Origin of the sequence: Ilyomonas limi (assembly GCF_005233845.1) — a bacterium.
Taxonomy (GTDB): Bacteria; Bacteroidota; Bacteroidia; order Chitinophagales; family Chitinophagaceae; genus Ilyomonas; species Ilyomonas limi.
The window spans coordinates 1-115,343 of record NZ_SZQL01000006.1; the positions used below are offsets into that span (position 1 = coordinate 1).

Consider the following 115,343-nt stretch of genomic DNA (forward strand, 5'->3'; position numbering starts at 1 on the left):
CCTGTTTCTGGATAGCAGCCACAATCTGGCTTTCTGTAAACGTTTTCTTTTTCATGTTTTTGACAGTTTAAAAATAAAGAATTCGCCCTATTTCCTTACTGCCGAATTATGGGTACCCTTACACTTTTAATAAAATCTTTACTTATTCAGCATCATTTTCTTTCAAATCGTGATAGCCTTTTTTAGCGTCTATAATGCTGTTTGCTCTTTCGTGCTTTGAGTCTCTTATTTTCTGCCTTCTTTCTGCTTTTTTATCTTTATTGATGTAAATAAAAATACATACGCTTCTTATCAACGCAATCTATTACAGGTAAGGTATAATTGCCGGTACCATCTATAATCCATGCAGCAATCAGAAGCGGAGCAGTCCTTTATACAAGTGTGTAACAGATGTATTTGAACGGTGCTTATATCTCTTTGATATTCAAATGGCAAATTTTTTGTAGCATTGGTAAGTATGAAGAATACCATCCTGTTTTTGCTTTGCGTTGTTTTGGGTTTTGGTTGCAAAACCAACAACAATAATGACTCGGATAATACGGCTGCAAAAGGGGTAGCAACTACTCCGCAGGCTGTTGTAACAAGTGGAGCAAACATCCAAAAGCAAACAGGTCCGCTCGCTTATGGGCCAAACGTTCCAAAGGTACCAGACGGCGATACAGTAGAAATAAAGTTTGACGTAACGCATAAGCTATTCCAGGTTAAGAAAGATGTGTTGATGGCCGGCTGGCTTTTTGGCGATTCTATTCCCGGCCCTATCATTCATGTGCGCGTTGGGCAAACGGTAAAGTTTTCTATGACCAACCGCTCCAGCGATTCCACCATGTCTAATATGAGTCTTGCCATGAATATGGAATCCATGAAGCCCATGCAGCACTCCATAGATTTTCATGCAGGCATGGTTAATCCCGAAGATAAATACCGCAGTATTGCAGCGGGAGAAACCATTCACTTTATGTGGACGGCGCATTATCCCGGCGTGTTCATGTATCACTGTGGTACGCCTATGGTGTTGATGCACATGATTTCGGGTATGGTAGGTATGGTGATTGTGGATCCAAAAGACGGTTTTCCAGATCATGCCGACCGTGAGTTTGCGCTTGTACAAAATGAATATTATCTTAAACAGGCAAGTGGCTCTGTGTATGCAGCCGATACGATTGCTGCATTGCATCGCGACCCTACGTATGTTACTTTCAATGGTAAGGTAAGCCAGTATGTTTTTCGTCCCCTGCGTGTAAAAGTTGGCGAAAGAATACGTGTATATTTTTTGAATGTTGGACCTAATAATATTTCCAGTTTTCACGTTATAGGAACCATCCTCGATAAAGTATGGCTTGATGGAAATCCTGCAAATGAATTTACCGGTATGCAGGCAGTGCTGGTGGGGCCTGCACAGGGTGCCATCATTGATTTTGTACTGCCCGAAAAAGGTAGCTATACATTTTTAGATCACTCGTTTGCAAATGCGACAGAAGGGGCAGCGGGTGTATTTATTGCAGAATAAAATACCTCCACATCCACATGACTAAAACAAGAAGTTTCTGGATAAGTTTATGCCTTATAAACTTATGCATTGTAGCCTTCTTTGGATTTTGTTTGCGCAGTAAAATTCTGTTTACAATTCCTTTTGTTAATTACAGAAATTTCCTGAGCGCCCACTCGCATTTTGCTTTTTCGGGATGGGCGGGACTGGCATTGATGACCTTATTGATTTATGATGTACTGCCTGGTTCATTATCTCAAAAGAAAATATATCAACGTATTTTAGCAGGCGTTGAAATCAGTTCGCTGGGCATGGCGCTTACCTTTCCTTTCTTCGGATATAATGCGATTACCATTTTCTTTTCCACGTTATACATTGTGGTAGCAGTTGTGTTTGCGTATGTTTTTTTAAAAGATGTTCTATCCGTTTCACTACATAAAACAATAAAACTGCTTTGCTTTACAGCCATCGCAAGCCTTATTGTTTCTTTCCTGGGTACTTTAGGACTCGTTTATATTTTGTTTGCACAATACAACAACTCCATTTTATACCGCGATTCCATTTATGTCTTTCTCCATTTTCAATACAATGGCTTTTTTACTGTTGCAGTCTTTGCTTTGGCATTTAACTATCTTATTCAAAAAGGTAATACTATTACCAAAAACGGGCGGTTATTTTCCCTTTTTCTGTGCTTGTCAATAGTGCCCTCTTTGTTTCTTGCCCTACTTTGGCACAACCTGGTTTTGTTTTACGTCTTCGCAGCCATTGGATGTTTGTTGATGATACTAAGCCTTGTTTTTTTGTTGTCATTTCTCCGGCAACTTTCGCACAAAATAGTATTTGCATCTTCTTTTGTCAGGGTTTTTTGGGTATTTACCATTCTTTCTTTTTGCTTAAAAATGCTGTTGAATATAGGTACCATTTTTCCACAATTAGGCAATGCAGTGTATGGTGATCGCCCGGTTATCATTGGGTTTTTGCACCTGGTGTTTCTTGGCTTTCTTACCTTTTATATCTTTTCTGTTATTTTACAAAGCGACCGTTTTATTCCACATACAACTTCCGCCGGCTATCCTTTCGTTTTATTTTCTGCTGGTATTATTGCCAACGAAATTGTTTTGATGTTGCAGGGGTTAGGCGTACTCTTAAAAACAAGCAGCCCTGTTTTTATGTGGCTATTATGGGCAACGGCTATTATGCTGTTTAGCGGCGCATTATTAATTGTTTTATCAAGATACCGGTTGGTACGGGCACAGAAAAAGCCATACTAAAGTTTGTATGGCTTTCCTGCTTAAACGCTAAAATCCTCTTTTATTGCTTACCATCATTATTCCGCATAAATTCCAGCATAGAGCGGGCGTCGGCTTCCGTAAGATTTTGATTGGGCATTTGCACCAGGCATATTTCCAGCATATTTTGTGCTGCCGTATCTTTCTGAAGCATTTCCGATGTGTTGGTAATAAAGTTCATTATCCATTCCGGTGTTCTTCTGTCTGTTACGCCTTTCCAGCCGGGACCTACTAACTTTTCATCGGATAGTTTATGGCACGAAGCGCATTTAATATCATATACACTTTTGCCAAGTTCAATCATTTGCTTGTCTAACGGATGCGTCAGTTCCACATTCTGATGCGGACCTATTCCTTTTGGATTGCTTCCCTCGTCAGCGGCAGCGGTATTGTCGGTGGCAGCGGCTGTACCCGCCGAAGTGTCATTGCTGGTATCAGAGCCGGAGCCGCTGCAGGCAAAGAAACCAATAGTTAGTGCAAGGCAAAGAATACTGATAAAAATGTACTTACGCTTCATAATGGTTGATTTTATTGGAAGTGATAGAATACATTTATTCACGAAAAAATGTGCCACAGATAACATCAACCTCTATTCTTTTGTTGCCTAAGCAATTGCTTTACAATAAGGTGTATATAATGTGGAAGAATGTACGCTGCAACAATTTTGTATTAATGCGCAGCAATTGCAGATACTGTGTACAATTTTACAACAATGTTTTCCCTGCTTAAACAATGCTGGCTGTTTATTTAATATCTATTCAAAAACGCCTGCCCTTCTTCCGAAATTCTACTTGGTCTCCACGGCGGATCGAATAGTAACTGGAGATGAATAGTGTATTGTGGAAAAGCGTGCTGCAACACGCGTTCTGCGCCATCTTTAATGCTTGCTCCCATCGGGCAATATTGTGTGGTGAGCGTCATAGACATAAAAATCTCTTTAGCTGTTTCATCAAAATCAATTTGATAAATCAAGCCTAAGTCCACAATGTTTAATCCTATTTCAGGATCTATAATATTGTGCAATGCAGCCAGTGCAGTAGTGCACTGAACATCATTATTGGTAATTACTTCGTTCATAACTTGGCGGGTTTATGCATCAACATTTTCAATACATTCCAGTTGTACAACACTGCTGTTATCAGCAATAAAACGGTTGCCGTTTGTAGGAGGAAAATATTAGCAGCCATAATGCCGGCAACAAAAAGACCAAAACCGCACAAATAACTCCATCCCATAGCTGTAAAGAGTGTTGCATTGAATAAATCTTTGGGATTAGGTGTTTTTGTATTGCCTGCCTTGGCATGATATATTTTATTCCAAACAATAAAGGGAAGTGTTTTAAACGTCATACCAAAAATGATAGCTGTAATCCACCCAAAGAAAATAGTAAAGCCATATACCATTACCAGTTGTACATTAACCACTGTAAAGAATAGCAAAACAATTAACACCAATAAAATAAAAACAGGCAATAGCACCATTATTACAGAGAGCAAGGACAGCTTCATTTGTTCATCTACCTTTTTACGTATGCGCTGTTGATATGCTTTTCTGCAAAATATAATAAATAATACTAAAGCTGCTAATAAGACTATAAGCGGAATAAGGTAGTAAATGGATTGTGTAACACTAAAGAAAAATATGATAAAAGTAAGTAAGCTTATATTCAGCAGATAATAGATGAGCCAAAGCCTTTTGGGAGTGTCATATTTAGAGATAAGGAACATTGGTATCAATCTGGAACCAACGCCAATAATCAGTAACAGAAACCAGCCCACAATACCAATATGCGCATGTAAGGATAAATAATGCACCGAAGCTTCGGGCAGAATGGTATGCTGAAAATTGCAGACCAGCAGTAAGCCGATTAGCGTGGTAATAAACAACCATAACGATGCGGTGAAAGCGAAAGTTGCGTGTACATTTTCTGTTTTACTTTTTGAAATGCTGACTGCCAGGTTGATAACATAAGCCAAAATAGCCGCATTAATACAAATGGCGCCTGCCAAAGCTGTCCATGTAAACTGAAAAAAATACAACGAATATATTAACAGCGGAATGCCGGTTCCTGCTAATATAAAAGAAGCATAAGCAAGAACGTTGCTAAACAGTTCTGCTTCAATCAATACAGGCACCAACTGGTAGCTTGCACCCAAAATAATCATGGTGCCCCAGCCCAAAGCCATCGTGTGTGTAACAGCCAGGATGTGTGGCTGAAAATAATGCTGGGTGAAATCTTCACCTGAAAAAAATAGAAGTATAGTGGCTACTAAAAAAGATATTGCCGCATATACATAAAATGGAATTACTACTTTATACGAAGTGTTTTTGACCGTGCTGGTATCGTTTATAAAAACTGCCATTATTGTTTAAAAATTAGGAGATGTACTTCTCCGTCCTGTATTTCTTTTATGCGATATTCAAACCCTTTTTCAGCTAACTCCGGCAACAAAAAAACCGGTATGCGTTTGTGATAAACATATAGTGCAGTGCCCGGAGCAAGATGTTCCAATGCATCTAAAATAGTGAGCATGGGTTGCGGCATTTGCAAATGCCTTACATCAATAGTCTGCAATTTATCTTTAAACTGTTGCAATACACTTTCCCAATCATTGCTAACCTGCTTTTCAATTTCTTCTTCTACTGTGTTATTTGCCGCTTTTTTATAAAAATACGTTTCAGATAAATTGTCAGAGATATTATCGCAGTAGGTTTCAAAACCTTTTTTCTGCAGCATCAATATCAAAGGTGTCGGCTGAAAAGTATTGATGATCTTTAAAACCTCTCCTGGTTTTACTTTTTTTACTTCTTCCATTATCAGCTTCAGCGGATCGCTGCCCGAAGCAATAACAGGGCGAACATCTAACTCGGTTACTTGTATTTGCGCGAGCAATTTTACAAAATGGGGAACCTGCGTTTGTTCTTCTTCCTCATTGGTTTTTATTTGCTTGTCTGCTTTAAAGCCAAGTGGTTCCAGTTTTTGATACAATTCATCCAGCGTACAGCCACCCATCTTAGATGCTGTTGCCAACGATGTTCGTGGCGCCATTACCTTTCGCAGCAACGGGTTGCGCAGTTTTTCAAACTTTGGACTGAGGCTTACAATAGCTTCCAGCGCATTGGTATTTTCTTTTAGAACAGAAGCAATTTTTGTGTTGGCATTTATAATCATCTTTTAAAAAATTAATAACTTGTTACTGTTTACATTGTTGTATAAAAACAGGAGGTGTAAGTGCCCGCCTGAAACAACACAAGAGCTTACTATTTATTCAAAAACCTTATAAAAACAATTAATGTAACAGGCTCCGGCTTTGAGAAACCGGAGCCTGTTACATTAATTTAATTTCGTAATTCCTGTTCCAGCTTCAAGGCCTTTGGAAAGAGAATATTGTTTTCAAGATGAATATGCTGACGCAGATCTTCATCCAGTTCCTTCAGCTTTTTGTATAAAAACTGAAAGCTGTTGCAGGCATCTGCCGGAGGATTGTACTCGTTTGTTATTGTGCTCATTTCGGCTAAAATGTCGCCTGCTGCTTCATGATCCACTTCCATCATCCGCACGGGTTCGGTAAGTGAAGGTTGGCTGTTTAGCGCATCACGGTTGCCAGTTCTTTTTGCAGCAACCAGCGCTTTAATAAATGGAAATACCACTCTTTCTTCGCGCAGGAAATGCACGTTCAATTCTTGCAGCAACTGACTTAAAAGTGAATAAAGTGTTTGCAATTCAGGGTAATGATCGCCGTGATGACCTACTACTTTTGCAAACAAATCGTTGATGCGCGGTACTTCGTTGTAATAATAGATATGATGTTGGTTGTAAATATAATCCGCTAAAAAATCGGGTTCCCAGGCATTGTAATTATTAGCTGATTGTACCTGTTGTGTTGGATTTTGCAATTCGGCTTCTACCAGTGCTACATCAATGCCTTTTTCTTCGCAAGCTTGTTTCAATGATTTCTTTCCGCCGCAGCAAAAATCAATGCCATACTTTTTAAACACTTCTGCTTTACGTAGATCTTTGGCTGCAATTTCACCCACCGTTTCGCCGCTTTGCGGATCGTTTTTCTTTATCTGCACACGCCACCACTGTGGACCTTTTTCAAGATAAGTCCAGGTAAAAATATTACCTCTTTCACCCAACAGTTGATAATACAAAGGCTTTGGATCGTGGTCGTTCAATAGCTGGAAAGCTTTGCCTTCTTCCAGCGCATCAAAATATTTAAAAATGGTTGGGTGTTTCAGCCGTGGTTCAATAAGCGTTACATTTAAAACAAAAACTTCCGCTTCTTTTGCTTTTGTTTCGGATTCTTTTATTGGATTAACTAAGCGGGATGCGTCATTCTTTTTAGTGATTTCTACTTTCCAGACTTCGGGTCCATCTTCTATTTTTTTCCATTCAAAGATATCTCCTTTTTCTGCTTTCATTTCGTAATAAAGCGGTATAGGATCGTGGTCATTAATCAATAAGAACGATTCACCACTTTTCAGATCATCAAACTTCTTTAAAATAGTCGGATGTTTTAATGCCGGCTGCAAGGCAGGAACAAATAAGCTATCAATTTTATTCATACGATAATCATTTGTTTGTAAAAGTATTCGCGTACTTTTTTTAAAAATATGATTGCACGCACATTCAAACATTATTAACCATCTTTTGTTTTGAATAACGAAAAATATTCATCATTAACAGGATAAGCATAGGCTATGCAGATCGTAAAATCAAATTATGATAATAGAAGGCGTTAACTGCGGAATGAAGGATTGCTTATTTCTACACTTTAGTGAATCTTGTTCTTGTATAATAAACTAAAAAGCCTCTTTTTAAAGAGGCTTTTTAGTTTACGAAGCTTTATTTATTAAACTTCAACCAATCCAACGAGAACATATCACGGTTGGGTTCTGTATCTTTTTTGAAAACAAAATACAAGTTGTGTTTACCGCCAGGGTCCTGAATAGAGGTGGTTACCTGCTTAAACTTGTTCCAATCGCCGGTAGGCTCATAATTAAGTGTGCTGATAATGGCACCTTTGGGCGAATCTGCATGCACTTCCAAAGTAGCGCCAATATTCCTCGAAGAATAATTATAAGTAACAGATTTAATGTCTTTCAAATCTATACCTTTTAATACAAAATAAGACTTGTTGTGAATGCTGCCAAGATCGTTGTTGTCGCGGCGAATATTGCTTAATACATCTGCATCTTCCGCTTCTATCTTCGCCGGTCTTAGTATCAGCTCATTGGTGTTGGTCAGTGGCACTACACCACTGCCAGCATCGGTATAAGCAGCAGTAAGCACATAAGTACCGCCTTTGCCGGCAGGTGCTTTCAGCGGCACTGTTCCACTTGCAGGCAGGTTATTGGTAGTTTGTTGCTGCGTTAAAGACAAGATGTATTTTACAATAGCCGTTGTTTGATCTTTACTCAATTGCGGATGCGCATTCATATAATGTTCACCCCATACACCAGAACCGCCGGTAATAATTTTATTGGCGAGCCTTGGTATTTCACCCGGCTTATTTTGATAGCGCTGCGCAACGGCTGTAAAGGCAGGGCCAATTACTGTAGTATCAAACTGGTGGCAAGCCTTGCAATCGCTCATCATTATTAAATCTTTGCCAGTGGTTGTCCAGGTGCCGTGCGCGCCCGGCGAAGGCTTCCAGGTACCCGCATCTTCGGGAACATATTCCAGCTTCACCTGTATTTTTTTCGCATCGATGTTTGCATCTTCCTTATCTTTTACATCCACATTATAATTCAATGCAGTATTATCAAAATAAAAGGTACTGTTGCTGGTGGTATTAATGGCAATCTGCGGCATGGTGTTGCCTACTTTTACCTCCATAGTATCCACACTGCTCAAACCCGAAGGGTCGGTTACTTTTAGTATTACTTTGTACACGCCTTTGTTGTTGAATGTATATGTTGGATTAGGTTCTGTGGAGCCTACTTTATCGCCTTCAAATTTCCATTCATATTTCAGTTGATCGTCTTCGTCATTATCGTAACTATTGTTGCTATTGAAGCTTACCTTAAGTGGTACCAGGCCAATGCTGTCATTTGCACTAATCTTTGCTATAGGCGCACGGTTACCGCCGTTGTAATCAATACGCACCAAACGGGCGTCATCATTATCGGCGCCATATACCGAGCCATATTCCAGCACATACATCACACCATCTGGCGTAATATCCATGTCTATTGGTCTTCTGAAATCGCCGGTTAATGGCATAAATGCTTCCATGCGTTTGTAATTTTCATTCTCGTCAAAACGCAAGGCGAATATCCAGTTGCGCATCCAGTCCATTACAAACAGCGCTTTGTCGTAATATTCCGGAATACTGTTGGGCTTTGCCTTGCTTTTATTATAATGATAGAACGCGCCGGCAATAGCAGTTCTGCCGCCTTCGCCCAAATCGGGGAAAGTATCATAAAAACTGTAGGGATAATAGATCATGGCAGCCGTAGCAGGCGGCAATTGCTGCATGCCGGTATTGTTGGGAGAAGTATTTACAGCGCCGTTTACATTAAATAATGCACCAATTTGTTTCGTTGCAAAATCAGAATCGTGATAGGCTCTGTTGTTACCCACAAAATAAGGCCAGCCATAATAACCTGGCTTTTTTGCCTGGTTAAACTCATCATACCCTCTTGGTCCATGTCTTGAATCTTCGCCGGCATCCGGGCCAACTTCGCCCCAATACAACGTAGAAGTTTCCTGGTTAATAGCAATGCGATAGGGGTTGCGGCAACCCATCGTATAAATTTCGGGTCTTGTACCCGCAGTTCCTTTTGCAAACAGGTTACCTGCGGGGATGGTATAGCTGCCATCTGCTTCGGGATGAATGCGCAATACTTTACCACGCAAGTCAGCCGGATTAGATGCGGAACGCTGTGCATCAAACGTTTTTCTGCCGGGACGTTCGTCCAAAGGGGCATAGCCATCCGACTCAAAAGGTACCGTGTTATCTCCGGTAGAAATGAATAAGTTTTTGTTTTTATCCCATGCTAAAGAACCGCCGGTATGTGCACTTACTTCAGGGTCCAGCGGCACTTGTATAATCACCTTTTCGGAGGCAACATCGAGCGAATCTTCGCCAATCATTTTGAACCTCGAAATGTTTTGATGAATCGGTTCTTTGTTAGGGGTATAAAAGAAATAAACGTATTTGTTAGTAGCAAAATCAGGATCAATGGTCATGCCTAACAAACCATTGCCAAATGCCTGTTTGCTGTCGGGCATTACCCCAAATTTATACACCAATTTGGTGGTATTTGCTTTTGGATTATAAGCATAAAAATTGCCGGAGCGTTCGATCACATACACATAATTGCTTGGTGTTACTGCAATTTCCATTGGCTCGTTTAAATCGTTGGTAAGAATTACCTTGGTAAACCGGTTTTCTTCCGGCGCTTTGGTAGCGTACGCTTTTGAATAATCCAGTTTTACGCTATCCGGTCCCATGGCATATTGAATACCGCCTGCCAGATGTTGTAAAAAAAGTGGTTCGCTGTAGCTTTCCGTAGTATGTCCGCCACCAGTATAAAAAGCGCGTCCGCCATCTACCGTATGATACCAGGCAATGGGATGGTTTCTGCCATTTTCGCCTCCTTCATAGGTGTCCTCGTCCAGTCTTGCCAGTACATGAATATCCGGCTCAATGTTTTTATAGTTGTACCATTCATCGGTGCGTTCCCATTGTTGCGGTAAGCCTTTCATGGCAGGGTTGGCTGTGTCGGTGACAACAACCGTTGCCTTTCTTACATTCGGGTCTTGTGGATGACTTTTAAAATAAGCCCCTACCAGTTTATTGTACCATCCCCATTTATATTCCGCATCGGCAGCGGCATGTATGCCCATAAAACCGCCGCCCGCTTCCATGTAGCGCTGTAACGCTACCTGCTGGTCGGAATTGAGGATGTTGCCGGTGGTGCTTAGAAAAACAACTGCTTTGTATTGTTTTAAGTTGTCATCATTAAATTCGCCGGCATCGGTAGTGGTATCCACTTCAAAGTGTTGTTCTTTACCAATTTTTTCAATAGCAGCTATTCCGGCGGGAATAGACTCGTGATGATAGCCTTTTGTTTTTGTAAACACCAATACTTTACGCGTATCAGAGTTATTGCAGGCGGCAAACGCAATAATAAATAGCAAAGAGGCAATGCAGACAATAGTTCTCATATATGGAATATAATAGGCAGTAAAAATGAGGGCGGAAGATATTATAAAACGTTGAATTGACACTTATAAGGTAAAAATAGAGAAGAAGGAATTAAAGTAATAGCAATCTATTGTCTGATGTCAATGCGTTTGGAGGTTAAATTTTTATAGGCTTTAATGCTTATGGTTCATGGATTCACTTATTTATCAGTTGGGGTAATGAATTGAGTTGCTCACTATTGTTTGCAATCTATCTCTTTTTGCCAGCTTATTTAAATAGTTGACTTCGGGCAATCGCTCAGCCAACACAAGACACTTCTCTTTTGGCAGTAATCTTGATACTTTTCTCTGCACTTGTATTCTTTTGCTACTAACTATAATTTTTATTTAAAATAATTACAACATGGAAACACAAAACAATAATCGTCCTGTGTTTAATGGCAAAGACGAGCAACAAGGCATAAAAAAGGCCGCACAAAAAGAACAGACTTCTGATGATGAAAATGTTACTCAAACGCAAAGCGGCTCGGGCCTTACTGACAGCATCCGCAACTACGGAGAAGTAAGTGGTACCACTTTTGGTGATCAAAGTAATCCTGTTAAATTCAGCAATATAGGCGGCAACAATCGGGGACAACAAGACGATAGTGCCAATTTAAACGATGGCAACCGCGCTACAGGCAACGGTGATACTGGCTTTTCCCATTACCTCTACGAGGCAGAAAAAGAAGTAGTAAGCGGTACACGAGGCGATGCGCTTAACAGCCGCCCTTCAGATGCTATGCAGGGAAGTGATGAAGATACAAATAACAAAAGCAATGGCAGTTGAGTGAGCAGGAAATATTTAAGGCTTACCTGTTCAACGCATTTAAGCTTTATGGCTATCCATGTGAGTAATACAGGAGTGGAATATAAAAGGGTTCCGAATCTTTTAAAATCTGGAACCCTTTACTTTTAAACTTACATACAACAATCAAACCTGGTTTCTTTTCAAATCCTGTTAATCCGCACCTGGATGGTTTCAGCCGGGATGTAACAATCTCCTCAAATCCCTATCCTAATAGCCTGTTGCACCATCGCGCACTCTTATTTTCTTCTTATTGGCGTTTTTCTTCTCGTACTTTAATACTTCGGCTGGCTTGTCTGTTTTCTTTTTGGCTACTGCACTCGTGTCAGTGGCTGTTACTCCTTCCAGGCTACGCCCGGTAAACGGATCTACTTTTTTATCCATTACATAATCTTCTGTTTTAGTAATCAATCCCGTTTGCGGGTCGTAATATTTCCATGTTCCCTGCTTGTACGTCGTACCTTCTACCTTTATCTCACGCAGGTCGTACTTATCGGGGTCTTTCAGGTCGTACACCCGAATCGTATCGTACGGATGCTCTGGATTCACAGCACGCCAGCTTTCTTCTCTGATCAATCCCTGTAGCGAAAAATATTGGGATATGCCATTTTTGTAGCCGTACTTGTAACCTTCAATTGCTAAAATATCGCCCTGCCCGCTGTAACGCCGCCAATAACCTTCTTTCTTGTTGTCTTTAAATACGCCTTCTTCCTCATAGCCCGGCTCGCCGCGCAAGGCAGGCGTTTTTACTACCCATTTGCCTTGCTTCATACCTGCATAATCGGTACAATTGAGCGTATCGCCTTTAACACCAATCATGTAAGTTTTGCATTGAGCAAACGATAGATGCGCCATTCCCAAAGCTAAAATCAAAGCACTGTATTTCAACATGCGGTTTCTTTTCTTTTTACAACGTACAATCAATAGCTGTTATTTTAGTAGTTATTGTTACTCATCATCTTCTTCATAATATGCGTCTTCGCTGCCGTTATATACATTCAGCCATTGCTGTGCCGTTTGGTCGGTAAGACATTCAATGATATCATAAATTATATCCGTTTTTTTTACCCATTGCATAATGGCTGTATCGGTATAATTAACTGCATATACACAATAGTCACTTTTTACCTTTACCTGCAACAGCGTCAGCGGATCACCTTCGTTCAACTGCACAATGTAGTAACAATCCTGCTCTAACAAATCATAAGAATACATAATATCGCTCTCTTTTTCTTTTTAAATCAAAAAACTATTTGTTGGCCTTTAGCAGGTATAGTAAATATCAGGGTGGGTAGTTAGCAAACACAAAAATACCCCTTTTTGATGTGCAAAAAAAGGGTTTTACCTCTTCAATTAACTAACATTATTAGTATTATAGGAATGTTTTTGCTGTTTTTATATGAAAATCAATGCACAAAGCAGCAGGAAACAGGTGTAAAAAGTTCAGTTATAGTTTTGGGGCAAACGCTGACAGGGCTCTAAACCCTGTCAGCGTTTTACTTAATGCGCTTCCAGCCAATTCACCCCAACTCCAACTTCTGCCTCTACCGGCAAATCATTGGGCAACGGATGCGCGGTTTTCATATTTTCCAAAATCAGTGGTTTTAATACTTCCACTTCACTTTTCAAGGCATCAAACACCAGTTCGTCATGTACCTGTAGTATCATGCGCGATTGCAGATTAGCTGCCTGCATTGCCTGATGTACTTTTATCATTGCCAGCTTTATCATATCAGCAGCGGTGCCCTGGATAGGAGAGTTAATGGCATTGCGTTCAGCAAAGGCGCGCACTGTAAAATTGCCGGAGTTAATATCACGCAGCCAGCGTTTGCGTCCCATTAGTGTACTTACATAGCCGTGCTCGCGGGCAAATTTTATAGTATCGTCCATGTACTTTGTAATGCCGGCAAATTCTTTTTTATAGTTTTCAATAATTTCTTTAGCTTCTGTACGGCTGATGCCTAAATTATCAGACAAGCCAAAAGCGCCTTGCCCGTAAATTATACCAAAATTTACACTCTTGGCTTTGTAGCGCATGTCTTTGGTTACTTCGTTTTCGGGTACATCAAATACTTTGGCGGCAGTGGCGGTATGCACGTCTTTGCCTTGCCTGAAAGCTTCGCACATATTTTCGTCACCGGAAACGGCAGCAACAATACGGAGTTCTATCTGTGAATAATCGGCACTGATAAGTACATGATTTTCATCGCGCGGAATAAAGGCTTTACGTATTTCCCTGCCGCGCTCGGTGCGGATGGGAATATTTTGCAGGTTTGGTGCGGTACTGCTTAACCTGCCGGTAACGGCTACCGACTGCGCATAAGAAGTATGCACGCGACCTGTTTTTTTATTAATCATCAATGGCAGAGCATCTACGTACGTTGATTTTAATTTAGATAACTCACGGAATATCAGAATATCATTCACCACACCATGCTGATTGGCCAGTTTTGTAAGTACTTCTTCGCCCGTAGCATATTGTCCGCTTTTCGTTTTTTTGGCTTTGGGGTCTAATTGCAACCTTTCAAACAATACTTCTCCTAATTGCTTTGGTGAGCCAATATTGAAACGCGTGCCACAGGCATCGAAAATGCGTTCTTCGGTGGCTTTTGCTTCCATATCCAACTGTATGGAATATTCTTTTAAAAAACGCTCATCTATTTTTACTCCTTCAAACTCCATCTCCATCAACACTTCCAGCAAGGGCGACTCTACTTCGTAAAACACTTTTTCTACCTGCCTGCTTTTGAGCAGGGGTAAAAATTTATCTTTTAGCTGTAGGGTAATATCGGCATCTTCAGCAGCATATTCTTTTATTTTATCCAGCGCCACATCACGCATGTTTAGCTGGTTTTTCCCTTTTTTGCCAATCAGTTCTTCTATATGCACCGGCTCGTAGCCCAGATACTGCGCGCTCAGCAAATCCATATTGCGCCTGCCTTCCGGCTCAATAACGTAATGAGCGAGCATGGTATCGAACAATTTGCCTTTTAGCTGGATGCCGTACCACTTCATGATAATCATATCGTACTTGATATTTTGCCCAACCCAGGTCACATCAGTACGATCAAAAAGTGATTGCAGTTGTTGCAGAATGACTTTGGTGCGTTCTTCACTTTCCACACAGGCAACATAGTAACCCTCGCCTTGTTTGTAGCTAAAACTCAGACCTACCAGTTGCGCATCGTTGGGGTCAATATTCGTGGTTTCGGTATCAAAAGCAATTTCGGATTGCTGCATTAATTGCCCCAGCATGGCGGCAATTTCCTCGTCGCTTTGTACTAAAACATAATGGTGCGGCGTGTTAAGAATATTTTTGTCCACCACCATTCCTGCCGACGGTTGCTGCTCCTGCACTTCAACAGGTGCTTCGGGCGGAATAAGTTCACTCGGCTCGGCATCGCCAAATAAGCTTTGCTGTAGCACCGGTGGTGGGGCAGGCGGGGCATACGCATTAAAGTCATCGCCCAAAATGCGTTTGCCCAACGTTTTAAATTCCAGTTCCATAAATACTTCTTCCAACGCTTTACTGTTCCACCCCTTCAGCCTGAAATTTTCTTCGTTAAACTGCACCGGCACATTGGTGATAATGGTTGCCAGTTTTTTGCTCATAATTGCATTATCCTTGCCCTTGCGCACTTTTTCGCCCAGCGCACCTTTAATATTATCGGCATTGGCAATTATGTTTTCCAATGTATCATATTCCTTCAACAGTTTGGCAGCCGTTTTTTCACCAATACCGGCAATACCGGGAATATTATCCACTGCATCGCCCATTAAACCCAACATATCTACAACTTGCTCTACGCGGGCAATATCCCATTTTTCACATATTTTTTTCGCATCTAATATTTCGGTGGGCGAACCCATGTACGGCGGCTTGTAAATACACACATGCGGATGAATAAGTAGTTGCCCGTAATCTTTATCGGGTGTTACCATATATACGCTGTAGCCTACATCGGCGGCTTGCCAGGCAAGCGTACCAATTACGTCATCGGCTTCGTAGCCATCAACCGCCACCACAGGAATATTAAAGCCGCGCACAATGCGCTTGATATCTTCAATGGAATCGCTCAGGTCTTCGGGTGCAGCCTGGCGGTTGGCTTTATATTCTGTAAAATCGGTATGCCTTTCGGTGGGCGCACCAGTATCGAAACACACGGCTAAATGCGTGGGTTTTTCTTTATTCATCAACTCGAATAAAGTGCTGGTAAAGCCAAACTGGGCATTGGTGTTTTTGCCTTTGGAAGTAATGCGCGGATTGCGGATAAGCGCATAATAGGCGCGGTAAATGAGTGCATATGCATCCAGCAGAAATAGTTTTTTCTCCATCGTAGCGAAGGTAATAAGTCTGAACGGGGATTTAGGGAGATTTTTAGGATGAGTGGAATGAAGGGGAAAAAGAATATTGTATTGATTTTCCTGGCGTCTTCGCATCTCTGCGATGTAACACTCATACTCACATACATATTAAAAACAAGAAAGCGGAGCCGAAGCCCCGCTATCTTTCTACCCTTCTTATCAGCCACTCTTTTTAACTATTATCCCGCCATGTAGTATCCCGGTTGGATTTGGTATCTATATTTTCAACATCCACTTCGGTTTTCCTTACGGTATCACGCACCGTTTCGGTACGTTCATCCACGTCTTTGCCGAGGCTTACTTCTTCCACCACGCGGGCTTCTTTGTTTACTACGGGCACTTCCGACCGTTCTGTAACTTCCGTTTCTCCTTCTTTGAAATTATCAAAGTCGGTATCACTGGCAGGACGATCTACAGGGTTTCTTTCCACATACACGCGCTCCGTGCGCAGGCGCAGGTCTTCTTCCACAGGCTTTTCTACAATGCGGCTTTTTAGGCGCACACCGCCGGTTTGTACCGTTCTTTTTCCAACTTCCAGATTCTCCTCTATAATAGGTATCTTTTTATCTGTTATATCTGTATCATCAGTATCCGTTATATCATAATCCTGCGTGAGCCTATCTGTGGTATCGGGCATGATGGTGGTGCCGGTAGTTTCGTTGAATGCGCCCACTGGTGCAGCACCGGTGCGGTTATAGTTGTAATCGTCGGCATTTTCATCCACATCAACAGCGCCACAATCATCTAGAATATCAGCCGCCTTTTCGGCCTGGTCGCTGCTTTGGGCATGTACGGTCACAATTGTTTTGCCGTTTCTTGCTGCCCTGCTGTATTTATCGGCATCGTCATCATCGTCTCCAAACAGATTCCTGAAAAAACGGGCTACGCCGCTTTCGTGCTCATCATCATCGTAGTCGCGGTTTACACTTGTGCTGCTGCTCATGGTACTTACCGAAATATCTACATTATCTGTAGTAAAACCATTACTTAACAGACGCTGCATTGCTTGCTGCGCGTCGGCAGACTTGTTGAACAAGCCTATGACTGTTTGATTCATATCATTTATTTTTTGTGGTGAGAAAAATTTATGATTGTACAGGAGAATCCTGATTATCTGCTGACCGGGTAACTGTAACTTTTTCTTTGCGAAGGGGAATATTGACCTGCTCTTCAGCAGATATAACTTCTTTAATGATGTGTACTTCTTCTACCAGCAACATCCTTTTTACTACTACTTCTTTCAGCACCGGAATGATCATCGTATTACCTTCATACCTAACCTGGGGTGTTTCTTCATCTACATACTTATTTATGGTTACCCGCTTTATCGTATATTCATCATGCTGCAGGCTGATGTTTACTGCTTCATTTATTTCTTCTATCTGTTTTTCAATTTTTATCTTGCCTGTTGTTATTACCTGTTTATCTATACGTGCCGTTTCTTCTATTACGGGTATCACCAGCGACTGCTTATTTTGCCGGCTGTCGTTGTGCTGATCTTCGTTCGTTAAAGAAAATTTTTCGTTGTCAGACATAAGTATGAAAAAAGAAAAAGCGTGCCGCTATACTATTTGGATTGAAATACTGCTTTTTATATACAACAACTGCTTATCTCACTGTGGAATGGTGTAGAATTTTTACCAGAATGGGAGTGGAAATATCAATTTGCTGGCGCTTTTATAGGTTGCAGGAGACTATTAGTGATGTTAATTCTTAAAACAGCGAAAAGAGAGAAGCAAATGAAGAAATTCATTTGCCTCTCTCTTTTTAATAAGCGCTCTGCTTGTATTTAAGTATATTAACTCCGCCAAGGGGTTAAAAGATATATTTTATACAGTTATATAAATTTCAGTTACGGCCTCTTTTACTTTAAAAATGAAAAGGTTTATAATGTTGCCATATCAATCACAAAGCGATACTTCACATCGTTGTTCAACATTCTTTTGTATGCCTCATTTATTTGCTGTATAGGTATCACTTCCACATCGGCTGTGATGTTATTTTCAGCACAATAATCCAGCATTTCCTGTGTTTCGGGCAAGCCGCCAATGAGTGAGCCGGCAATGCATTTGCGCGTAAATACAATATTAAAAGAAGGGATTTGAATAGGTTCTGTTGGTAAGCCCACACATATTAGAGTGCCGCCGGTTTTGAGTAAGCCTACATACATATTATAATCATGGACGGCAGATAGTGTGTCCAGTATAAAATCAAACTTGTTGGCTACGGCTTTTAATTGCTCTGCATCGGTTGTAATAACAAAATGGTGTGCGCCTAATTTTAAAGCATCTTCTTTTTTATTGGGCGAAGTGCTTAATACGGTTACATCGGCACCAAAAGATGCAGCAAACTTTACTGCCATGTGCCCAAGTCCGCCCAAACCAATGATGGCTATTTTATGTCCTTTACCTACTTTCCACAGCTTTAATGGCGAATAGGTAGTAATGCCCGCGCAAAGCAATGGTGCTGCTTTTTCGGGCGGAAGATCAGGAGAAATGTTCAATACAAACCGTTCGTCTACCACAATCCTGGAAGAATAACCACCTTGTGTAATGGTTTTACCATCCTTTTCATAGGCACTATACGTATATACTGCACCATTTGCACAGTATTGTTCCAAACCCTGGTTGCAAAATTCGCAATCGCGGCATGAATCTACAAGACAACCCACACCTGCTATATCGCCGGGATGTAACTTTCTTACGTGCCCGCCAACAGACACAACTTTACCTATTATTTCATGTCCAGGTACCATCGGGTAAATAGAAATACCCCAGTCGTTATTGATAAAATGAATATCGGTATGGCAAACACCGCAATACATAATATCTATTTCCACATCGTGCGGACCGGGGTTTCTTCTTTCGAAGTTAAAAGGGCTTAGGGTTGCACCGGCAGATTGTGCCGCGTAGGATTTGGTAGGTAACATAAGGGTGGATTGTTTATGAAGGAATAATGTTATTGTTTAATCTGAAAAAATTCTCCGGGTCATACTTGTTCTTAATCGCCTGGAGCTTTGCGTAATTGGGCCCATAAGCCATTTTTACCCGGTCGTTGCCATCATCACTATCCAAGTGATTTACATATACGCTATCGGTAAAAGGTTCAATAGCTTTCCATAATTTTCGTGTCCATGCAATATTCTTTTCATCATCGGCGGGATCTATCCATTGGCTGATGATGTCTGCATCCCACTGGTCGCGACGGTGGGCAAAGGCATTGAAACTTATATCTTTTCTTGCAATAGCACCATGTATATGGAAAAATAAAACCGGGGATAGAAGCGAAGGACGTTCAGCAACATGCTCTATAAATATATCCAGCAATTCATCACTTAATGCGGTAAAATAGCCGGATTTCCAATACCTGCGCAGTCCTTTTGGAGCAGCCGCATCCAATGCCGATTGTAGTTGTATGTAAGGCATTTCGCCAACCATATCTGCCAGCGGCGACCCGAACGAGCGCAACGGCGCCAGGTATTTTTCTGCTTCTTCTTTTGCTCCCATCCATGCAGGAAAGATCATCGTAACGGGCAAGCCATCGGGTGTAACAATAAACCCTGAATAACTCATCAGTTCATCAGGTGCATTTTTTACATACTCTCTGTAGTGTTGAAATACTTCCTTTGCTACTTCCATCGGATACAATATCATACCGCCGGTAATATTTTGTTCTATAGGATGCAGTTGATAGGTAAAGGAAGTAATAATTCCAAAATTACCGCCACCACCTCGTATTGCCCAAAACAAATCGGTGTTATTATCTGCATTAGCAATGAGCCGTTCGCCGTTTGCCGTTACCACTTCTGCTGCTATCAGGTTATCACAGGCTGTTCCATATTTGCCCATCAGCCAGCCGATGCCGCCACCAAGCGTAAGCCCTGCAATGCCAGTGTCCGAAACAGTGCCGCCGGTGGTAGCTAATCCATATTTGATTGTAGCGGCGTCCAGTTCCCTCCATATTACGCCGGGTTCTACTACCGCAATATTATTTTCAGTATCAATCTCGATGCTTTTCATTTTGAATAAGTCAATCATCAAACCACCTGCACAAACAGAATTTCCTGCCACATTATGCCCGCCGCCACGCACCGATACTAGTAAATTATTAGCACGTGCAAATTGTATTGCAGCAAGCACATCATTAGTGTTTGCACATTGCACAATCATTGCAGGACATCTGTCAATCATTCCATTCCATATTGCTTTTTCGGTATGATAATTTTCATCCTCCGGAAAAATGATTTTTCCTTTAATATGTTGTTGCAGTTGTTTGGCTTTTATGGCTAATGAATTGTCAGGTGCAGTTTCGGTGAGCATGTTAAATAAATTTGCAGGGGTTTATATTCGTATTGAATTATTTGCATTAATAATCGTTACTAATAAACGGCATCTTAGTTATCTTGAAATTATGCGCGCTGGCGTAAGTTATGCCTGTAAGAAAGTTAGCAAGAACAAAGTATTTTTAAAATATGTCTATTTTGATTCTGATATCTCCGATGGATATAACAAACCTATTCTTTCTTTACATTGTTTGCAATAACACTTTTGTGGTAGATGATAAGAAAAGTAAAGTTAATGCTGATGATATTTATTAATTGCTTCTGTTCTGTTGCTTACATGAAGTTTTTCATAAATATTAAAGCAATGCCGCTTTACGGTATCAATGCTGATGGAAAGCTGTATTGCAATTTCCTTGTACAATAATCCCTTAGAAAGCAACTCCAATACTTGCTGTTCTCTTGTAGTAAGCAGGTCGGTTACTACGTTGTTTTTGGGTGGCTGAAACGAAAGAATCACTTTTCTTGCTACATCGCTGCTCATGGGGCTGCCGCCGTGTATCAGTTGGGTAATGGCATCGAGTATGCCGGCAGGCGAAGTGCTCTTAAGAATGTAGCCATAAGCGCCGGCTTGCAATGCTTTAAACACTTTTTCATCTTCATCATAAGCCGTGCACATCATACAGAGTGTATATGGAAGTGCCTCATGAATATATTCCACCAGTTCAATACCACTTTTGCCAGGCAAGCTGATATCAATCAAAGCAACATTTGGTTTTATTTGAGGTAAACTTTTTATTGCTTCTTCCGCTGTAGCATACGCACCGATGCACGCATATCCCTCACTCCAATTGATGAGGTTTACCAGCCCGTTCCGGTAATCATCCAGATCGTCCACTACAGCAATACTTATCATACAATGAATATAAAACAATGCAGTATTCAGGCACTCACCTTTTTGTGTGATACACTTTGTAACGGGATATGTATTTGTATCAGTGTTCCTTCATTTTGCTGCCACTCAATACTTCCATTAAGCTCTTTTACTCTTTGTTTTAAATTGTTCAAACCAAAATGGTGTACGCTGTTTCCATTCTCGTAAAAGCCAATTCCATTGTCCCGAATATTAATACAAATACCTTCTTCTAAACTTATCTGAACAATCACCTGAGAAGCTTTGCTATGTTTGATGATATTGTGCACACATTCTTTCACTATCAAAAAAATGTTTCTTCTTTCATTACCAGCAATATATACCTCCGGAATGTCAGCAGGCATATCAATACAGCAGGCAATACCTACATCATCCAGCGCCTTTACAATATACTGCCGTATATAAGCCAGCATACTTTGCAGGTTATCGTTGTTTACATTCAACGCCCAAACTATTTCATTTATTTTTTGCACCAGGTCTTTACTGGAATCTGAAATTTTGCTAAGCTGTGTTTCAATATTACTATTGTCCTGTTTTTCTTTTATCATTTCGCTTAGCAGCCTTATAGTAGAAAGCCCGCTGCCAAGATCATCGTGCAATTCTGATGAAATACGATAACGTTCTGTTTCTATGGCTTGCTTCTTTGTAAGGTCGGCCTGCTGCCGCTCAAACTCTAATTGTAACGTTCTCTTTTGCAGAATATTTTTGATAATGAAATAGGCGGCAATGAAAGCAAGAATCAATATGCTTATGAATGCTATATTCAATTTTATATGGGTAGCAACAGCTAATTGTTGTAAATGATTTTGCTGTTGTAATTCAGTTATCTCTCTTTGCTTTTTTTCAGCTTTATACTTTTCAGTTATTTCTTTCAGTTTTTCAGGATTAAGGGTGTTATATGTTTCTATGGTTTGATTAAAAAAATCATCTAAATATTTAATAGCACTGTCTTTATTATTCAGGTTTATATAACTGCTCACCAGCAAATGATAGCGGATGCTATTCTGTGCATCAAAATAGGAAGTCTGTTTATCCAACTCATGGGCCTGCTTCAGAATTTGTATAGCTTTTGAATATTGTTTTTTACGGTAATAACAGTCGGCAAGCAGGTTGAGTTGTAATCCATTCCAAAAAGTTCGTATTGATTCTGAATTACCAATATTTTTTGTATGCGCTATCAGCCATATATTTTTATGTAATAAATCAATAGCAGAATCCAGTTTATTGTCATGCATCAGAATATGAATGTGCTTGTCATTGGCCCCCACCATGTTAAACGTATCTTTTGAGATAAGGATTACTTTTTCCGCATCGTCCAAATACTTTAAAAGCTTAGCGGTGTCTTTGTATAAGCCATACATATAAGCCAATCCTCCTAAAGCATTACCTTGTAAAGTGTAGTTGTTGGTACGTTTATAATAAGCAAGCGCCTTTTTGTAATAAGTAGCAGTAAGGTGCGAATCAATAGCAGTATTAAAATCTCCTAACTGTAGTTGTATAAAATAATATGTTGCTGAGTCGCCGGCTTTCAAACTGTTTGCCTCGGCTTTCTCTGCATATAGAACAGCAGAATCCCTGTAAGTAGAGTATAAGAAATAGTTGTACATGCCGCCATAAATTGCCGAGAGACTTTGATAATCTTTTTGCCTTTCTTTTTGCAGAATAATCCGATTTAAAGAATCCCGGTTTATACGGTCGAGTGGCAGTGGTGTAATTTCTTTTTGGGCAAACGCCTGAGCTATGCTACAGGAAGCTATTAACAAAATACATTTATATAGTCTCCAACTTAGCATACGGCGCAGAATGGTTTTTTGTGATGCATTTTATAAATACAATACCTCTTAATGAAGCTGTATGATCTTGACATCTCTGTTCTGTAGCTATCGGATATTTCCCGCTGTTTACGCCTTTTTAGGTTGCTAAAATTGCTGCCCTGAGGATAATGCAAGCATAAAACTGGTTATGAATACTAATCGCAAAAAGAATAATTCCAAAAGAAAACCTTGTGCACAACACTGGATACTTTAAAGCAATTTACTACTTTTTATAATGAACTTGTAGTACAAATTTTCATGCACCTTTTACTGCTTTACAAAGGCACAAACAGCAATGGATTATAGCACTGTTTTTATATTGATGATTGAAATATTAGTGCAGCAAAAACCTGATAAATTACACTTTGTATATAATGCAAAAGACGCTGAGCCTGTGATTCCGGCTTTTATGAACTGATCTTATTAAAGCCACCGTAGGCGGGAGAATGAAAATTTATAATTCTATATGATTTACAATTGTCAGGATGCTAACATATTGACTCTTGTTTTATAACTAAAAGCAGCAATGCTCAGGGCAATATACCCGAGCATTGCTGCTTTACAAACAATCCCACTTAAAAACCTTTATTTACTCATTCAATAGTTAACGTATGTATGCTTTAGGGCTTAGGAGCTTCCGGCGAGCTTTGCAAAAATACAGGCCATACGCCCGGTAAAGGTACGCTTACGCCTAAGGTTTTACCTCTTACCAGCGAGTCTGCTCCAAAATAATACATTGGCCATCCTTTGTAGGTGAACTGTGTTTTTCCGTAAACATCAATAGTAGCAAAATCAGCTTTCGACAAAAGGGAAGGTACATTTTGTACAGCTGTTCCTTCAAATATTGGCCAAACGCTATTGTTGCTAAAGTCGGGCTTGGTAAATTTGTTTACATTAAAGCTGTCCGGCGAAAACGCATACAGCGTTCTTCCCCAGTCATCTGTTATATAAGTTGTGGGCGAGTTGCCGGGTGTTGAAGTACTATCATAGCTCACGCCATCTTTGCCCACCAACTGTGTTTTAGCCAGCATAAACGTATAATCGGGTTTGGCTACAAACCATACATCACCCACCTTATCGCCGTTTATATCGCCCGGGTTGGCATCTCCTGCAAAGTAATATAAAGGCCAGCCTTTATATGTTGTTTGCTTTTGTCCGTCGCTACGTGTGATAGTGCCAAAGTCGGAGGCTGTTAACCCGCTTGCCAGGCGCAGGCTGTCTTTATAAAATATAGGCCAATTGGTAACACAGCCACCACTGCAGCCCGAGTTGCCATCGGCATCTATGGAAAAGAAATACAGCGTTTTGCCAAGGCTATCCGTTAAGACATTGCCAAAGCTTGTAGTGGAAGACAGAAGCACATTGTTCTCCACTACCGGCGGAGCGGGAGGGTTGTTATCTTTTGAACACGCTGCTATCAGCAGCAGCAGTAAAAGACAGTAAATAGTTGTTGCTTTTTTCATAATAATTGTTTTGAGTAATGCGTAAACAAAAGGGTTTCCATCGTACTTATCATCCTGCATCAGCTTTAGCAAAGACAATGCATTGGTATATAGTAGTTGCGCTGCTTATCAATTGGCTGATAATGCCACCAAAAAACAGGATAATTTTGTGTTATTTGTTATTCAGCAACATAGCCGCCAGCATAGCTATGGTTACTGAACAAATTGTTGCATAGCAAGCTTGCTAATGCAGTTTGTTTGTTACCTGATATAAATACGCGGAGGGAAGGAAAGCGTTGCCTTGCAGAAAAGTATTTTATATAAAAAGTAAAAGATAATAGAAGCAGCATAAATGTTTTTGCCTTACAGTGTAATAAATAGCACACCAGTCGGTGATAATGTATTCATCAGAAACTGTCACAATGCAATTTGTCTTCCCTTATTATTCATCATACTCCCACAATTTTCCCTATTTAACTACTCTCTTCATCCGCTATGCCGTAATTTTGCACGATTTAATAAAAAATGACAACAGCACAAGAAACCGTCCTGCAGGACGTAGTAATAAAATTTGCCGGCGACAGCGGCGACGGCATGCAATTGACAGGCACACAGTTTACCAACAACACCGCATTGCTGGGTATTGACATTGCCACTTTTCCCGATTTTCCCGCCGAGATACGTGCACCATTAGGCACGGTGCCAGGGGTGAGCGGCTTTCAGATACATTTTTCCAGCGACCGCGTATATACGCCCGGCGATATGTGCGATGTATTGGTAGCAATGAATGCCGCATCTATTAAAGTGAATATTAAAAGCCTCAAACCCGGCGGCAAACTCATTGCCAATACCGATGGTTTTGATGCAAAAAACCTGCGTCTCGCCAATTATACCGATGGTGTTAACCCCCTGGAAGACGGCAGCCTGCACAATTACGAGGTCATTAAAATAGATGTAACCAAACTTACCCGCGAATCACTAAAAGATTTTCCGGAGTTGGGCATCAAAGAAAAAGACCGCGCCAAAAACATGTTTGTGCTTGGTTTTATCTATTGGATGTATAACCGCACCCTCGACAGTACGATTAATTTCCTTACTGAGAAATTTGGTAAAAACGAATACATTCTGCAAAGCAACATTAAAGTATTGCAGGCAGGCTACAACTACGGCGATACTACCGAAACCTTTACCACCCGCTACCGTGTAGAAAAGGCTAAATTGCCAACCGGTAAATACCGCAGCATTATGGGCAACCAGGCGCTCGCAATGGGTTTGGTGGCCGCAACGGTAAAAAGCGGGCTGCCTATGTTTCTCGGCACATACCCTATTACACCTGCTTCCGATATACTGCATGAGTTAAGCAAACACAAAGCATTTGGCATCCGTACCTTCCAGGCAGAGGATGAAATTGCCGGCATCAGCGCAGCTATTGGTGCTGCTTATGGCGGCAGCATTGGTGTAACTACTACCTCCGGTCCGGGAATGGCATTGAAAACCGAAGCGATGGGACTGGCAGTGATGCTGGAAATTCCATTAATTATCATTAATGTGCAACGTGGCGGACCGTCAACGGGTTTGCCTACCAAAACAGAACAAAGCGATTTGCTGCAAGCATATTACGGCAGGAATGGTGAATGCCCGATGCCGGTAATTGCATCGGCAACCCCCAGTGATTGTTTTGACGTGGTGTACGAAGCGGTGCGCATTGCCGTAGAACACATGACGCCTGTGATTATGCTCAGCGATGGCTATATTGCCAATGGCAGCGAGCCGTGGAAGTTTCCGCAGAGCGAAGATTTACAGCCAATGGAGGTGAAATTTAAAACCGGGCTGAGTGATGATGAAATTAAATTCCAGCCTTACTTGAGAGACGAGAAATTAGTTCGTCCGTGGGCGGTGCCCGGTACACCCGGATTGGAGCACCGTATTGGTGGCATTGAAAAACAGAATATCACCGGTAATGTAAGTTACGACCCCGAAAACCACCAGTTAATGGTGAAATTGCGCCAGGCAAAAGTGGATAAAATTGCAGAATACATTCCAGACCAGACTTTAGATAGTGGCCCTGCAAAAGGTAAAGTATTGGTGCTGGGCTGGGGTAGTACCTATGGTTCTATTAAAAGTGCAGTGCTGGAATTGCAGCAGCAAGGTCATGCCGTGAGCCACGCGCATATCCGCTACCTGCGTCCGTTCCCGAAAAACTTAGGCAACATACTGAGGAATTTTGATGCCGTATTAATACCCGAACTGAACAATGGTCAGCTTATCAAAATCATTCGCGACCAATACCTGGTAGATGCGAAAGGATACAACAAGATTATGGGGGTGCCAATCATGAAATCGGAATTGGTTGAAGAAATTAAAAAATATCTGTAACACGAATTATTCCAACTACGAATTGCACGAATCTATTTTAACACGAATGGTACAGATAAACAGGATAAAGTATTTTATGTACTAAACATGCGTGTAATTCGCAATATTTGTGCTTACTAAAATTGGTGCAATAAATGGACATAGAGACACTTCGTACTTACGCTTTGCAACTGCCGGGTGTGGAAGAGACGCTTCCCTTTGGACCGGATAATCTGGTGTTTAAAGTAAAGGGCAAAATGTTCCTGCTTTTACCTTTAGATACAGTTCCGGTACAATTCAATGTTAAATGCAACCCCGATGAAGCCATTGAATTGCGCGAGCAATATCCACATTCCATTTTACCAGGTTATCACATGAATAAAAAACATTGGAATACAGTGATTGTGGATGGTACATTAACTACACAACAGCTTCTTCAATTTATCCATAATTCCTACCATTTAGTTGCAGGAGGAAAGAAATAATAGCACTCGCCTGCCTGCTGACAAGCCATGCATGTTTCATTAATCCCGCGTGCTATTACATTCATTCACCTACTTTTGCAGCAAATTTCAAGTTGCATGCAAAGAGATACGCAGATTTTCAACATTATTCATAAGGAATTAGAGCGTCAGCGCCATGGCATCGAGCTGATAGCCTCTGAAAACTTTACCTCCCTGCAGGTAATGCAGGCAATGGGCAGTGTATTAACCAACAAATATGCAGAAGGCTATCCCGGTCGTCGCTACTATGGCGGTTGCGAATTTGTAGATCAAAGTGAGCAGTTGGCCATTGACCGTTTAAAACAAATTTTCAATATTGAATATGCTAATGTGCAGCCGCATAGCGGTGCACAGGCCAATGCAGCCGTAGCTTTAGCCGTGTTGCAGCCAGGCGATACTACACTTGGCTTAGACCTTAGTATGGGCGGGCACCTTACGCATGGCTCACCGGTAAACTACAGCGGTAAGTTGTACAATGCACAATTTTACGGCGTTACCCAAGAGGGGGTAGTGGACTACGATATGCTGGAAAGAAAAGCACGAGAATTGAAGCCGAAGTTGATTTACTGCGGCGCCAGTGCGTATAGCCGCGATTGGGATTATGTCCGCATCCGCAAAGTAGCCGATGAAGTGGGCGCACTCATAATGGCCGACATTGCACACCCGGCCGGGTTGATTGCCAAAGGCTTGTTGGCTTCGCCGTTTGACCATTGTCACATAGTAACCTCCACTACGCACAAAACCTTGCGTGGTCCGCGTGGCGGCATTATTATGATAAAGAAAGATTTTGAAAATCCTTTCGGCATTAAGGACAATAAAGGCAATATCCAGATGATGAGCAAACTCATTGACCTGGCTGTTTTTCCCGGTACACAAGGCGGCCCATTGGAGCATGTTATTGCTGCTAAAGCCGTTGCTTTTGGGGAAATATTGAGCGAAGATTTTACCGCGTATGCACAGCAGATTGTAAAGAATGCCCAGGCAATGGCGAAGGCTTTTGTAGCAAAGGGCTATAATTTAATAAGTGGTGGCACAGACAATCACTTAATGCTGATAGATTTAAGAAATAAAAATATAAGTGGTAAAAAGGCAGAAGCAGTACTTGTAGCTGCAGATATAACTACCAACAAAAACATGGTGCCTTTTGATGATAAAAGCGCATTTGTAACGTCGGGCATACGCATTGGTGTGCCAGCAGTTACTACACGTGGCATGCAGGAAGAGCACATGCAGTTTGTGGTAGATAATATAGATAAAGTATTGATGAACGCCGATGATACCGCATTAATAGAAAAGGTGCGGGGAGAGGTGAATGCATTTATGAAGCAGTTCCCACTGTACCCTGAATTAGGTCAATAAATATTGCTTTTTATAAGAGAAGCACACGCTATAGCGTGTGCTTTTTTGTTTTATGTTATAAACTGCAGTACTGCTATATAGCTACTAACATATTGCCTTTTCAGGCTTAGAAAAAACCTGCAAAAAATTATATAAAAATTATTTTCATTTCCAATGCAACGCGCTGCTCTTTTTTTGCATCAACACCAAAGCACTGCATGAATACACACACATTGGTAAAAGCCTGCCTCAAAGGCAACGAACAGGCGCAGAAGCAGCTCTACGATGCTTTTGCAGGCCAGATGATGGGTGTTTGCTACCGTTTTACAAAATCAACAGAAGATGCGGAGGATGTATTGCAGGAAGGCTTTATAAAAGTGTTTACCAATTTGGCACAATACAAAGGCGATGGTGAACTGGCTGCATGGATAAGGAAGATTATGGTCAATACCGCATTAGCGTATTTGAAGAAAAATAAGCATTATAGCAATGAGTTACTGATAAAAGAAGACCACATGCATGTTGTGAGCGATGATCATCCTGAAATAAATGTGCATGTAAAGGAACTGATTGAGATGATACGACAGTTGCCGGTAGGGTATCAAACTATCTTCAATATGCACGCTATTGAAGGGTATTCGCATATGGAAATCGGGCAGTTGCTCGGCGTTAGCGAAAGCACCAGTCGCTCGCAATATATGCGTGCAAGAAACCAGTTGATAACCTGGCTGCAAAAGCAACCGGGAGAATTTAAAAAAACGTCTTATGCCTGAACACAACTTTGAACAGCAGGCACGTGATATGGCAAATGGCTTTGAAATGAAGCCACAGTCCAAAGTATGGCAAAACGTGCGCAATGCAATACAGCAGCCACAGCGCAAGAGAAGATTTGTACTGTGGTGGTGGTTGCTGCCTTTAGCTTTAATTGGCGGAGGTGTAACGTGGTATAAATTATCTAAAGCGCATAACGAAATAGCAATAGCAAAAGCTATTCATCAAGCTAATAGTGATAAAAACACAACGCCTGCAAAACAACAGAATAATAGGCAACAAACAGGTGTGAGCAGCGGATTAAAAAAAGAGGATAGTACTACATTATTGTTATCAGAAAATAACAATTTAGCCTCTAAGCAATCAACAGAAACAAAAGCATTTAAAAAGATTGAAAAGAAGAAAAATAGTAGCTTTAACGCAACGGATAAAAGAACGATAGCACGCAATAAAACAGACGAACAAGCAAATATGGTTGGCAACGAATTAGATCGAAACAGTATAACATTTTCAATAGTTGCTAATGATAAAAACAATCATGCAAGTGATAGTACAATCGCTTTAATGAATACATTGCAACCACATAGAGATAGTTTGCAAATCATGTCCTTATTAAAGGATTCTGCCTTTCCAATCAAATCAGTACCATCCAAAAAATTTGCTGTTAAAAATGCAGGTTCAATTAGCATCAATATATCAGATTCAGCAGGTAATGGTAAATCATCTGGTACCAAAAAAGCTACGTCAAAACTGCATTGGGGTGTGATAGCTGAAGGCGGCATTGCCACCAGAAAATCATCCGTGTTGTCATTTGCCGGATTTGAAAAAAGTAGTAATACCACTACTTTCCCCAGTGCCAATGACGCTGGTTCCGGTTCAGCGGGATCACCTGGCAGCAGGGCATTTCATTATAACAGCCAAATACAACCCGGCGCTGCATTTCGTATAGGTGTAGCATTGCAAAAAAAGATAAATAACAGCATAGACGTATTTGCAGACGCTGCTTATCACTACCAGTCTTACAAAGTATCAACTACCGCTTACCGGGATAGTCTTGTGCTCAACAATTTATCTGCTTCGGTAGCAGGCAATTACAAGACTACGCAAGCCTTTCATTTTACTTCCCTGTTTGCAGGTATTAACTGGCATTTTATCAACACAAAACATATACAATTTGGTATAAGTGCCGGTGCCGACAATTTATTTTTAATTGCAGCCAACCAAAAGCTTCACAGCGTTAGTGGCAGCAACTTTTCCTCCAGTGTTACAATACGAATAAGTGATAGTGCTTTTACAAAAGGCAATTTTTATCAGTACCAACCCAGCTTATTTGCAGGTGTTTTATTCACTATAAAAAAGGGCAATCAGCAACTGCAGTTGATACCTTTTACACGCAGCAGCATCCGCTCATTTGATAAATACGCCATTAGTGACAACAAACATCTGTTTTCGGCTGGCTTGCGGGCTGTATATTTTTTTAAATAACACTGCAACGTTTTGTTTCAAATTGTTATCAAACCATAAAACTTTTTGTTATGAAATACTGTTTAACGCTTGTATTGCTAAGCCTTGTGAGCATCTGCTTGTATAGCTGTTTAAAAGACTCCACTACTAAAAGATATGTTTACTTTAAGCCGGTGTATAAAACCAAAGAAGAAGTAAGAGCTAATATGAAAAGCGGTGCAGCACAAGACATTAAAAGCCCGGGAAAGTTGTTTGTAAGAGATAATTATATCTTCTTGAATGAAGTGGATAAAGGCGTGCATATTATTGACTACAGCAACCCTTCCAGCCCAAAAAATATTGCTTTCATTGCTATTCCCGGCAACGAAGATATTGCGGTGCAGGGCAATTATTTGTTTGCCGATCAATACTCCGATTTAGTAACTTTTGATATCTCCAATCCGCTTGATGCAAAGCTGGTGGATACGGATGCGGGTGCTTTTCCCGAACGCTATTATTCTCCCGATGCCAACCAGATTATTGTAGATTGGATAAAAGTAGATACCACTGTAAATGGCACCGATAATAGCTGGTGGCAAAGAGAGTACATAGCAGTTGACTTTATGTCTGCTGCACCAAAGGCTGCTACGCCGGCACAGGCAGGTATTGGCGGTTCAATGGCACGTTTTACGCTAATGAACAACCGCTTATATACAGTAGATAACCACAGTTTAAAGGTATTTAATATTGAGAACAATGCCAATCCTTCGTTTGTACAAAGTGTAAGTGCCGGTTTTGACATTGAAACCATTTATCCGTTCGAAAATCAATTGTTCATCGGCTCGCAGGAAGGCATGTATATCTTTAATGTAGATGATCCGGACGCACCATATAGTGTTGGCACTTTTTCGCATGCCCAGGCCTGCGACCCGGTGATTGCCGATGATAGCTTTGCATACGTAACCCTGCGTTCGGGCAATACTTGTAATAATATAACAGAGAATGAATTGCATGTGCTGGATGTAACGCATCCGGAAAATGCTACCTTACTGAAATCGTATCCTTTCACCAATCCGCATGGGCTGGCAAAAGATGGTAGTACATTATTTATCTGTGATGGAAAAGATGGTTTGAAATTGTTGAATGCTGCAGATCCATTAAACATTACATCTATTATAACAATTGGCGGACTTGAAACATATGATGTAATCGCACTCAATAATACAGCTATTGTATCTGCCAAAGAGGGCTTGTATTTGGTAAATTATACCAATCCTGCGAGTGCGCAAATTGTAGGAAAACTCACCATCAATCACTGATATGCGACACCTTATTTTGTTGCTTTGCATAAGTATAAGCTGCATTACAAATGCGCAAAGAAAGATTAGTTACACCGGGAGTATGGAGGGCGGGATATTAAAAGGAGACAGACCGGCAAGCAGTTTTGTATTCACCACGCAAGGCATTGCTTATAACCAATATACCTTTGGAGTAGGCACTGGTTTCGATTTTTATCCTTTTCGTTCGTTGCCTTTGTTTGTGGATGTAAAAAGAAAGTTTTCTGATAAGAAAATACAACCTTTTATACAGGCAGCAGCGGGCATAAACTTTACAAACACGCGCAGCAGTGATGCAAAAGAATGGTATCAGTATGCTGGCGGACACTTTAACAATGGTTTCTTTGCAAAAGGCGGGTGCGGATTGCTATTAAGGGCACAAAAACAATTAAAATTTGCCTTATCTGCCGGCTATAGTTATAAAACTACTTCTTTTACATACGCGCCTTTTACCGGTACGCCCTGGGCATGGCAAATGCAACCACTAAAAGATATATATCATTACAACCGCTGGTATATAGGTGTAGGTATTTTGTGGTAATAGTTTTTGGTTACATTCTCAATAATACTAAATTTCCTTTCACAGCAGAATGGTAGGGATAAAAAGCTTTCGCAGCGTAAAAAAGTTCTGCGAAGGCTCAATTGATGCTCGTTCTCCGCAGTAAAAAATAACACAGGTATTCTCCACCACAGAATACCTGTTTCTATTTTGGTACGTTTATCAATTTAAATAAGACATTTGCAAATAAATAGGTAATTAGCGTGCATATTGCACACTGTAATGATTGGTATATGGAGAAAACCGAAGAAAACAGCACCTTTAAAAGATTAAGAAACCGCTACCGGCTGGTAGTTATGAACGATGATACCTACGAAGAAGTCGTTACATTCAAGCTTAGCCGCATGAGTGTGTATATTGGATTGTGCACCATATTCGTGCTGCTGGTTGGGCTCACGGTTATGTTGTTTATTTTAACGCCATTAAAGTATTATATACCCGGCGAAGGTGCTTCCAGACAAAATAAAATAGAACTGCAGGCATTGAAAATGAGAACCGACTCACTGGAGCAGGCCATCAAATATAAAGACCAGTACCTCAACAGTATCCGGCAGGTGCTCACCGGAAATGCCGGCATACCACCCAGAGATACTACCATGCTTAAAGTGCCAAAAGCCGATATATCGAATGACTGATGAGTATGGAGAAAAAGCCTAAAAATAACAAACTGCTGACGCAATATCTTTCTTTTGCATGGCAGCTTATTGCAGGTATAGCCATATTTGTGTATCTGGGCATGCTTGCTGATGAATGGATTAAGACAAAAACTCCTTTACTGATTTGGGTTTTTCCGCTGCTGGTCATTATAGGCATGATGATAAAAGTAATACGCGATACGACAAATAAAAAAGATGACGAAGCTTAAACTTAATAATACGTACCTGCCACTGATTTTTATTTTTGTTTCGGTCAATGCGCTATGCGTTATATTCAATGATAAACTGGATGCTTACCACATCAATCATTTGGTAGTACAAGGTGCCAATCTGCTGCTTTTTGTATTGATGACTATAAGTGCTTATCTGCATTTTAAAGCCCTGCGCAGCAGCAACCCGCACGCTTTTTTGCGCAGTGTGCTGAGTGCTACAGTCATCAAGCTGTTTGTGATTGCGGGTGCTACGTTTATTTATTTGTTTGCTGCCGGTGAGCAGCGCAGTGTATATGCCGTGCTGGTGGGTATGGTGTTATATATAATTTATACAGCAGTAGAATTGCGTGGATTATTCAGGATGAATAAGCAGAATAACAATGTCAAAAGTTGAGCAACCGATGCATGCCCTGGCAGCCTTTCTGCCCGATAATACTTATCCTTATGTAGCCGAATACCTGCACCGCTACAAAGTGCACCTTACGGTAGCAAAAGCACGCAGTAGCGTATTGGGCGATTATCGTAATGCCTACAAAGACAAACATCACCGCATATCAGTAAACGGCAATTTAAACAAATATGCGTTCCTCATTACCTTGCTGCACGAGCTTGCGCACCTGCTTACTTTTGAGCAATACAAACATACTGTAGCTGCCCACGGCAAAGAATGGAAGCAAACGTATAGTAACCTTTTAGCCGTGTTTTTGCAACATAATATTTTTCCTGCAGACATCCGGCAGGCGCTGCTGCAATCTTTACAAAATCCCGCTGCCAGCAGTTGTGCCGAAGTACATTTAACGCGCATATTAGCCAACTACGATGAGCGCAAACCTGGTGTTTTCCTGTTGGAGCAACTGCCCCAACATACATTGTTTACTACCAAAGACGGCCGGCAGTTTACCAAAGGCAACAAACTGCGCAAGCGCTACCGCTGCCAGGAGGTGCGAACCGGCATTGTGTACTTATTCAGTCCTGTTTATGAAGTGATGGTGGAGGATAATAGCAGCACGATGGATTAGGTATTGTTATCTCATATTTTAGCAAGGAGTTAGAAAACACATCACGATGTTTTTTCTTTTTTATGCAACGAGCTTATGAATATCAATGGAGCTTCCAAGCGAGTACGCGAGTTAAACAGTAAAGGCGCTAAAAAGCCGGGAGATTTTAATTGACCATTTCAGATAAGTGGCAGGATATACCAGGTTCTAAATTCTCTGCTCGCAGCTCTTATTTTTAATAAGATAATCTAATGGTAGCAAGTATTGCATCTCCATTATTGTATTAATCATAAAATTTAAAAAGCAGGTTTAAATAAATGATTAAATAGTGCAACAACATAGGGGATTAGGTACATCTAAATAAACAGTGGGGAAAGGGAGTGGCAATAATATAAGTAAATGGTAAAAGATGTGGAATAAAAAAGTGCTGATAGTGCAGGCTTGTTGATACCTTGCATGAAGATTGTTATTACAAAAAGTTGAGTTCTTTTATTTGACAGTTTTGCATGATTATCAATTGACAACAACTGCAAAATGGTGTAGTTTTCTTGCAATTATGTCAGCTTCTACGAGGAGCTTCGTCAAACATTTGTTAATTGGAATTTCGCTATAACTATTCAATTAAGCAGATTTGTTTATTTGCTATGGAAAGGAATACAATTTGCTTTACTAATTGCATCAACTCCGTTTATTAATTTTATAAAAAATAAAAAAGAACAAATGAAACTCAAAAATCTATTATTGGTGGTGCTGATAAGTGCAGCCACGGCTGTTTTGAGTGTGTGGGGATACAGCAAATATATGGAAACCCAATACAGCGGTGTTCAGGAAATCAACGGCAAATTGCCTGTAAATTATGCAGGTTTTTTTGGTAATAATACACCGGTGAGCACAGTTGACTTTACGGCTGCTGCTTCTTCTGCAACGCCTGCAGTCGTTCATATTAAAACACGCACCAAGGCACGACAGGTAACCAACAACCTACCGCAGCAGCGCAATCCATTCTCCGATTTTTTTGGCGATGACGATCCGTTTGGCGGTTTCTTTAGCGGCCCGCGCGTTCAAACTATTCCCGAGCAGCGTGCCAGCGGTAGCGGTGCGCTCATTAGCGATGATGGTTATATTGTAACTAACAACCATGTGGTAGAAGGTGCCGATGAGGTAAATGTAACACTCGCCAACAAAAAATCTTACAAAGCTACTGTGATTGGCACCGACCCCAGCACTGACCTTGCTGTAATAAAGATTGATGGTAAAGCGCTGCCTTACCTGGTGTATGGCAACAGCGACGATGTAAAACTTGGACAATGGGTGCTTGCTATCGGGTATCCGCTTACACTGGATGTAACTGTTACGGCAGGTATCGTAAGTGCCAAGGCACGTTCTATCGGCATCAATAAAAGCAAGAGTGCAGTAGAATCATTTATTCAAACCGATGCTGCAGTTAACCCCGGCAACAGTGGTGGGCCGCTGGTAAATACTGCCGGCGAGCTGGTTGGCATCAACTCGGCTATTGCATCTCCAACAGGTTCGTATGCAGGTTATTCTTATGCTATTCCTGTGAATATTGTGCGTAAGACCGTTAACGATTTGATTAAGTACGGCGCTGTACAGAGGGGTTATCTTGGTATCTCTTATGTACCCGATAACTTAACCGATATGCAAAAGAAATCTATGGGTGTTCCTGAAGGGAATGGTATATATGTAAGTGGTGTTGCCGAAGATGGCGCTGCTATCCAGGGTGGTATTAAGAAAGGTGATTTTATTACTAAAATCAATGGCGTTGCTATTGGCAGCAGCGCAGAGTTACAGGAACAACTTTCACGCTACAAACCGGGCGATAAACTGAGTGTTACTTATACCAGAGGTGGTACTGAAAATACAACCTCAGTAACGCTTAAAAATAAAGCAGGTACTTACGCCCAGGTACAGGCAGCCAGTGTGCTGGATAAATTAGGGGGCGATCTTGCAACCGTAGATGCCTCTACTGCTAAACGCAATGGTATTGATGGTGGTGTACAGATTAAAAAGCTGGGTAATGGTGCACTTAAGAACAGCCGCATTCAGGAAGGCTTTATTATAACCAGTATAAATGGCCAGCCGGTAAAAACATTGGATGATTTGAAATCAATTTTAGCTAATGCAACCGGCAATGTAAAGTTGGAAGGTATCTACCCGGGTTATGAAGAAACTTATGGTTATCCTTTAAATCTTAGTGATGATAATGGCTATGGCGATGACAATGGCGGTAATGATAACGGTGATGATGGACAATAATTTTTAAAGGGGATTATACGCACAAAAATAAAAAGGCGGTTACTGATGAAGTAACCGCCTTTTTATTTTTGTGATAAGATTGAAATGCTGTTTTAAGCGTTAATAGCAAAATAATTTTGCAAAAGATACAACGCATGCTTTTAACTGGAGGCAGTATTCCTGGTTATATGATGACCAAGAAATAAAGAACGAAACTGCGGATAGCCCATACCGAATGGGTATGCCCTAACCATTCATCATACAATTGAGAACACTACGTAACTGTAAAACGGGTATTTGGTAATTAGCCGGCTTAGAAAAATTATCTCTTTCAATAAACCAACACCTGTTTTTTCCCGTATTCTAATAAAAATGGGATTAACTTTACGGTAACCCTCTTTAAATCCTATACTATGAAAAGCTATGTATTTATACTACTTTGTATATCCTTCGTTATTTTATCCTGCCGGAAGGAATCATTGAAAAACTGTACAAGAGCAATAGACACTATTTCGTTGACAGATGCATTAGTTTTAAAACAGGGGAAATTTGTTTTTGGTACCTCCAAATTTGGAGGCCTTGGCAAAATTTACCAGCAAAAAAATGGCAGGTATGTAGTAGGTCTTGAGCAAATGAATATAACAGACAATACTGACATGCAGGTATATCTTTCAAAGACTTCCGGCTTATCAGAATCATCCTTCAAACTCTTTAGCACACGCTCTGTATATGGTAATAAATATTACCTGCTCCCGTTAAATTTTTCCATCACAGGTCTTGATTATATATTAATTATGGATGACCGCCGGGAAAATGCGATTGGCACTGCTGCTTTGTATTGATTTTTTGATGAAATCCATACTGCACTACTTATTGTAATTTGCTTAATAACCATATTTTTCTTTCCACAAGCCCTTTAAAAATCTTCTCAATTCTTCTTCCCGCGGGTTGTTGCCGGGCTTGTAAAATGCTGTGCCGCTCAGCTTTTCAGGCAAGTATTCCTGCTCGGTAAAGTTGCCTTCAAAGGCGTGTGCATATTTGTAGCCCTTACCATAATTCAGGTCTTTCATCAGCCCGGTTGGCGCATTGCGTATGTGTAGCGGCACTGGCAAATCTCCGTATTTCCTTACAGTTTCCAGTGCCATCCCAATCGCTTCATAAGACGCATTGCTCTTTACCGAAGAAGCTAAATAAGTAGCACATTGTGACAAGATAATTCTTGCTTCGGGGTAGCCAATTTTATTCACTGCATCAAACGTTGCATTTGCCAGCAACAACGCATTGGGATTTGCGTTGCTTATATCTTCGCTTGCAAAAATAATCATACGGCGAGCGATAAACTTTACATCCTCACCGCCCTCAATCATGCGCGCCAGCCAATATACTGCACCATTGGGATCGCTGCCTCGCATACTCTTGATAAATGCACTGATGATATCGTAATGCTGCTCGCCGCCTTTGTCGTATAAGGCAATACGCTTTTGTGCTGTTTCCATCACGAGTTCATCAGTGATAATAATTGTTTGGTTCGGCTTAAAAGTGTTTACTACCAGCTCTAATAAGTTCAACAATTTTCTTGCATCGCCCCCCGAAATATTAATTAATGCCGCTGTTTCTTTTAGTTCTATGTCGCGGCTTTTCAGCCATTCGTCGGTTGTAATTGCATGATGTAATAATTGAATTAAATCCTCCTCTCCCAAAGGCTTCAACACATATACCTGGCAACGGCTCAGCAATGCCGAATTGACTTCAAAAGAAGGATTCTCAGTAGTGGCGCCAATAAGTGTGATGGTGCCTTTTTCTACTGCGCCTAACAGTGCATCCTGCTGGCTTTTATTAAAGCGATGTATTTCATCTATAAACAAAATAGCGCTCGCTTGTTGCTTGGCTGTTTCTATTACTTCCCGCACTTCTTTTACGCCGCTGCTGATGGCGCTCAGTTGGTAAAAAGGTACATGTAATGTATGTGCAATAATATTGGCGATAGTGGTTTTGCCCACACCTGGCGGACCCCACAAGATCATGGATGGAATGCGTCCGCTATCAATGGCAGCGCGTAGTATGCTGCCTTTACCGGTAAGGTGTTGCTGACCAGTCAGTTCATCTAAATTGGTGGGTCGAAGCCGTTCTGCTAAAGGTGTTTGGTTAGTATTCACAAGAGGAAAGATAGGAATTTATGTAAAAGAAAATAAACGGAAGAAGGTATTAAAAACCCGGTTGTAAAAAGCCAAATAGCATCACGCCAACTGCACAATACCATTTATACTTTTTATCTTTCTTTCCTGCTGCAAATAGTTGAGCACTTTCCAAAATTTACTTCTATTGAAGCATGCTGATGCACTTTTTAATTGTTTTATGTCGATGCCATGCGAAGGAATAAGGTGTAAAATATGTGTAGTTATTTTGTCAAATTCCTCTTTGGAAATGTGCAGGCTCCTTTGAGCAATGCAATTATCGCACACAGCACAATGAGTACTTTCATTATCACCAAAATACTTACTTATAAAAGTACTGCGGCAAGTGTTTTCCAGATGTAAATATTGCAACATCTGCTCAACGCGACAAGTATATTCCTGTTTACGCTGTGCATACGACTCGTAGTTGATGATGAGATATTTGGCAGAGGCGCGGTTGTGCAAAAAATGGATTTGCGGCGTTTCTTTTTGTTGTAAATATTCCAAAATGCCAAATGCCTGCAATTGTTGTAGTTGCTGCCTTGCCGCTGTTTCCTTCACGCCTGTAAGCCTTGCAATCTGCTTTTCAGAAACAGATACGCGGTTATCATAAATGCCTTCGTACGTGCGCAGCAAACATTTGATAATCGGCTCATATTGTGGGTGACTTTGCTGAAATTCATCCAATAAAAACCTATCGGCAGTAAAGCCAATTTGTGCAGGTAAAAAAATGCTTTCATTAAAAGTGAAGTATCCTTCCTGCTCCAGTGCTTTGATGCTGTTGATGACTAAGTGAATATCAAGTTTGAAATTGGTAACAAAAGTCTTTAAATCAAAATTGTAGTAATTGTCTTCACCAATACCCACTGGAATTTCTAAAAAATCGCACAAATGCTGATATACATTTTTGATCGCATCTATTGTTGGAAAGCGTAATAGTGGAAAGGCTTTCAGCTCACTTTCATCTTTGCTGTGGTAGAGCAGCACTGCAAAAGCGCGCTTGCCATCTCTTCCGGCGCGACCTGCTTCCTGGTAATAATTTTCCAGGCAATCCGGCACATCAAAATGAATAACGGTACGCACATCGGGCTTATCTATGCCCATACCAAATGCATTGGTGCACACCATTACTCTTAATTTATTGTCAATCCATGCCTGCTGCCGTACATTACGTTCTTCACCGCTTAGTCCGGCATGATAGCAATTGGCAGTCATACTGTGTTGCGAAAGCAACTTTGCAATGTCTTTTGTTTGCCGCCTTGTTTTACAATACACAATGCCGCTGCCTTGTACGTTTTGCAATATTTCCAGCAATTTATTCAGCTTGCTATCTACCTTAAAAACACTGTACGAAATGTTGGGCCTGGTAAAAGGTTGCCTGAAAACAGCAGGATTATCTAATTGAAGTTTATCTATAATATCCTGCTGCACCACAGGTGTAGCTGAAGCCGTTAAAGCCAGTACCGGCACACTGCAAGAAAGATTGTTTTTAAGGTGAATAATGCGCAGGTAAGACGGGCGAAAATCGTAACCCCACTGTGATATACAATGCGCCTCATCTACTGCCAGCAGGTTAATGTTTAATGCAGGTAAGTATTCTTTAAATAGTCTGGTTTCTAATCTTTCTGGCGAAACATATAGAAACTTGTAATTGCCATAAGCTGCTTTCTGCAAGGTTTGCTTTGCTTCATATTGCGTCATCCCGCTGTGAATAGCCAGCGAAGGAATACCTTTTTTTTCAAGGTTGTTTAGCTGGTCTTTCATCAATGCTATCAACGGGCTGATAACAAGGCAAAGCCCCTCTTTAAGCAGCGCCGGTATTTGATAACATACCGATTTACCCCCGCCTGTTGGTAGCAATGCAAGTGTATCCTTTCCATCCAGGACAGCCTGGATAATGGCTTCCTGCCTGCCACGAAAAGCCGTGTGCTGCCAGTACTGCTGCAGTATAGAAAGCGGCGTTTGCATGATGCAATTAAACGATAAAATTCTAATTGTGCATCCGTTTACTTCAGTTGCTTAAGTATAATACAGATTGTTTGTTTCTTTTACATTCTCCATCTGTGCTATCTATGAGCAAATTATATCACCTTCTTCCAGTTCAATCGTACCGAATTTACAGCCAGTACCACATCGCTAAAGCCCATCACCAATGCACCGATGGTTGGATTTAAAAAGCCAAATGCAGCCACGGGTATAGCAACCAGGTTGTAGGCAAAAGCCCACGCCAGATTGCTTTTGATGGTTCTATAAGTATGCTTGCCCAATCCCAGCGAAAGAGGTAAATGTTTCAGCCCATGATTCATTAAAACCACCTGTGCACTTTGCATTGCAATTTGTGCGGCATCGCTCAGCGAAATGCCTACGGTAGCTTTGGCTAATGCCGGTGCATCATTGATGCCATCGCCCACCATTGCAGTGGGTGCTTGCGCCGTGTATCTGCCAATCTTTTCCACCTTTTGTGCTGGTGTTTGTTCTGCAATTACTTCATCTATACCCAATTGTTTTGCAACCTGTTCGCATTTTACTTTACTATCGCCGCTTAATAGTATTGTCTTAATGCCCTTTCCGTGCAACAAAGCAATCACACTTTTTGCTTCTGCACGTATTTCGTCCTGCACATCAATCCAGCCAAGCAGTTCGTTGTTGCGGGTAATGTAAATGTTATGAGTATTATCGTTCGTTAATGCTGCTACTGTTTTGTAAGAGCCGGCGGTGTATTGATTGCCTTCTTTATCTACTGCCTGTATGCCCAGACCTTTTATTTCTTCAATTTTTGCCCAGCGAATGTCTCCCTTTATTTTCCATTCTTTAGCAATACAACGGGCAATAGGATGGCTGTAATATTTCTCTAAAGAAAAAGCTATACGCCGGAACTCATTAACAGTGAGCGGTGAATGGTGAGCGGTGAGTGTGTGTTCATCCACAGTTTTCGAATTGTTACCGGCAGATGACTGAATAATATTTGTTGATAAATTATCAGGCAGATCAGTTGTATTTATACCAGTATTTTCGTTTTCCTGAATAATTATACTAAAATCAGTTATTCTGAAAGCTCCTGTTGTTAATGTGCCGGTTTTATCAAATACCACCTGCTTAATATCTTTAAATACTTCCAGGCTTTTTGCATTTTTAAACAATATGCCATTCCTTGCTGCCCTGCCCAAACCAACAGCAATAGCTGCGGGTGTTGCAAGCCCCATAGCGCATGGACAGGCAATAACCAACACCGCTATGCTGCGCAACAAGCTTTCGCCAAGATCAACTGATGCGACGAAATAATTGCCCAAAAATGTAAGCATGGCAATGCTTACGACTACCGGCACAAACACTGCACTTATCTTATCCGCCAATTGTTGCACGGGCGGCTTTTCGGTTTGCGCTTCGCGCACCATTTTTAAGATGTTGCTCAATACAGTGTCTTCACCCACTGCAGTTACATACGTCTTTACCGTGCCGCTTTCCAGTATGCTGCCGCCAATTAGTTTATCATTCATCTTCTTTTCTACCGGCGTGCTTTCACCCGAGATGACAGCTTCGTTTACCAGTGCTTCGCCCCATAAAATTTTACAGTCTATCGGCACCTGTTCGCCGCTTTTTACCAGCAACAAATCGCCTACATGCAGGCTGCTGCTCTCTACCGGGAAGACATGTTCTTCGTGCTTATCATCATAAGCAATCATGTTTGCTATGGTGGTTTGCGAAGTGGCTAATTGCTGCAATGCTTTTTGGGTGGTTGCTACCGATTTATCTTCCATCCAATTGCCTAAAAATACTAAAGTAATAATGGCTGCGGTTGTTTCGTAAAACAGGTATTGTTCGCCTCCGCCGCTGAGTGTGCCATATAGGCTGTAAACAAAAGCCGCCGTGGCACCCAAAGCAATCAAGACATTCATGTTGGGAATTCCTTTCATTAAACTCTTGACTGCGCTCTTGCCAAAGAACGACATACCCACTACATACACCGGAATCGTAAGCGCGAGTTGCATATATGGATTCATTAAAATACCAATATGCAAGCCAACCATGTGCAGCATTAACGGGAGCGTAAAGACCAAACAAAACAAAAAGCGTTGCAAATGATCTTTGAAAATGAACCGCTTTGCGGTGTTGTTGTTTGTGTCATTTTTTATAGAATACCCTAAATTATTTATACCTTTTTGTAAAGCTGCTTCATTGAGGTTATGGTTTTTATCAAAACTTACATCACCACCTATAAAGTTGACTTTTACGTTTTGTGCGCCTTGTTTTTCCAAATATTTATGAACAGTAAGTGCACAGTTGGTGCAGCTCATACCTTCTACTTTCCAATTAATTTTTTCCATCTATTTTATCTTTATACGATTGCTTTGCTCTCATAATCAACTACTTCTTTATTTCTGCAACAGCAATACTTTTATAATTGTCAAAGTTACACTTTACTAAAAGTGTGTGCCGATGCTTAACCATTTTATCTTTAAAACAATGTTGCAAATAATATAATCTTTAACAGTTTTGTTTATTGATTAATAAGCACAATGTAGGTTTGTACCATGCAAATGGAATTTACCAAAGAGAATATTGATAAAGCAGCACAGCAGGTTTGGAATCATGGAAAAGAACATTCTGTGTGGGCTTTTCATGCGCCGATGGGTGCAGGCAAAACTACATTTATCAGTGCTTTGTGCAAAGCTGTTTTAGGCGTACAAGAAAACATCAGCAGTCCAACATTTGCTATTATTAACCAATATCAAAGTCCGGTAGCCGGTACTATTTATCACATGGACTGGTACCGGCTTAAAAGCGAGGAAGAAGCCATACAGGCAGGTGTGGAAGATGCCATTAGCAACAGCAACTTATGCCTGATAGAATGGCCGGAAGTAGCACCGGCTTTACTGCCAGAAAACAGTCTGCATATTTACATAGAGCTGACCGGCGATGACCGGCGCGTAATAAAAATACAATAAAACATTGTTTGAATTAACTTTGCCTTTTTTATCAATCAGTTGTAAAGCTTTCATAAGCAAGCCTGTTTTAAAACTAACCATATATGGCCGTTGCGAAACCTGTTGTAAGTGCTTCTTTTGCCTACGAAACGCAGGAAGAAAAATTAGATATAAAATCTGGCGGTGAACGGTTGAACATTGGCATTCCAAAAGAAACTGCTTTTCAGGAAAACCGCATTGGACTAACACCCGAAGCCGTAAATGTGCTGGTGAATAACGGACATGAAGTAATTATAGAAACCAAAGCCGGCGAAGGCAGCCATTATTCTGATAAAGACTTCAGTGAGGCTGGTGCCAAAATAGCCTACGATAAAACCGAAGTATATAAAGCGCCGATACTCATCAAAAGTGCGCCTTTTACACTGGAAGACTGCGCGCACCTGCAAATGGACCAAACAGTCATTTCACCACTTCATTTTTCATTGCTAAAAAAAGAAGTGATTGAAGCGATGATGCAAAAGCGCATTACAGCATTAAGCTTCGAAAACCTGAAGGATGATAGCGGCAATTTTCCTATTGTGCGCTGCATGAGCGAAATAGCAGGTAGTGCGGCTATGCTGATTGCGGGTCAATACTTAGGCAGTGCCAACCAGGGCAAAGGTGTATTGCTGGGCGGCATTAGTGGCATACCACCAACAAAAGTTATTATTATTGGTGCGGGTATAGTAGGCGAGTTTGCTACGCGCACTGCACTGGCAATGGGCGCTTCGGTAAAGGTGTTTGATAATAATGTATATAAATTAAAACGCCTTGAAAGCAATATTGGCCAGCGTATATGGAGCAGTGTAATTGAGCCCAAAATACTGGCCAAACAATTGAAGACTTGCGAGGTAGCGGTGGGCGCATTAAATGCCGAAAGTGGCCGTAGTCCCATTGTAGTTACCGAACACATGGTTGCCAATATGCGCAGCGGCAGTGTAATTATAGATGTAAGTATAGACCGCGGCGGCTGTTTTGAAACCAGTGAAGTAACTACGCACGAACACCCGGTTTTTTTGAAGCATGATGTAATACACTATTGCGTACCCAACATTGCCAGTGGCTTTGCCCGCACTGCCAGCCAGGCGATCAGCAATGTGTTGATGCCGCTGTTATTAGATGCAGGCGATGAGGGTGGAATAGAAGAAATGCTGTGGCACAACTTCAACCTGCGGCATGGCGTGTATTTATACAAAGGGCATCTTACTGATATATACATCAGCCAGCGGTACGATTTGAAATATACTGATTTGAATTTACTTATAGCCAGCCGCACGTAAGCGCTTTTGATAAGGATTTTTGCTGATATAACAGATGTAAAAAACGTTGCTAATACTAAACATTTTGCGTCTCCGCTGTATAATAAAAAGAAGACCTGATTAAAAAATCAGGTCTTCTTTTTATTATAATACCTTTTTCAATTAAGCGGTATTACATATAAAATTTCATCTTTCTGCTTGCAGCTTATAGTCTGACGTTTGCAGCTTATATAAGACAACTTATATGAATTTGATGTACTTTATTTACATGATGTTCATGCCTTTTGCAAAGTAGGTAAGTGTGCCTGGCAATGCCATCCAGAAGAACTTTCGGCTGCCGCCTACATCCAGCAACATGATGATGAGTATAACGAGCCATATAAAGAACCACAGCCAGTATTTAGAAGTGCGTGGTTTTTCATCCACTGTGTGTATAGTTTCCATGCAAAAAGGTTTTGTGCAAAAATAAAGTTGAAATAAATACGATGCTGTTTTATTTGCTTTGGCTGCAACCGGCAGCAAATTATTGCTGCAACAGCTTTACTGTAAAAGTCTTTTTATAAAGTGCTATTGCTTCTTCTACAATGTGCAATGCTTTGCTTTTATCGCCAAACTCTTCCACGCTTACGCTCTTGTTTTCGAGGCGTTTATATTCTTCAAAAAAGTGCCGCATTTCGCTAAAGAAATGCTTGGGCAACTCTTCTAAATTGTTGTAATAATTGATAGAAGGGTCGTTTGCTGCAACTGCAATAATTTTATCATCCGCATCGCCGCCATCAGTCATTTGCATTACGCCCAGTACTTTAGCTTCTACCAAACACATTGGTTGTATGCTGATGGTGGATAGCACCAGTATATCCAGCGGGTCTTTATCATCGCCATAAGTTTGCGGTATAAAGCCATAATTGGCCGGGTAATAAAAAGAGGAATAAATAACACGGTCCAGCTTTAGCAGTCCCGATGCTTTATCTATTTCATATTTAGCTCTGGACCCTTGTGGTATCTCAATCACTGCATTTACAAAGCGTGGTGCCTTGTCGCCCACCTCTACGCCATGCCATGGGTGAAGTACATTTGTTGTCATTATAATTTGCTTGCTGTTTAGGTTTTTTGTTTAATATAATTTATTGCTGTTTAAACGTGTTGTTCCATTATTCAGTATTACAATCTTCTTAAAAGACGTTTAAACCGGGCTGCAAAGGTAAGGAGGCATGAGTGAAAAAAAAGAATTCGCTTTATGCTTTATGCAATTGGTTGTATGTTACCGATAAAAACTTCACCGCAACCAGTATTTACAGGTTGCCATTAAAAGTATATTTCAGATCTACCTGCCAGTTTCCACCCCGTTGTATTACGCGTGCTTTGCGGGCAATGTTGTCGTACGAGTTTTTATAATTAATGATTTCGGTAGTATCGTTTACGGCGCTGTCTTCAAGAATAACAATATTGGCATCGTTGTACTGCGCTTTCTCCGATGAGCTTCGGGAGCGGTAAGCCGCCTTTAGCTTTTCCAGTTGCGCGTTGTTTTCGTTGTCCTGCAACATGTAAAAGTTAGCTTTATCAAAGTCACCTTTTAAACAAGCATCTATAAACTCGCGTGCAGCATCCAGCGGGTTTTCGGCTTTGGGATAGCTGTTACACGAAAGGAACAGCATGGTATTTATAGCTATCAATAAAAGCCATTTCATTACTCTTATATGTTTTATAGTTTGGTCGGTACCCATTTAAAGTGTAGATAATAAAGCTGCAGGGTAAAATTGTAGCCATTCAGCTTTATTATTATCAATTGGTCGTGTTTTGAAACATTTACGCGTGCTTGATTATTGCCGGTTTTTCAGTCTCGTTTCACACCATCCTACTGCTATGCGCCGCGCTGTATAATGCCGCCGCCAATCACTTCGTCGCCTTCGTAAAAAACAGCACTTTGTCCCGGCGCTATGCTTTTTGCAGGCTCCATAAACTGTACAATAATATCATTGTCTTCGTTATATAAAACACTGGCCGAACCACTGTCCTTATATCGTATTTTGGTGATAACTTCCATACCATCGTGTACACCATCGTATTTTACCCAATTGAGTTTACTAATGAGTGCGCGGCTTTCTGCCAGATCCGCCTCATCCCCCAGCACAACTGTATTGGTTTCGGGGTGAATAGCCGTTACATACGCGGGCTTGCCAAGTGCAATCTCCAGCCCCTTGCGCTGCCCGATGGTATAAAAAGGATAGCCTTTATGTTGACCTAATTTTTTACCTTCTTTATTTACAAACCAACCGCCATCAACCCTTTCTTCCAGCCCGTCAATACGGCGTTTTAAAAAACCACGATAATCATTATCGGGCACAAAACATATTTCGTAGCTCTCGCTTTTCTTTGCCAGTTCGGGATAGCCAAAGTTGTGCGCCATTTGCCGTATTTCGGTTTTGCGGTATTTGCCAAGCGGCATAATGGTGCGGCTCAGCAAATCCTGATCAAGCCCCCACAGCACATAGCTTTGATCTTTGGTTTCGTCAATGCCTTTGCTGATGACATATCTGCCATTATTGCTTTGATATACATTGGCATAATGCCCGGTGGCAATAAAATCGCAGCCCAATGCGTTGGCTCGCTTTAGCAAGGCACGCCATTTAATGTGCGTATTGCACATTACGCATGGGTTAGGGGTACGGCCAGCTAAATATTCCTCTATAAAGTTCTCCACTACAAACCCGCCAAACTCTTCGCGTATATCCAGTATAAAATGCGGAAAGCCGTGCTGTACCGCTGCCTGCCGTGCATCATTAAAGCTATCGAGGTTGCAACAGCCCGTTTCTTTATGGCTGCCGCCGCTGGTAGCATAATCCCAGGTCTTCATCGTAATGCCCACTACTTCATATCCTTCGTGATGGAGCATAAGGGCTGTAACGGTACTATCTATACCGCCACTCATAGCTACCAGCACTTTTCCTTTTTGGCTCATGTGGAATTTTTTGCAAAGATACTTTTTGTGCGCAAGGCAGCGAAGGGCGTATTGTCATGCGGCTGTTAAGATTGTGTGTTAAACTAAATGTGAAAACAGTGTGTGCAACTGCCGAAATACATTTAAAATAGGATTTAATACCATTAACATTCATTAAAACTAAAAGCGAACAGTAAGTACTGTGCCATATAACCAACATGGCTTGGCATGGTTTGTGAAAATGTGTTAATCAATTATAAAACAATGTTTATGAAAAAAATTCTTACCCTTTTGGTTGTGGCACTGGGTGCTGCAACTGTATCCCATGCTCAGCTTCAGAGAGGCAACGTTTTAGTGGGAAGTGATTTGGCTGGTTTTCAAATTGGCTTGAAAAAAGGTGCAGAAACAGATATTAGCATTTCTCCAAAAGCAATGTGGTTTATTAAAGACAATGTTGCGGTAGGAGCTTATGTAAGATTTGATTTGGCAACTGCAAAAGGCGCAGGTACACAAACTGTTTATGGAGTAGGTCCAATTGCCCGTTATTATGTTAATAGTCAAAAGGTAAACCTGCTGCAACATGGGCGCTGGTTTTTCGAGGGCAATGTAGGTATTGAAGGAACGAATAGCTCGGATGGCAATGGTAATAATTACAACACTAATGGTTTAGGTTTAGGTGTTGGTCCAGGTTATGCTTACTTTATTACTCCAAACGTTGGTTTGGAAACTTTATTAAAGTATAATGGACAGGTAGGCTTCGGAAATCAAACTTCCACCAGCTATTTAAATCTTAATATAGGCTTCCAGATCTATTTGCCCGGACGTGCTACCAGAGATAAAATAATGAGGGACGAAACTAAATAAGGTTAACCCGTTTGAAGTAAAGTGTAAAGCCCCGATCAATCGGGGCTTTTTATTATCTCAGTGATTATTTTATTATTCAGGCATATCGCTTTTCAGTTTTTTATCTCTATCTTACTTTTATCTCATGACGCTAATACAAAAGCTGCGCGATGCTATACACCCGCTGCATCTGGCACTTGATCATTCGCTTGTACCATATATAGAAAGTATTCAATCTAAGGATGATTATGCTGCATTATTGCTACTTTTTTATGGTTTTTTTAAACCGGTTTATGATAATATAGATGCCTGCATAGACTTAAATAATTTACCAGATTATCCATCCCGGCGCAAGCCAGAGTGGCTTTTGAATGATTTGCAAGACCTGGAAGTGGATTATGAGATACAGCTTTGTAATCGTTTGCCTGCCATTACCAACGCCACTACAGCAATAGGTGCTTTGTATGTACTGGAAGGTGCTACATTGGGCGGCATAATGATTAAGAAAATGATTATTGATAAGCTGCATATCCATCAGGGACTGTCTTTTTTTAACGGCTATGACCGGCACACACGCGAGCGCTGGAATGTGTTTATCCAATCGCTGAATAATCTGAATACAAACAATGCAATGGATGAGGCGCTTATTCAAACCGCGGCAGCTACTTTTGTATTGTTCAAAGATTGGCTACAGCAAAAATTGATTTTTTTACGAGCATAGACCTCATATATTTTACAGATGAAGAACCCGGTAGTGGACATTACTAATTGCGATCGCGAACCGATTCATGTGCCCGGACAGATACAGGGGCATGGCTATTTGGTTGCGGTTGATAAGAGCAATTTTACTATACAGTATATTAGCGAAAACCTGCTGCAAAAAGTAGCATTGGGAGCTACTGCGCTGCTGGATAAAACGCTGGAAGAGTTCTTACAGAAGAGCAATATCCAACTGCAGGCTATTTCGCTTTCACAATTATTGAATTATGCCAGTGCCACTTCTTTTGAAGGCATCAACCCTGTTGCGGTTGAAATAGATGGTGCGCCTTATTACCTCATTGCGCATGAATACAACAATTATCTGATTATTGAGTTCGAATCTCGCAAAAGCAATGCAGAAACAGCATTGCAGCATTACATCAGCGCCTCATTATCTAAAATACTGGATGGCAAAACGCTCAGGAATGTATTGCAGAATGCGGCAGAACAGGTAAAAACGATTATCTATTACGACCGCGTAATGATTTATAAGTTTTGGGAAGATGGGCATGGCGAAGTGATAGCTGAAGCAAAGAACGAAGACGTAGAGCCGTTTCTTGGACTGCATTATCCCGCATCAGATATTCCCAGGCAGGCAAGAGAGCTGTACAAGAAAAATCTTACCCGCATTATATCCGATGTAAATATGCCCACTTCTTACATCATTGCTATGAACGATGTGGCGGCTGCTTATCCTTTAGACCTTACGCTCTCTACGTTGCGTGCCGTTTCGCCCATACATATCCAGTACCTCAAAAACATGGGTGTGACTGCCTCTTTTAGCGTATCGCTGATAGCACACGGTGAACTTTGGGGCTTGATTTCGTGCCACAACTATACGCCAAAGTTTATTGATTTTAAAGCACGCGAAGGCGCAAGACTGATTGGCCAAATTTTATCTGCCTCTTTAGAATACCGCGACGACGAGGAAAGTAAGGAATACAGTAAAATGTACCGGCAGTCGGCCGAAGACCTCATTCGCCAGATGACAAAAGACTGGGATGTGGTAAGCGCATTTACTAAGCAACCACAGTTGCTGACAGGGATAACGAGTGCTCATGGCGCTGCACTGGTATTTGAAAATAATACTTACAAAACAGGCACTACCCCAACCGATGCGCAGATAGCCGAAATTATAAACTGGTTGCAAGCGCAAAATTCATCACAAATATTTCATACCGATAGTCTTTGCAAGTACTACAAGCCTGCAAAAGCCTTTGCCGATGTTGCCAGTGGTTTGCTGGCGTGTACATTGTCCAAAGAAATGGGTGAATACATTTTGTGGTTTAAAGGAGAAAGGATTAAAACGGTAAACTGGGCAGGCAATCCCGGTAAAAACATAGAACAAGATGACACGGGAAATATTATCATTTCGCCCCGCCGTTCTTTTGACTTATGGAGCCAGCAGGTAGAAAATACCAGCGAGCAGTGGAGCAAATCCGAGATCAGTACGGTAATGAAGCTACGCGAAGACATTGCATACGTTATTAATCAGAAAGCCAACCAGATACGCCAGTTGAATGAAAGGCTGAAGGAAGCGTATGAAGAATTGGATACGTTTAGCTTTACTATCTCGCACGACCTTAAAACACCCATTACGTCCATAAAAAATTATACAGAAATAATCCTGGAAGAAAATAAGTCGCTAAATGAAGATACAATCGACATTTTGCACCGCATTATACGCAGTGCCGACAAAATGCACCTGCTGATAAAAGAGGTGCTGGCATACTCCAGGATAAGCAGAAAAGAACTTGTACGCACATCGCTGGATATGCGAAGCTTAATTAAGGAGATTGTAAACGAGCTAACTGTGGCGTACAAAACAGACAATACAAACGTTGTTATAAAAAACACTCCCAACCTCAGGGCAGATAAGACAATGATAACGCAGGTATTTACCAATGTTATTGGTAATGCACTGAAGTACAGCAGCAAATCTCCGCACCCTATGGTAGTAATTGACGCTGAAATGCAGGGAAGTGAAACTGTGTATAAAATACAGGATAATGGCGTGGGTATTGATGTACAATATGGTAATCAGGTGTATGAGATATTTAAGCGCATGAATAATGTACAGCAGTTTGAAGGCACCGGCGTGGGCTTATCTATTGTAAAACGCATTATGGAAAAGCATAATGGCAAAGTATGGTACGAGAGCGAATTGGGTAAGGGCACTATCTTTTATCTATCATTTATAAACACAGCAATATGAACAATACAGATATATTATATATAGAAGATAACGAAGATTATATAGGTTTTGTAATACGTGCATTGAAAAAAGTGGACTGCAACATCAATGTATCCATTGCTACCGATGGTAAGACAGCCTTGTCAACTGTAAGCGATACCAGCAGTAATGTAAGCTATAAATTGATTTTGCTCGACATTCATCTGCCGGGAATGACCGGCATTGAACTGGTGCAAAAAATGAGAGCGCAAAAGGCACTTGCGTACACACCTATTATTATGTTTTCTACTTCAGACAATCCCAAAGACGTGGAAGCCTGTTATAAATATGGTGCAAATGCTTACTTAGTAAAGCCGGTTGGTATTCAGCCATTGGTAAATACATTAAAATCGGTTTGTGATTTCTGGCTTAATTGCAATTATTCATGTGCTGAGTAAAAGCTTTCGATTCTTTTTGTTTGAGTACACAGTATTAATGTATAGTTTCTTATCTCGGCTTATATTTCGCTTCCTCAAAAATTTGTTTGGCAGGCGTTTGCAGTAGCTGCTCCGGCGTTGTTTTTTCATGCTCACCCATCCATTTTTTTACAATCTGCCAGCCTACAAACAAGCCAATATTGCCCGGCGAAGCAGGTCCTAATGCTTCGGTTTTGGGACCATCATTTACATAATCTCTTGTTTGCAACGGATCGGTGATATAGAGCATATTATTTTGTAAGAAAAAGTTCCAGATGCCGGCTTCGTTATCAAAGCAGCCTTGCAATTGGCTGGCGGTATAACCGGTTTTCAGGGTATCTGCCGTTTCTGGCAAAAATAAATCTAAAACATACATACTTTTGCCTTCTTCCACCATCTGTTCTATCAGTGTTTGGCTGCCGCTTTTGGGCGGGTAAATATCATTAATCACATTCCTCATGCAGTTCACCGGAATATAAGCCGCCTCAAACCGCCTGCTTTGATACGATGGATAAATATTGCTCAGGTATTCCGAATGATAATCGGCAAAATCTTTACCCATATACAATTGCAAACCAATAGCAAAGCCGCTGCTTGTTAGCACATTGCCATAACCTTCCAGCGGGCCAACAAAAGTGATAGCCTGTTGCGGCACTTTATATTGTGGAAAATAATACTTCACAAATTGCAACCCTTTTTTTATTGCTTTTTCTTCCTCCCTGAAAGATGCGAATTTCTTTTCTGCAGCCTGGTACCGTGGATAGTAGTCGTGAATAAACAGTTTTACATTTGATACCACACTGTCGGGCATTGGCGGCAGCGCAAGTATATTGTATAAAAAATCGTTGAGAAAAGAACCGTATTTCTTTTGCAAACCATTTAAAGAAGCTTCTATATGGTTGGTATCTATGGCAAAAAAGTCTTTTTCAAACCGCAACGTGGTAAACGGTACATCAATATTAGAAACATCCGGAATATTTTTCTTGTTATTACAGGCAACAAGTAAGATAAGCCAGCACAGTGCGAAGCCGAATTTTTTCATAATGCGAAAATAACAGCCTGCCTGTAAACCTTTGGCAAGAGTATTCTTAAAATGCAAAATGGGGTTTTATATACGATGTTGAATGTATGATGTACGATTTAGGAAATATGATTTGAAATGCTTATTCATCTTATTGCAATGCCGTGTTATCCAATCAATACTTATTCGCCGTTCTCTGTTTATCTTTACAAACAGAAAAACACCATTATCAATCCTTAATCTGTTTGACATAACAGATAAAAGTTAATTCATCGGCAATGAAAATATTTTTAGCGCAGCAGAATTATCACATCGGCAATTTTGAATACAACACCCAAAAAATCATTGCAGCAATAGAAGAAGCCAAAGCGCAAGGCGGCGATTTGATTGTGTTTAGCGAATTGTGTGTATGTGGTTATCCGCCAAGAGATTTTTTGGAATTTAATGATTTCATTAATCAATGTTACGAAAGTATTAACCGCATAAAGGAACACGCCGATACGATTGGCGTACTCGTTGGCTCACCGGCACGCAACCCCAAAATAGAAGGTAAAGACCTGTTTAATGCTGCCTTTTTGCTGTACGAAAAAGAGATACAAGCCGAAGTACACAAGACCTTGTTGCCCACGTACGATATATTTGATGAGTACCGCTATTTTGAACCTTCTATGGAGTGGAATGTGGTGCCGTTTAAGGGTAAAAAGCTGGCGATTACGATATGCGAAGACATCTGGAATATTGATGACAATCCGTTGTATATCATTTGCCCGATGGATAAAATGATGCATCAGCAGCCGGATATAATGGTAAACCTGAGTGCTTCGCCTTTTGATTATATGCACGAGGAAGGCAGGAAAAAAGTAATAAGAAATAATGTATTGAAATACAAACTGCCAATGGTGTATTGCAACGCCGTAGGCAGCCAAACCGAGGTTGTATTTGATGGTGCTTCGCTGGTGTTTGATAAAGATGGAAACCTGTGCAAAGCGCTGCCAGCTTTTGAGGAAGCAGTGCAAAGTGTAACACTAAAAGACGATGGTACTATTTGCGAAAGCATTGTAGAGCCCGCATCGTTTTCTACCGGCAAGGGCAATGCAGTGCACATCACCCAGCAGGTGCTGGAACCTGAAGAAAATATTGACCGCATTTACAAGGCTTTGGTAATGGGCATTAAAGATTATTTTGAAAAAATGGGTTTCAGCAAAGCTATACTTGGTTCTTCGGGTGGTATTGATTCGGCAGTTACGCTGGCGATTGCCTGCGAGGCACTGGGCAAAGAAAATGTGCGCGCTGTATTAATGCCTTCGCCTTACTCTACCGAGCATTCGGTAAACGATGCGGTGCAACTAAGCGAAGCCTTGCAAAATCCGTATGACATTATTCGCATCAATACGATTTATGAAGCATTTTTAACCACTCTGAAACCTATCTTCCAGGATTTACCTTTTTCGCTTGCCGAGGAAAATATACAAAGCCGCACACGTGGCAACCTGCTGATGGCTATTGCCAATAAGTTTGGTTATATACTGCTGAATACCAGCAATAAAAGTGAGCTGGCAACTGGCTACGGAACCTTGTATGGCGATATGGCAGGTGGTTTAGGCGTATTGGGCGATTGTTATAAAACACAAGTGTATGCGCTGGCGCGATATATTAATCGTGAGAGCGTAATTATTCCGGAAAATATCATTTATAAAGCCCCAAGTGCCGAGTTGCGTCCCGACCAGAAAGATAGCGACAGCCTGCCGGAATATGAGGTGCTTGACCAAATATTATTTCAATATATAGAAAAAAGGCAAGGTCCCGCCGAAATAAAAGCACAGGGTTTTGCTGCTGCACTGGTAGATAGAACGCTGGCACTGGTAAACAGGAATGAGTATAAGCGCAACCAGTTTTGCCCAATCATTCGGGTATCGCCCAAAGCTTTTGGCGTGGGTAGGAGAGTGCCGATTGTAGGAAAATATTTGAGCTGATTTTCTTGAACTGCGAAGGTGCTAAGACGCGAAGTTTTGCACAATGTATTCTTTATAGGACTTTGTGCTCTTCGTGTTTTCTTGCTTGCAGCCTGAAGCTTATAGCTTTTATACACGAATCAGATTGAAACTAGTATTACCTGTTTTTCCCTTCCATTTTATCGCAATATTCCACGCTGCCAAGGCGAAAGCGAAAAGGTATTTTAGTCCACTTTTCCAGTTTGTATTCTTTATCACAAAAGAAGGACAAATACTGTGTTGATAAGTTTGCAGGGAATGTTGCAGGCAGTGTAATAACAGGCCTTGCAGGTGTTGGTGCGAAGATTAACTTTTTGTTAATTATACTATCTTCATTTCGTTGCGCCTGTACTGAAATAGCTGTAAAAAAAGGTAGTAAAAATAGCACTGGTATTTTCAACATCTTACTAAGAATTGCTTGTATATTTAGCGGAGACAGTTAGCTTTGCAAAAATCGTACTAATATTTTTTAAGACAAGATTTAAAGAGGTAAATGGCACTAAGTCAAACATTACAACAGAAGCTATTACAGAAGCTATCGCCACAGCAAATTCAGTTGATGAAGCTGTTGCAGATACCTACCGCTAACCTGGAAGAACGCATAAAAGAAGAACTGGAGGAAAACCCGGCGCTTGAAGTAAATAACGAGGATCATGAAGATGGTATGGGCGAGGACATACAGGATGAATTTACTTCGGCTGCTGAAGAAGATGAATATGACGTAGATGGCAGTGAGGACGAGTATGAGAACCTTGACATCAGTGATTATGTATCGGATAGCGATGATGAAGTAGCTGACTATAAATTGCGGGATGATAACTACCCTGAATCGGACGATAAGAAAACGATGCCTTTCAAAATTGAAAGTAGTTTTCATGAAACCTTACTCGACCAATTGGGTATGTTATCGCTGGATGAAAAAAGCTTTAAAATAGCCGAACATATTGTGGGCAGCATTGACGACGATGGCTACCTGCGCCGCGATTTATCTTCTATTTGCGATGACCTTGCTTTCAGGCAAAACATCATTACAGATGAGGAGCATATAGAAGCCATCATTAAAAAAATACAACTCTTTGATCCGCCGGGCATTTGCGCGCGCGACCTGCAGGAGTGTTTGCTGCTACAACTAAACAGGCAGTTAAGCGATGGACGCGATGTGCATTTAGCCATTCAGGTATTGGATAAATACTTTGAAGAATTTACTAAAAAGCACTACGAAAAAATACAGCGCGGCTTAAACCTGAGCGATGAAGACCTGAAACAGGTCATTAATACCATCATCCGGCTCAATCCAAAGCCGGGTGGTAATGTGGGGGAGATAAACAAAGCTGAAAGCTATATAGTTCCCGACTTTTTCATACTGAATAATGCCGGTAAACTGGAGTTAACGCTGAATGCCAAAAACGCACCCGACCTGCACATCAGCGAAGGTTACCGCGATATGCTGAAGGAATATGATAAAGGGGCAAAAAAAGACAAGCGGCAAAAGGAAGCGGTATTGTTCATCAAGCAAAAAATTGATAGCGCCAAGTGGTTTATAGATATGATTAAGCAGCGGCAGCATACCTTGCTTAGCACGATGGACGCTATTATGAACTACCAGAAAGATTTCTTCCTTACAGGTGATGAAACCATGCTCAAACCAATGATTTTGAAGGATATTGCTGAAATAACCGGTCTGGATATTTCTACGGTGAGCCGTGTAGCCAACAGTAAATTTGTACAAACAGAATTTGGCACTTACCGTTTGAAATTTTTCTTCAGCGAATCTTTGAGTACCGACAGCGGCGAAGAAGTGAGCACCCGCGAAGTAAAAAAGATATTAAGCAATCTTATTGAAGGTGAAGACAAGCACAAGCCATTGAGCGACGAACGCTTAACTGAATTATTGCAGGAAAAAGGCTATAATATTGCACGCCGCACCGTTGCTAAATATCGCGAGCAGCTTAATATTCCGGTAGCAAGATTAAGAAAAGAATTATAAGCTTTTTGAACTACAAAGTCTCCAAGATTACAGAGGTGTACAAAGGTAATTTCAATAGTTTATAATGAATATCCTTATGTCTTTCATACGTCAGTCTGCAATGCAGGTCTGTGATTAAAAAACACGCGATTATACACATCAATTCAGAATGGAAGAACTTACTGTTACAAAGCACCTTTACCCCGAGCCATACTTCAGAATACCGGCAAAAATTATATCTGTTTTGCTGCACCCGCTGTTTATTCCTACGTATGTTTTCTTCTGGTTAACTATCAGGTTTCCAATGGAGTTTCAGGGAATTACCCCTTTTTTGATGCTCATGCGAAAAATTAATGTGTTTTGGATGACGGCTTTTTTCCCGGCTTTTGCAGTCTTTTTGATGTGGCGTTTAAAGTTTATTAATAATGTAATGCTGCGCACACAGCGGGAACGTATTGCGCCTTACATCATCACCATGATTTTCTATTGGTGGATGTGGTATCTCAGCCGCAGCTTCACCGATCAGCCCGAAGTACTGCGATTCTTTTATTTTGGCATTTTTCTCACTACCATTATCGGTTTAACAGCCAATAACTTTACTAAAATAAGTATGCACGCCATGGGCGTTGCGGGCGCATTTATGTTTGTGGTGCTTACATGCCTGTATTACCAGCAATTTTTGGGTGCCGACCTTACCGCAATTACGCTGCTGGCAGGCATTGCCTGTACCGCACGCCTGCTGTTGCATGAACATAGTGGCGGCGAAATAACTTTAGGTTTTATTACCGGTGCGCTTTGCCAATTGGTAGCGTATAAACTAATGATGTAAGGTTATTGCTGCAGAAGCCCTGCATTTGTAAACCAATTATTTTCAGCTATCAGCTTCTTTCGTTACTTACTATATTAATATAGCAAAGAATTAATTTATCACGCACCTGCTGTATGTGCCGTTAATGATCAAAGATGTTTTTGTGATACCAATAAAAGCATCTTTTAATTATTGCATTCAAGTGCAAAGGAAAATGCCTCGGCGCATAGGTGGTGTTTCTACTTGTTTACAATTTACACTTATTTATTTAATGCTGTTCTTATAAGCAATTGCGCTGTTTTCAGAAGCAGTAAAACTCTGTTGCCGTTTATCTGAAATTTATTAGATTTTATAGAATTGCTCTTTTAATAACGAGTATCTATTTTTTATATGTGCTGATTTTCAAGTAATTATATCTTATTTCTACATCTCAAACAAATATTTTTAAATTTAATTTCTATAAAGTTGATAGGAATTGTAAATATTACCTATTTTTGACTTGCTCAAATAAATTCAGTACACAATAACCAAGATATCCATGGTATCAAAACTCAACTCTCCTGAGGTGCTCCATTTTTTAATTATTGTCAGTGTCGTACTCATTTCTGCCCGTATACTGGGCGAAATCTGCCGCAAGTTTAAACAGCCGGTGGTAGTTGGTGAAATCCTCGCTGGTATTATTATCGGGCCGTCTTTGTTAGGCTCTGTTTTCCCCGATCTGTTTAAAGATATCTTTTTAAGCGAACCTCGTGCGTACGGTGCATTTGACGGACTTGCCAATTTAGGAGTAATACTGTTGATGTTTGTAGCAGGCATAGAAGTAGATTTAAAACAAATACGCAGGCAAGGCAAGCAGGCAGCTTCTATTAGTTTAATGGGTATTGCCTTTCCATTTGCCTTAGGTTTTACTGCTATCTGGTTTTTCCACGATTATATTTTTCCGGTTGCTTCTACCGACCGTCTTATTCCTTCATTATTTTTTGGTACTGCATTGTCTATCACTGCTTTATCGGTAATAGTGAAAGTGTTGATAGATTTAAATATCATCAAAACAAAAGTAGGAGGACTGGTAATTACGGCTGCCATGGTGGATGATTTTTTGGGCTGGATTCTGTTTTCTATTATCATAAAAATGATGGACCCAACCAAAAGCGACGGCTCTGCTACTTCTATAGCTGTGGTTCTGGCTTTTGCCTTGTTTATGGTAACTATTGGACGTTGGGCAATAGACAAGCTGCTATGGCTGGCAAAAAAGTATATTTCCGGTTCCGGTGGTATGATAACAGTAAGTTGCTGCCTCTGCTTTTTAGGAGCCGTATTTACTGAGTACCTGGGTATCCGTGGTGTATTTGGTGCCTTTTTAATGGGTATTGCCGTAGGCGATTCCAAACACTTTTCCGATAGTACACAAAATGTATTACAGCAATTTGTAGTGTATATTATTTCGCCGCTGTTTTTTGCATCTGTTGGGCTTCGTGTAAACTTTGCAACCCACTTCGATCTTACTGTTGTAAGCATCATTTTAGGTATTGCATGTATTGCTAAGATTGTGGGTGCAGGTATTGGTGCACGTGCCAGCGGACTGAAGAAGAATGAATCATTGGCTGTTGCTTTTGGCATGAATGCCAGAGGTTCGCAGGAGATTGTATTGGGTATGGTAGCTTTGCAGGTAAAAATTATTGATGAAAGGATCTTTGTTGGATTGGTGGTAATGACAATGGTTACGATACTAATAGCTGGTCCGCTAATGAAGTATTATCTGAAGCTGCATTTGGAAAATAGCAAAGAGCAGAATGCTGAGGTGGACATTCCTGTTAGTAGCCGTATTGTAGAATTCAACGACGCAGTGAAACCAGCATCTGTTTAAGATTATTCATCACCGATATTAGTTTTTAATGAGCAGGCATTTTGCCTGCTTTTTATTTAATCAAGGTGGCTAATTGCTCATATGATGATTGTTCCTCCTGTACTGTAATAATCAAACAGGCTTATGCTGATTGAAAGCAATTAACAAGACTTACGAAGCTTTTCAATATAGTCATTTGCATCTGCTGCAACTACTGTTGTAAAGCCAATACAAATTACTATAAAATTTAATTTCTACAAATTTGGTAGGAATAGTAAATATTCCCTACTTTTGACCTGCTCAAACGAATTTCAATATACCAAAAACCTCCAGCCCATGGTTTCAAAACTTAGCTCTATTGAAGTTTTGCATTTCCTTGTTATTGTAAGCGTTGTATTAATTACTGCCCGTGTGTTAGGAGAGATCTGCCGCAAGTTTAAGCAACCAGTTGTAGTTGGTGAAATCCTGGCCGGTATAATCATCGGACCATCATTATTAGGTACCTTTTTTCCTGATGTGTTCAATAATATTTTCCTCAGCGAGCCGCGTGCATACGGCGCTTTTGATGGCTTAGCCAATTTGGGCATTATATTGCTGATGTTTGTAGCAGGTATAGAGGTAGATTTAAAACAAATACGCAGCCAGGGCAAGCAAGCCACTTCTATCAGTATTACGAGCATAGCCCTTCCGTTTGCAATGGGCTTTGGGGCAGTTTGGTTTTTCCACGATTATATCTTTCCTGTACCTTCTAACGATCGGTTAATCCCATCACTTTTCTTTGGCACAGCGCTTTCTATCACTGCATTATCAGTAATTGTAAAAGTACTCATTGACCTGAATATTATTAAAACCAAAGTTGGCAGCCTGGTAGTTACAGCCGCCATGGTGAACGACTTTTTGGGCTGGGTGCTGTTTTCTATAATCATAAAGATGATGGATCCAGGCAAGGGTGACGGTTCAACAGTGTCTATATTGGTAGTGTTGCTTTTCGCACTCTTCATGGTGACGGGCGGGCGTTGGCTGATAGACAAGCTGCTTGGCTTAACTAAAAAGCATATTTCCGGGCCTGGTGGTATTATTACCGTAAGCTGCTGTCTGTGCTTTTTGGGTGCTGTAATTACTGAGTACCTGGGTATCCGTGGTGTATTTGGTGCCTTTTTAATGGGTATTGCCGTAGGCGATTCCAAACACTTTTCTGATAGTACACAAAACGTACTGCACCAGTTTGTGATGTATATTATTTCACCACTATTTTTTGCGTCGGTTGGGCTTCGTGTAAACTTCGCCACCAATTTCGATCTTACTGTTGTAAGCATTATTGTAGGCATTGCAAGCATTGCCAAAATTGTGGGTGCAGGTATTGGTGCACGTGCCAGCGGACTGAAGAAGAATGAATCGCTGGCTATTGCTTTTGGCATGAATGCAAGAGGCTCGCAAGAGATTGTGCTTGGTATTGTAGCCTTGCAGGTAAAAATCATTGATGAAAGGATATTCGTTGGATTGGTGGTAATGACAGTGTTAACAGTATTGATAGCCGGTCCGTTGATGAAATATTACTTGGAGAAGCATTTGGCTGAAAGTAAAGAGCCAGCCGAAGTAGATATTCCCATCTCCACACGTATATTAGAACAACCAGAAGTGGTGACAACACCTGTAACTATTAAAGGTTAGTTAATGCAATAACACTAATCTAAAAAGCAGGCGTAAAGTCTGCTTTTGCTTTTTATTATAGAGGATGATGTAAAAAGAGATACTTGCTAAAATTTACAACCCTTTTCCTTTATTGCTCAAAATACGCCAGCGTGCCACCCACCCATTCTTTGTCTTTGTTGTAGCGTACGCCAATCATTTTGCCTTTACTAAGGCGCGCCAAATTATTGGTAGCTACTGGTCTGGGTGCACCCTCTTTCCAGAAATAAAAAATGCGTATCTCCGCTTTGGATGGTACATCAGGCGTTTGTATTACATCGGCATATTTTACTTTGCGTTGCAGTACCCAGTTGTGCGGGTCTTTTACATTATCAATGTCTTCCTTGGTTACATCAATTACTACGCCTTGTCCGGCAAAAGAAAATAAGGGCTTTAGTACATAATTATTTAAGTCTGTTGGCACTTGTTTTACATCGCTCAAAAACTTGGTTTCGGGTACATACGGATGGTGAATAAAAGGCAGTGTAAACTTACTGATACGGTAAAACCAGGATGGATGCGGCACCCATTCCACATCCACATCTTCAAACAATATCTTGCCTTTTTGCTGCATTTCGGACGATTGCTGCTGCAAATCGTCAAAGATGATGCGGTTGTAAATGCGTTTTACTTCTATCTTTTTATTATTTTTCAGGTAGTATAATTTGTTGCCTTCTTTTATCAAATCCATCAAGTCAACAACAGGTATGTGCAGGTAATGGTGTGTGCTGTAAAAATCTATTCTGGTTTTTTGTTCATGTGGTAAAATTTCTAATAAAATAACATTCTCGGGGTTGTAATCTTTTACAATAATGTCTTTTAATAATTGCAAATAAGTTTCTTTATTAAAGCCATTCAGGTAGCTGGAGTAATTTTCTGGTATCTGCAAATATTTACGTGCCATTTCATCCTGGTACACCTGAAAAGCAAACAGGGTAGGGAAGCCCTGCATTTCTATTAGTTGCGGTTCCAACTCGCCTTTGCTATTCTCACATACGCCAAAATCAAATGCTATAAAATGACTATGTTCATTCTCATTGGGTACTCTTACATCATACGGAATGGCACGTGTAGTAAGCATTTTGAAGTTGAAGCCGGTAATAACATCCACAATGCTTTCGCAGGCATCCAGCATTTTTTTGGTAAATGCTTTATCTACAAAAATGGGGGTTTCTGCTACGCGAAATTGTAAAGCATCGGGATACACAGACGCTAAAGCATGAATATATTGTTGATAGGCTTCGGGAGAGAAATGCATATTGTAAGCCGAACGCACCGCTGGAACCATAGTGTCATTTTTAGTTAGGTTTTAAAGGTAAGAAAGAATAAAGAATCAGGAAGCAAGGGGAAGAAACGAGATATAAGGAGCAAGAATCAAATTGGAAGTAATACAGGATTATAAAGCATATAGCCCGCGGATGTATCCATGAGAAAGAGGGGAATAAAATACGATAAAAAGTAAACTAAAAATGCATAATTATATCCGCAAATATGCCATCAGCAAATCATAGTTTTCTTTGAGTTCATTTTCGTAGGCTTCTTCGCCAAAATAATAGCGAATTATGTAATCATACCGCTGCAATGTGGCAAGAATATCAGCTATTTCAGTTTTATTAATTTTGATAGTAACGATAAACAATCCGGTACCTACTTCCGTATAAGTATTCAATTGTGTGATACTGGCATTGTTGGTTTCTACAAGGCGCGACAACTCGCCAATAGAATAGCTGCTGCGTTCCATTTCCATTACTATAATGGCACCGGGTTCTTCTACATTTTGAAAAGCAGCAGCTACATGCAACAGTTCGGTTTGTGTGAGCACCCCTTGTACTTCCTGCTCGGGAGTAACCACCGGCAGTATAGTTAAATCGTTGGCGGCAGCTATTTTGAGTGCTGATAAAAAATGTTCTGTTGGCTGTACAGATAAATGGAGCAACGGCAATTCAAGCGAAGCTATAGTAGCTGCGTTGTCTTCATCAAGCAAATCATCTTTTGTTATAACACCGGTATATTTATCATTATTTGTTACAGGCAGGTGCTGCACTTCGTAGTCATCCATAAACTGCAGTGCCAGCGATACTTTATCAAATAAATGAACTACCGGATAGTTGGCTATCGTACATTGGCTTACAAGCATTGATTCAATTTTTAGCAAGACAAAAAAATCTACGCCAGTGTTGCAGCAGGTTGTTTCAATTTTTCGAGAAATGCATCCAAAATGACATTAAACTCTTCCGGTCTTTCCATCATGGGTGCATGTCCGCATTTATCAATAAAGTGCAGCTCACTGTGAGGGATGAGCTTTTTAAACTCCTCTGCAACAAATGGCGGAGTTACTGTATCATTCTTTCCCCAGATTAAGAGTGTGGGTTGCTGTATCTGGTTTAATTCGTGGCCTAAATTATTTCGTATGGCGCTTTTTGCAAGTGCAATGATCTTGATAACCTTCAGGCGGTTATTCGTTATTTCAAACACTTCATTTACCAGTTCATCAGTAGCTATAGCGGGGTCATAAAAAGTAAGCTGTGTTTTGTGGCGGATATATTCTTTGTCTCCGCGCTTTGGATAAGTATCGCCCATTCCACTCTCAAACAAACCGGAACTGCCGGTAAGTATTAGCGATTTGATGCGCTGCGGGTTTTTTAAAATGTATACCAGTGCTACATGCCCGCCCAGCGAATTGCCTAATAAATGAATATTGTTGTAGTTACGCGTTTCTATAAACCGGCTGATAAATTTTGCTAAACCACCTACCGTTGTGTGAAATATATCCAGATCAAAAAGCGGCAGGATAGGAACGACTACCTTATAACGGTCCCTGAAGTGATCTATCAAATGCTGAAAATTGCTGAGTGCACCAAACAGGCCATGCAACAGCAGCAGCGGCTCGCCATTGCCTTCTTCAATAAACTTGAATTTTTCCTGTTGTTTTATGTTATACGTCATGTGATTCTTAGTCTTATCTGCATTAAGCCTCAGCTATTCAAATATAATTGATGCTGCTAAAGTAACTGTTTTGCTTTTAACAACATTATTCATGCAGCTTTTTTAGCAATGTTATCAAAGAAATGTTCCAGGTACTGAAACATATTCTTGAAGGCCGGAATAAGCATAGCAAACACCTGGATAGCTGCTGGTCCCCATGGTTGTATAAAGCTGTAGCAATAGGATGCTGCAACTGCATCTTGCCCTATTATATTTATCTGTTTTGCATAAAACAATACTACACTCAGCAAGATAGTGTATAATACAGCATACAATATAATGCCAGCCGCTTTGTTGATAAAACCCAGCATTACTATTTGCAATGCTTTTTGAATGAGCAATCCGCAAAGGCGCACCAGCCATGCCACAACTACCATTACCAATACAAAAGCTAATACCGGCAAAAAGCGTGCACTAACATTAATGTTGGTGCCCAGCCAGCCGGCAACCACTACCGATAACTTAAGTGCTGCTGCCAAACCAATAATTACCGCAAAAAAGGAAAAGACAGCTATAATAAAGCCGTTGCGGAAGCCTTTAAACACAGCCAATGCCAGCAAACCGAGGTATATAATGTCAATGATCATAAGCGTGAAAAGCGAGAAGGGAGATTTGATTCAATGCTTTTTTATTTGTGGTGTTTAAAGTTACTATATCATTTCACTTCTCACTCTTTACCGCTCACTTATTTGCCAACAATTCCTTTACCGCAGCAGATATAGCTTTGCCATCTGCTTTTCCTGCTAATTGCTTTGTAGCTATAGCCATTACTTTGCCCATTTCGTTGGGTGTGCTGGCCCCAATATCATCTATAATGGTCATCAGCACTTCTCTCAGTTCTTCTCTAGATAATTGTTTTGGTAAAAAACGTTCAATTACTGCCAGTTCTTGCTCTTCTTTCTGTGCAAGATCGTGACGGTTTTGTTGTTGAAATATTTCCAGCGAATCGCGGCGTTGCTTTACCATGCGTTGCAACAGTTTGATTTCTGTATCTGTTGATATTTGCCCATTAGCGCCAGGTTCTGTTTTGGCTTTAATAATCTCTGCCTTTATAGCTCGCAGGCTGCGCAGGGCAGCTTCATCTTTAGCTTTCATGGCATCTTTCATTTCATTCATTACATTGGCTTCTAAGCTCATGGTATTGTCTTTTATATTTCATTAATTGTTTAAACATGAATTAAGCGAATTACGCGAATTTTTTGAAATACGGATGACATGGATTAAACACGGATTGCTTTTGGATAAGGATGATACTGATGATGAAATCTCCTGCCCGATTGGCGTCAGTAAGGCAGGGATAAAACTGATTATTTTAACCAGTTGTTTAATCTCCATAATAAACAACCCTTGCAAATCTGTGAATAAATATCTATGTCAGGCGTATGCTATTGTTTTCCTTTCATTTCCTTTGCCTGCAAATCTCTGAACTTAGCATAAAAGTTTTTAGCAAAGTTCTTTATATCGTTGCTCAATTCTTTGTGTTGTGTAGCGCGGCTGTATGTATCTGCCATAGTAGAAAATGTTTGATAAAAAAAATCACTCATTTCATCTACCATCATGTCCTTTGTCCACAGGTCTATGCGCAGGGCCGATTTATCGGCACTGTCCCAAAAGGCGATCATCATAGCTTTGGCAATTTGTGCAGTTTCGGCACTGCTGTCGGTAGCACGCCAGGCTATTTTTTCCGGAACTTTATTTTCATCTAAATGTACGTCTATGGTAATGGTAGATGTAGGCATAATGTATAGCTATAAAATATAATGGTGCAAAAGTAATTATTAATGAACACTAATTGTTTAAACACAAATGATATGGATTAAAGCATGGATTGTTCATACACAAAATGTTCAAATATAAATTACACGTATTGCCCGAATTTTTTGGCACAGGATAACATGCATGAACAGGATTTTGTTTTACAGAATTAAGGATGCAGTTTTTATCAGTTTAATTCTCACCTGACTGACACCAGCCGGGCTGGAGATTTATTCGTCAGTATCATCCTTATCCAAAGAGGTCTATGTCATCCTTGTCAGCAGATATTCAGGTGTGTGCTATTCTCTTTTTACAGTATAATAGTTTGCAGCACCTGCATTGCATTTTGTTTAGAAAATTCGGCTGACCGCAAAGCACAATTTTCTATTAGCTTGCTGCGTTGGTTTTCATCTTTGTACATCAATATCATTTGCTGTGTCAGCTCTACATAATTGTCTGCTGTGGCAGTAAGTGCTGCCCCGGAAGCATATTCTTTTATACTTGCAGTTTCAAACGTAATTGCCGGCGTGTGGCATTGCATAGCTTGCAACAAAGGCAGCAAATCGTTATCATTTTTGGGCAAGTGGATACAGGCATACGCGCCCGCAAGCAACTTTACTTTTTCTTCTTCAGCCAGTTTATTATATACCAATACATCCTCGCGGTATTTATAGGTGTTCCACTTTTCTTCCCAATCATCCCGGGGCACATACAATTTGCCGGTAATGACGAGCTTCATGCTGCTTTGCTGCCATTTTTTAAAACCGGAAAAAGCCTTTAGTAGTTTTAAAATGACATCTAAGCTTTTGAAGTGATTGGATATTACAAAATACTCGCGTCCTTCGGTATAATCAATTTTTACCTGTTGTTTCATACTCCAGGTGATGGGCTGAAATTTAGCTCCTGCAAAGAAAGGTACCATATGTACAATGTTGGTAAAGCCTTTATCGGCAATTGCCTGCTTTGCAAAAAGAGAATAGGTGAGTAGGAAAATTTTGGAATAGCTTACCTTTTTTACCGCAGGCAAGCCTTCTATATCATCTGCTATCAATAGTTGCGGTATTCTTTTTTGTTTTACATGCGAAACAACGTGCTGGATAAGCAGTTCGGTTTTATACTTTTTAATAAAAGAGGTAAGTTTTTGTCGTTGTAAAAACCTATTAAAAAAAGAGGTGGAAGTAGTTGTTACAAAGATGATCGAATTGTTCCCTGCTGCTGAAACATTTTTGAACTTATCTGCAAATTGGATGTCGAATCCCTTACTTCGTCCTATCTCCTCGAGCAACGCATAAACAGAAGCCGTATAACTGCTTTTGTGTTTATTATTCTTTAAGACTACAATGCGCATAGCTAATACTAAAATGAATATTATTACTGTTTTCAACAGTTTTTTGTTTAACCACAAAGTATCAAAGAACAGAGAGGTGCACAAAATATCTGAAGATACATCCATCTTCTTTGCGCAACTTCTTTGCTTACTGTCTTCGTGTTTAAACAAACAGAAATGAATACCGGGTAAAGATACATGCAAGCGGCTTACCGGATGATGGTAATGCTGCCCGATTGCGTAGTATTTCCCTGACGTGTGTGCATCCGGATTATATAGAGATATGTGTCGGCAGGCAGGGGCTGGTTATTCATAGTGCCATTCCAGGGTGTTGGATAACCTCTGGAATAAAACACACGGTTGCCCCAGCGGTTATATATTTCCACCGTGCTGTTGGCATAGCCTTCAATATTAAAGATACGCCAGGTATCATTAAGCCCATCTCCATTGGGGGTAAAGGCACTGGGTATCCTGAGTTTTTGTTGTATTTTAACGGTAGTAGTAGCGGTAGCTTTGCAAAATCCGTCGGCAGCGAAAGCTGTGATGCTGTACGTAACATCGGCGCTTGCCGATGCAACGGGATTGGGAGTAATGGTACTGCTGAGGTAAGTGTCCGGCGCCCATTTGTAACTATTGATATTGCCTTTGTAAGTAGGGCTTAACCGCAGTGTATCACCTGCCAAGACATATAAAACCGGTGGCAGGTTTATCTCCGGTGTTTCATAAATATGTACTATCTGGGTAGCTGTATCGGTGCAACCATGTTTACTTTTGGCAACCAGCTTTACTTCGTAATCACCGCTATCAGTAAACTGTTTAACCACGTTAGGTGCAATGCCTATTGTTTTATCGGGCAGAAAACTCCATTTCCATCCTGTTAACTCATCGTTTTGAATGGTGGCGGTACTATTAAAAAGTACATCTTGTTTATCGCAGAATGCGCCTGATACTTCAAAGGAAGCCACAGGAGAATGATATAAACCCACCCTTTGCATAGTATCGGCATAGCAGCCTACATCATTAATGGAGCGCAATTGTATATTGTACTCACCATAATCATTAAAATGGTGCAGCGGGTCTTGTTCGTTTGAAGTTTTTCCATCATTAAAATCCCACTGCCATTGCACCAATTTGCTGTTGCCATACGAAATTGAATTGTCATTGAGTTGTATAGCATTGTTAATGCAACTATCATAAGCTGTGTATATCTGTGCAATTGGCTTTTGAATGACGTCAATCAAAAAACTAAATTCCTTTTTTACAATACATCCTTTTTTATCAGGGAAATAGCCGGTCAACTGCACGGGTATTTGTTCTACTGTATTGTATTGATACATTTCAGGAAGGTAATACCTGTAAAAGGTAGTATTAATGCTGTCAACATAATAACTGGTATCAGGGTGCGGGTCTGTAAGCCACACTTCATTATTGGGCAGCAAATGATTATTATTATTGAAATGGCAATAGAGGCTTAACAGCTTTGTTTCTACATCAAAATAAAACCTGAACGGAGTGGCTGTGCACGTGGTGGTGGTGGTTATTGATTTATACGGATTATGTACGCCCAAATAGCCATCTATATGCTTGGTAGAATAGCCGCCATTGTAACCATAACTCACTAGCTTGCCATAACCATAAGCATAGGTACTAAAGCCTGAATCGCACACCAACACATGCCGCCCTGGTGATACCGGAATTCGGGCAATTGCAAAATTCGGATTGCGGTTATATACTGTAAATACTTCGGGCATGGAGTGTCCATCCAGCTTAAAAGAGTCCACATCATTTGCCTTCATTACCACATTGATAAAATGCGATTCAATCCCTTCGTGTCTGGTAGAATGGATAATAGTACTGGTAATACCACTGCCATTTGGTGATAAATAAATCATTTCGGGATCACCTGTTTCTTCTCCGGCAGCTTCATTGCCGCACTGCCCGGCACTGGTAATGTATTGCGCCACTGCTATCAAACTATCCGAGCGAATAGTAGATATTTTATCAGTTTTAAACTCGTAAAAGCGGTTGTTGATAATATTGGTAAGCTGTCTGCCATTTACATATACTTTTTGCTGAGGGTTCAATACAATTGCCCGGTACCGGTTAGTTTCCATATTTACAGTTGGCACTGCAATAAAATTTCTGCCCCAGTTGTCTATGCAAGGCACCTGCTGAAAAAGATTGTCGGATGTGTTACTGGTGGTTTCTTTACATACAATGTTTGTAGCCGTAGAGCCGCTAAATACAACCACTTTCTTACAAATATCATTGTTATGCTGAACAAGGGTTCTGATGTAAGTGCCTGATAGGTCGGTACCGTGATAAAGGCCGTTTTTGTATTCCAAATCGGCTCCAAATAAGGTAAGCACTTCCCCTTTATTTAGTGTTTGAAAAAAAGGCATGCCAGCAGGATGCCCAAGCGTATTAGCAGCAGGCGTTACTTCTATTTCCGTGCTGTCTTCGGTAGCAATTATAAAACAATAAGAGCGTCCGTTGGGATTAAGCGATTCCTGAGTATAACCCAATGTATAATATTCCTGCCCCGAAATATTAACCGGTATAAGCAAAGAAGTTGCAGAAGATTTTTCGTCGTAAATATGGCAATAAACCGCTATCAGGTCCTCACTGGTAATATGGATGCCTTTGTTTGAAACGCCTTCCTGCAGCAGGCGTATATCCCTTTCACCCATCTTTGGCATTTCATCACTCTCTGTAGTTCTGCCGGCAGTTACCTTATATGTTCTTTTCCAGCCTATAGCCGGAATTTCTACTGTTACAGTAGTGGCTTTATTGCATAAAAAATAAAAAATCATTTTTTGAGAACCACCATTAGTATAAGTACTGCCATCGGCTTTATACATACTGGCATGGGCACCATAAGCTGCCCAAAATTCCACCCCCTTTGTAGTGAAATTCTGTGCTTTTGCTATGTTGAAACAGCATATACATGCAGCAATGAAAATTAAAGTTTTGGCCAGGTTCACAAACATACAATATTGGATTTTTATCCAACCTTAATAGTAAAGCAGCAATTAGGTTTACATATAATTTCTTTCAAACACACTTCCAAGGTACACTTTTATTATCAATTATTATACCTTTTTTTTATATATACTTTCAACGCAAAGTTACTGCTATTTAAAAAGATTTTCGGCAATGGTTAAGCTTTCAGGCTTACCCACATCAATAAATAAGTAATCATCGTGTTTAAATGCTTGTATAACAGAGTTGTTAGCAAATTTCAAATAAACATCTATAATAGAAAATTTACCCTCAAAAGATTGTAAATAATCCAGAAAACAGTTACTGATAATGTGAATGCCACTAAATGCTTGTTGGGTATAATTCTCCGCAGGTCGGGCCATTTTTACTTGGCCGGTATTTATATTTTGCCAACCACACAATATGTCATTATCATCAAATAACAAATACCGCGAAGAATTTCTGTTGCAGGTGGCTACGGTTGCCAATGGGTGCTGCTGCATATGCTGTACTATCATTTTATCCAGCGGCATATCTGTAAGCACATCGGCATTCATCAATACAAAGTAGTTGCTGTCTTTAAAATAGGGCGTTGCATATTTCAGCCCGCCACCGGTCTCCAGCACCTGCGCTTCGTACGAAATAGTTACATTGCTGCCCCAGCCCTTATTTGCCACAATAGCTTCCTCTATTTGCGATGCAAAATGGTGAGTATTGACTATAATATTAAAAATACCGTATTGTTGTAAATATTCAATATTGCGCTGCAATAAACTCTTACCATTAATAATAGCCAACGCTTTGGGATGTGAATTTGTAAAAGGTTTTAAGCGTGTGCCTAAGCCGGCAGCGAGTATCATTGCTCTGATGCCGTTACTCTCTTTCCCCAATGAGGAATGTTGAAAATGATTTGATACGAAGTTTGATTTCATGGGCACGTATGTAAATATTTTTTTGGATCCCGTTAATATTGGCTTCATTACTCTCTTTAAGGGACAAGTGTTTTCCCATCAGGAGATAGATACTATTTGTTCTTTTACCCAATTTTCCTCGTTAATATGGTTCAACGCCACTTTTACTTTGTATTTATTTTTTAAATGTCTTGCTGTTTGTTCGGCAGCATATACACTGCGATGCTGCCCGCCGGTACAGCCAAAGCTAATCATCAGGCTTTCAAAGCCGCGCTGTATATAATCTTCCACAGATATATCTACCAGGTTATACACACTGTTCAAAAATTCATTCATGCGTGTACGCTCCTCCAAAAACTGCTGTACATTTTTATCTAATCCCGATGAGGTTTTAAACTCCTGATAGCGCCCCGGATTCAGTAATCCGCGACAATCAAACACAAAGCCGCCGCCATGACCCGCAGTGGTTCCGGGAATTCCTTTTTTATAAGAAAAACTATTCACTTCTACTACCAACGGCGTTGTTTCGGTTGCCTGTACATTTTCAAAACGATGGATGATGTCGTCCTGTACAATCAACGCTAACACTCTCGTAAACTCAGTCGCTTCCACACCCAACTGCAACTGGTTTAATACAAACCATTTTAAATTTCTCAACGCAAGCGGAATACTGGTTAAAAAATGTGCTTTACGCTCAAACAAACCTCTAAAACCGTAGGCGCCCAATACCTGCAATAAGCGCAACAGCACATAACCATTAAACCGTTGAATGAATAAAGTTGTATTTACAGGTGCAGGCAATAACTTATTCACTTCTTCCATATAATGTTGCAACAGACTTTCTTTCCATGTAGCACTCAGCCCGGCACGTGCCTGCCATAGCAAACTGGCAACATCGTACTGCAAAGCGCCCTGCATGCCACCCTGATAATCTATAAAATGTACCTTTTTGTTATGCACAATAATGTTGCGGCTTTGAAAGTCGCGAAACATAAAATAGCTGTAGGTTGTGTCGGCCAGAAAACTGCTGATGTTTTCAAAATCCTCCAACATTACCTGCTTATCATACGGCAGTTTCAGCGTATCTAAAAAGTAATATTTGAAGTACAGCAAATCACTCAGGATCGCTTGATTGCCAAATATTTTTGCCGTGAGGCACCTGTTATAATTCATGCCTTCGTGCCCTTTTATTTGCAAGCGTGCCAGCTCGGTAAGGCTTTGCTGAAATAAACCATATACATATTCATTTTGTCCTTGCTGCTCCAATACATCCAGCAGCGAAGTAGTGCCCAAATCTTCCTGTATATAAATAGTGTATGTTTCGTTAACTGCACAAATTGCGGGCACGGGCAAATTCAATTGCTTAAAGTGCGTGCTAAAATAGATGAACGTTTTGTTTTCCTGCACATGGTTATTCCACGTAGCAATCAGCGTTTCATCGTTGTAAAAAATACGGAAATAAATACGGTCACTGCCACTCTGCGGCAGCTTTACGATGCTCAGTGTACCACCCGCAGGGCGAATGGTGTACAACAAAGTCTCAATCTGCATTTCTATTGTTTCCATAAAAAAGTTGGATGGCGGTAAATATAAAATTCTTTACGAAAATGAGACTTGACAAATTGTTGTACAATAATGCCTGATTATACTGGTAGATTATTTAAAGTTTAAGGTTTAAAGTATAAAGCCGGGCAAAATTGTGGTTGTTTGAGGTAGCTGGTCGTTTAGTTTTTAATAAATCTTTTTGGCAGCTAAGCCATTTTCAACCCATCTTTGAAGAAACATTTTGTATGAAGACTTTGTTTATAATACTGATGATGCTGTTTGTTTGTGCAGTCCATGCGCAATCTGCCGATAACAGCGATACCATTCCACCATATAAAAAAACAAATAAAATTCCGGAGTTTGCTATTTTAAAACCCGACAGCACCTGGTTTACCAATAAACAACTTCCCGAAAATAAACCTACGGTTATCATTTACTTTAGCCCCGATTGTGGCCACTGCCAAATGACCGCGCAGGAGTTTGTGAAAGAGATGGATAAACTGAAAAATACCGAACTGGTATGGGTAAGCTATCACTCGCCAATAGAGATAAAGAACTTTGCAGAAAACTACAAGCTGAACCGGTTTTCCAATGTAGTGCTGGGCCGCGATCCAAACTATAAAATTCCGGTGTTTTACAAAATTCAGTTTACACCTTTTATGGCGGTTTATGATAAGAAAGGCAACTTTTTAAATGCTTATCCGCAAGGCACCAGCCCGGCTGTGATTGCCAAACTGATTAAGACCGGAAAATAAATAACAAAACCATTGCAACCCATACATTTGCAAATAGTACTAACCCAATAAAGATTAATTGTATGAAAATAACGATTGTAGGCGCCGGCGCTGTGGGCGCCACCTGCGCCGATGAAATTGCACGTGCCGCTTTATGCGAAGAACTGGTATTGCTCGACATCAAAGAAGGACTTGCCGAAGGCAAGGCACTCGATATGATGCAAACGGCTGCTTTAGTCAATTTCGACACCCGCATTACCGGCTATACCAACAACTATGCTGCCTCTGCCAATAGCAATGTGGTAGTAGTAACATCGGGCATACCGCGCAAGCCGGGTATGACGCGCGAAGAACTCATTGGCACCAATGCGGGTATTGTAAAAAGCGTAATACAAAACCTGTTGCAACATTCGCCCGATGCAGTGGTTATTGTAGTATCGAACCCAATGGATACGATGACCTATTTAACCCTGCAAAACGCCGGCATACCCAAAAACCGCGTCATTGGTATGGGCGGCATATTAGACAGTGCAAGGTTTAAATGTTACCTGAGCCAGGCATTAGGCTGCTCGCCGCACGACCTGAATGCTATTGTAATTGGCGGTCATGGTGATACAACAATGATACCGCTGATACGCTATGCCACCTGGAACAGCGCCCCGGTATCTTCATTTTTAAGTGAAGCGCAGTGCAAGCAAATTGTATCCGACACGATGGTGGGTGGTGCCACGCTTACCAAACTTATTGGTACATCGGCATGGTATGCGCCAGGTGCTGCTGTAAGGGTGTTGGTAGAATCAGTAGTGCACGACCAAAAAAGATTAGTGTCTTGTTGTGTGGCACTGGATGGTGAATATGGACAAAAAGATATTTGCCTTGGCGTACCGGTTGTTATAGGTAAAGATGGTTGGGAAAAAATTATAGATTTCCAACTGAATGAACAGGAGCAAGCTCAGTTCAACAAGAGTGCTGATGCAGTACGGAAGATGAATGATATATTGAAGACCGTGTAAAAAATGATTATTAAACAAAAAACACCTCAGCATTTAGTACATTGTCAGGTAAATATATTTAAACGCTACTGCTACCATTTCGGATGATGAAACACCATCCGTTAGAAAGGCCATCGGCGGGTGTCTCCATCCGCCAAACACTTAAGTTATTTAGTTGACAATGTATTTAGATTAATGCTGAGGTGTTTTTTATGCATACATGTCTTGCTTTATATTATAAAAAAGTATGCTACATTTATAATTTTATACCTAAAGACAACAATTGCTGCAAATAACCGTAATCATTAATTATAAAACCGGTGATTACCACCTAAACAAAAATTCTATGCAAAAAAGACCTATGACAAGCTTAAGAAGTGGGATTGTATTATTATCTGCATTTTTTTGCCTATCTACAGCCTGCAGCAAAAATGATGACGACAACAATCCCCCTGCAACGAATGCCAATTTTGCCGCTTCTCTAAGTGGCAGCCAGGAAACCCCGCCCAATGCAGAAACGGGCACCGGCACACTAACGGCTACTTACGACGCCAATTCTAATAAACTGTCTTATACGCTTACATGGACAGGACTTACAGGCGCTCCAACGGCTATGCACTTTCACAAAGGCCAGGTAGGCGAACCCGGTGATGTAGAAATACCCATTGCCGGCTTTACTGCGGCTGCCGCCGGTACATTAACGGCTACTGCCACCGTGGATGAAGATGAAGAAGAGGACTTAATGGAAGGCCATTTTTATGTAAACATTCATACAGCTAATTATCAGGCAGGAGAGATACGGGGACAAGTATTAAAACAATAAGCAAGTTAACCTACAAAACAAACGGCATGAACAATATTGTTCATGCCGTTTGTTTTGTAGATGTTTATAAAATTTATGGCAAATTATAAAATTTTGAAACCAACACCTAACTGCAATTGTTGCGTTTTCCATTTGTTAGGATTATCTACATCGCTGATATTGGCTAAACCAACATTATAACGGCCGTAAATGCGCAATTTACTGATGTTGATTTGCGCACCGAGCACAGCAGACAAATCGCCCTTTTTAAAAGCATCTTTACCATTATTAAACAGGTTTTCATCATCATTCACCAAAACGCTAAACTGCGGTCCTACATGGAAAGTAAGCAAGCTGCCTGCATTGATTCTCAGCAAAATAGGAATGCTCAGGTAGTTTAACTTTACATCTCTTTTTAGCAAAGAGCTAGGCGCTTCCTGGTAAACAGAACTAAAACCTGAATCTACACGCGAAGTAGTTTGACTGAATAATAGTTCCGGCTGAATGCCCCAGTTTTTATTAAAATCAATTTCGGCAAAGGCACCCAACTGATAATTGAGTTTATACGAATCTGAGAATTTTACACCATCAATTTTGGTGAGGTTTGCACCTATTTTACCGCCAAAGTCAAGCCGCTGCGCATTTGCCGAAATAACTGTTGCCAGACCAACTGCTACTAATAACATCAACTTTTTCATAAAAGAATTTTTAATTTAATAATTTCATCATCTAAGCGTGAGACTGCTTCTTTTTATTAACGTTTAACAGCATGAATTGTTATGTAGCCAAAACGTTTTGAGTACAATAAGATGCTATCTATCAGTATAATGCTGTATGCAGATTCAGTAACCATTTCTTTTATTTCCATAATATTTATGCCAATTCAATTACGGTTATTTCGGGCAAAATACCCACGCGGCCGGGATAGCCAATAAAACCATAGCCGCGATTGACATACAGATATTGCGCGCCTTCGTTATACAAACCCGCCCATTGCTTATACACCCACTGCACCGGGCTCCATTTAAACCATGGCGTTTCTACACCAAACTGCATTCCGTGTGTGTGCCCCGAAAGGGTAAGGTCAATGTCGCTGTATTCAGGCCGCACCTGCGCATCCCAATGGCTGGGGTCGTGGCTCATTAAAATTTTAAAAGGGTACTTTTCAGCACCGGGATATGCCTCTTTCATTTTGCCATATTTGGGAAAGCCTGCTTTGGCACTCCAGTTTTCAATACCAATGAGGGCAAACGCCTGACCATCTTTTTCAATAGCCACATGCTCATTCATCAGCAACCGCCAGCCCATGCCAGCTTGCAGTTCTTTTAAATGTTGCATGTTATTTGCTTTTTCAACAGCCGCTTGTCCCTGCGCATTAAAACCCCAGTAATAATCGCCATAATCGTGATTACCCAACGTGCTATATACGCCATAAGGCGCTTTAAGGCGGTTAAATACGCTTATATAATCAGTCATTTCAATAGCACGGTCGTTTACCAGATCGCCGGTGAATAAAATCAAATCGGGTTGTTGCTCCAATATCATATCCACACCGCGATTGACTGCTTCTTTATTATTAAAAGAGCCACTGTGTATATCGCTTATCTGTACAATTTTAAAACCTTTGAAGGCAGGTGGTAAGTTTTTAAAGGAGAGCTTTACTTTTCTGATATGATAATCGTATTTATTGGAAAAGCCATACACCAGCGAGCCAAATAATCCGCCACCAACCAGAAAGCCCAGCCAGCTCAAAAATACGGAACGCTTAATGGCAGGGTCATTCTGTACATAATCGGCACCGGTACGGCGAAACAGCTTGCTCATCAGCCACATAGCGCCACGGCGTATATCATCTACCAAAAAGAAAACGGTGGCTAATAATTTGGCGAAAACCAGCCCGAGAATAATGGCAAAAACATACTCGCTAATGTGCCGGTAGCCCGCATATCCGCGCCAGTACGGAAACGTAACAAGCGCAATGATAGCTAACAAACTCAGCAGCCAGTACGCACTAAATAAAGTAATACGCCATTTATCGGAGAGGTTGTGTGTAAGCGCGCGCATTACCCAAAAAACATATACATCCAGCAACAGCATTATTACTGCTATCATCCATAAACTGCCGGCGTTTCTCATGCAAAAATGTATTTACTATAATGAACGGAAGTGGTAAGAGCCTTTAAGGCTGCAATATACACGCAGCAATAGCGTTGTAACTCATTTAAAAGCATAATTGTGGTTGTAAATAAATGTTATACAGTGCTGTTGATAACAAATAACATAAAATATGTGAAATAAACAGAGCCTACAAAAATGCTTTCTTTAAATTTGAGCTATGAAAAAGGATGATAATACGTTATATTATGAGTTTACCGCTTTGCCAGGCTCCGATTTGGAGAAGGCGATTAATGCCTATCCAAAAGACAGAAATTCAACGTAGAAAGGAAATACAGGAAGATTATAATAAGCGCGTTGAAAAGCAAAAGAAAAAGCATTAACGAAGCAGGTTATAATTTTATTGAAGTTGCACATGGTATATTTGAGTTCTATACGCAGTATGGCGCTGCTTACAAGGTAGAATTTATTGATTCCGGTATGTATTTCAATTCATCGCATCCGGCTTCCGGTTTTATTTATAGTATAGATGTAGTTTTGTTATATCCGGGCCGTACGATTTTATGATTATATTATCAGCATTACGATTGCGGAAATGATCATTCATTTTTTAGTCGCGATAATAGAACTATAATATTTTACATTTGCGATCCTTCAGATGGAAAGATGAAGGCGCGGCAGAGAAAGTTTGACTATTGGTTTGATGTATATAATACGGATGAATACAAAAAGATTACTTCAACATTCACCACGCATGATGTAGATATGATTGCTAATTTCATCTTTCTCAAAAACAACCCTTTTGCTTACGATATTCCATTGATGATAGACGAGGCAAAAGATAGTTTTAATAATAAATAATTTTCAACAAGTACATTTGAAGCTTTAAATATTTATGGCAAGAATAATTGGCGTAGCAAATCAAAAAGGCGGTGTAGGCAAAACAACCTCTGCCATCAACTTAGCGGCATCGTTTGCCGTGCTGGAGTTTAAAACCTTACTGGTAGATGCCGATCCGCAGGCAAACAGTACTACCGGTGTAGGCTTCGACCTGCACAATGTAACGCATAGTTTATACGACTGTATGGTAAATAATGTGCCTGCAGGCGAAGTGATTTTAAAAACAGAGATTCCCAACCTTGATTTAATCCCTTCGCATATAGACCTTGTGGGTGCGGAGATAGAAATGATTAACTATCCCAATCGCGAGATGGTAATGAAAAATTTGCTGGAAGCAGTAAAAGACCATTACGATTTTATAGTAATAGATTGCTCGCCTTCGCTGGGCTTGATAACGGTAAATGCTCTTACCGCTGCCAACAGCGTGATAGTGCCGGTGCAGTGCGAATTTTTTGCGTTGGAAGGCTTGGGCAAATTATTGAATACCATTAAGATTGTGCAAAGCCGCCTCAATGTAAACCTGCAGATTGAAGGTATTTTGATGACGATGTACGATGGTCGTCTTCGCCTGTGCAACCAGGTGGTAAGTGAGGTGAGAAGACATTTTGAAGAAATGGTATTCAGTACGATTATTCATCGCAATACAAGATTAAGCGAAGCGCCGAGCTTTGGCAAGCCCGTTATTTTGTACGATGCAGACAGCAAAGGCGCAGTGAACTATTTAAATCTTGCAAAAGAAGTTTTACAAAAGAATAATCTTACAAAAATTACCAAAGAAGAAAGAATAATGGGATAGTAGGGAGTGCTGTTTTTATAAAAATACTTATTCCATTTTAAACAATAACTGTTCAATCTACCATACTCGATTTACAATAATTAATGGCTACACCCAAGTTACCAAAAGACGCATTAGGCAAAGGCATACGCTCGCTGTTGCAGAATATTGATTCGGACCTGAAAACCACTACCGGAACTTTAAAAAATAATGTAGTGGAGCAGGCAACCGCAGTTATTCGAGTGCCCCTCACTCAAATACAACTGAACCCCAAAAATCCCAGAAAGGATTTTGATGAACAGTCGTTGATTGAGCTGGCTAATTCCATCAAAACTTTTGATATTGTGCAGCCACTTACGGTATGCAAAATAGCTGATGGACAGTATCAGCTGATAGCCGGTGAGCGCCGTTATCGCGCAGCAAAAATTGCCAACATTAAAGATGTGCCGGTGTATATCCGCCAAGCAAATGATAATGAATTGCTGGAGCTTGCCTTATTGGAAAACCTGCAGCGCGAAGACCTGAATGCCATAGAAATTGCCCTCAGCTACAAACGCATGATGGATGAACTGGAATACACCCAGGAGCAGGTATCCGACCGTATGGGCAAGGAGCGTAGCACCATTTCCAATTACATTCGCTTATTAAAATTACCACCAGATATACAGTTGGCAGTGCGCAATGGTAGCATTAGTATGGGACATGCACGTGCATTGATAAATATTGACACGGTGGATAAGCAGCTATTTATTTTTCATGAAATACAAAATAAAAACCTGAGCGTACGGCAAACTGAAGAGCTGGTGCGCAATATGTACAAGGCAGAGCAGGGACGTGTTAAAACTCCGGTAAAACATACGCTCATGCCTGCATACAAGCGCATAGAAGATAATTTAGCTTCGCATTTTGGTACTAAAGTAAAGTTGTCTCACAATAACAAAGGCGCTGGCAACATCAGTATCGAGTATTATTCGCTTGAAGAGTTGAACAAGCTGCTCGAAATGATGAATGTGCAGGCCGGCTAAATTATGGCACTATTAAACAAAATTTTCCTGTGTATTATATGCTTTGTTGTAAGCGCAAATGCTGCACGGGCGCAGGACACCACAAAGCAGCCCGAACCAGTGAAACCTTTATTTAATGCACCCACAAACAGTGTAGAAATAAAAACCGACTCTACGAAGGTTATCCCTGCAAAAGGTACTGCAAGTAAAAAAGATTCGGCACGCGTGTTTAAGCATGACCCACGCAAAGCTACCTTACGCTCTGCCATCATTCCCGGATGGGGGCAGGCATACAACCGCGAATACTGGAAAATACCTATTGTATATGGCGCTTTGGCTGTTCCGGTATCTCTATATATCTACAACAACAATTACTACAAAAAAACAAAGTTTGCTTATCAGGCAGTATATGCAGCTACTATGCAAACACCCGTAGATAAATCGCTCTTGCTTAAGATAGATCCTAAAGTGCTGGACCAGCTCACCGGGCAACCGCTCAACTTAGCTACATATCAAAGCTATCGCAATAGTTTTAAGCGCGATAAGGATTATAGCCTCCTATGGATATTTATAGTGTGGGGATTGAATGTTGCCGATGCTACCGTATTCGGCCATCTCAAAGATTTTGATGTAAGTGATGATTTAAGTATGCAGATACAACCAATGTTTATACCCGAAATAAAAAGTTCAGGTATAGGTTTAGTATTTAATTTGAGGCAACCGGTGCATAAAATGTTGCCATTGCCAACACAGTAAATACATTGGATATGTATGCTATGTGAAATTTACGAGTATATTAATGCCTTTGCCGGTGAAAACACCGGCACATAAGTCCCAGTTGGTGTTCTTCACCAACTGAGGCGTAGTAATGCATCCGATATACGATTTCACATTATATATTTTTAGCGTCTGAAATATTTTACCATAAAGCAAACTCTATTTTAATCACTCTTACATACATTATTATTTTCAACTTTTTATTTATGAACATTGCACTCATCGGTTATGGCAAAATGGGCAAAGCAATAGAAGAGCTTGCGATACAGAAGGGACACCCAATTGTCTTAAAAATAGCTTCTCAAATTACCGCAGAGCTAACTGCAGAAAACCTGCAAAAAGCCGATGTGGCTATTGAATTTACGAATCCGCACAGTGCAGTAAGTAACCTCAAAACATGCATTGATGCCGGTGTGCCGGTTGTATGTGGCTCTACCGGCTGGCTGCAACAATGGGACGAAGTAAAAAAGTATTGCGATGAAAAAAACGGCACGCTGCTGTACGCGAGCAACTTTAGTATTGGCGTTAATTTATTTTTTGAATTGAATACTTATCTGGCAAAGCTTATGGCTGCTTACCCTGCTTATGAGGTGATGATAGAGGAAATTCATCATACACAAAAGAAGGATGCGCCGAGTGGCACTGCCATTACCTTGGCAGAACAAATTTTACAACAAATACAACGCAAAAAAGGCTGGGTGAATGAAGTGAGTAATAATGAGCAAGAGCTTTCTATCATCAGCAAACGGATAGACCCTGCACCAGGTACACATACCATCAGATACACGAGTGCTATTGATGATATTGAAATTACGCATACAGCACATAACCGCCAGGGGTTTGCCGGCGGCGCGGTGTTGGCAGCCGAATTTTTACAAGGTAAAAAAGGTATTTATACAATGAAAGATGTACTGCATTTATAATAACATTTTCAATTAAGTTATACTGTACAAGTTACAAGCGGGAAACTCAGGGTTTTAAACTGAACATATATGCTGTTACTTAATTGAAAAAGGAGATAAGAAAAATATCGTAAAAAGCCCGGTGCAAACATTCATCTGTACCGGGCTTTTTATTTCTAAAAATATTGTTCTTTCTTATTGCCTGATGGTAATAATTATACTTACATGCTCTGCATTATTAGTTACTTCCACTACCTGTATTAAAGGTTTGGCGGGGGGCAAAGGCGGCTGTGCTGGTTGCACCTGCGATTGGGTGGTATAACTATAAATAGTATCATTATCATCTTCATCGCCATTTGCTGCGTCTGCTGCTTTTTCTATATACACCGGGTTAGTATAAGTCCAGTTAGCAAGCTGATCTGCCGCATTGTTGGGAGTATGTTCATCGCTCTTTTTGTAGCACTCATTTTCTTCGGGTATGCTAAAGCTAAAGCTGCGGGCACGTGGCGCAGGATGATTTCTCAATAATCTTTGCAGTAATACTTCTTGTTGCCGCTGCTTTTCCTTCCTTTCTTTCACTTCTTTTTTAGCAGTAGTTGCTACCTTGTTTTCATTCCATAGCTTATTAAAATCATTACTATTTATCCATGTAGTTGCATTATTAATAACTTCATTAAGGTAAGACTGATTAATTAATGCTTCAAGGTTTTGCTGTCTTAGTTTCACCATCTGCTGTTGAGAAGAAACAAGGCTTTGCTTTGCTTTTTCAAAATCAACATACAGCTTATTTTTATCCAATGCCATATTTACAGCATTGATAATAAAGGCAGAATCAACAAAGGGAGAAAGTTGTTTTAGTTCATTCCATTTTACTTTCTTCAATTCTTTCTTTGCTTCTTTTGTTGCTTGCTCAAAGCTGCTGTCTGCATTCAATTTATCCAGCTCGCTCAGCACAGTTGGCGTTACGGCTGCTAAGGCTTTACCAGCTTCATTCAAACCAGAGCCTACCGCTTTCGGCAAATCGGTCTTTACCATTTCCTGAGTAGCTTTTTGCACTTCTTCTTTCAACGGTTTTGCAAAAAAAGCAAATGGACTAAAAAACGGATTATTTATCTGTGCTGCCATTGGAGCCAGTACCACTGCTTTCACTGGTTTAGTAGCGGCAGCTTGCCGTGGTTGTTTTGCCGGTTGCAGCCATGCAATAGAAACCAACATACAAGTAGTAACTACCAATGCTATCATTTGCTGGCTGTAGTTAAATCTTTTTTGCTGATGGTTGAGCAGTCGCTTTACGCGCCACAACAGTTCGCCTTCACTCTTGCCCTCTGCTTTCATAGCTATTGCCGGCGAAGCTTGCAGGCATGCAATGCGCAATAAAGCTTCGGCGTACATAGGCGCATTATATTTAAACTGCAATACCCAATCGTCGCAACAATGCTCTCTTTCTTTATTAATATTTTTACTGATTAATCTTGTAAATGGATTGAAAAAAAGAATGGTTTCAATTACATTCAATAATAAATTGATTAAGTAATCTGCACGCCGGATGTGTGCCAGTTCGTGCAGCAGAACTGCTTCTAATTGTTGTGTAGTTAAATGGTTAATGGTAGCAATAGGTACAAGAATGATGGGCCTTAAAAAACCAATCGTTAAAGGGCAGTTAACCAGTGTAGAAAGATAAATTTTTACCTTCTGCTTAATACCCAATTCCGCTGCCATATTCTGAACAAACAAGCGTATATCCATACCTGCTTTTTGCAAGCCTTCCTGCTTTAGCCGGCTGGTGTAGCGATAGCTTTTGAACCATCGTACCACCAGTACACACAACAGGCAGAGATAAGCCAGCGACAAGTAAGGCAGCAGCATTTCTGCTTTAGCAATGTACGATAAAATATTGTACTTATTGCTTACTATATCGGGCTGATAAACTACTGTATTGTTTTGTAAAAGCAATTGCGCATCAGCTGTTGCTTTGATACATTGCTGATAGTAAAACTGCAGTGTAACAACAAACCATACAAAACCGGCGAACTGCGCAGTAATTGCAATCCGGTAGCGGTTGTGTGATGATAATTTTAAACACGCATTGATGATAAGCGTAACCAGCCAAAGCAATGCAACTTGCCAGAGACTGTTAGCAATGGCGTAGCCCAATGCCTGCAAAAAAGAAGATTGGGATAAAGCTTGCATGTTAGTGTTTTTTCAGATTGTCAAGCAATTGTTGTATCTCTTTCAACTCATCGGCCGAAGGTGCTTTGTTGCCGAGCGCGTGCATGACCAACCGGGTGGTGGAACCGCCAAACAGCGAATCCATCATTTTATCCAGCATTTGCGTTTGCGTATGTTCGCGCGATACTGCTGGCTGGTAAATATGTGTTTTGCCGCTGTCGTTGCGTTTTACCAATCCTTTTTCGTGCATGATTTGCAACAATTTAAGTGTCGTAGTGTAGCCGCTGTCTTTAAACTCGCTCAACACTTCGTGCACTTCGCGCACAGTAGCTTCTTTTTTATCCCATAACACCCGCAAAATTTCCAATTCACTTTCGGTAGGCTTTATGCTTTTAAATTCGTTCATTGTACGATTTTTTTCGTAATGCAATATAAAAGAATATCTGCTAATAATTGTTAAAAGAAAGTTTAGGAGCGCCCAACTTTTTGATGAGTGGCAGTAAAAGAATGATTTATGGGAGAATATTATGCTGAAAGGGAGAGATTATCAATCAGTCGTACGCCATCCAGAAAAGCGGCAGCTAACACAACTGCATTAGCTGAAGCACCCAGGGCTTTTATTTCCTGCAAAGTATTTGCATCGGCAACGGTTATATAATCTATTTTTTCGAAGCCGGAAGCCAGCAATTTAGCTTTTGCTTCTTCTATTAATACGGGAATACCTTTCTTAAAAGCATTTTCTTTTATAAATAATAAGGTGCGATATAATACTACTGCTTTTTTGCGACCTGCTGCGGTTAACCGCATATTGCGACTGCTCATTGCCAGTCCGTCTTCTTCGCGCAAAGTAGGTTGGATACTTAGTGCAATGGGCAACTGTTTTAGTTCAATCAATTTATTAATAACCATACATTGCTGATAATCTTTTCTTCCTAAAAACAGTTTATCCGGCTGCACAATGTTTAATAATCGGTCCACTACCTGGCATACGCCCTGAAAATGACCGGGACGATACTTACCTTCTAATATATTTTCCAATGCTCCCAGGTTATAATGCGGCAATGTATGTACACCAGCAGGATATATTTCGTTTACAGAAGGTAGAAAGAGTATATCCATTTCGTGCTGTGTTAATAATAGCATATCCTGCTCAAGGGTAATAGGATATTTTTCAAAGTCTTTAGGGTCGTTAAATTGGGTGGGATTTACAAAAATGCTGCAAACAGTTACATCACATGCTTTTTTACAAGCATCAATCAGGCTCAAATGTCCCTGATGCAAAGCGCCCATGGTAGGCACAAAGCCAATGGTTTTATTTTGTTGTTTTAATGAAGTGATAAATTGATGTAACGCTACAACTTTTTTGAAGATAATCATGTACTATGTGCTTAGAATGCGCGCAAAGTTGTGGTAAAGAAGCGAGATTGTGAGTAGTGAGTAATAAATATAAATAGCCAGTTTCGTAAACTGTCTAAACGCTGGCAGCGTTCAAACTGCAAGTGTTCGAAAGCTGCTGAAGTGCAATCTTATGCTGCGTCATTGCGAGCGGAGTGAAGCAATCTGTAGATGATAGTACAATCGGGCTAAGCCATTAGCATTAATGCACTAATCAATGATAAACTTTATTATAAACATCAATTAACCTGTTAATGATTTACGGCTATGCACAGACTGCTTCACTTAAGCTCGCAGTGACGATGTTGCTTTACTTTCAAGCATAGAACGCAGGTTTCGAACACTTTTGCTTCTAAACCCTGTCAGTATTAGCGTTTAAAATGCTAAAGCTTTTCAATTATAAGACCGCTAATACAACGCTATTGCATCTTTTAGCTTATTTTCTTACTTTTGCACACCTTTTTTCTAAAAATTACCGGTAAAACCGGTGCTTCCGAATGTTAACGAAGAAACGAATTTTATTTATTGCCACCGAAATGTCTCCTTATTTAGAACTTACAGAGTTTGCGGAGGTGATAAACAAGCTTGCAATTACCTGCAACAACAATGGATACGAAGTGCGTTGTATTATGCCGCGTTTTGGAGTGATCAACGAGCGGCGTCATCGCCTGCACGAAGTAGTACGGCTTTCGGGTATCAATGTATCGGTTGATAACGATGATTATCCGTTGCAGATAAAAGTAGCTTCGTTGCCTACAGCCCGGCTACAGGTGTATTTTTTAGATAATGAAGATTTTTTTAAGCGTAAGCACGCTTTTACCGATGATAATGATGAATGGTATGAAGATAACGGACTGCGTACCATTTTCTTTTGCAAAGGCGCTTTGGAAACAGTAAAGAAATTTGGCTGGCCACCCGATGTTATCCATTGCAGCGGCTGGATGACAGGTTTAATACCGATGTATATTAAAACGGCCTATAAAAGAGATGCGGTATTCAGCCAGAGCAAAATTGTTTATACTATTGGTGAAAATACTTTTAACGATAGTCTGGGAAAAGATTTTACCCAGCTTGCAAATATTCACGCCAATATCAAAGAAAAAGACCTTGAACCTTTTAAAGAAGCCGATAATACTGCCTTATTCAGAGGCGGCGCCACGTTTGCCGATGCGATAACCTTTGGCTCGGAGAACGTGGATAAAAAACTGCTGGCAGAGTTTACAAAGGTGAAAGGTAAGAAGATCATTCCCTTTACTGACTGGACGGGTGATTTAACACCGTATTTAGATTTGTATAACGAGCTTGCAGCCAAGTAACCCTCTTGAATTTATACTGTGAAAATCAATTATTTAGCTGCTTTTTTTGGCAGCATTACCTTATTATTTGCAGCTTGTACAAAAATTACCAGTACCGATATTGGTACTGACCTGATACCGGCTGTAGATGGCGTAAACACCAAGGACACTACTATAACTGTTTATGCAAAAAACGCAGGTACCGATACAATTACTCCAACGCTGGCGCAAATACATGTGGTAGGCAATATGGAAGACCCGCTGTTTGGCACTACCGATGCACGTATCAACTTTCAGTTATCACTACCGTCTTCCAACTTTTCTTTTGAAAACAGCAAAGAGAATTTGTTTTTAGATTCCGTAGTGCTGGTGTTATCTTATAATGGTGTCTGGGGCGATAGTACCAGACCGGTAACGCTGCATGTAAACGAACTGGATAACGGGCAAACCTTTTTGCCCGATACAACTGCCGGTCAATATGACCCTTATATTGGAGGCTATTCGGGCACTTATAATAATACGGTAAACCTTACGGCTTTTACCAGTCTTACGGATGCTCCAACTACTGTTTATCCAACTTCTTTAGACGACAGCATTCATGTGTATAATGATTCCGGTATCAACATGATAAGAATTCGGCTGAATGATGCTTTCGGAGCAAGATTGTTGAATTATGATACTTTGACCGCTTATAAAAACGATTCTACTTTTCATAACTATCTGAAAGGCTTACAGGTATTTGCTGATCAGGGCACTTATAATAATGCACTGTTGAAAATCGGGCTTACTGATGACAATACTAAATTAGCCTTGTATTACCGTTATCATCCCAAGGATAGTGCTGCTACTGTAATAGATACTACTGTAAGGTACTTTACCGTTGCAGGTGACTGTGCCCATTCCAATTATATTAACAGAGACAGAAGTAAAGGCGAAATAAATGCTTACCTGCCGCCCAACCCTGCTGATACGAATGATAATCTGATATACATTCAGGCAGGTCCCGGCACATTTGCAACAGTTACTATTGATAGTGCTGCATTGGCACAAATGCCTAATTATATTATTCATCGTGCCGAACTGCTGCTGGAGCAGGCTGTGGACCCATCGGATACTTATTATACGCCACCATATTTGTTCTTATTGGCAAAAAACGACACATCACAGTTTGTAATACCCGGTTTTAATGCCAATAATGTTTCCACTGCTGACGCTGTTTTTTCTTCATCGTACTTAGCCAACTATTCCGATTTTGGCGGCATACCAAGGAAAAATACAACCAACAATAGTTTGTATTCATTTAACATTTCAAGGTATGTGCAGGGCATTGTTACAAAAGACAATAAACAGCATCCGTTTGTGCTATATGCGCCTTTCAACAAGCCATTCCAGCTATACGAGTCACTGCCTATTACTTCGTCGCGCGGCTATGTATCCAATTCGCCTACCAATACCGCCGGATGCGGACGCGTAAGGTTGTATGGCGGCGATGGCGATTTAACCAATATTCACCGCATGCGGCTGCATATTGTTTATTCAGAACCACATTAATTTATTTTGGCAAAGCTTATCTTTGACCACTTTCAAAAAATTGGAGTAATACAATGCCTTACTTATTTACATCGGAAAGTGTTTCCGAAGGTCATCCGGATAAAGTGGCCGACCAGATTTCAGATGCTTTAATTGATCATTTTCTTGCTTTTGACCCCGATAGCAAAGTAGCCTGCGAAACCTTAGTTACTACAGGTCAGGTGGTGCTTGCCGGCGAAGTAAAAAGTAAGGCGTACCTCGATGTGCAGGAGATTGCACGCAGTGTTATCCGCAAAATTGGCTATACCAAAAGTGAGTATATGTTCGAGGCTAATTCTTGTGGCGTATTATCTGCCATTCATGAGCAGTCTGCTGATATTAACCAGGGTGTAGACAGGCAACAGAAGGAAGAGCAGGGCGCCGGTGACCAGGGGATGATGTTTGGCTATGCCACCAACGAAACAGATGATTACATGCCGCTGGCGCTTGACCTTGCCCATAAATTGTTGCAGGAGCTAGCTGCTATGCGCCGCGAAAATAAAGAGATTACTTACCTGCGTCCCGATGCAAAAAGCCAGGTAACACTTGAATATGATGATAACAATCAACCCTGCCGTATAGATGCTATTGTAATCTCTACACAGCACGACGACTTTGATACGGAAGAAAAAATGCAGGAGGCCATCAAAAACGATATTATCAACATTTTAATACCGCGCGTAAAAAGCAAGTACACGAAGTTTGCAAAGCTGTTTAATGATAATATTAAATACCATATTAATCCAACGGGCAAGTTTGTAATTGGTGGCCCTCATGGCGATACCGGACTCACCGGCCGCAAAATCATTGTGGATACGTATGGGGGAAAGGGCGCGCATGGCGGTGGTGCTTTCAGCGGTAAAGATCCGAGCAAAGTGGATAGAAGTGCAGCGTATGCCACCCGTCATATTGCGAAAAATTTAGTGGCAGCCGGCGTTGCAGACGAAGCTTTGGTGCAGGTATCGTATGCCATTGGCGTAGCCCAGCCAATGGGCATTTACGTAAATACATTTGGTACTGCCAAAGTAAATATGACCAATGGCGAAATAGCACAAAAAGTAAGCGAAATCTTCGACATGCGGCCTTATTTCATTGAGGAGCGTTTAAAACTCCGCAATCCTATTTACAGCGAAACTGCCGCTTACGGACACATGGGTCGCCAGCCCGAAGTGGTTGAAAAGGAGTTTCGATCGCCCGAAGGAAAAGTAGTGAAGAAAAAAGTGGAATTGTTCACGTGGGAAAAGCTGGATTATGTAGATAAAGTGAAGAAAGCGTTTGGAATAAAATAAAACACGAAAGCCCTCTGTTAAGAGGGTTTTTTATTTGCAAATAGATTGTAATAATTTTAAGTATATTATAAAAAAAATGGTAGATTAGCTCAATTGAAAAAGCCCTTTTTATGTTTAATATTGTTGAACAAATTACGTTATGTTGATGAAGTTTTGCAGTATATGTTACGGACTAATCAGCAATTATATTTGTGAAATGAACTGCAGCGTTTTATAACGCTAAACATCATATAACCAGCGGAGAAGGATTTTGCAATGCACGAGATTGAACCATATTACAACTGGCGTCATTTATATACTGCCGAAGAAGATGAACGGTCGCCTTTTTATGGGCGTAACTATAGTGAATTTGAGTTTTCCCAAACTATTTATAATTACTACATCCACCCGCAATGGGATGAGTTTGGCAGCCGTACGCTGTACATGAAAATTTTATACGCCGATTATGATTTGCATTTTGTAATTATTGAGTTGATAGGAGAGTGGAACGATGCAATAGAAAATGATATTATGACGCTAAAGCGCGACATCATTGACAAGCTGGAAACAGAAGGCATTACCAAATACATTTTAATAACCGAAAATGTCCTCAACTTCCACAGCGGCGATAAGGATTACTATATCGAATGGTTTGATGAAGCAACTGATGAGAACGGCTGGATTGTAGCCCTCAATATGCCCGAAGCTACACAGCACGATTTTAGAAAACGCAAGCTCAACTATTATATAGAACTCATGCAACTATGCAACTGGCGCGCCTACAAACCCGAAGATTTATTTACCAAAATAAACGATGAAATCAACCGGCGTTTGGATTGATGCATTTTGTAAATAAGAATTCCAGCCCTGCGCCAATCAACCATCCAATTAAAGTTCCCACAGCATAGCACACCATGTCGCTCCACAGGAAGCCGTGCCCGAGCAATATGCCAACCAGTGTAATATTTCTGAATTGTACTGCCCACGGCGCCTGGTACAATTGCTGAATTTCTATCAGTACACTCACCAGATAACTCAGGCAAGCTACCTTTGGTAAAGTCCATTTGATACATAACAACCTGCACCCGAAAAAGATGCAGGTGGCGGCAAGTACATCACCGCCATATTTATCAATCAAAGGTGGAAGATATTGCTGCTGGCAGCGCGTAGCCAATCCTGATGGAATAGTAATAATTATTAAAACAGCATACAGCCAGCGCTTGTTGCGTACAGTCATTTTTTACTTAGGCTTGCAAAAAATCGTCACATTCGCGGTACGCCTGTATCAATCGCTGCTCGCCTTCCTTACCCGGCTTAGAAATACCATGTTCCATACCCAGCACGCCCTTGTAGCCTTTGCTGTGTATGAATTTGAACACATTTTTATAATTGATCTCGCCCGTTGTTGGCTCTTTTCTGCCCGGATTATCGCCTATTTGTATATACGCAATTTCGTCCCATGCATCATTCATGCGGTTGATGATGTTACCATCGTTTTTTTGCATATGATAGATATCGAACAATATTTTGCATGAAGGACTGTCTACGGCTTTACATATTTCATATGTCTGGTCGGAGGAGCGCAGGAACAAATCGGGCGTATCGCTTAATGCCTCAAGTACCATTACTAAATTATTCGGCTCCAATATTTCGGCGCCGCGGCGCAAAGCAGTAATTACATTAGCTGTTTGCAGGCCTATAGACAAATGACGTTCAAAATCTCCGGGCACCACCGTTACCCATTTGGCATTTACACGCTTGGCAACTTCCACTGCCTGGCGGCAACCTTTCAAAAAAATATCTACATATTCCGGCTTGCCTGTGGCCAGCGAGTTGGCGCCGTTACCACCTTTATCCACCACAAATACGCCCATCGTCATGCCCAGCTTAGCCATTTTTTCGCCAATTTTTGTTTGCTCATCCACTGGCCGGCCAACCATGCCATTGTCTTCCAGGGAGCGAAAGCCATTGTCGTAAGCAAATTGTATCTGGTCGAGAAAATTCTTACCGGCGCTGTTGGCAAACATACCATCGTGAAAGGCATAATCTAAGTTGAATGTATTTCCCGCAGCGGGCTTATTTGCAGCAGCTTTGAGGCTGGAAGCAGCGATAACGGAAGCACCTGCTAAAAAAGATTGTTGCACAAATTTTCGGCGTTGCATAGTTAGATATTTGAGCGACTAATATAAACACTTTTCTATTTGGTGGCACGCGGAAGTTGGTACAGGATAATAATAAGTGTAAATAAGATAATCCAAATATTTTATTTGCTATTGTTATTCATATTTATCTAAGCTAAAAACTGTAATATATAAAAACAGTAATACATGCCTGAATGAAATGCGGCAGGTATCAGCATATCCAGATAACCGTTCGTTTCCAAAAGCACAGCTTACCTTTAAAAACTGTTTTACTTTGCACATCCATTTGTTATGAAATTATTTTATAAAGCACTGGAACTGCCATTTCAATACCCTTTTACTATTTCTGGGGGACGTACCAAAACGCATCAGCCTACCTTACTGGTGGCTTTGCAACTGGGCAGTTTGATTGGCTATGGCGAGGCACCTGCCATTACTTATTACAACGTTACTGTTGAAGAAATGATAACAGTGATTGAACGCAAGAAAAAGATGATAGAACAATTTGCTTTGACCGAAGCAGAACGTTACTGGCATTATCTGCATCACCTGTTGCCGCAACATCCTTTTCTGGTGTGTGCGCTGGATATTGCGTGTTGGGATCTGATGGGTAAAATGAACAATAAGCCACTGTATAAACTGTGGAATACCGAATGGAAAAATACACCCTTATGCGATTATACGATTGGTATTGATACAGTAGATAACATGGTGGCTAAAATGAAAGCAAAACCATGGCCGATTTATAAAATAAAGCTGGGAACACCGGATGATATCACCATCATCAAAGCTTTGCGCGGGCATACGGATGCTGTTTTTCGGGTGGATGCAAATGCCGGTTGGACACTCGAAGAAGCAATGGAAAAAATACCGCAGTTGCAATCGTTAGGAGTAGAGTTTATTGAGCAGCCATTGGCAAAAGATAATTGGGAAGGCATGGCAGTTCTATACAAAGCATCTCCGCTGCCGCTGATTGCTGATGAAAGCTGTGTATTTGAAAAAGATGTTGCAAAATGTGTGAATCATTTTCATGGTATTAATATAAAACTGACCAAATGCAGCGGACTTACACCCGCATTGCGCATGATAAAAGAAGCACGTTCGCTGAACCTCCGGGTAATGATGGGCAGCATGAATGAAAGTACTGTTGGCTCGGCTGCCATTGCGCAATGTTTACCACAGCTGGACTACGTAGATATGGATGGACCATTGCTGCTGGCAGAAGATATTGCAACCGGCATTCATTACGATTTTGGAAAAGTAACCATTAATAACAAGCCGGGTTTGGGGATAGAATTGAAATAAATGTTGCTCACAGATGGCACAGATGAGCGAAGATGTTTTTAGCAATTTTATACGTATTTATCTGTGTTATCTGTGAGACAACTATTTTGCTGGTGTGTTATTCAATAAATATCAAACTACTCCGCATATACCAAATAATCATTCCAGCTTTAATTCAGCAAGAGCTAAGCTATGTACGGGTTTTAGAGGAAAATATTAAGGTCTTTTTTAGTTTTTTATTGAAATGATAATGAAGTTTACCTATCCGTTTTGGAGGTATGCTCTTGTGTATGGGTAAAGATTTGAAGAATAGTGTAATACTAATAAAAAGACGGGTTTTTGATGGAATGGTGTAGTTGGAACTTTTTCGGTCGTTTCCAGGAAAGTAGCGTCCATCCGGGCAAGCATCAGCTCAATGTCATTAAGTTGAGGACAAATCAGGAAATAACGCAATATCGAAGACAATGTACCATCCAGCGGAAATAACTGCTACATTTGAACACACTGTTGAAGACATGAATAACCAAACCAAATAATATGCTCAATCAAGCTTTCATTGCAGAACTAAAACACGAAGCTGCATCTACAAAAAGAATTTTAGAAAGAGTTTCCGAAGGCAAATTTGACTGGAAGCCGCATGAAAAATCAATGACGCTGGGCCGGCTGGCTTCGCATGTGGCCGAATTGCCTGGTTTTTTAAATTCCATTTTAACAATGGATGAAGTTGATTTTGCCAAGGGACATTATAAACCTTCGCATGCCAAAACACCGGAAGAACTAATGAACGTTTTTCAACAAAAATTAGATGAAGTTGTACAGACGCTGCAAAATACAAGCGATGAAAAAATGCATGCGAATTTTACATTGCGTAGGGGCGATCATGTCATTGCAACAGTTCCCCGTATGGTTGCGGTTCGTTCAATGGCGTTGAATCATCTCATTCATCACCGCGGACAAATAGCCGTTTACCTTCGCCTGCTCGATGTTCCGGTTCCGGGCTTGTATGGTCCAAGTGCAGATGAAATGTAAATCTTTCTTTTCTGATGGGTATCCACCCCTGTGTCTAACTATCTAAAGCCATCTTCCGTGGCATTCCATAAATAACTTAATCACAATAAAAAAGGAACAATCATCAAATAACAATTGCTTTTGATAATTAGCATATTTACAATTTTTAGTTGATGCTGATGTATTGCCTCCCGCCCCGGTTCGTGAATATACAAGCCGGGCGCCGGTAACTTTTGAGCGTATATTTTACTGCTGTTTGTTGTAATACTACAGTGTCAAATAAGGTTATAGACTTCCGGGTAAAATCGAACGAAATGGAATGCTTTGGTGAGTTGGGAAAGCAGTAAACTGTCTTTGATGCTGTATGCATCAGCCATAAAGGGAAGTTACAAACTACTGCAAAATGCGGCGAAGTTGGAAAGTAAGGTAGAACTCGCCGCTCTGGTTCGTGTTTTCACCATAGCCGTCAGGATAAGAAGTGGGAAGAAGTATATATTTGGGTTTATGAGAGTAGAGGAAGCAGTGCAGATAGATTTGAGTAAGCTCAATGTTTTACAACAATTTAGTTCTTTTTTTAAGGGTGGGCAGATAGAGCAGATAGCCAGGCAAAGCGGCTTTATTGTACGCAATAGTTCGCGCTTAAGCGGAGCTGCCTTTCTGGAGATGATGGTGCAGCATATTGCTCCTGGCAGGGAATGGCGCCTCTCTGATCAGTGTGACTACCTGCGAGAGCATCATGGTATAGAGCTGACCAAACAATCGCTGGATGAACGCTACCACTGCTTTAGTGTAGCGTTTCTCAAAAGCTGCTATCAGGCAGTGGTGGCACAGGCATTCACCAGTACGGTGCAGCAGGGCTTCACTACTGATTTTGAGGGTATCTATCTGAGTGACAGCACTTCTTTTCAACTGCCGGCACATCTGTCAGCCTTCTACCAAAGCAATGGTGGCTCTACCAGCGGAGCTTCGGTAAAGATTCACCAGACCATAGAACTGCTCAGCTTTCAGGTGCGTGATTTTTCCATCACCAGCGGAAAGGATAATGATGGCGACTACTGGAAAAATAAAGGCTTTAGTTTAGGGAAGAACAACCTGTGGATAGCAGACCTTGGCTATTTCAGTTGGAACACCCTTAGGGAGATAGCACAGAGTGAGAACTATTTTCTGTGTCGTTATAAGACCGGCACTACTGTTTATATCCGGAACAAAGAAGGTAATTACCAGCCTTTAGACATAACAGCCTGTCTAAAATCCCACTGTTATTCACACAGCAGCGGTATACAATCCATAGAGGTGTACTTTGGTAAGGAGAAGATTAAAGCGAGACTGCTGTTTGAGCAGGTGCCCGAAGAGGTCAGACAGCAACGGTTGGAGCGCTGCCGTAAAGCGCATGCGAACATTAGCAAAAAGGGCAAGCAATGGCAGATCAGTGCGCTCAAGGAGTTCCTGTGTGGCTATAATCTGTATCTGACCAATGCAGCAGCGGACAAACTACCGGATGAAGGGGTACTGTTAGTCTACAGTCTGCGCTGGCAGATAGAGCTATTGTTTAAGATTGGGAAGTCTTTGTTGATGATAGACCATACCAAAGGCATGAATATCTTTCGCTTTGAATGCTTTTTATATGGGCGGCTTATCTTTATTCTGTTGAGTACAGAGTTGCTTTCTCTTATTCGCAGCACACTGCAGGATGCTGCCGTAGAGGTGGAAATCAGTGAGTGGAAAACCATGAAACTGATTAAAAAAAATGCCGCTCCCTGCTGAATGCTTTTATTAACAACAAACGTAAGTTCATCCAACTAATGCAGCAACTCATTAAACACGTAATTAGAACATGCAAAAAGGAAAAACGAAAGAAAAAGGGAAAGCTTAAACCTTCCCCTTATCAAATCTATCAACTATTAACCTGACGGCTATGGTGAAGACACGAACCTTTGTTTTTGGTTTATTATTCTGGCTCGTGAAGACACGAACCAGGGCAGACGCTGTTGGCGAAGAACACCAACAGCGGCAGAGCATCAAAGTCTTTTACTTATCCATCAATTTCATCATTGCTTTATGCAGCGATGTATTCTCATCAACCAGTGCATCTAAAATAGAGTAATGATTAAGCCCACCTAATTCTACCAGTTGAACAGGTGTTTTAGTCTTCCAGTAGTTATATAACTCCCTGCTCTGGTCTTTAAATTCATCTGTTTCTGCCCCTCCTATGGCAACCAACAACGGGCAGGTTTGAACAGCCTGTAAGTTAAACGGACTATTTCTTATTGCTGTCCCTTTATCCATTCCTAAACCTGCATTTACATACGAAAGCTGTAGAGGTATTAAATTGTACAAGCCGCTGAGCAGGCACATGCCTTTGATAAAAGGCGCTATTTCAACACCCGATTCTTTGCTCATCAACATGGTTGCCAGATGTGCGCCGGCACTATGACCTGCAATATATACCTGCTGTGGATCTGCATTGTAATCAACGAGATGTTGTTGAAGCCACCGCACCGCTTTTCGGCAGGAGGCAACTATGTCGTCCATGGCTGCGGCAGGAGCAAGCGGGTAATTGACGACTATTGTTGTAATGTCGTACGGCAGGAAAGCTGCTGCAACAAAATGAAATGTAGTCTTATCAAACAGTTGCCAGTAACCGCCATGAATAAAGATCAGCACTTTTGAGCCCTGTTTGCCGGAAGGAAAAATATCCAGGCATTCTCCCGGATGATCTCCATATCGGATGTCTTTTATATAGGAATGTTTTTGTCTTGCCGCTTCACTCCATGTATCCCAGCGTTCAATATAGGTGGCAAAATCAGGTACATGCAACCGGTTGTTGTATTGGTTATCCAGTTCCTGCTGAGTGTATTGCTTATAGATGATCATTGAAAAAATGAAGTGGATTAACTGTTTGCCAGCGCTTCTTATTGGTTACCAATTACTGGTTGCCAGTTCCCCATTTGTCGAAATTGTTCAGGTTGTCTCAACTCATTGAAGTAACTCAATTCCCATTTAACCCTGCATGCAGTTAAAAACCAATGTATAAAATTCAGGGTGCGATTGCCATGTTTTCCCGGTAACTATTTTGCCATCCTGCACTGCCTGGTCGGGTGATACATATATGCCGCCGCAACTCTCCACTTCAAATTTTACATGTTCATAGCAAGCGATCTTTTTATTATTTACCAAGCCTGCCGTTACCAGTATCTGCACACCATGACAAATAGCAAAGATGTATTTATTGTTGCCCGCAAATTCCTTTACAATTTGTATAACCCTTGCATCGTTACGCAGGTATTCGGGAGCCCTGCCGCCGGGTATTAGTAAGGCTTTATAGTCGGCAGTTTTTACTTCGTCGAAAGAAATCTCAGACTCAACAAGATAGCCTTTTCTCTCTACATACGTATCCCAGCCAGGTTCAAAATCATGTATCACGAGGTTCATTCTTTTTACTGCCGGTGCCGCTATTACAGGAACAAAATTGGCTTCCCTAAACCGGTGCGATGCATATAAAATTTCAAAGCTTTCACCTGCATCCCCGGTGATGATGAGTATTTTCTTTGCTGTTGACATAACAATCGTGTTTGAATAAACTGTTTTAAAAATGATTGGTGCTAAAGATAAAGGAAGAATGGAGTCATATCGTGGCCAGGTATAAAAATGCTTTTACCAAAGACATGCATTCACGCTCTTCAAGCTGTTAGCGGAGCGCACCTGGAAGTAAAGGATAAAAAATGGATCCCTGATCCGTTTTTGACAACTATCAAATGTAATTTGAGAATGGAATAATACAGGAGCATTATTTTCATCTTCTGCTCCCGCGCTATCACAAACACCCTGAAAAACGTGCGTAGTAAACTGTGTCCAGAAACTCAAACTCATCTAAGCTTTTTCATAAAACGTAGCCTGGCAAAGCTGCTAACACTACGCTACCCTTGCAGGTGATAACACTTTGTAACGCGGTGCTTGTAAGAACACCAACAGTGGCAAAATGTAATAAGCAGGACATGCACTCCAATGGACAAACGGCCGGGCTGATTTATTCCCAATATTTTGTATGTTTGGGAGTGATTTGTAAAAAACAATTCCTATGTCAAAAAGAAATTACCGCTCCTTCCTTTTAATTTCCGGGTTTTTACTCTTCCTTACCCAGTATAGTTTTGCCCAATCAGTGATATTGTCAAAGGGTTCAACAGCACCCCTGTTCACCGCAAAGGCCAGCCTGTCGGGCAATGAATTCGATTTTTCATTAAAAAAAGCCCTTGCCAAAGGACCGGTGGTATTATATTTCTATCCTTCTGCTTACACCGGTGGCTGCGATTTGGAAGCACATACTTTTGCCGAACTCAAAGACACCTTTACGGCAGCAGGAGCTACCATTATCGGTGTATCAGCAGATGATATTCAGCGATTGAAGTCGTTCTCCGCTAATCCGGAGTACTGTGCAGGAAAATTCCCGGTGGCTTCCGACCCCGGAGGTGAAATTGCAGCCACGTATGGCTTAGCGTTGAAACCTCCGCAACCTGGCGTTAAAGATGTACGTGGCGAGCAGGTTACGCACGGCTTCATCCCGCGGACAACATTTGTTATTGATAAAAACGACAAAATTGTAGCTGTCTTTTCATCGGAAACCGATCATATAGCGCCTGATGAGCATGTAAAAAAATCATTAGCCATTGTAAAGGAACTGTAGTTTTTCTCTTTTCCACAATGTCTCCTATTGCATGATATTATCACTATCGCTTGGCGTAGTCTCCCGAGGAGACTACGCCAAGCAGAGGACGGTTTTCAATGGTCTAAGTGAGATAATTCGTCCGTGTTCCACAAGTGTTCGGAAGGCTTTTGTTGTGCTAATTAAGTAAATGAACATTAGAATAGTGATTACTTACATATAGTTCATGTTTGTCACTTTTTCTCCCCGACTTGTCGGGGCAGGCATTGAAAGAAAAAGTAACCAAAAAGTTCGAGGATAATCCGATAGCTCCGTGCGTATATCTGCCCATTGCCACCACTTACTCGAAGATGGATTGCTTTGGATTAGTGAATTGTTTGGCTGCTATGAAATCTTCCGAACACTTGTTGCAAAAATACGAATTACGGCAGCAGATAGTTACCAACTAAACCATCCACCAAACAATAGAAATCCATTTTGGAGTAAGTGGCGGGAGGCACGGACGGATGCGCGGAGCATTCATGCTGTCCTTGATTTTTTTGGTTACTTTTTGCATCAAGGCAAAAAGAAAGATAGAGAGATGATGTTTAAAATCAATGCTCCAATACTTTGCATGCAATCAGTACTCAAAAACCTTCCGAGCACTAATGGTTGCAAACTATGCAGCGACACACGAACACCTCGCCGTGCAATAATCAATAAAATAGGGGAACGTTTTCAAAAGAACCGTTTGTGATCAATACTGAACCAGGAGTGCCATATATATTATTAGGATTGCCGGCAGCAATCATCGGTGTAAGCACCCCCGAGAAGTTTCCGCTTATACGTCCGTTAGCATAAGAGGTGATATTAAAACTCATACTGTTAGATACAGCATGCACATATTCATTCGTTCCGTTATAATCTGTAATAAACATATCGCCATAAGCACCGGTATATTTGTAATTTCCGGTAGCTAAACTATCTGTGTAGAAAGTAAAAGTAAATTCTCCTGAACTGCTTACTGCGTCAAGGGAATAATAACCTGCATATTTGCTGCAACCCAATGTATAAAAACTGCCATTCCTGTTGTCAGCATCATTCACTGATATGTTTACGGCATTACCATTGATTTCATAGCTCAAAGTGGCAGCACTTCGTTGCGCGCCCGCATTTTTGGAAGCAAGCATCGCATCAGCAATGGATTCCTTTAAACACGATGATAAAGAAATGGCAATGACTGCTACTATCAAATAAAATTTCATACTCAATAATTATTAAGTAGTTAGTTGCTAATTTTCTGTATCTCTTCTTCCGAAACTAAAAAACTTTGTTACTCCCAGGCTCATCAAATTATTGGAACCGCCATGAGCGATCACCGTTTCGTAACGAAGATTTACATCAAACAATGTATTCCAAATGGAGAACAGGTAGCCTGTACCTGCTGCTGCTACTACTCCGTGGTATTTCAAATTTACAGTTTCGCCGTTATTATCCGTCAGGGAGGTTACTCCATAAAGGTTAAAGCCAACTTGTGGCTCAACATAAAATCCGGTGCCGGTTCCATTCAACGTGTACCTGTATCCGGCTTTTAACGGACACATTATTGTTCCGTCTCTAGTCCCATAACCATCATTTAAGAAAAAGAAATCGGCACCTATTTCCAGCGTAACATCGCTACCATCTGAAACAGGTACTCCTGTTTTTATAAATGCCCCAAAACCAAGTTTATAATCTTTCGTAATTTTTTCCAACCAGCTTCATTGCACCTAATTGTGCATTTGCCTGTATTATGAAAAAAGTCAGAAAGAATGTTGTAAGTAATCCTTTGCCCATAGCGATTGTTTAGTTTAAAAGAATCAAATATATTTTTACAGATGATGAATAATCACCTTTTATTTTATTACCACAACTACGTTCTTTGAGATGTTATAGAAAAAAGCTGTTTTAAACCATCTATATATTTCAGTGGCATCAGCAAGCAATCATCTTGTTTGTTTTCACAACGCGATATCAAACTACTCCGCAGTCACCAGATAGTAATTCTTCCTTCCCTTCTGCACAAGAATATATCTGTTGTGCAATAGCAGATTATTATCAACGATCATTTGTGCATTATCTACTTTCTTTCTGTTCACGCTTACGCCGCCACCTTGCACCATTTTTCTCGCTTCGCCTTTGCTCGGGAAAATACCTGTTTCCGCAAGAAAACTTACAAGGTCTATACCCGTAGTAATTTTATTTACATCATAAGAATACCTCGTTATACCTTCCATGCCTTCCAGGTCTTGTATAGAAAGGCTTTCTGCAGGTGCACTTTGATTGGAGAATAGCTTTTCTGTAGTAGCAATTGCCTCGTGATAACCTGCTTCTCCATGCACAAAAATGGTGAGTTCTTTGGCTAATGTTTTTTGCAGTATTCTTGAAGCCGCATCTTGCACATGCTGCGCAATCAGCTCCTCAATCGTTTCCTTAGACAAAAAAGTAAAAATTTTAATCCACTTCTTTGCATCTTCATCAGCCGCATTTAGCCAAAACTGATAAAAATGATAAGGCGATGTTTTAGTAGCATCCAGCCATACATTGCCCTTTTCCGTTTTCCCAAACTTACCACCATCGCTTTTAGTAAGCAGTGGACAGGTAAATGCAAAGGCTTCGCCGCCGGTTTTGCGACGTATTAGTTCAGTTCCGGTTGTAATGTTTCCCCACTGGTCGCTGCCGCCCATTTGCAGCTTGCAATTGTAGTGTGTATAAAGGTAGTAAAAGTCGTAGCCTTGTATCAGTTGATAAGAAAACTCGGTAAAGGAAATGCCGCTTTCACCTTCAATACGCTTTCGCACACTCTCTTTTGCCATCATATAATTAACGGTAATGTGCTTGCCTGTATCGCGAATAAAGTCTAAAAAATTCATGTTTTTAAACCAGTCGTAGTTATTCACCATCATGGCTGCATTGGGCTTCGGCGTGTCGAAGTCAAGAAATTTTTCCAACTGTTTTCTCACACCATCCTGGTTGCGTTGCAATACTTCGTCAGATAATAAATTGCGCTCTTCGCTTTTGCCGCTCGGGTCGCCCACCATGCCGGTTGCACCGCCTACCAAAGCAAATGGTTTGTGACCTGCTTTTTGCAAATGCACTAATAAAATAATGGGCACCAAACTACCAATGTGCAGGCTTTCTGCAGTAGGATCGAAACCAATATAGCCGGCAGTCAGCCCTTTATTCAACTGTTCTTCGGTACCAGGCATGATATCCTGTATCAGTCCACGCCAGCGAAGCTCTTCAATTAAGTGCATAATTCTAATTTGGGGCAAATGTAAAAAGGAGTAAAGAAAAGGTATATGCTTTTATTTGTTCCGCAATATTTTATAAATGCGAATGGCACTCATTAATACAATAATAAACAACGCCAAACCAATTAATCCCCACGCAAAAGAGATAGCTTGCTTTACGGTGGCGAGCATAACAATGGCTATTAAAAAAATAGTAGCCACCTCGTTCCAGATGCGAAGCTGTTGCGATGTGTATTTGAAAATACCTTTTTGTTGTTGCTTAAAAATAATATGCAGTGTAAAAAAATAAATGTAAAGAAGTATAACAAAGATCAGCTTGACAAATAACCAATCGGGCAGCCCGGTTCCGGGATACAAGTACCATATCCAGGGGCCAAAAATAATGGTGAGTATAGCTGACGGAATCGTAATGCCATACCATAACCTTTTCATCATCATCTTAAACTGCTCATGCAGGATTGCCTGCGCCTCGGCCGGTTTATCATTTGCTTCGGTATTGTAAATAAAAAGCCTTGGCATATAAAACATACCTGCAAACCAGGTAACTATAAAAATTATATGCAAGGCTTTGATGTAATAATAATAGTCGGGCATTAGTAAACTAATAAGAATTTATTCAATCATTTTCATAAGAACTACACCGCTTTCACTATTTCCTCTTCCTTTTCAATCAACTTCACCACGGCATTCACCCAAAGCGGACTGATATTAAGGCAAGGAATGGTTTCATAACTTTCGCCACCGGCATTTAAAAATATTGCTTTACCACCAATCGCTATTTCTTCTAACGTCTCCAGACAATCGCTGATGAATGCCGGACACACTACCAGCAGGCGTTTTACCCCTTCTTTCGGCAATTGCTCCAGGCGGGCAGCAGTATAAGGCTGCAGCCACGGGTCTCTGCCTAAGCGGGATTGAAATGTTTGTTCTACCTTTTCTGCAGGTAAGCCCAGTTCTTTGGCTACCAATTCGGTGGTGGTAAATGTTTGATGCCGGTAGCAAAACGGGTGCGCTGCCGAGGGCACATGGCAGCAATCAGCCACTTTCAGACAATGCTTGCCGGTAATATCGCCTTTGTAAATATGCCGCTCCGGCACGCCATGATAACTGAAGATAATCTTATCAAAAGGTTGTTCTGTATACGGCTTTATACTCTCGGCTAATGCATGAATATACTGTTCATCATTATAAAACGGCGGAATAGTAGTGAGTTTAAATTTATAACCCTTTTTGCGATGCACCTCTTCCATGTATCTCACTGCTGTTTCGTAACTGCTCATGGCATAATGCGGATATAAGGGAAAAAGAATGACTTCTTCTAAACCAGGTACCTGTTTTAGCAGGCTTTCATACGCTGCTTCCGGCGTTGGATTGCCATAGCGCATGGCTACTTCTACCGGCATGTTGAAGTGTGGCTGCAAAGCGGCTTGCAACTGGTTGGTTAATACAATCAAGGGCGAGCCTTCATCAGTCCAGATGGTTTGATATGCGTGTGCCGATTTGGGTGCGCGAAATGGAACAATAATGCAATTGATCAACAAAGCACGTGATAAAAAAGGTATATCAATTACCCGCTCATCCATCAAAAACTGACGCAGGTATTTACGCACATCCTTCACCTGCGTAGAATCAGGCGAACCAAGATTCATTAAAATAATACCGCGCTTCTTGTCTTGTTGCATAATATGTTATTTAAGTATTGCAGCAGCTTTTTGCAAAAATCTTGTATCATTCAGCCGTTATATTTGCTGCCGGCAAAGTGCTGCAAAGGTATTGTGAGCAGACTTACACCATACACCATTTTACAATATTGTGTAAATGGCTTATCTACGAAAAAAATACAGGCATAAGCCGTAAAAAAGTAAACATTTGAAACAAAAACCTATCCATCCTGCATTACAATCTTATTTAGATGGCAAAGTGTTGCTGCTGGATAAACCACTGCACTGGACCTCTTTTGATGTAGTAAAAAAGATACGTATTTTAACCAAAATATCCAAGGTAGGCCACGCCGGTACACTCGATCCTTTGGCAACGGGCCTACTGATTGTATGCACCGGAAAATATACTAAAAAGATAAACGAGTACATGGGGATGGAAAAAGAATACACCGGCTCCTTTACGCTTGGTGCTACCACACCTACGTACGATCTGGAAAGTGAGCCTCAGAATTTAACCGATCTATCACAGCTTTCTTTACAGGAAATACACGATGCACCCATTCATTTCACCGGCGATATTTTGCAGGTGCCACCGATGCATTCTGCCATCAAGCGCGAGGGCAAGCCGGTATATCTGGCTGCCCGCAAAGGCGAACATGTAGTGTTGGAGCCAAGACCTGTTACCATAAAGGAGTTTGTTATTACAAAAATAGATTTGCCTAAAGTATATTTTAAAGTGGTGTGCAGCACGGGCACTTACATACGCAGCCTCGCCAACGATTTTGGAAAAGCATTGGGTGTCGGCGCTTATTTAAGCAGTTTATGCCGAACACGCATTGGTAATTTTTTGCTCGGAGATGCCTGGAGTATGAATGCTTTTGAAGAAGAGATAAGAAGCCTGATAGAAAAAGAACAGCACTTGCCTGCAATAGAAAGTAGCGATATTAAAATGGCAGACCAATCCCCAATTGAATAGCAAAGTTGTTGCGGTTGGGTGAAACCACATTGCCATTATCGTCTTTACGTTCATACTCATGGTTTTGCCACGTAAAATGGGCAATATCCAGCCAGCCATTATTTTCTCGACGTGCGGGATCTTTTAGTTTAATACCGGCATCTATGCGTACCAAAAAGTAATTAAAATCAAATCGAAGTCCGGTACCCACGCCAATAGCGATGTCTCTGCCAAGCCTGGAAAGTTTAAATACACTAAGCGGATTGAGTGAGTCTTTTTTAATATTCCATACATTTCCAATATCGGCGAAGAGCGCGCCGCCCAGTTTCAGCGAACTGAAATCGGCTATTTTATAGCGGTATTCCAGGTTTGCTTCCAGTTGCATATCGCCGTAGCGGTCGCGAAAAGCATTGTCTTTAGTACCGGCAGTATCGCTCAATAATGAGGAGCCCAAACCCAACTGCCGCAACTGCCAGGCACGCATACTGTTGGGCCCGCCGGCAAAAAACTGTTTATAAAATGGCATTGTAGTTCCTACTTTTCCATAGTTATAGCCAATGCCTGCAAAAGCGCGCATTACAAACGAAGTGCGTGTAAAATTGAATGCTTTTCTATATTCGCCTTCCACTTTTATGTAGCGGTATACTTTGTTTTGCAATGGCTTTATAAAACCCGTAAGTGCACCGGCCTCTTCTACTGCAAAATGGTAGTAATTGTTTTGCGAAGCATGTTTCAATGGTGTGTAGGCCGATGTGAAAGAAATAATCGTACTTACAATAGAGCCGGTGTTAAAGGCGGTTCGCAAAAAAGGATTCTCAGCAAACTGTTGCTTTAGCAGGCTCAGCGTATCTAATGAATACAATTCTACATTCGGTACTTTCCATTCCCAATATTTATTTCTTATACGCCAGTCAAAAGACATATTGGTAACGAGCGAACGTAAACGGAAAAAGTTATTTCTTTCCGAATACCTGGCACTCATGCTGATTGTTGTTTTTTCGAGGTTTACAAGCTCATTATTTTTTATAAACAAATGCTTGACTGCCGGAATAAGAATGTTGGGAAAAGTATAAGCATGAGAAAGCGAAGACTGGAATGTTTGCAGGAAAGGATTGTTTTTATCTAAACTCAGCTCTACACCATTCACAAACGAAGTGGTAGCCTGCACCGCGCTGTGCCACACATTACGGTTTACATACGTGGCATTTACTGCCAGCCCAAACAGGGTGCCCGTGCTTACAAAATCGCCTCCTGTATTGCGGCTTGCTTCTAGTGAAATAGTTACATTTTCTTTTTCCGCAGGCACCAGAAAATAATGAAAGTCCACGATGTTGCTGTCTCTGAAAGTAGTGCGCGATTCTACATTTTGCCAGGCACCGATAGCCGATAAATTGGTGATGGTTTTTGCATACAACCGCTCATGATAAAATTCGTTTTTGTTTAAAAAACTATTGCGTCGCAGGGGTTTAAAATGAAACAAGCCTTGTGTGCCGTACAGCGTATAAGCACTGTCGTGATACAGCACCGGCGGCGGATTTTTAAGCAGGCTGTCCGGCACCTGCGTATAGCGTGTTTCGGGATAAAAATAAATATTACCCACGCGATACCTGATGAGTTGTGTAGCATCAATCAAATCAGTAGAGTCGTTGCTTACATCTCTTGTTTTAATAGCAACAGAAGCTGTAGGATTTTGAGCCTTTTTCGCTTCGGCTTCTTGTATGGTTTGTGCCTGCTCAAACGGGTCAACCGGCAGTTGCAGCAGCAAAGTATTGAAAGTATCTGCTTCTGCATACAGGTTGTCGCGCGAGAGCAGCAGATAACCCCGGTTTTTATATACATTCACCAGACGGTCCAGTTCGTTGCCTATCAGCGCTTTGGCAAATGGTGATTTGCCCGGCGTTATCAAACTGTTTTTCTGCACTCTTTCCCGCTCGGCTATACGCTGCAATGTACTGTCGCTCAGGTTATAACTTAACGAATCTATAATAGTAACTTTTCCAGGATCAACCGTAAAAACAACTATTGCACGCTGTTGGTTTTTAAATGTATCTATATAAAAACTGTCTCTGAAATGTGTATGATAATAACCCTGCGCATTCAGGTAAGCCCGCATAAAAGTGACAGACTGCGAAATGCTGAAGGTATCGAAGACAGGCGGATTTTTGATACGGTAAAACAAGCCAAACCGCTGTGTTTTACGTGAGCGCAGACTGTCATCCAAATATTCGGGCAGGCTTTCTTCCAGCGTTTTTTGGTCTGCCGGCGATACGTCTTTCGGTTGTACCTTAATTTTTACATTATACACAAAAGGCGTATCGGTAGGATAATGTTTTACAGAAATCCGGTTGAAAGCAAACAAGAACTTGCTTTCGGTACATGATGAAAGGAACAACACACCTGCCAGCAGCGCAACTATATATTTCATCATGCCGTATCTAAAGCCCATTGAATAGTTTTATTTTGCGGCCGCAACATCCTCCTTTTTGTTGTAAGGAATTGTTTTAAAAATACCAGATGGCCGTATCATGATTAGTAAAAATGAGGTCAAATATATCCAAAGTTTATCCCACAAAAAAAACCGCGATGCCGAAGGTGTGTTTATTGCAGAAACGCCAAAGCTCGTGAATGAATTATTGCAAAGCAGTGTAAGGATAAAAAAAATATATGCTACTAAAGACTGGCAGCCGCAAGGCAGCAACAATGTTGTAACAGAAGAAATAGACGAAGCTGCCTTGCAGCGCATTAGCCAGTTGGAAACGCCAAATAAAGTATTAGCAGTTGCCGAGAAGAAGAAGTTGCCATCATTGCAATTGAACAGCCATTTCACCCTCGTGCTCGATGGCATACAAGACCCCGGCAATATGGGTACTATTGTTCGCATTGCCGACTGGTTTGGTATTACGCAGATAGTTGCGGCAAAAGATACGGCAGATTGCTACAATCCAAAAGCAGTGCAAAGCAGCATGGGCAGTATTGCGCGTGTACACGTTTGGTACGATGAACCGGCGCCAATTCTGGCCAATGCACAGGTGCCTGTTTTTGGTGCATTATTGCAAGGAAAAAGTGTGTATGAAATACAATATCAACAGGAAGGTATCCTGGTAATTGGCAACGAATCCAAAGGCATACGCGAGCAGCTGTTACCCTTTATTCAACAGGCAGTAACGATACCGCGCACTGGCGCCGCCGAATCGCTGAATGCAGCCGTAGCAACCGGCATTTTACTGTCGCACATCCTGAAACAGTAAATGAATGCATTTCAGAATTGTTTAACATCTATTTATATGTTGCATGGTAGACCGTTCTTCACGAACCTTATTATCTTAGTAAAAATGGATGGTTAAAACAGTTTAAAACTATATTACCTGCTTTATAATGGTAAGATAATGCGATGTTGCTCTGTTGTGTAATAGTGAATTCGTAAGGTCTTGTTATATAATTATGAACGGCAGCTTTAAAGCAAAGATTTGAAATACACCTGCTTATGTGTGGAATGTATAAGAAAGTATTTACATTGCATACTTTTTGATGCCTTGCAGGTCAAAAAAGGATTATCCCGAAACAAGCATGAAAAAACATCGTGCTTTATTTTAGGTTAATCTGATTCTCAACACAATAAATCAGCACGGTTTACATGATCCTGATTGTAGATGATAAACGCGAGAACATACTCTCTTTAAAAAAAATTTTGGAGATTAACGATTTTAAAGTTGATACCGCTTTATCCGGCGAAGAAGCTCTAAAAAAGGTACTCAAAAACAATTATTTCCTTATCATACTCGATGTGCAAATGCCGGGTATGGATGGTTTTGAAGTAGCTGAAGCCATTAGCGGCACCAGCAAAACGCGCGATATTCCCATTATTTTTTTATCGGCGGTTAATACCGAAAAGCGCTTTATCACCAAGGGATATGCTTCCGGTGCTATAGACTATGTTACCAAACCTTTTGATCCCGATATTCTTATTCTTAAAGTAAGAACTTTTTATACCCTTAACCAGCAAACGCAGGCACTTAATAAAATACAGCAATCACTAAGAGAAGAAATAAACATCCGTACCAAAACACAACTGGAGTTAAAGGAGAAAAACAACGAACTGCAATCTATTTTAGAAACAATCCCGCAAATTGCCTTTACCGCAAAGCCGGATGGCACCATAGAATTTGTAAACGCACACTGGTACGAATATGCTGTTTCGGCAAACGATTTTCCAATGGTAAAATCGGAAGAAGAAAGCATTGCCGGTAAATGGAAGAAAGCGATAGCTAATGGAGAAAACCTCGAGCTGGAGCTGTGCATCAGCAAGCGGGGCAGCGAGGTGTACCGCTGGCATCTGCTGCGTGCCATACCGGTAAAAGAAAACGAAAATATTGTAAAGTGGGTTGGTACTTTTACCGATATTGAAGAACAAAAACGGGCCCTGTATAAAAAGGATGAATTTATCAGCATGGCAAGCCATGAGTTGAAAACGCCGCTTACCAGTATTAAAGCATACATACATCTTTTAAACGCTGCTATTCAAAACGAACAGAAAAGCGATGAGATGAAATTATTTGTAGAGCGTACACAAAAGCAGGTAGACAAGCTGTACAACCTTATCACCGATTTGCTGGATATTTCGCGCATAGAAAGTGGCAAACTGAAGTTTAATAAAAAATGGTTCAATTTCAAAACACTGCTTCAAAATACTGTCGAAACCATCAACCAAACTTATCCTGCTTATACCATACATGTGGCCGGCGACGGTGATGTGGAAGTGTTTGGCGATGATAGCAGGCTGGAACAAGTGCTTATCAACTACTTAAGTAATGCCATTAAATACTCGCCCGATTGTAAAGATGTGTATGTAACTACTACCGCCAGCGATGGTAGGTTGCAGGTAGCAGTAAAAGATTACGGCATTGGTATTCCGCAGGAAAGCCAGAAAAAACTATTTGATAAGTTTTACCGTGCCGAAGATACTTCCAACCGTTTTCAGGGGTTAGGCATTGGCTTATATATTTGTTCCGAAATCATCAGCCGCCACAATGGAACTTTCAATGTGGAAAGCGATGCCGGCAAAGGTTCTACTTTTTATTTTACTATACCAATTGGCAATAAAAACAATAATTGATAAACAGCAATATTCCGGTTGGTGCCGCTAACTATCCGGATACTGATAGTTGGCTGCGTGCCTGGCACTAATGCAACTGCATTTTAAAAGCATGGGAAGCAATGAAAAATACCTTTTTACGCAATCTTCAGATAGGCTTTGGCTTGTCCTTAATTATTCTCACAGCCAGTGCAGTCCTTTCTTATTATAGCATTTCCAATCTTAAGAAAAAGGCTGCAATCGTTAATCATACCAATATTGTGTTGCAGCAATCCGAGCGCGTAATGTCGTTGCTTAAAGATGCTGAAACTGGCCAGCGTGGCTATTTGCTCACCGGCAGCGATTTTTTTTTAAAGCCTTATTTTTCTGCTACCGAAAATATATACAGTAGTCTCGACAGCCTCAAGGCATTAACTACCGATAATCCAAGTCAGCAAAAACGTTGTGAAGACCTGCGCATACTTATCAGTAAAAGGCTTGAACGGCTAAGCAAATTAATTCAAACTCAAAAAGCGGGTGACCTTATTGATCCTACGCAATTAGCCGAAGGACAGGATGCGATGGATAAAGCGCGACAAGTGGTTAGCGGAATACAAAGTGAAGAAAACCACTTGCTCACCGACCGTATTGCAGCGTTTGATTATTATAATAGTCTCACGTCTGTTGTAATAAGCATTGCTGCACTTATTGCCATTATCATTACCATCATTTTTTACCGTCGTGTAAAACAGGACTATGAGATGCGCAGAGCCTTACTGCTCGAACTGGAAGAAAAAGATAAAGATATAACCGATCGCATCAATATAATAGAAAATGTAGCAAGGCAGGTGGCCTTGGGTAATTATAAAATAAGGGTAGAGGATGAAGAGAAAGACAACCTGGGAAAATTATCGGGCGCACTCAACAAAATGGCACAAGCACTTGAGGATGCTTTTGAAGATCTGCTTACCCGCGATTGGTCCAAAACAGGCATTGCTACACTAAGTGATAGTATGGTGGGTGAGAATGAATTTAACCGCCTTTGTCAAAACATTATTTCTTTTCTTGCCGAGTATACCGATAGTCAATCCGGCGCTCTTTATCTGGCAGAAAATGGCAGTCTCTATCTCAAAAATGGCTATGCACTGCCACAGCGGGCACTGGATCAAACACTCAAAAGAGGCGAAGGTATTGCCGGGCAATGCGCGGCTTCTGGTAAAAACATTGTCATTACCAATATACCAGATGACAGCATTAAACTAATGTATGCTACCGGTGAAATAAAGCCACGTTCCATTATTGCTGTCCCGGTTTTTTTCGAAAGAGAATTAAAAGCTGTTGTGGAACTGGCTTCGCTGAATAATTTCACCAAAAAAGAAACAGAATTTTTAAACGCCGTTGCCTACAACATCGGCACAGCTATAGAAACTTCGCAACGCCGCACACGGCTGTTGGAGTTATTCCAGGAAACGCAGGCACAGGCCGAAGAACTGCAATCGCAACATGCCGAACTGGAACAGGTGAATACTGAACTGGAAGCACAGGCGCAAAAACTACAGGTATCCGAAGAAGAGCTGAAAGTACAGCAGGAAGAACTGTTGCAATCGAACCAGGAGCTGGAAGAAAGAAGTACGCTGCTGGAAGAGAAAAACCAGATGATTGTAGAGCGCAACCTGGAAATACAAAAGAAAGCCGAAGAGCTGGAGGCCGCTACACGGTATAAAAGTGAGTTTCTCGCAAATATGAGCCACGAGCTGCGTACGCCGCTCAACTCCATTTTACTCCTTTCAAGGTTAATGGCGGAGAATAACGAAAACAACCTTACTGCCGAGCAGGTAGAATATGCCCGTGTAATACAAAGTTCTGGCAATGGCTTGCTTACCCTAATAGATGAGATATTAGACCTCTCCAAAATCGAATCGGGCAAAATGAAACTGGAGTTTGAGCCTGTTTCGCTTGCAACAATTGCCGACGACATGAATGCCTTATTTGCCCCAATGGCAAAAGAAAAAAACCTGAAATTTTCCATTGAGGTAGCAGCAGATGTGCCCCCGCAAATCATTACCGATGCGCAACGGCTGGAACAAATATTAAAGAATTTATTTTCCAACGCACTCAAGTTTACAGCAAGAGGTTCGGTGGAAATGGAAGTAAAGGCTACCAGCAATGAGCATATTACTTTTATGGTACGCGATACCGGCATTGGCATACCACCCGACAAGCAGAAGCTGGTGTTTGAGGCTTTTCAGCAGGCAGATGGTTCTACGCGCCGCAAGTATGGCGGTACCGGTCTTGGGCTGTCTATCTGCCGCGAGTTGGCAAAGCTGCTGGGCGGCGAAATAAAACTGCAAAGCGAACCGGGTAAAGGCAGTGAATTTACCGTAACTATTCCTGTTGACGGCAGCAACGTGGCACAGCACGATAATGCCAATACTGTAAAAAAAGCAACACCAGAGCCAAGTGGTCTCATAGTGTCCACTCAACAAAATGGTGACGGCGAAACGCCTGGTACATCGCTTCTTGCTGCCAATATTCCGGCCAGCATTCCTGATGACAGAGATAATATACAGCCAGGCGATAAGGTGATTTTGATTGTAGAAGATGATATTCATTTTGCCCAAACCCTGCTTTCTTTTGCGCAGCACAATGGCTACAAAGCAGTAGTAGCAGTGCGCGGAGACCACGGGGTACCATTTGCTATACAGTACAAACCCATGGCTGTATTGCTGGATATTGTATTGCCTGTAAAAAATGGCTGGCAGGTGATGGATGACCTGAAGGGCAATCTGCAAACAAGACATATTCCGGTGCACATGATGTCGTCGTTGCCGTATAAAGAAGAAAGTCTGAGTAAAGGTGCACTGGACTTCATTAGCAAGCCAGTGGCATTTGATAAACTCCCAGGCTTGTTTGAAAGCATTGAACAGGCGCTTACACGTGGTCCGAAGAAGATATTGATTGTAGAGGAAAACGCGAAACATGCTCAGGCCTTATGTTATTTTCTGGAATCGTATAATGTAAATGTTCTGTGTACTAATGATGTTGATAAAGCCATCCATGCGTTGCAAAACGAAGGTTCTGATTGCGTGGTGCTGGACCTGGGTGTTATCAACGAAAAGGTGTATGAAGGACTTGAGAAAATAAAAGAACAATCGGGACTGGAACTGTTGCCGATTATCCTTTTTACCGGCAAAAATTTATCTAAAACCGAAGAACAGCGCATCAAGCAGGTAGCCGATTCTATTGTAGTAAAAACGGCTAATTCTTACAAACGCATACTCGATGAAATAGCGCTCTTTTTGCACGTTGTAGAAGAAAACAATCCCGGCAATCAGCAACGTCCCAACAAAGTGAATGCGCTTTCAGAAGTATTGGAGAATAAAACCGTATTGATTGCCGATGATGATGTGCGCAATATCTACTCTCTTACCAAAGCCCTCGAAGCACACCGCATGAATGTAGTCTCGGCAACAGATGGCAAGGAAGCGTTGGAAGTGCTAAAAGAAAACCCCAAAGTAAACATTGTACTGATGGACATGATGATGCCCGAAATGGACGGCTACGAGGCCACGCAGACTATCCGGAAAATGCCGCAGTACCGCAATTTGCCGGTGCTGGCAATTACTGCCAAAGCCATGTACGGCGATAGAGAAAAGTGTATTCAGGCAGGCGCTTCTGATTATATTTCCAAACCGGTAGATATTGACCAGTTGATTTCTTTGTTGCGGGTTTGGCTATATGATAAATTGTAGTACCGGAAAGATTTCATTTTATAAAACACCGTGCGCCATGTGAGTGGAGCAGGGTGTTTTATAATACACTATAACTGGTTAATGGAAACATTACTAATAGTATTACTGCTGTTCATGTTCAGGCTTACTGATATAAGAATACGTGCAACGATGTATATTTTATTAAGCTATTTTAGTTGACAGTGAGCTATTTTAGATTAATATACTTTCGATTTTGGGGTAAAAACTATTAAATTTTTTGTCATCAGCAACTTAATTTTGTTTTATTCAAAGTAAAAGATTGTTGCTCCTTATGAGAAATTTCCTGTTCAAGTGTAGTGCACTGTTACTAACTTCTTGTTTCCTTGCCAGTCATTTTGCTTTTGCCCAGCAGCCGTTTGAAAAAAAGGCGGATGGCATTGTTGTTCATATTCAATCTCCCGCACCTGGCAGTGCAAAAACAGTGAGACTGCAGGTGATAAAAGACAACATTATAAGAGTTTCATCCACACCCGCCAACAATTTTTCGCCTGACACCAGCCTTATTATCGTTTACAAGAACAATAATACCGGCCAGTTTACAGCAACGCAAAACGGCGATACGGTTTATGTAAAAACAAACACACTAACCGCCAAAGTTTTAGTAACCAACGGTCTTGTTTCTTTTGCAAAAAGTAATGGTGAAGCCATATTGCAGGAAAAACGCACCGCCGATCCCATGTTTAAAACAGCTGTATTTGACGGGCAGCCTTTGTATAACATTAATGAAACATTCCAAACTACAGATGATGATGCGTGGTACGGATTGGGGCAACATCAAAGCGATGTATTTAACTACCGCAATCACCAGGTTTACCTGTTTCAAAACAATACCGAAGTAGCTGTTCCATTCCTTATTTCCCGCAATAATTATGGTATTTTATGGGATAATTATTCACTTACCACCGTTGGTAATACCCGCCAGATGATGCCATTGTCTGCTTTTCAACTCTTTTCAAAAGACGGCACAGAAGGCTGGCTCACAGCTACCTATCGCAACAACGCCAATGATGCGAATGCCAAAACATTCCAGCGTGCAGAGTCTGACATTAACTATCCTTTTCTCAGCGATACCAAATTGTTTTTACCAGACAGTTTTGATGTTGCTAATGGTTCCATAACATGGGAAGGCAGTATTGCTTCGGGCTTTTCCGGTGCGCATACTTTACACTTTACCTATGCTGGCTATGTAAAAGTATGGCTCGATGGCAAATTGTTGTTTGACCGTTGGCGGCAGGCATGGAATCCTGGTGCAGCAGAGGTTTTGGTTGATTTGGAAAAAAACAAGCAATATCCCATTAAAATAGAATGGATACCTAATGGCGGCGAATCTTACCTCTCTGCCAAATGGCTCAATCCGGCACCGGAAG

At 40.9% G+C, this 115,343-nt stretch carries 100 protein-coding genes and 1 pseudogene (1 of these 101 running past the window's edge); 50 read left to right on the forward strand and 51 right to left on the reverse strand.

All coding sequences use genetic code 11. From position 1 onward, the window contains the following. Positions 1–142: 142 nt before the first annotated feature. A complete protein-coding gene (locus FC093_RS23735) occupies positions 143–295 on the reverse strand; it encodes a hypothetical protein (protein WP_170971035.1) in 153 nt (50 codons plus the stop codon). 162 nt (positions 296–457) lie between these two features. On the opposite strand from FC093_RS23735, the gene FC093_RS08910 reads away from it, so the two are divergent. Together FC093_RS08910 and FC093_RS08915 are read left to right on the forward strand one after the other, a co-directional pair. Continuing rightward, a complete protein-coding gene (locus FC093_RS08910) occupies positions 458–1,507 on the forward strand; it encodes a multicopper oxidase domain-containing protein (RefSeq protein WP_137261426.1) in 1,050 nt (349 codons plus the stop codon). 17 nt (positions 1,508–1,524) lie between these two features. Beyond that, positions 1,525–2,757 carry a hypothetical protein gene (locus tag FC093_RS08915; RefSeq protein WP_137261427.1) on the forward strand — a complete coding sequence of 411 codons (1,233 nt, stop codon included), beginning with the start codon at positions 1,525–1,527 and terminating at the stop codon, positions 2,755–2,757. Between the two features lie 40 nt (positions 2,758–2,797). Here FC093_RS08915 and FC093_RS08920 read toward each other — a convergent pair whose 3' ends face one another. The 6 genes from FC093_RS08920 to FC093_RS08945 all read right to left on the reverse strand — a co-directional run bounded on the left by FC093_RS08920 (position 2,798) and on the right by FC093_RS08945 (position 10,954). Then, positions 2,798–3,292 (reverse strand): c-type cytochrome, encoded by a 495-nt coding sequence (locus tag FC093_RS08920; RefSeq protein ID WP_137261428.1) that lies wholly within the window; start codon positions 3,290–3,292, stop codon positions 2,798–2,800. A gap of 230 nt (positions 3,293–3,522) precedes the next feature. Continuing rightward, on the reverse strand, positions 3,523–3,852 hold the full coding sequence (locus FC093_RS08925; protein ID WP_137261429.1) for a metal-sulfur cluster assembly factor: 330 nt from the start codon (positions 3,850–3,852) through the stop codon (positions 3,523–3,525). After that, entirely contained in the window at positions 3,849–5,138 is a 1,290-nt protein-coding gene (locus FC093_RS08930; protein ID WP_137261430.1) for a heme-copper oxidase family protein, read from the reverse strand. Before FC093_RS08930 ends, FC093_RS08925 begins: the two co-directional genes overlap by 4 nt. After that, positions 5,138–5,947: a DUF2249 domain-containing protein gene (locus tag FC093_RS08935; RefSeq protein WP_137261431.1), complete on the reverse strand. Its 810-nt coding sequence runs from the start codon at positions 5,945–5,947 to the stop codon at positions 5,138–5,140. The genes FC093_RS08930 and FC093_RS08935 overlap by 1 nt, the downstream gene beginning before the upstream one ends. Positions 5,948–6,114: 167 nt before the next feature. Further along, the gene (gene ric, locus FC093_RS08940; RefSeq protein ID WP_240743250.1) at positions 6,115–7,344 is read right to left on the reverse strand and encodes an iron-sulfur cluster repair di-iron protein; all 1,230 of its coding nucleotides are present in this window, start codon (positions 7,342–7,344) and stop codon (positions 6,115–6,117) included. Between the two features lie 280 nt (positions 7,345–7,624). Then, positions 7,625–10,954 (reverse strand): ThuA domain-containing protein, encoded by a 3,330-nt coding sequence (locus FC093_RS08945; RefSeq protein WP_137261432.1) that lies wholly within the window; start codon positions 10,952–10,954, stop codon positions 7,625–7,627. Between the two features lie 382 nt (positions 10,955–11,336). Between FC093_RS08945 and FC093_RS08950 the strand changes: the two genes are divergently transcribed. Next, positions 11,337–11,762 carry a hypothetical protein gene (locus FC093_RS08950; protein ID WP_137261433.1) on the forward strand — a complete coding sequence of 142 codons (426 nt, stop codon included), beginning with the start codon at positions 11,337–11,339 and terminating at the stop codon, positions 11,760–11,762. Positions 11,763–11,990: 228 nt separating this feature from the next. Here the strand turns inward: FC093_RS08950 and FC093_RS08955 are convergent, their stop codons facing one another. From FC093_RS08955 to FC093_RS09000, 10 genes are all read right to left on the reverse strand, one after another. Next, positions 11,991–12,671, reverse strand: a complete 681-nt coding sequence (locus FC093_RS08955; RefSeq protein ID WP_137261434.1) for a toxin-antitoxin system YwqK family antitoxin — start codon at positions 12,669–12,671, stop codon at positions 11,991–11,993. Between the two features lie 57 nt (positions 12,672–12,728). Then, a complete protein-coding gene (locus FC093_RS08960) occupies positions 12,729–12,995 on the reverse strand; it encodes a hypothetical protein (RefSeq protein ID WP_137261435.1) in 267 nt (88 codons plus the stop codon). A gap of 285 nt (positions 12,996–13,280) precedes the next feature. Continuing rightward, positions 13,281–16,115 carry a DNA polymerase I gene (gene polA, locus FC093_RS08965; protein WP_137261649.1) on the reverse strand — a complete coding sequence of 945 codons (2,835 nt, stop codon included), beginning with the start codon at positions 16,113–16,115 and terminating at the stop codon, positions 13,281–13,283. A 202-nt stretch (positions 16,116–16,317) separates the two neighbouring features. Continuing rightward, positions 16,318–17,202: a YsnF/AvaK domain-containing protein gene (locus tag FC093_RS08970; RefSeq protein ID WP_137261436.1), complete on the reverse strand. Its 885-nt coding sequence runs from the start codon at positions 17,200–17,202 to the stop codon at positions 16,318–16,320. A gap of 28 nt (positions 17,203–17,230) precedes the next feature. After that, positions 17,231–17,680, reverse strand: coding sequence for a YsnF/AvaK domain-containing protein (locus FC093_RS08975; protein WP_137261437.1), 450 nt, complete (start codon positions 17,678–17,680; stop codon positions 17,231–17,233). A 350-nt stretch (positions 17,681–18,030) separates the two neighbouring features. Beyond that, entirely contained in the window at positions 18,031–19,074 is a 1,044-nt protein-coding gene (locus FC093_RS08980) for an NAD(P)-dependent alcohol dehydrogenase (RefSeq protein WP_137261438.1), read from the reverse strand. Between the two features lie 13 nt (positions 19,075–19,087). Then, positions 19,088–20,464: an FAD-binding oxidoreductase gene (locus tag FC093_RS08985; protein ID WP_137261439.1), complete on the reverse strand. Its 1,377-nt coding sequence runs from the start codon at positions 20,462–20,464 to the stop codon at positions 19,088–19,090. Positions 20,465–20,719: 255 nt separating this feature from the next. Beyond that, positions 20,720–21,340: a response regulator transcription factor gene (locus FC093_RS08990; protein ID WP_137261440.1), complete on the reverse strand. Its 621-nt coding sequence runs from the start codon at positions 21,338–21,340 to the stop codon at positions 20,720–20,722. Between the two features lie 26 nt (positions 21,341–21,366). After that, the gene (locus FC093_RS08995) at positions 21,367–23,151 is read right to left on the reverse strand and encodes a tetratricopeptide repeat-containing sensor histidine kinase (protein WP_137261441.1); all 1,785 of its coding nucleotides are present in this window, start codon (positions 23,149–23,151) and stop codon (positions 21,367–21,369) included. 641 nt (positions 23,152–23,792) lie between these two features. Further along, positions 23,793–24,635 carry a hypothetical protein gene (locus FC093_RS09000; protein ID WP_137261442.1) on the reverse strand — a complete coding sequence of 281 codons (843 nt, stop codon included), beginning with the start codon at positions 24,633–24,635 and terminating at the stop codon, positions 23,793–23,795. A gap of 504 nt (positions 24,636–25,139) precedes the next feature. On the opposite strand from FC093_RS09000, the gene FC093_RS09005 reads away from it, so the two are divergent. The 13 genes from FC093_RS09005 (at position 25,140) to FC093_RS09065 (ending at position 37,884) form a co-directional block, all read left to right on the forward strand. Beyond that, the gene (locus FC093_RS09005; protein WP_137261443.1) at positions 25,140–26,990 is read left to right on the forward strand and encodes a 2-oxoacid:acceptor oxidoreductase subunit alpha; all 1,851 of its coding nucleotides are present in this window, start codon (positions 25,140–25,142) and stop codon (positions 26,988–26,990) included. Between the two features lie 134 nt (positions 26,991–27,124). Continuing rightward, entirely contained in the window at positions 27,125–27,454 is a 330-nt protein-coding gene (locus FC093_RS09010; protein WP_137261444.1) for an MmcQ/YjbR family DNA-binding protein, read from the forward strand. A gap of 96 nt (positions 27,455–27,550) precedes the next feature. Continuing rightward, on the forward strand, positions 27,551–28,831 hold the full coding sequence (gene glyA, locus FC093_RS09015; protein ID WP_137261445.1) for a serine hydroxymethyltransferase: 1,281 nt from the start codon (positions 27,551–27,553) through the stop codon (positions 28,829–28,831). 197 nt (positions 28,832–29,028) lie between these two features. Continuing rightward, complete coding sequence (locus tag FC093_RS09020; protein ID WP_137261446.1) at positions 29,029–29,583, forward strand: RNA polymerase sigma factor; 555 nt, start codon at positions 29,029–29,031, stop codon at positions 29,581–29,583. Continuing rightward, positions 29,576–31,066 (forward strand): hypothetical protein, encoded by a 1,491-nt coding sequence (locus FC093_RS09025; protein WP_137261447.1) that lies wholly within the window; start codon positions 29,576–29,578, stop codon positions 31,064–31,066. The genes FC093_RS09020 and FC093_RS09025 overlap by 8 nt, the downstream gene beginning before the upstream one ends. Positions 31,067–31,116: 50 nt before the next feature. After that, a complete protein-coding gene (locus FC093_RS09030) occupies positions 31,117–32,343 on the forward strand; it encodes an LVIVD repeat-containing protein (RefSeq protein WP_137261448.1) in 1,227 nt (408 codons plus the stop codon). An 82-nt stretch (positions 32,344–32,425) separates the two neighbouring features. Beyond that, positions 32,426–32,902 carry a hypothetical protein gene (locus tag FC093_RS09035; RefSeq protein WP_137261449.1) on the forward strand — a complete coding sequence of 159 codons (477 nt, stop codon included), beginning with the start codon at positions 32,426–32,428 and terminating at the stop codon, positions 32,900–32,902. A gap of 251 nt (positions 32,903–33,153) precedes the next feature. After that, a complete protein-coding gene (locus FC093_RS09040) occupies positions 33,154–33,555 on the forward strand; it encodes a hypothetical protein (RefSeq protein ID WP_137261450.1) in 402 nt (133 codons plus the stop codon). 5 nt (positions 33,556–33,560) lie between these two features. Then, positions 33,561–33,785 carry an AtpZ/AtpI family protein gene (locus FC093_RS09045; RefSeq protein ID WP_170971036.1) on the forward strand — a complete coding sequence of 75 codons (225 nt, stop codon included), beginning with the start codon at positions 33,561–33,563 and terminating at the stop codon, positions 33,783–33,785. Further along, positions 33,772–34,182, forward strand: coding sequence for a hypothetical protein (locus FC093_RS09050; RefSeq protein ID WP_137261452.1), 411 nt, complete (start codon positions 33,772–33,774; stop codon positions 34,180–34,182). The genes FC093_RS09045 and FC093_RS09050 overlap by 14 nt, the downstream gene beginning before the upstream one ends. Beyond that, complete coding sequence (locus FC093_RS09055; protein WP_137261453.1) at positions 34,169–34,807, forward strand: SprT-like domain-containing protein; 639 nt, start codon at positions 34,169–34,171, stop codon at positions 34,805–34,807. The genes FC093_RS09050 and FC093_RS09055 overlap by 14 nt, the downstream gene beginning before the upstream one ends. 699 nt (positions 34,808–35,506) lie before the next feature. Beyond that, entirely contained in the window at positions 35,507–37,063 is a 1,557-nt protein-coding gene (locus FC093_RS09060) for a trypsin-like peptidase domain-containing protein (protein ID WP_137261454.1), read from the forward strand. 392 nt (positions 37,064–37,455) lie between these two features. Beyond that, a complete protein-coding gene (locus tag FC093_RS09065; RefSeq protein WP_137261455.1) occupies positions 37,456–37,884 on the forward strand; it encodes a hypothetical protein in 429 nt (142 codons plus the stop codon). A gap of 42 nt (positions 37,885–37,926) precedes the next feature. On the opposite strand, the gene FC093_RS09070 is transcribed toward FC093_RS09065, so the two are convergent. From FC093_RS09070 to FC093_RS09080, 3 genes are all read right to left on the reverse strand, one after another. Next, positions 37,927–39,198: a replication-associated recombination protein A gene (locus FC093_RS09070; RefSeq protein ID WP_137261456.1), complete on the reverse strand. Its 1,272-nt coding sequence runs from the start codon at positions 39,196–39,198 to the stop codon at positions 37,927–37,929. 81 nt (positions 39,199–39,279) lie between these two features. Further along, positions 39,280–41,184 (reverse strand): RecQ family ATP-dependent DNA helicase, encoded by a 1,905-nt coding sequence (locus tag FC093_RS09075; protein WP_137261457.1) that lies wholly within the window; start codon positions 41,182–41,184, stop codon positions 39,280–39,282. Positions 41,185–41,297: 113 nt separating this feature from the next. Next, positions 41,298–43,541 (reverse strand): heavy metal translocating P-type ATPase, encoded by a 2,244-nt coding sequence (locus FC093_RS09080; RefSeq protein ID WP_137261458.1) that lies wholly within the window; start codon positions 43,539–43,541, stop codon positions 41,298–41,300. 207 nt (positions 43,542–43,748) lie between these two features. Between FC093_RS09080 and tsaE the strand changes: the two genes are divergently transcribed. Further along, the gene (tsaE, locus tag FC093_RS09085) at positions 43,749–44,162 is read left to right on the forward strand and encodes a tRNA (adenosine(37)-N6)-threonylcarbamoyltransferase complex ATPase subunit type 1 TsaE (RefSeq protein ID WP_137261459.1); all 414 of its coding nucleotides are present in this window, start codon (positions 43,749–43,751) and stop codon (positions 44,160–44,162) included. Between the two features lie 83 nt (positions 44,163–44,245). Further along, the gene (locus FC093_RS09090) at positions 44,246–45,460 is read left to right on the forward strand and encodes an alanine dehydrogenase (RefSeq protein ID WP_137261460.1); all 1,215 of its coding nucleotides are present in this window, start codon (positions 44,246–44,248) and stop codon (positions 45,458–45,460) included. A 243-nt stretch (positions 45,461–45,703) separates the two neighbouring features. On the opposite strand, the gene FC093_RS09095 is transcribed toward FC093_RS09090, so the two are convergent. From FC093_RS09095 to mnmA, 4 genes are all read right to left on the reverse strand, one after another. After that, positions 45,704–45,883, reverse strand: coding sequence for a hypothetical protein (locus FC093_RS09095; RefSeq protein ID WP_137261461.1), 180 nt, complete (start codon positions 45,881–45,883; stop codon positions 45,704–45,706). Between the two features lie 79 nt (positions 45,884–45,962). Next, positions 45,963–46,523 carry an inorganic diphosphatase gene (locus tag FC093_RS09100; protein WP_137261462.1) on the reverse strand — a complete coding sequence of 187 codons (561 nt, stop codon included), beginning with the start codon at positions 46,521–46,523 and terminating at the stop codon, positions 45,963–45,965. A 208-nt stretch (positions 46,524–46,731) separates the two neighbouring features. Further along, the gene (locus FC093_RS09105; protein ID WP_170971037.1) at positions 46,732–47,127 is read right to left on the reverse strand and encodes a DUF4878 domain-containing protein; all 396 of its coding nucleotides are present in this window, start codon (positions 47,125–47,127) and stop codon (positions 46,732–46,734) included. 173 nt (positions 47,128–47,300) lie between these two features. Continuing rightward, positions 47,301–48,398, reverse strand: a complete 1,098-nt coding sequence (gene mnmA, locus FC093_RS09110; protein ID WP_137261464.1) for a tRNA 2-thiouridine(34) synthase MnmA — start codon at positions 48,396–48,398, stop codon at positions 47,301–47,303. 249 nt (positions 48,399–48,647) lie between these two features. Between mnmA and FC093_RS09115 the strand changes: the two genes are divergently transcribed. The 4 genes from FC093_RS09115 (at position 48,648) to FC093_RS09130 (ending at position 52,610) form a co-directional block, all read left to right on the forward strand. Continuing rightward, a complete protein-coding gene (locus FC093_RS09115; RefSeq protein ID WP_137261465.1) occupies positions 48,648–49,241 on the forward strand; it encodes a hypothetical protein in 594 nt (197 codons plus the stop codon). 124 nt (positions 49,242–49,365) lie between these two features. Continuing rightward, positions 49,366–49,941, forward strand: coding sequence for a biliverdin-producing heme oxygenase (locus FC093_RS09120; RefSeq protein WP_137261466.1), 576 nt, complete (start codon positions 49,366–49,368; stop codon positions 49,939–49,941). An 18-nt stretch (positions 49,942–49,959) separates the two neighbouring features. Further along, positions 49,960–52,194: an ATP-binding protein gene (locus FC093_RS09125; RefSeq protein ID WP_137261467.1), complete on the forward strand. Its 2,235-nt coding sequence runs from the start codon at positions 49,960–49,962 to the stop codon at positions 52,192–52,194. Further along, positions 52,191–52,610, forward strand: a complete 420-nt coding sequence (locus FC093_RS09130) for a response regulator (RefSeq protein WP_137261468.1) — start codon at positions 52,191–52,193, stop codon at positions 52,608–52,610. The genes FC093_RS09125 and FC093_RS09130 overlap by 4 nt, the downstream gene beginning before the upstream one ends. Positions 52,611–52,659: 49 nt before the next feature. On the opposite strand, the gene gldB is transcribed toward FC093_RS09130, so the two are convergent. Then, a complete protein-coding gene (gene gldB, locus FC093_RS09135; protein WP_137261469.1) occupies positions 52,660–53,670 on the reverse strand; it encodes a gliding motility lipoprotein GldB in 1,011 nt (336 codons plus the stop codon). Between the two features lie 257 nt (positions 53,671–53,927). Between gldB and FC093_RS09140 the strand changes: the two genes are divergently transcribed. Continuing rightward, a complete protein-coding gene (locus FC093_RS09140) occupies positions 53,928–55,622 on the forward strand; it encodes an NAD+ synthase (protein ID WP_137261470.1) in 1,695 nt (564 codons plus the stop codon). A gap of 136 nt (positions 55,623–55,758) precedes the next feature. Here the strand turns inward: FC093_RS09140 and FC093_RS09145 are convergent, their stop codons facing one another. Continuing rightward, complete coding sequence (locus tag FC093_RS09145) at positions 55,759–56,043, reverse strand: hypothetical protein (RefSeq protein ID WP_137261471.1); 285 nt, start codon at positions 56,041–56,043, stop codon at positions 55,759–55,761. Between the two features lie 90 nt (positions 56,044–56,133). Here FC093_RS09145 and rpoN point away from each other — a divergent pair, with 90 nt between their 5' ends. From rpoN to FC093_RS09165, 4 genes are all read left to right on the forward strand, one after another. Continuing rightward, positions 56,134–57,627 (forward strand): RNA polymerase factor sigma-54, encoded by a 1,494-nt coding sequence (rpoN, locus tag FC093_RS09150; RefSeq protein WP_137261472.1) that lies wholly within the window; start codon positions 56,134–56,136, stop codon positions 57,625–57,627. A 148-nt stretch (positions 57,628–57,775) separates the two neighbouring features. Next, positions 57,776–58,435, forward strand: coding sequence for a hypothetical protein (locus FC093_RS09155; RefSeq protein ID WP_137261473.1), 660 nt, complete (start codon positions 57,776–57,778; stop codon positions 58,433–58,435). A 517-nt stretch (positions 58,436–58,952) separates the two neighbouring features. Next, the gene (locus tag FC093_RS09160) at positions 58,953–60,281 is read left to right on the forward strand and encodes a cation:proton antiporter (RefSeq protein ID WP_137261474.1); all 1,329 of its coding nucleotides are present in this window, start codon (positions 58,953–58,955) and stop codon (positions 60,279–60,281) included. 315 nt (positions 60,282–60,596) lie between these two features. Continuing rightward, on the forward strand, positions 60,597–61,931 hold the full coding sequence (locus FC093_RS09165; protein WP_137261475.1) for a cation:proton antiporter: 1,335 nt from the start codon (positions 60,597–60,599) through the stop codon (positions 61,929–61,931). Positions 61,932–62,040: 109 nt separating this feature from the next. On the opposite strand, the gene FC093_RS09170 is transcribed toward FC093_RS09165, so the two are convergent. The 10 genes from FC093_RS09170 to FC093_RS09215 form a co-directional block, all read right to left on the reverse strand. Then, positions 62,041–63,237: a hypothetical protein gene (locus FC093_RS09170; RefSeq protein ID WP_137261476.1), complete on the reverse strand. Its 1,197-nt coding sequence runs from the start codon at positions 63,235–63,237 to the stop codon at positions 62,041–62,043. 189 nt (positions 63,238–63,426) lie between these two features. Continuing rightward, entirely contained in the window at positions 63,427–64,086 is a 660-nt protein-coding gene (locus FC093_RS09175) for a CBS domain-containing protein (RefSeq protein ID WP_137261477.1), read from the reverse strand. A 29-nt stretch (positions 64,087–64,115) separates the two neighbouring features. Continuing rightward, the gene (locus FC093_RS09180) at positions 64,116–64,895 is read right to left on the reverse strand and encodes an alpha/beta fold hydrolase (RefSeq protein ID WP_137261478.1); all 780 of its coding nucleotides are present in this window, start codon (positions 64,893–64,895) and stop codon (positions 64,116–64,118) included. 89 nt (positions 64,896–64,984) lie between these two features. Then, positions 64,985–65,521, reverse strand: a complete 537-nt coding sequence (locus FC093_RS09185) for a CvpA family protein (protein WP_137261479.1) — start codon at positions 65,519–65,521, stop codon at positions 64,985–64,987. Between the two features lie 94 nt (positions 65,522–65,615). After that, the gene (locus FC093_RS09190) at positions 65,616–66,071 is read right to left on the reverse strand and encodes a GatB/YqeY domain-containing protein (RefSeq protein WP_137261480.1); all 456 of its coding nucleotides are present in this window, start codon (positions 66,069–66,071) and stop codon (positions 65,616–65,618) included. Between the two features lie 248 nt (positions 66,072–66,319). Further along, positions 66,320–66,673 carry a gliding motility protein GldC gene (gldC, locus tag FC093_RS09195; protein WP_137261481.1) on the reverse strand — a complete coding sequence of 118 codons (354 nt, stop codon included), beginning with the start codon at positions 66,671–66,673 and terminating at the stop codon, positions 66,320–66,322. A gap of 326 nt (positions 66,674–66,999) precedes the next feature. Beyond that, on the reverse strand, positions 67,000–68,073 hold the full coding sequence (locus FC093_RS09200) for a glycosyltransferase (protein WP_170971038.1): 1,074 nt from the start codon (positions 68,071–68,073) through the stop codon (positions 67,000–67,002). A 152-nt stretch (positions 68,074–68,225) separates the two neighbouring features. Then, positions 68,226–71,006: a T9SS type B sorting domain-containing protein gene (locus tag FC093_RS09205; RefSeq protein ID WP_137261483.1), complete on the reverse strand. Its 2,781-nt coding sequence runs from the start codon at positions 71,004–71,006 to the stop codon at positions 68,226–68,228. Between the two features lie 144 nt (positions 71,007–71,150). Then, positions 71,151–71,930, reverse strand: coding sequence for a nucleotidyltransferase family protein (locus FC093_RS09210; RefSeq protein WP_137261484.1), 780 nt, complete (start codon positions 71,928–71,930; stop codon positions 71,151–71,153). A gap of 78 nt (positions 71,931–72,008) precedes the next feature. After that, a complete protein-coding gene (locus FC093_RS09215; RefSeq protein ID WP_137261485.1) occupies positions 72,009–73,475 on the reverse strand; it encodes a RapZ C-terminal domain-containing protein in 1,467 nt (488 codons plus the stop codon). 224 nt (positions 73,476–73,699) lie between these two features. On the opposite strand from FC093_RS09215, the gene FC093_RS09220 reads away from it, so the two are divergent. The 3 genes from FC093_RS09220 (at position 73,700) to FC093_RS09230 (ending at position 76,003) form a co-directional block, all read left to right on the forward strand. Continuing rightward, positions 73,700–74,209, forward strand: a complete 510-nt coding sequence (locus FC093_RS09220; protein WP_137261486.1) for a TlpA family protein disulfide reductase — start codon at positions 73,700–73,702, stop codon at positions 74,207–74,209. Positions 74,210–74,271: 62 nt separating this feature from the next. Next, the gene (mdh, locus tag FC093_RS09225) at positions 74,272–75,201 is read left to right on the forward strand and encodes a malate dehydrogenase (RefSeq protein WP_137261487.1); all 930 of its coding nucleotides are present in this window, start codon (positions 74,272–74,274) and stop codon (positions 75,199–75,201) included. 340 nt (positions 75,202–75,541) lie between these two features. Beyond that, positions 75,542–76,003, forward strand: coding sequence for a CHRD domain-containing protein (locus FC093_RS09230; protein ID WP_170971039.1), 462 nt, complete (start codon positions 75,542–75,544; stop codon positions 76,001–76,003). 83 nt (positions 76,004–76,086) lie between these two features. Here the strand turns inward: FC093_RS09230 and FC093_RS09235 are convergent, their stop codons facing one another. Together FC093_RS09235 and FC093_RS09240 are read right to left on the reverse strand one after the other, a co-directional pair. Further along, positions 76,087–76,680, reverse strand: coding sequence for a porin family protein (locus FC093_RS09235; protein ID WP_137261489.1), 594 nt, complete (start codon positions 76,678–76,680; stop codon positions 76,087–76,089). Positions 76,681–76,855: 175 nt separating this feature from the next. Beyond that, on the reverse strand, positions 76,856–78,118 hold the full coding sequence (locus FC093_RS09240) for a metallophosphoesterase (RefSeq protein WP_137261490.1): 1,263 nt from the start codon (positions 78,116–78,118) through the stop codon (positions 76,856–76,858). A gap of 336 nt (positions 78,119–78,454) precedes the next feature. Here FC093_RS09240 and FC093_RS23740 point away from each other — a divergent pair, with 336 nt between their 5' ends. From FC093_RS23740 to dapB, 6 genes and pseudogenes are all read left to right on the forward strand, one after another. Beyond that, positions 78,455–78,664: a hypothetical protein gene (locus FC093_RS23740; protein ID WP_170971040.1), complete on the forward strand. Its 210-nt coding sequence runs from the start codon at positions 78,455–78,457 to the stop codon at positions 78,662–78,664. 54 nt (positions 78,665–78,718) lie between these two features. Beyond that, positions 78,719–78,958: pseudogene (locus FC093_RS09245) on the forward strand (DUF6169 family protein); the annotation flags it as partial. A gap of 34 nt (positions 78,959–78,992) precedes the next feature. Further along, entirely contained in the window at positions 78,993–79,793 is an 801-nt protein-coding gene (locus tag FC093_RS09250; RefSeq protein ID WP_137261492.1) for a ParA family protein, read from the forward strand. 83 nt (positions 79,794–79,876) lie between these two features. Then, positions 79,877–80,797, forward strand: a complete 921-nt coding sequence (locus tag FC093_RS09255) for a ParB/RepB/Spo0J family partition protein (RefSeq protein ID WP_137261493.1) — start codon at positions 79,877–79,879, stop codon at positions 80,795–80,797. 3 nt (positions 80,798–80,800) lie between these two features. Beyond that, positions 80,801–81,532: a DUF5683 domain-containing protein gene (locus FC093_RS09260; RefSeq protein ID WP_137261494.1), complete on the forward strand. Its 732-nt coding sequence runs from the start codon at positions 80,801–80,803 to the stop codon at positions 81,530–81,532. 227 nt (positions 81,533–81,759) lie between these two features. Then, on the forward strand, positions 81,760–82,476 hold the full coding sequence (dapB, locus tag FC093_RS09265) for a 4-hydroxy-tetrahydrodipicolinate reductase (protein WP_137261495.1): 717 nt from the start codon (positions 81,760–81,762) through the stop codon (positions 82,474–82,476). Positions 82,477–82,650: 174 nt separating this feature from the next. Here dapB and FC093_RS09270 read toward each other — a convergent pair whose 3' ends face one another. The 3 genes from FC093_RS09270 to panC all read right to left on the reverse strand — a co-directional run bounded on the left by FC093_RS09270 (position 82,651) and on the right by panC (position 86,001). Continuing rightward, positions 82,651–84,645 carry a M56 family metallopeptidase gene (locus FC093_RS09270; protein ID WP_137261496.1) on the reverse strand — a complete coding sequence of 665 codons (1,995 nt, stop codon included), beginning with the start codon at positions 84,643–84,645 and terminating at the stop codon, positions 82,651–82,653. A gap of 1 nt (position 84,646) precedes the next feature. Next, entirely contained in the window at positions 84,647–85,030 is a 384-nt protein-coding gene (locus FC093_RS09275; protein ID WP_137261497.1) for a BlaI/MecI/CopY family transcriptional regulator, read from the reverse strand. 119 nt (positions 85,031–85,149) lie between these two features. Next, a complete protein-coding gene (panC, locus tag FC093_RS09280; protein ID WP_137261498.1) occupies positions 85,150–86,001 on the reverse strand; it encodes a pantoate--beta-alanine ligase in 852 nt (283 codons plus the stop codon). 515 nt (positions 86,002–86,516) lie between these two features. On the opposite strand from panC, the gene FC093_RS09285 reads away from it, so the two are divergent. The 4 genes from FC093_RS09285 (at position 86,517) to FC093_RS09300 (ending at position 90,991) form a co-directional block, all read left to right on the forward strand. Continuing rightward, on the forward strand, positions 86,517–87,335 hold the full coding sequence (locus FC093_RS09285; RefSeq protein WP_137261499.1) for a glycogen/starch synthase: 819 nt from the start codon (positions 86,517–86,519) through the stop codon (positions 87,333–87,335). Positions 87,336–87,353: 18 nt separating this feature from the next. Beyond that, positions 87,354–88,865 (forward strand): DUF4270 family protein, encoded by a 1,512-nt coding sequence (locus FC093_RS09290; protein WP_170971041.1) that lies wholly within the window; start codon positions 87,354–87,356, stop codon positions 88,863–88,865. 53 nt (positions 88,866–88,918) lie between these two features. Continuing rightward, complete coding sequence (metK, locus tag FC093_RS09295) at positions 88,919–90,172, forward strand: methionine adenosyltransferase (RefSeq protein ID WP_137261501.1); 1,254 nt, start codon at positions 88,919–88,921, stop codon at positions 90,170–90,172. Positions 90,173–90,427: 255 nt separating this feature from the next. Continuing rightward, on the forward strand, positions 90,428–90,991 hold the full coding sequence (locus FC093_RS09300) for a hypothetical protein (RefSeq protein ID WP_137261502.1): 564 nt from the start codon (positions 90,428–90,430) through the stop codon (positions 90,989–90,991). Here the strand turns inward: FC093_RS09300 and FC093_RS09305 are convergent. Further along, positions 90,972–91,388, reverse strand: coding sequence for a ribosomal maturation YjgA family protein (locus FC093_RS09305; protein ID WP_137261503.1), 417 nt, complete (start codon positions 91,386–91,388; stop codon positions 90,972–90,974). The two genes, FC093_RS09300 and FC093_RS09305, sit on opposite strands and share 20 nt — an antisense overlap. A gap of 7 nt (positions 91,389–91,395) precedes the next feature. After that, positions 91,396–92,313 (reverse strand): hydroxypyruvate isomerase family protein, encoded by a 918-nt coding sequence (locus FC093_RS09310; protein WP_137261504.1) that lies wholly within the window; start codon positions 92,311–92,313, stop codon positions 91,396–91,398. Positions 92,314–92,583: 270 nt separating this feature from the next. Between FC093_RS09310 and FC093_RS09315 the strand changes: the two genes are divergently transcribed. The 3 genes from FC093_RS09315 to FC093_RS09325 all read left to right on the forward strand — a co-directional run bounded on the left by FC093_RS09315 (position 92,584) and on the right by FC093_RS09325 (position 96,348). Further along, complete coding sequence (locus FC093_RS09315; RefSeq protein WP_137261505.1) at positions 92,584–93,597, forward strand: dipeptide epimerase; 1,014 nt, start codon at positions 92,584–92,586, stop codon at positions 93,595–93,597. 516 nt (positions 93,598–94,113) lie between these two features. Continuing rightward, positions 94,114–94,605, forward strand: coding sequence for a DinB family protein (locus FC093_RS09320; RefSeq protein WP_137261506.1), 492 nt, complete (start codon positions 94,114–94,116; stop codon positions 94,603–94,605). Positions 94,606–94,941: 336 nt separating this feature from the next. Further along, positions 94,942–96,348 (forward strand): IS4 family transposase, encoded by a 1,407-nt coding sequence (locus FC093_RS09325; protein ID WP_137261507.1) that lies wholly within the window; start codon positions 94,942–94,944, stop codon positions 96,346–96,348. A gap of 264 nt (positions 96,349–96,612) precedes the next feature. Here FC093_RS09325 and FC093_RS09330 read toward each other — a convergent pair whose 3' ends face one another. Both FC093_RS09330 and FC093_RS09335 read right to left on the reverse strand, forming a co-directional pair. Next, positions 96,613–97,458, reverse strand: a complete 846-nt coding sequence (locus FC093_RS09330) for an alpha/beta hydrolase (RefSeq protein WP_137261508.1) — start codon at positions 97,456–97,458, stop codon at positions 96,613–96,615. Between the two features lie 126 nt (positions 97,459–97,584). Next, the gene (locus tag FC093_RS09335; RefSeq protein ID WP_137261509.1) at positions 97,585–98,145 is read right to left on the reverse strand and encodes a DJ-1/PfpI family protein; all 561 of its coding nucleotides are present in this window, start codon (positions 98,143–98,145) and stop codon (positions 97,585–97,587) included. A 517-nt stretch (positions 98,146–98,662) separates the two neighbouring features. Between FC093_RS09335 and FC093_RS09340 the strand changes: the two genes are divergently transcribed. Then, on the forward strand, positions 98,663–99,265 hold the full coding sequence (locus FC093_RS09340; RefSeq protein ID WP_137261510.1) for a peroxiredoxin: 603 nt from the start codon (positions 98,663–98,665) through the stop codon (positions 99,263–99,265). Positions 99,266–99,474: 209 nt separating this feature from the next. Next, entirely contained in the window at positions 99,475–99,693 is a 219-nt protein-coding gene (locus FC093_RS09345) for a hypothetical protein (RefSeq protein ID WP_137261511.1), read from the forward strand. Positions 99,694–99,939: 246 nt separating this feature from the next. Here FC093_RS09345 and FC093_RS09350 read toward each other — a convergent pair whose 3' ends face one another. From FC093_RS09350 to hemH, 5 genes are all read right to left on the reverse strand, one after another. After that, positions 99,940–100,488, reverse strand: a complete 549-nt coding sequence (locus tag FC093_RS09350) for a hypothetical protein (RefSeq protein WP_137261512.1) — start codon at positions 100,486–100,488, stop codon at positions 99,940–99,942. 27 nt (positions 100,489–100,515) lie between these two features. Beyond that, positions 100,516–100,977, reverse strand: a complete 462-nt coding sequence (locus FC093_RS09355) for a hypothetical protein (protein ID WP_137261513.1) — start codon at positions 100,975–100,977, stop codon at positions 100,516–100,518. 264 nt (positions 100,978–101,241) lie between these two features. Beyond that, positions 101,242–102,519 carry a tyrosine--tRNA ligase gene (gene tyrS / locus FC093_RS09360; protein WP_137261514.1) on the reverse strand — a complete coding sequence of 426 codons (1,278 nt, stop codon included), beginning with the start codon at positions 102,517–102,519 and terminating at the stop codon, positions 101,242–101,244. Between the two features lie 51 nt (positions 102,520–102,570). Further along, the gene (locus FC093_RS09365; RefSeq protein ID WP_137261515.1) at positions 102,571–103,110 is read right to left on the reverse strand and encodes a CopD family protein; all 540 of its coding nucleotides are present in this window, start codon (positions 103,108–103,110) and stop codon (positions 102,571–102,573) included. Positions 103,111–103,151: 41 nt separating this feature from the next. Beyond that, positions 103,152–104,198 (reverse strand): ferrochelatase, encoded by a 1,047-nt coding sequence (hemH, locus tag FC093_RS09370; RefSeq protein ID WP_137261516.1) that lies wholly within the window; start codon positions 104,196–104,198, stop codon positions 103,152–103,154. A gap of 187 nt (positions 104,199–104,385) precedes the next feature. Here hemH and truB point away from each other — a divergent pair, with 187 nt between their 5' ends. Beyond that, complete coding sequence (truB, locus tag FC093_RS09375) at positions 104,386–105,153, forward strand: tRNA pseudouridine(55) synthase TruB (protein ID WP_240743251.1); 768 nt, start codon at positions 104,386–104,388, stop codon at positions 105,151–105,153. On the opposite strand, the gene FC093_RS09380 is transcribed toward truB, so the two are convergent. Beyond that, on the reverse strand, positions 105,122–107,578 hold the full coding sequence (locus FC093_RS09380) for a BamA/TamA family outer membrane protein (protein WP_137261517.1): 2,457 nt from the start codon (positions 107,576–107,578) through the stop codon (positions 105,122–105,124). The two genes, truB and FC093_RS09380, sit on opposite strands and share 32 nt — an antisense overlap. A gap of 79 nt (positions 107,579–107,657) precedes the next feature. Here FC093_RS09380 and FC093_RS09385 point away from each other — a divergent pair, with 79 nt between their 5' ends. The 4 genes from FC093_RS09385 to FC093_RS09400 form a co-directional block, all read left to right on the forward strand. After that, positions 107,658–108,380, forward strand: a complete 723-nt coding sequence (locus tag FC093_RS09385; RefSeq protein ID WP_137261518.1) for a TrmH family RNA methyltransferase — start codon at positions 107,658–107,660, stop codon at positions 108,378–108,380. Between the two features lie 386 nt (positions 108,381–108,766). After that, positions 108,767–110,245 carry an ATP-binding response regulator gene (locus FC093_RS09390; protein ID WP_137261519.1) on the forward strand — a complete coding sequence of 493 codons (1,479 nt, stop codon included), beginning with the start codon at positions 108,767–108,769 and terminating at the stop codon, positions 110,243–110,245. Between the two features lie 101 nt (positions 110,246–110,346). Then, complete coding sequence (locus FC093_RS09395; RefSeq protein ID WP_137261520.1) at positions 110,347–113,955, forward strand: response regulator; 3,609 nt, start codon at positions 110,347–110,349, stop codon at positions 113,953–113,955. Positions 113,956–114,247: 292 nt separating this feature from the next. Continuing rightward, positions 114,248–115,343, forward strand: the 5' end (the start) of a protein-coding gene (locus FC093_RS09400) for a TIM-barrel domain-containing protein (protein ID WP_137261521.1). Its footprint extends 1,775 nt past the window's final position; 1,096 of the gene's 2,871 nt are visible here — the first part of the coding sequence; it begins with the start codon at positions 114,248–114,250; its stop codon lies beyond the right edge, outside the window.

Excerpts from the sequence above, each read along its gene's own strand:
- FC093_RS08910 (WP_137261426.1), top strand. The coding sequence starts at position 458 with ATGAAGAATACCATCCTGTTTTTGCTTTGCGTTGTTTTGGGTTTTGGT.
- FC093_RS08915 (WP_137261427.1), top strand. The coding sequence starts at position 1,525 with ATGACTAAAACAAGAAGTTTCTGGATAAGTTTATGCCTTATAAACTTA.
- FC093_RS08920 (WP_137261428.1), bottom strand. The coding sequence starts at position 3,292 with ATGAAGCGTAAGTACATTTTTATCAGTATTCTTTGCCTTGCACTAACT.
- FC093_RS08925 (WP_137261429.1), bottom strand. The coding sequence starts at position 3,852 with ATGAACGAAGTAATTACCAATAATGATGTTCAGTGCACTACTGCACTG.
- FC093_RS08930 (WP_137261430.1), bottom strand. The coding sequence starts at position 5,138 with ATGGCAGTTTTTATAAACGATACCAGCACGGTCAAAAACACTTCGTAT.
- FC093_RS08935 (WP_137261431.1), bottom strand. The coding sequence starts at position 5,947 with ATGATTATAAATGCCAACACAAAAATTGCTTCTGTTCTAAAAGAAAAT.
- ric (WP_240743250.1), bottom strand. The coding sequence starts at position 7,344 with ATGAATAAAATTGATAGCTTATTTGTTCCTGCCTTGCAGCCGGCATTA.
- FC093_RS08945 (WP_137261432.1), bottom strand. The coding sequence starts at position 10,954 with ATGAGAACTATTGTCTGCATTGCCTCTTTGCTATTTATTATTGCGTTT.
- FC093_RS08950 (WP_137261433.1), top strand. The coding sequence starts at position 11,337 with ATGGAAACACAAAACAATAATCGTCCTGTGTTTAATGGCAAAGACGAG.
- FC093_RS08955 (WP_137261434.1), bottom strand. The coding sequence starts at position 12,671 with ATGTTGAAATACAGTGCTTTGATTTTAGCTTTGGGAATGGCGCATCTA.
- FC093_RS08960 (WP_137261435.1), bottom strand. The coding sequence starts at position 12,995 with ATGTATTCTTATGATTTGTTAGAGCAGGATTGTTACTACATTGTGCAG.
- polA (WP_137261649.1), bottom strand. The coding sequence starts at position 16,115 with ATGGAGAAAAAACTATTTCTGCTGGATGCATATGCACTCATTTACCGC.
- FC093_RS08970 (WP_137261436.1), bottom strand. The coding sequence starts at position 17,202 with ATGAATCAAACAGTCATAGGCTTGTTCAACAAGTCTGCCGACGCGCAG.
- FC093_RS08975 (WP_137261437.1), bottom strand. The coding sequence starts at position 17,680 with ATGTCTGACAACGAAAAATTTTCTTTAACGAACGAAGATCAGCACAAC.
- FC093_RS08980 (WP_137261438.1), bottom strand. The coding sequence starts at position 19,074 with ATGTTACCTACCAAATCCTACGCGGCACAATCTGCCGGTGCAACCCTA.
- FC093_RS08985 (WP_137261439.1), bottom strand. The coding sequence starts at position 20,464 with ATGCTCACCGAAACTGCACCTGACAATTCATTAGCCATAAAAGCCAAA.
- FC093_RS08990 (WP_137261440.1), bottom strand. The coding sequence starts at position 21,340 with ATGATAAGTATTGCTGTAGTGGACGATCTGGATGATTACCGGAACGGG.
- FC093_RS08995 (WP_137261441.1), bottom strand. The coding sequence starts at position 23,151 with ATGCTAAGTTGGAGACTATATAAATGTATTTTGTTAATAGCTTCCTGT.
- FC093_RS09000 (WP_137261442.1), bottom strand. The coding sequence starts at position 24,635 with ATGAAAAAAGCAACAACTATTTACTGTCTTTTACTGCTGCTGCTGATA.
- FC093_RS09005 (WP_137261443.1), top strand. The coding sequence starts at position 25,140 with ATGACAACAGCACAAGAAACCGTCCTGCAGGACGTAGTAATAAAATTT.
- FC093_RS09010 (WP_137261444.1), top strand. The coding sequence starts at position 27,125 with ATGGACATAGAGACACTTCGTACTTACGCTTTGCAACTGCCGGGTGTG.
- glyA (WP_137261445.1), top strand. The coding sequence starts at position 27,551 with ATGCAAAGAGATACGCAGATTTTCAACATTATTCATAAGGAATTAGAG.
- FC093_RS09020 (WP_137261446.1), top strand. The coding sequence starts at position 29,029 with ATGAATACACACACATTGGTAAAAGCCTGCCTCAAAGGCAACGAACAG.
- FC093_RS09025 (WP_137261447.1), top strand. The coding sequence starts at position 29,576 with ATGCCTGAACACAACTTTGAACAGCAGGCACGTGATATGGCAAATGGC.
- FC093_RS09030 (WP_137261448.1), top strand. The coding sequence starts at position 31,117 with ATGAAATACTGTTTAACGCTTGTATTGCTAAGCCTTGTGAGCATCTGC.
- FC093_RS09035 (WP_137261449.1), top strand. The coding sequence starts at position 32,426 with ATGGAGGGCGGGATATTAAAAGGAGACAGACCGGCAAGCAGTTTTGTA.
- FC093_RS09040 (WP_137261450.1), top strand. The coding sequence starts at position 33,154 with ATGGAGAAAACCGAAGAAAACAGCACCTTTAAAAGATTAAGAAACCGC.
- FC093_RS09045 (WP_170971036.1), top strand. The coding sequence starts at position 33,561 with ATGGAGAAAAAGCCTAAAAATAACAAACTGCTGACGCAATATCTTTCT.
- FC093_RS09050 (WP_137261452.1), top strand. The coding sequence starts at position 33,772 with ATGACGAAGCTTAAACTTAATAATACGTACCTGCCACTGATTTTTATT.
- FC093_RS09055 (WP_137261453.1), top strand. The coding sequence starts at position 34,169 with ATGTCAAAAGTTGAGCAACCGATGCATGCCCTGGCAGCCTTTCTGCCC.
- FC093_RS09060 (WP_137261454.1), top strand. The coding sequence starts at position 35,507 with ATGAAACTCAAAAATCTATTATTGGTGGTGCTGATAAGTGCAGCCACG.
- FC093_RS09065 (WP_137261455.1), top strand. The coding sequence starts at position 37,456 with ATGAAAAGCTATGTATTTATACTACTTTGTATATCCTTCGTTATTTTA.
- FC093_RS09075 (WP_137261457.1), bottom strand. The coding sequence starts at position 41,184 with ATGCAAACGCCGCTTTCTATACTGCAGCAGTACTGGCAGCACACGGCT.
- FC093_RS09080 (WP_137261458.1), bottom strand. The coding sequence starts at position 43,541 with ATGGAAAAAATTAATTGGAAAGTAGAAGGTATGAGCTGCACCAACTGT.
- tsaE (WP_137261459.1), top strand. The coding sequence starts at position 43,749 with ATGCAAATGGAATTTACCAAAGAGAATATTGATAAAGCAGCACAGCAG.
- FC093_RS09090 (WP_137261460.1), top strand. The coding sequence starts at position 44,246 with ATGGCCGTTGCGAAACCTGTTGTAAGTGCTTCTTTTGCCTACGAAACG.
- FC093_RS09095 (WP_137261461.1), bottom strand. The coding sequence starts at position 45,883 with ATGGAAACTATACACACAGTGGATGAAAAACCACGCACTTCTAAATAC.
- FC093_RS09100 (WP_137261462.1), bottom strand. The coding sequence starts at position 46,523 with ATGACAACAAATGTACTTCACCCATGGCATGGCGTAGAGGTGGGCGAC.
- FC093_RS09105 (WP_170971037.1), bottom strand. The coding sequence starts at position 47,127 with ATGAAATGGCTTTTATTGATAGCTATAAATACCATGCTGTTCCTTTCG.
- mnmA (WP_137261464.1), bottom strand. The coding sequence starts at position 48,398 with ATGAGCCAAAAAGGAAAAGTGCTGGTAGCTATGAGTGGCGGTATAGAT.
- FC093_RS09115 (WP_137261465.1), top strand. The coding sequence starts at position 48,648 with ATGAAAAAAATTCTTACCCTTTTGGTTGTGGCACTGGGTGCTGCAACT.
- FC093_RS09120 (WP_137261466.1), top strand. The coding sequence starts at position 49,366 with ATGACGCTAATACAAAAGCTGCGCGATGCTATACACCCGCTGCATCTG.
- FC093_RS09125 (WP_137261467.1), top strand. The coding sequence starts at position 49,960 with ATGAAGAACCCGGTAGTGGACATTACTAATTGCGATCGCGAACCGATT.
- FC093_RS09130 (WP_137261468.1), top strand. The coding sequence starts at position 52,191 with ATGAACAATACAGATATATTATATATAGAAGATAACGAAGATTATATA.
- gldB (WP_137261469.1), bottom strand. The coding sequence starts at position 53,670 with ATGAAAAAATTCGGCTTCGCACTGTGCTGGCTTATCTTACTTGTTGCC.
- FC093_RS09140 (WP_137261470.1), top strand. The coding sequence starts at position 53,928 with ATGAAAATATTTTTAGCGCAGCAGAATTATCACATCGGCAATTTTGAA.
- FC093_RS09145 (WP_137261471.1), bottom strand. The coding sequence starts at position 56,043 with ATGTTGAAAATACCAGTGCTATTTTTACTACCTTTTTTTACAGCTATT.
- rpoN (WP_137261472.1), top strand. The coding sequence starts at position 56,134 with ATGGCACTAAGTCAAACATTACAACAGAAGCTATTACAGAAGCTATCG.
- FC093_RS09155 (WP_137261473.1), top strand. The coding sequence starts at position 57,776 with ATGGAAGAACTTACTGTTACAAAGCACCTTTACCCCGAGCCATACTTC.
- FC093_RS09160 (WP_137261474.1), top strand. The coding sequence starts at position 58,953 with ATGGTATCAAAACTCAACTCTCCTGAGGTGCTCCATTTTTTAATTATT.
- FC093_RS09165 (WP_137261475.1), top strand. The coding sequence starts at position 60,597 with ATGGTTTCAAAACTTAGCTCTATTGAAGTTTTGCATTTCCTTGTTATT.
- FC093_RS09170 (WP_137261476.1), bottom strand. The coding sequence starts at position 63,237 with ATGGTTCCAGCGGTGCGTTCGGCTTACAATATGCATTTCTCTCCCGAA.
- FC093_RS09175 (WP_137261477.1), bottom strand. The coding sequence starts at position 64,086 with ATGCTTGTAAGCCAATGTACGATAGCCAACTATCCGGTAGTTCATTTA.
- FC093_RS09180 (WP_137261478.1), bottom strand. The coding sequence starts at position 64,895 with ATGACGTATAACATAAAACAACAGGAAAAATTCAAGTTTATTGAAGAA.
- FC093_RS09185 (WP_137261479.1), bottom strand. The coding sequence starts at position 65,521 with ATGATCATTGACATTATATACCTCGGTTTGCTGGCATTGGCTGTGTTT.
- FC093_RS09190 (WP_137261480.1), bottom strand. The coding sequence starts at position 66,071 with ATGAGCTTAGAAGCCAATGTAATGAATGAAATGAAAGATGCCATGAAA.
- gldC (WP_137261481.1), bottom strand. The coding sequence starts at position 66,673 with ATGCCTACATCTACCATTACCATAGACGTACATTTAGATGAAAATAAA.
- FC093_RS09205 (WP_137261483.1), bottom strand. The coding sequence starts at position 71,006 with ATGTTTGTGAACCTGGCCAAAACTTTAATTTTCATTGCTGCATGTATA.
- FC093_RS09210 (WP_137261484.1), bottom strand. The coding sequence starts at position 71,930 with ATGAAATCAAACTTCGTATCAAATCATTTTCAACATTCCTCATTGGGG.
- FC093_RS09215 (WP_137261485.1), bottom strand. The coding sequence starts at position 73,475 with ATGGAAACAATAGAAATGCAGATTGAGACTTTGTTGTACACCATTCGC.
- FC093_RS09220 (WP_137261486.1), top strand. The coding sequence starts at position 73,700 with ATGAAGACTTTGTTTATAATACTGATGATGCTGTTTGTTTGTGCAGTC.
- mdh (WP_137261487.1), top strand. The coding sequence starts at position 74,272 with ATGAAAATAACGATTGTAGGCGCCGGCGCTGTGGGCGCCACCTGCGCC.
- FC093_RS09230 (WP_170971039.1), top strand. The coding sequence starts at position 75,542 with ATGACAAGCTTAAGAAGTGGGATTGTATTATTATCTGCATTTTTTTGC.
- FC093_RS09235 (WP_137261489.1), bottom strand. The coding sequence starts at position 76,680 with ATGAAAAAGTTGATGTTATTAGTAGCAGTTGGTCTGGCAACAGTTATT.
- FC093_RS09240 (WP_137261490.1), bottom strand. The coding sequence starts at position 78,118 with ATGAGAAACGCCGGCAGTTTATGGATGATAGCAGTAATAATGCTGTTG.
- FC093_RS09250 (WP_137261492.1), top strand. The coding sequence starts at position 78,993 with ATGGCAAGAATAATTGGCGTAGCAAATCAAAAAGGCGGTGTAGGCAAA.
- FC093_RS09255 (WP_137261493.1), top strand. The coding sequence starts at position 79,877 with ATGGCTACACCCAAGTTACCAAAAGACGCATTAGGCAAAGGCATACGC.
- FC093_RS09260 (WP_137261494.1), top strand. The coding sequence starts at position 80,801 with ATGGCACTATTAAACAAAATTTTCCTGTGTATTATATGCTTTGTTGTA.
- dapB (WP_137261495.1), top strand. The coding sequence starts at position 81,760 with ATGAACATTGCACTCATCGGTTATGGCAAAATGGGCAAAGCAATAGAA.
- FC093_RS09270 (WP_137261496.1), bottom strand. The coding sequence starts at position 84,645 with ATGCAAGCTTTATCCCAATCTTCTTTTTTGCAGGCATTGGGCTACGCC.
- FC093_RS09275 (WP_137261497.1), bottom strand. The coding sequence starts at position 85,030 with ATGAACGAATTTAAAAGCATAAAGCCTACCGAAAGTGAATTGGAAATT.
- panC (WP_137261498.1), bottom strand. The coding sequence starts at position 86,001 with ATGATTATCTTCAAAAAAGTTGTAGCGTTACATCAATTTATCACTTCA.
- FC093_RS09285 (WP_137261499.1), top strand. The coding sequence starts at position 86,517 with ATGTTAACGAAGAAACGAATTTTATTTATTGCCACCGAAATGTCTCCT.
- metK (WP_137261501.1), top strand. The coding sequence starts at position 88,919 with ATGCCTTACTTATTTACATCGGAAAGTGTTTCCGAAGGTCATCCGGAT.
- FC093_RS09300 (WP_137261502.1), top strand. The coding sequence starts at position 90,428 with ATGCACGAGATTGAACCATATTACAACTGGCGTCATTTATATACTGCC.
- FC093_RS09305 (WP_137261503.1), bottom strand. The coding sequence starts at position 91,388 with ATGACTGTACGCAACAAGCGCTGGCTGTATGCTGTTTTAATAATTATT.
- FC093_RS09310 (WP_137261504.1), bottom strand. The coding sequence starts at position 92,313 with ATGCAACGCCGAAAATTTGTGCAACAATCTTTTTTAGCAGGTGCTTCC.
- FC093_RS09315 (WP_137261505.1), top strand. The coding sequence starts at position 92,584 with ATGAAATTATTTTATAAAGCACTGGAACTGCCATTTCAATACCCTTTT.
- FC093_RS09320 (WP_137261506.1), top strand. The coding sequence starts at position 94,114 with ATGCTCAATCAAGCTTTCATTGCAGAACTAAAACACGAAGCTGCATCT.
- FC093_RS09325 (WP_137261507.1), top strand. The coding sequence starts at position 94,942 with ATGCTGTATGCATCAGCCATAAAGGGAAGTTACAAACTACTGCAAAAT.
- FC093_RS09330 (WP_137261508.1), bottom strand. The coding sequence starts at position 97,458 with ATGATCATCTATAAGCAATACACTCAGCAGGAACTGGATAACCAATAC.
- FC093_RS09335 (WP_137261509.1), bottom strand. The coding sequence starts at position 98,145 with ATGTCAACAGCAAAGAAAATACTCATCATCACCGGGGATGCAGGTGAA.
- FC093_RS09340 (WP_137261510.1), top strand. The coding sequence starts at position 98,663 with ATGTCAAAAAGAAATTACCGCTCCTTCCTTTTAATTTCCGGGTTTTTA.
- FC093_RS09350 (WP_137261512.1), bottom strand. The coding sequence starts at position 100,488 with ATGAAATTTTATTTGATAGTAGCAGTCATTGCCATTTCTTTATCATCG.
- tyrS (WP_137261514.1), bottom strand. The coding sequence starts at position 102,519 with ATGCACTTAATTGAAGAGCTTCGCTGGCGTGGACTGATACAGGATATC.
- FC093_RS09365 (WP_137261515.1), bottom strand. The coding sequence starts at position 103,110 with ATGCCCGACTATTATTATTACATCAAAGCCTTGCATATAATTTTTATA.
- hemH (WP_137261516.1), bottom strand. The coding sequence starts at position 104,198 with ATGCAACAAGACAAGAAGCGCGGTATTATTTTAATGAATCTTGGTTCG.
- FC093_RS09380 (WP_137261517.1), bottom strand. The coding sequence starts at position 107,578 with ATGGGCTTTAGATACGGCATGATGAAATATATAGTTGCGCTGCTGGCA.
- FC093_RS09385 (WP_137261518.1), top strand. The coding sequence starts at position 107,658 with ATGATTAGTAAAAATGAGGTCAAATATATCCAAAGTTTATCCCACAAA.
- FC093_RS09390 (WP_137261519.1), top strand. The coding sequence starts at position 108,767 with ATGATCCTGATTGTAGATGATAAACGCGAGAACATACTCTCTTTAAAA.
- FC093_RS09395 (WP_137261520.1), top strand. The coding sequence starts at position 110,347 with ATGAAAAATACCTTTTTACGCAATCTTCAGATAGGCTTTGGCTTGTCC.